The sequence below is a fragment of the Lysobacter sp. M15 genome, from assembly GCF_022662515.1.
Classification (GTDB): domain Bacteria; phylum Pseudomonadota; class Gammaproteobacteria; order Xanthomonadales; family Xanthomonadaceae; genus JAKPBU01.
Window position 1 is genome coordinate 1 of the sequence record NZ_JAKPBV010000010.1, and the last position, 105431, is coordinate 105431.

Below are 105431 nucleotides of genomic sequence, written 5' to 3' on the forward strand. Positions count from 1 at the left end.
GGGGCTGCGTGGGGGGCGGGGGCGCGGCCCGCCGCCGGGGCCCCCGGGGCGGGGGCCCCCCCCGACGGCGCCTCGCGCGCACAGGCGGCCCCCAGCAGCGTGAGCAGTACAGGGGCGGCGACAGCCAGGGCGATACGGCGCATGGAGAGTTCCAGAAACAGTGCGGGTGAGACGCTACACGGCGAGGTCTCCGCCGACAATGTGCGATGCGTGCACCCCGTCGTATGCTGCGTTGGGCGCGCCGCCACAGGGGACCACGATGACCGCGATGCCGATCGCACTGCCGCCGTCGCGGCCCGAGCGCATCGCGCTGCTGATGCTCGTGATCGGGGCCTTGCTCGTCTCGGCGGTCGCACCGAAGGACCGCATGACCTGGCTGCTGGAAACGGTATGGGTGATCGTCGCGATTCCGGTCATCGCGTTGAACTGGCGCCGCTTCCCGCTCACCCGCCTGTTGTGCTGGCTGCTGGTGGCGCACGCGCTGGTGCTGATCCATGGCGGCGCGTACACCTACGCCGAAACGCCCGCCGGCTTCTGGCTGCGCGATATGGCGGTGGGCGCCGGCCTGGAGATCGAGCGCAATCCCTGGGATCGCGTCGGCCACTGGATGCAGGGCTTCGCGCCCGCGATCCTGGCGCGCGAATTGCTGCTGCGCCTCACTCCGCTGCGGCGCGGCGGCTGGCTCGTCTACCTGGTGCTGGCGGCCTGTCTGAGCTTCTCCGCATTCTTCGAATTGATCGAGTGGTGGGCCGCACTGGCGTTCGGCGCCGACGCCGATGCCTTCCTCGCCACCCAGGGCGATGTGTGGGACACGCAGTGGGACATGTTCCTGTGCCTGGCCGGCGCGATCGTGTCGCTGCTGCTGTTTTCGCGCCTGCACGACCGCCAGCTCGGAACGTAGCGCACGCCCACAATCGCGGCCCCGCGCGTTGCGCATTCAATGACGCTTGAAGTACTGCACCTCACGCTCGTGCTGCTCCGCTGCGGCACGGTTGGGGAACGTGCCCAGGTTGCGTCGCTTGCCGGTCTTGGGGTTGGGCTTGCGTGAATACAGACGGTATTCGCCGCTCTTGAGCTTGCGGATCATGGCGTCGTTCCGCGCGGGCCTCCGAGTGTGCACGCGGCCGCTTCATGCCGCTGTGAGCGAGGCGCCACGACGGCGCGGCACGGCAAGGGGCATGATAACGATCAGCGGTACAGAGCCGCAATCTTCAGCGCCAATCCGTAGGGTTCTGGATCGTTGCGGTTGCTGAGCACCACCACCGCAAGCCGTTCCTTCGGCCAGCGCACGATCACATTGCGGAAGCCGATGGTCTCTCCGGAGTGCCAGAGCGCATCGCCATGGATGCGCCAACCGTAGCCATAACCCTCGACATCGGCTTCGTCACGGACCGGGGTTTGCACCGAGAACGCCGCGCTGCGCGAGGCATCCGAAAGCAGGCGGTCGTCGTACAGCGCGGCGTCCCACTTCGCCAGCTCGTCGATCGAGGCGTAGATGCCGCCGTCGCCGAGCACCGCGCTGGTGGAACTCTGGTCGGTCCGCAGCCAGCGGCCGTCTTCGAAGCTGTAGCCATACGCGCGTTCGGCCACCTGCGACACGCCGTCCTCGAACGCCACCGCGCCACGCATCCCCAGCGGCGCGAAGATCCGCTCGCGCAGGAAGCTGGCGAAATCCCGCCCCGACGCCCGGCCGACCACCAGCGCGAGCAGCGCGTAACCGCTGTTGCTGTAGCGGTAGTCGCTGCCCGGTGCGAAGTACAGCCGGTCCGCCCCTTCGAGCAGGCGCAGTACGTCGGCGTCGTGCACCTGCACCGTTGTGTCCGCCGCCATCAGGCCCTCGTAGTCGACCAGACCCGAGGTGTGGGTGAGCAGGTGGCGCAGCGTCACGCCGCGAGCCGCCGGTGGCAGCGACGGCAGCCATTTCGCCACCGGATCCTCGAGCGCCAGCCGGCCGTCCTGCGCCAGCAGCAGGATCGCGGCGGCGGTGAACTGCTTGCTGACCGAAGCCAGGCGGAAGCGGGTGCCGGGTCCGACCGCGGTCCCGGATTCGAGGTCGGCCAGGCCGTAGCCGCGCCGCGCCACCGGCTCGCCGTCGCGCAGGACCAGCACCGCCGCGCCGGGCACGCGGCCGGCGTAGTCCTGCATCAACGCGTCGAGCGGATCCGGGCCGGGCGCAGCGGGCATCGACGGAACTCCGGCGGCGCAGGCGCCCAACAGCAGCGGGAGGAGGAGGGCGGCGCCGCGCATCGGAGCGGATTCTATGCCGTGCACCGGACCTCCCGCGCGCGTCATCGATCTGCAACAATGCGGCATCGCAGCATCCGCTGCGCCGTCCCGGGGAATCCAAGCATGTCCGCACGCCGCCTGCGCGCCACGCCGCGTCCGCTCGCCGTTGCCGTACTCGCCCTGCTGCCACTGATGGCGGTCGCCCAGACCACGCCGGAGTCCACCGACGCCGCCGTGCCGCAGACCGTCGACCAGCCCGCCGACACGCAGGAGCGCGCGGCCACGCTCGATACGGTGCAGGTGACCGCGCAGCGCAGGGTCGAGAACATCCAGGACGTGCCGGTCTCGATCAGCACGGTCAGCGGCGAGAAGCTCGACGTGCTCGCCTCCGGCGGCACCGACGTGCGTTTCCTGTCCGGGCGCGTGCCCAGCCTCAACATCGAGTCCTCGTTCGGCCGTGCCTTCCCGCGCTTCTATATCCGCGGCTACGGCAACACCGACTTCCGCCTCAACACCTCGCAGCCGGTGTCGCTGGTGTACGACGACATCGTGCAGGAAAACCCGATCCTCAAGGGCTTCCCCCTGTTCGACATCGCGCGCGTGGAAGTGCTGCGCGGCCCGCAGGGCTCGCTGTTCGGGCGCAACACGCCGGCCGGCGTGGTCAAGTTCGATTCGGTGCGCCCGTCGCAGGAGTTCGACGGCTACGCCAAGGTCGGCATCGGCAGCGACAACCTGTGGAACGTGGAAGGCGCCGTCGGCGGCGGCCTGACCGATACGGTGTCCGCGCGTGCATCGGTGCTGTTCCAGCGCCGCGACGACTGGGTCGAGAACACCTTTGAGGGTCCGAACGACGGCTTCGAGGGCTACGACGAATCCGCAGGACGCGTGCAGTTCCTGTACGAGGGCGAGAGCTTCGAGGCGCTGTTCGGCGCGCACGCGCGCCACCTCAACGGCACCGCGCGCCTGTTCCGCGCCAACATCTTCGAACCGGGCACGAACGATTTCGTCGACGACTTCGACGAGGACGAAGTGGCGGTGGACGGCTACAACCATTCCGAACTCGACAGCCAGGGCGCGAATGCGCGCCTGAGCTGGGACCTGGGCGGAGTCAAGCTGTATTCGATCACCGGCTACGAGTCGGTGGAAACCTATAGCCGCGGCGATATTGACGGCAGCGCCGGCCCGTACTTCACGGCGCAGGTTCCGTTCGCCTCCGAGACTGCCGACGGTATCCCCGAGCATTCGCAGTGGACCCAGGAGTTCCGTCTGGAATCGCAGTCGAGCGGTCCGCTGAACTGGCAGGCGGGCTTGTTCTATTTCAAGGAAGACTACGACGTCGAGAGCTTCAGTTACGACTCGCTGGCCGGCGGCGCGCAGGACGGCTACCAGCGGATCAACCAGACCAACGACGCCTGGGCGGTGTTCGGTGCGCTCACCTGGCAGGCTACCGATAAGCTGGAGCTGCGCGCGGGCATGCGCTACACGGTCGACGACAAGGGCTTGGACGTCGAGGAATACTGGAATACCGGCTTCGCGCCGTGCATCGGGCCGACCCTGGGCATCATCCCGGGCCCGCCCAAGTGCACGCTGGCGCAGCTCCTCGCAGCCGAAGGCGCGGGCGGGAGCCTGTCGGCCTCCACCGAGGACAAGAAGTTCAACTGGGACCTGTCGGCGGTCTACGCGCTCAACGAGGACGTGAACTTCTACGGACGCGTCGCCACCGGCTTCCGCGGCAGCAGCATCCAGAGCGCCAGCGCATTCAACAGCAAGTCGGTGGCTGGACCCGAGACCGTGCTCTCGTTCGAAGCCGGCATCAAGGCCGATCTGTTCGACAAGCGCGCGCGCCTGAGCGGCGGTGTGTTCCATTACCGGGTCAAGGACCAGCAGCTGACCGCGGTCGGCGGCAGCGGAAACGCCAACATCCTGCTCAATGCCGAGAAGTCGATCGGTCAGGGCTTCGAGTTCGATCTCGAGGCCTATCTGACCGACAGCCTGCTGGTCACCCTGGGCAGCAGCTACAACGACACCGAGATCCAGGATAGCGATCTGGAAGTGGCCCAGTGCGGTGCCCTTTGCACACCGCTCGACCCCCTCGGTCCCAATGGTGGTCGCCTCATCGACGGCAACCCACTGCCGCAGGCGCCCAAGTGGAACCACAACCTGACCGCGCGCTGGGGCATGCCCGCCGGCGCCGACGCCGAGTTCTACGTGTTCACCGACTGGGTCTACCGCAGCGAGGTCAACTTCTTCCTGTACGAATCGGAGGAATTCACCGGCAAGTCGCTGCTCGAGGGCGGCGTGCGGGTGGGATATTCCTGGGGCCTGGGCGATTACGAAGTGGCGCTGTTCGGCCGCAACATCACCAACCAGATCCGCGCGGTGGGCGGCATCGACTTCAACAACCTCACCGGCTTCATCAACGAGCCGCGCATGTGGGGTGCGGAGTTCAAGGCCCGGTTCTGACCAGCTCCGGAGGGCGGGCAGGTCCCGCCCTTCGCCGGTTCATTCGACCGGGTACAGACCGTCCTCGTAGGCGCGGGGGTGATAGCCCTTGATGCCGATCGCCTGCGCCAGCGGGCTGCGCGGATCCTCGCCCGCGCGCAGGCGCTCGAGCGCATGGGCGAAGTCGTAGCGCGGCCTCCAACCCAGTTCCTTGCGCGCCAGCGCATTGACGTACACCCGCTCGATCCCAGGGAACATCCGCCAGCCGCGGCGGGCATATTCGGCCTCGTAGCCGGGCACGCGGCGCGCGACCACGGTGGGCGCGTCGTGGCGCAGCTCGGCGCGGTCCTCGTATTCGAACGGCGTGGTGGCGCTGACGATGTAACGGCCGAAGCCGATCTCGGGGGCGTGCGCCAGCGCCAGCAGATGCGCGTCGGCCACGTCCTGCACGTCCACCCGGCGGTACAGCAGTTCGTTGGCCTTGATGTTGCCGTCGGCGTAGGCCGCACGCAGCGTGGGATCGTCGTCGGGCTCGGGGAAGAAGCGTGAGGTGCGCAGCACCACGCAGGGCAACCGCTGCTTGCGGTGGAACAGCCGGCACAGGTCTTCGGCCGCGGTCTTGGTGGCGCCGTAGATGTTCTTGGCCACCGGCGTTACCGCCTCGGTGATCCAGGCCGCGGGTTCGCCGTCAGGCGGCACCAGCGCATCGCCGAACGCACTGGTGGTGCTGGTGAAGACGAATGCGCCGACACCGTTCGCCGCGGCCTCTTCCAGCAGGTTCAGGGTGCCGCTGATGTTGGTGTCGACGAAATCCTGGCGCGCGTGCGTGGCCACGTGCGGCTTGTGCAGGGTCGCCGCGTGCAGCACACCCTCCACACCGCGCATGTGGCGTGCCACCAGCGCGCGGTCGGCAACCGAGCCGACCACATCGGTATAGGGCGAGGCTGTGATGTCGAGGGCGACCACCTCGTGCGCGGCGGCCCGCAAGGTGCGGACCAGCGCTTCGCCCAGATGACCCGCACTGCCGGTGACGAGAATCCGCATGCTCCGCCTGCCTGTGCGCCAGAAGCCGCGGATTCTAGCGGCGCGCGATCAATCGCTGTGCGGCAGTGGTGCTCAGGGTTCGGCCAGCGTTTCCCGCACGATGTCGAGGAGCATTTCGCCATCGTCCTGGTCGTGCTCCCAGTACATCACGCCGCCCAGGCCACGCGCCTTGGCGAAACGCACCTTGGCGCGCAGCGCCTGTGGGTCTTCGTAACTGACCATGCGCCGCGCCGACGCGTCCCAGAGCCAGGCCGCCTGCGCGGTGTCGTCCCAGTGGCGCTCGAAGCCCGCGTCGGCAAGGAATTCATTGCGGATCCGGTGCCAGGCCACGAATTCCACGTCGCCGCGATAGGGCTGGCCCAGACCGCTGTTGGCGGGCTCGACGTCGGTGAAGATCTTTCCGTAGAACGCCGCGCCCACATGCAGCTTGCGCGCAGGCACTCCGGCCGCCAGGAACTCGTCCACCGCCTGTTCGGTATTGCGGCTGCCGGGCGCCGCGGATGCGGCGCGATGCAGCCCGGCGTGATGGCCGGTGTGCGTGCTCTGGCTGCCGTAGAAGTCGTAGGTCATCAGGTTGATCCAGTCCAGTAGCGGCACGATCCGGTCGATGTCCAGCCCGCGCGCGCCTTCGCCGTCCGCCGCGGCGATGGTGAGCAGGTAATGGCGGCCGCTGCGGCCGGCCTCGCGATCCAGCGCACGACGCACCGCCTGCAGCAGCAGCGGAAACGTGTCCCGGTCTTCGGGCCGGTGGCTGATGCCGGGGCCCGGATGCGCCGGGTATTCCCAGTCGATGTCCAGGCCATCCAGATCGAAGCGCTGCAACAGCGCAACCGTAGTCCTGGCGAAACGCCTGCGCGCGGTGGAGCTGGCAGCCGCTTCGGAGAAGTTGCCAGCGCCCCAGCCGCCGATCGAGAGCAGCACCTTCAGCCGCGGATTGTGCCTGCGCAGTTCAACGATCCTGCGCAGACGCGCGGCGGTCGCCTCGTGCGGCAGGAACACCCGATGGCGTGGATCGACGCGGGCGAAGGCGAAATTGAGCGCATCGAGCTTGCTCGCATCGATGGCCGGCAACGGATCGCGATCAGAGACGTAGCCGACGATGCGCATGGGTTGCGCCGCTGCATCATCGGCGGCGATGGCCGGCGCCAGCGTGGCGGCGGACCACCCCAGCATCATCCAGACAACCAGGCGTCGCAATCCCGGCCACGATCGTCTTCGCATCTGCACGCATCTCCGCTCGCCACGACCCAACCCTACCGCATCGCCGCGGACCACGGCTGCAGACGCTGTCTCACTGCGGATCCTTCTTGATCGGCGGAAATGCCAGCACGGTTCCGCGTCGCGCATCGGCGCCGTCGCCGCGCTGCCACAACACCGGCACGTCCTGGGGACGCGCCGGTTCGTAGGTATCGCGCTCGGTAATGGCCGCCTGACGCGCCAGTTCTTCCTCGATCTCCCAGCTGTACTTGCGGCGCGGCGGCGCCGGATCGACGCGCCGGAACAGCCAGGCCGCGATCAGTCCCGCGACGGCGCCACCCAGGTGCGCCTGCCAGGAGACGCCGGGCTCGCGCGGCAGGATGGTCAGCAGCATGCCGCCATAAAACAGGAAGGCCAGCATCGCCGCGGCGATCGCCGGCCGGTCGCGGCGCAGCAGGCCCAGCGCGAACACCAGGAACATCAGCCCATGGGTCAGCCCGCTGGCGCCCAGATGGCGGCTGCCGGCATCGCCCAGCAGCCACGCGCCCAGGCCCGAACCGATCCACAGCAGCGGCAGCGCGCGCAGCGTCGCCTTCGGATAGGCGGTCAGCGCCAGGGTCCCGAGCATCAGCAGCGCGATCGCATTGGCGATCAGGTGCTCGGGCGAGCCATGCAGCAGCGGCGAAGTCAGTACGCCGAGCAGGCCGGACATCGACTTGGGCGCGATCGCCAGCGCATCCCAGGCGACGAAATGCTGCGCGGTGAACACCGCACACAGCAACAGCACGAAGGCGAGGCTGGCGTTGAACGCACGCAGCAGGCGCCTGCGGTCGGCCTTGCGCTGCTCGGGGGTGTCAGGGGGAGACTCGGGCGTGTCCAGGTGCATGCAGGACGAGGTGGCGGCGGCGGATTGGTTTGCAAGGGCCTTGGCGGCACCGTTCGCCCGGAACGTAGCGGAGCGAAGGCAGTTTGGTCTGCAAAGGCGTTCACGGCACCGTTCGTCCTGAGGCGTAGCGAAGCGAAGTCGAAGGGCGTCGCTCGCCGGGTCGTCTTGGCAACCGACAGCGAACGGAGCTGCGCAGAAGCGCCCTTCGACTTCGGCGCTTTGCGCCTACGCTCAGGACCGAGAGATCCCTATGGTCAGATTCCATCGGCCCGGAACGTAGAATGCCCGCATGAACGAGGTCATTCCCACCATCCGCCTGCGCAATGCCTGGCGCTCCACCCATCCGTGGATCTTCCAGAAGCTCATCGACAAGCCGGTACAGCGGCCCAAGCCGGGCTCGATCGTCGATGTGACCGGCAGCGACGGCGTCTGGATCGGCCGCGGCTTCTACAACGGGCATTCGCGCATCGCGCTGCGCGTGCTCGAACACGATCCGGACGTGGCGATCGACGCCGCCTGGTTCGCGGCGAAGATCGGCGAGGCCGTGCGGCTGCGGCGCGAACTGCTGAAGCTGGATGAAGTCTCCGACGCCTGGCGCGTGGTCCACAGCGAGGGCGATAACCTGAGCGGCCTGGTCGTGGACCGCTACGCCGATCTGCTGGTGGTCGAGTTCTTCAGCGCCGGCATGTACCGCCACCGTGAATGGATCTACGAAGCGCTGCGCGCGCAGTTCCCGGGGTGCCGCTTGCACGCCTTCGCCGACGAGCACGTGCAGAAGCAGGAAAGCTTCGACTTCAAACCCTGGAACAGCGCCGGCTCCGGACCGGCAGCGCCTGCAATCATCACCGAGCATGGCATCCGCTTTCGCGCCGATCCCGCGGGCGCGCACAAGACCGGCTTCTTCGCCGACCAGCGCGAGAACCGGGAGTGGCTCTCGCGCCAGTGCGCGGGCAAGCGCGTTCTCGACCTGTGCTGCAACACGGGCGGCTTCGGCGTGTATGCGGCCGTGCGCGGCGCAAGCGAGGTGATCGGCATCGACATCGACAACGACGTACTGGAGATCGCGCGCGGCAACGCGAAGCTCAACGACGCCAGGATCCGCTTCGTGCAGGCCGACATCTTCCCGTGGTTGCGCGATGCCGCTGCGCAGGGCGAACAGTTCGACGTGGTGATCCTCGATCCGGCCAAGATGACCCGCGACCGCGAGCAGGTGATTCCTGCGCTGAAGAAGTACCTGGACATGAACAAGCTGGCGCTGGCTACGGTGAAGCCGGGCGGCCTGTTCGCCACGTTCTCCTGCACCGGCCTGGTCAGCGAGGAACAGTTTCTCGACATGCTGCGCCGGGCTGGTTACTACGCCGGGCGCACGCTGCAGGTGCTGAAGGTGTCGGGCGCAGGCGCGGACCATCCCTGGCGCGCCGACGTGCCCGAATCGCGCTATCTCAAGGCGGCGTTCTGCCGGGTGCTGGACTGACGGTTGCCGGTTCGACCCGCACGCGCCGGGCGTATCCCGCCCGTTACGCGTCCTGCGCCTTGGCCAGCACGCTGTTGCGCCGTGCGTAGGCGAAGTAGGCGAGCAGGCCGATCACGTTCCACAGCGCGAACCACAGCTGGGTGCGCACCGGCAGGCTGACGAACAGGTACAGGCAGCCGCCGATCGCCACCGGCCCGACCAGCCACGCCATCGGCGTGCGGAAGATGCGCGCGCGATTGGGCTCGCGCCGACGCAGGATCAGCATGCAGGCGGCCACCGCCACGAACGCGGCCAGCGTGCCGGCATTGGCCAGTGCCGCGATCTCGTCCAGTCGCGCCACGCCCGCCAGGGCAGCCACAAACACCGCGGTGAACAGGGTCGTGCGGATCGGCGTGCCGGTGCGCGGGCTCACGGTCGACAGCCCGCGCGGCAATAGCCCGTCGCGCGACATGACGAAGAAGACCCGGCTCTGACCATAGAGGAAGGCCAACAGCACGGTGGGAAGCGCCACCACCGCCGCGCCTGCCACGATCTTCGCCGCGGTGCCCTGGCCCAGCTCGCGCATGATCAGCGCCAGCGGCTCCGGGCTCTGCGCGAACACCGTGTAGTTCATCGCACCGACCGCGGCCAGCGCCACCAGCATGTAGATCACGGTGCAGCCGATCATGGAGCCGACGATGCCGATCGACAGGTCGCGGGCCGGATTCTTGGTTTCCTCCGCCGCGGTCGAAATCGCATCGAAGCCATAGAAGGCGAAGAAGATGATCGCCGCGGCGGCCATCACGCCGCGCTCCACGCCGTCTGCGCCCATGGTCTTGGCGAAGCCGAAGGGCATGAACGGATCCAGCCGCGTCGCATCGAAATGCGGCAAAGCGATCGCCACGAACACGCCCAGCGCGAGGATCTTCACCACCACCAGCGCAGCGTTGAGCGTGGCGCTCTCGCGCGTACCGGCGATCAGCAGGCCGGCCACCGCGAACACGATCAGCACCGCCGGCAGGTTGAGCGCGCCGCCGGCGTGCGGCCCCACGGTCAGCGCCGTGGGCAGGTCGATGCCCACGCCTTGCAGGAAGCCGACCGCATAGCCCGACCAGCCTACGGCGACCGCGCTGACCACCAGCGAATATTCCAGGATCAGGCTCCAGCCGACGATCCATGCCAGCACCTCGCCCAGCACGATGTAGCTGTAGGTGTACGCGCTGCCCGCCGCCGGCATCATCGTGGCCATCTCGGCGTAGGCCAGGGCGGCGCAGGCGCACACGATCCCAGCCACCAGGAAGGACAGCAGCACCGCGGGTCCGGCCAGGTTCGCGCCGACGCCGATCAGGGTATAGATGCCGGTGCCGACGATGGCGCCGATGCCCAGCGCCACCAGGTGCGGCCAGCCCAGGGTCGGCACCAGCCGCCGTCCTTCCTCATGCTCGGTCACGCGGTCGAGGGATTTGCGCCGGAACAGGGACATGGACGGCCTTGCTGGAAGGGTCGGGGCGCGCAGTGTCGCCGAACGCGCTGCAGCATTGCCACTGCCCGCTGCCGACGGTTCGCGGCGACGTGCGCTGCGTCGGCTCGCGTCAGTGCGTGGGCATTGCCACCAGATCGGTGACGCCGACGTCCTGGCCGGCCTGGCTGAGCAGGGTGGTGGCCTGCCCGCGGTGGTGGGTCTGGTGGTTGAACAGGTGCATGAGCAACGCGAATACATCCCGCGCATGTGGATTGCCACGCATGTCGGCGTAGCGCAACGTGCCGCGCAGCGCTGCGTCGGTCAGTCCGTCGGTCCAGGCGACCAGCACCGCATCCAGTTCGCTTCGCCGGCGCGCCAATGCGGCCAGGTCGGCGCAGGGTCGCTCGTCCAGGCGCGCAGGTGCCGGCATCGCACGCACCGGCGCCAGCGCGTCCGCGTGCATCGGATCGGTGGCGAAGCGGCGCAGCCAGACGGTGTCGGCCACCACGAGGTGGCTGAGCGTGCCGAAGATCGAACCGAAGAACGCGCCGCGCTCGCGCATCACCTCGTCCTCCGGCAGCCTGGCGGCGGCCGCGTAGACTTTCCCGTTCATCCACGCGTTGTACGCGGCCATCGTCGTGACATAGCTGGTACAGGACATTCGCTGACCTCCGCAGGCGGAGCGATAGGGTATGCGATGCCCGCGTGCGGACGCGCCGAGCCCGCCGGCGCGTGGGGTCGAGCAGTGCGGCTCGGGCGTCGCTAGGGAACGTCTCGCGTCAACGGCCGCACGTGTTCGAGCAAGGCAGCGAACACGCGTCCGGGTTCCTCGACCATCGGCAGGTGCGCCGAATGTTCGAACCACACCAGCTGCTTCTTCGGCGCCTGCAGGCGTTCCATCCATTCCGCGGCGATCGGCGCGGGTACGGTGTAGTCGTGGCGGCCGAGGAAGAACACCACCGGCACGTCGAGCTTGTCCAGCGTCTGGAACGACACGTCGGCGAGCTTCGGCCATAACGTGGTCACCGAGAACGCGCTGCCCTCGCCCCAGGCCTTGCGGTCGGCCGGCGTGTATTCCGGCGACAGGCGCGTGGATTCGAAATAGAAATCGGCGTCGGGCCGGTACGCGGCCAGTGCGCCCCAGCCGATCGACCATTTGCGCCAGGCGTCGGCCTTGTCGATGGTGAAGGGGCCCAGGTCCGGATACGGGCGCAGTGCCTCGAGCTCGCGCAGCGCCTGCGCATTGCCCTCGCGTCGGGCGCGTTCGATCGTCCAGGCCAGACCCACCCGCTCGTTGTCTCGGAAGGAAATCGCCTGGCCCATGCCGACATAGGCGTGCAGCAGGTCGGGGCGCTTCGCGGCCACCGCCAGGCCCACGGCCGAACCCCAGCTGTGGCCCATCAGCACGATTTGGCGTTTGCCGTATTTGCGACACAGCAGCTCGATCAGCTCGATCGCATCGTCGCGGTAGCGTTCCAGCGTCATCGTCGAAGTCAGAGTCTTCGGGTCGTTGAGCGGATACGACTTGCCGGCGCCACGCTGGTCCCACTGGACCACGGTGAAGTAGTCCTCCCACGGGCGCTGGAAGCTCCAGGCCATCGGCATTTCCACCGAACCGGGGCCACCGTGCACGAACAACAGGATCGGGTTGTCCCGGTCCGCGCCACGCACGCTCACCGCCTGGCGCGCGCCGCCGAGCACCGCTTCGAACTCCTCCTGCACCCCGTTGGGCGTCACGATCCGCTGCAGTTCGGCCACGACTTTGCGGCCGGGGGCGTAGGCATCGATGTCGGGGGCTTGCGCGAACGCGGCTGCGGAGCACAGCAGACACAGCATCAGCAGGATCGATCGGTGCATCGGTGGTGTTTTCTCCTGGTTGTTGCCAACAGGGATACCTGGAAGGGAGCGGCGGTTGCGACGCGGCGCACGCACCGCATCGCGCAGACGACCGCTGCTGGCGAATGCAGCACGACACACGGCGCTCACGAGTCGCGCCACATCATCGCTGCGTCCCGACTCCGCGAGGAACGCGCGATGAAATCCGCCTTAGCCATGCTCGCCTTGCTGGCCTCCCTGGGCCTGCAGGGCTGCGACCGCCGGCAGACCGACGGCCATTCCGCCCTTCCGTCGGGTGAAGGCGCGGCCTCGGAAGCTCCAGCCGAGGCGCCGGCCGATACCAATGCCGCGACCCAGCCTGCAGCGGCCGCCACCGAGACGCCGCCGCCCCCGGCCGAGGCCGCCGAACCGGACCCGAACAACTGACGGATGGGCCGACCGGTCGACGCAGTTGGCCTGCACCGCCTGGCGCATCGCACATCCGCTATACCGGGAAGCAACGCGCTCGCCGTTCAGCGCAAGTGGGCGACGGTTACGCGCGCAGGTTTTCGGTGGCGATGGTGGTCGCGGTGGCGGGCTCCGGATCCAGCGGCCGCACCTCGTAGAACAGACCCAGCCGCACCGTGGGACTGTCGGCAAGCAGGCGCGCGGCCTGCTCCAGCGATGGCGCGACGACGAACCAGTAGCCGCCGATGAGCTCCTTGGTCTCGCCGAAGGGCCCGTCGGTCACCACGGTCTTGCGCGATACCGTTGCGCCCTCGGCCTTCAGCCGCGATCCGCCGTGCATGGTGCCGGCGGCGATGTGGCCGTCGAGCCATCCGTAGAAATCGTCGATCGCCTTCTGCACGGTCTCGGGCGAGGCCTCCGCGTCCCACTGGCCGCGGGAGATGACGAGGTAATCGTGGTTGGTCTGATCGCTCATGGGCGGAGCCGGAGGGTGGGAAAGAGAGCGGATTGTGCCCGGTCCGCATCTCGCCGGCTGCGACACGGCATCGCGTCATCCATCCGCGATTTCACGGTCGCATCGACGCGTGGCGCGAACCGCTGACGGCTACTCGACCCCGGCGGCGACGCCGGCCAGCTGCTTGACCCAGCGCGGGGTCGCGGTTTCACCGAAGAAGAAGGTTTCGGGCCGGTTCTCGGTCTTGGCCCAGCGATGGATCCAGCTCGTCCCCAGCTCGCCGGCAAAGTCGTCGCGGCGCAGGAAGGCAGGGTCCGAGGTGGCTTCATCGAGGCCGACGAATCGATAGTCGCGCGCGCGGATGCGTGCGACCAGTTCGCTGAAGGCCGCAGCGTTGAGCTCGTTGACATGCAGCAACAGGACCTGCGGCACCCGATATCCGAGCAGCTGCATGGAGCGCCGCTCGTAGTAGCCGACTTTGCTCACCATGTAGTCGACGTAGGCCTGGCGGATCTTCGCCAGCGTGGCGGCATCGGCGCCATCGTTGAGCACGTTGCGATATGCCAGCGCGTAGATCCATTCGGAACTGTTGATGGTGACCGGCGCAGTGCGATAACCATGCGCGCCCAGGAACGCGTCCATGGCTGCCTTGTCCTGCGGTGAGCGGCCGGTACGCAGGAACGGATGCCGGAACCAGCGGGGCTCGAGCCCGCGCTCGGCCAGCAGCGGCCGCAGGTGGCGCTCGCCGTCGAGGATGTCGGCCTGGAAAGCAGCCAGTCCGACCGCGTGCAGGTCGCTATGCCACGCGGTGTGGTTGCCCAGTTCGAATCCCGCGTCCAGCCAGTCTTCGAGCATGCGCAGCCGCTCGCTGCGCAGCGTGTCGTGCGCGTACAGTTTGCCGTCGTTGACGAATCCGATCACCGGAACGCAGGCCTGCTTCAGCGCGGACAGCAGCCTGGCGTGGTGCTCGGCCAGATCCGGGGGCGCCTGGTTCCGGTCCATCACCCAGGGCAGGTCGTCGAACGTCACCGCGATCCGGTTCACCGCCCGCGGCGTGCTGGCTTGCGGGTCGTCTGGCACGGCTGCGGCGTCGGGGCGTGCCGGGCAGGGCGAGCCTGCGGCGTCGGCGGGGGTGTCGATGACCGGCACGGCGGGCGCCGGGGCAGGCGGCATCGCGTCCTGCCCGGTCGCGGCGCCCGCCATCGGGATCGCAACCAGCAACAGGATGCCTAGCAGGGTCCGGCGCATCGGCATGTCCATCCCCGGAGTGTGCAACGTATTTTCGCATGCGGTCGACCCGGGCCGAATGGCCGGTTAGCGATGGCGCGGCCATGAAAACCGACACTCGGCACGCCGCCTCACCCCCTGAGACGCGCGTCGATACACTGGGTGCATGGCATTCACCACCCTCCTGCTGTCCTTGCTGCTGATCGCCGTGCTGGCGGCGATCGCGCTGCTGGTCGTGCTGCTGTTGCGCAAGCCCGACACGCTGCTGGAAACCCATGGCGCGCGCCTGCAGCAGGCCCTGCGCGAGGAACAGCGCGACGGCCGCGGCGAGCTGCGTCAGCAGCTCGACAGCCTGTCCGCGGCCCAGGAGCAGCGCATCGAGAACTTCGGGCTGCGGCTCAACGACCTGACCGAGCGCACCGATGCGCGCCTGGACGTGCTGCGCACCGCGCTGACCGAGGATGCGCTCAAGGCGCGGCAGGAAGCCGCTGTACGGCAGCAGCAGTTCGCCGACGTGCTCGGACAACGCGTACGCGAGCTCGCCGATCGCAACGAGCACCGGCTGGGCGAACTGCGCGCCACCCTGGAGACCCAGCTCAAATCGCTGCAGGCCGACAACGCGCAGAAGCTGGAGCAGATGCGCGCCACCGTCGACGAGAAACTGCAGACCACGCTGGAGGCGCGGCTCGGCCAGAGCTTCAAGCTGGTATCCGAGCGGCTGGAAGCGGTGCAACGTGGCCTGGGCGAGATGCAGGCGCTGGCGGTGGGCGTGGGCGACCTCAAGCGCGTGTTGACCAACGTCAAGGACCGCGGCGGCTGGGGAGAGGTGCAGCTGCAGGGCCTGCTTGAGCAGGTCCTCACCGCCGAGCAGTTCGCGCGCGGCGTGCGGGTACGGCCCGGCAGCAACGAGGCGGTCGATTTCGCCGTGCGCCTGCCCGGCCGCGGCGAAGGCGATGCCCAGGTGTGGCTGCCGATCGACGCCAAGTTCCCGCGCGAGGACTACGACCGCCTGCTCGATGCGCACGAGCGCGGCGAGATCGAAGTCGTGCGCAGCGCAGGCGTGCAGCTGGAACGCGCGATCCGCCTCCAGGCCAAGTCGATCAACGAAAAATACGTGGTGCCGCCACATACCACCGACTTCGCCCTGCTGTTCCTGCCGACCGAAGGCCTGTACGCGGAAACCATCCGCCGTCCCGGCCTGATCGATGCCCTGCAGCGCGAACATCGGGTGGTGATCGCCGGCCCGACCACCTTCGCCGCGCTGCTCAACAGCCTGCAGATGGGATTCCGTACCCTGGCCATCGAGAAGCGCTCGAGCGAAGTCTGGCAGCTGCTCGGCGCGGTCAAGAGCGAGTTCGGCAAATTCGCCACCGTGCTGGAAAAGGCCCACGGCCAGCTGGATACCGTGCAGAACAGCCTCAAGCTTGCCGGCGTGCGCACCCGCAAGATCGAGCGCCAGCTCAAGGGCGTGGAATCGCTGCCGGGTGTCGAGACGGAGCGGCTGCTGGGTGCGGTGGAGCCGGACGAGGCTGATACCCGGCACCAAGACTAGCCCTGTTGTTATGCCCTAAAACTTTAGGCGTGCGGAATCGAGCCGCAGGCTTCCTGACAGTCCCCTGCGACCATGGCGACTACGAGCTCAAGCGCCGATGGCCACCATCACTGGCTGGCAGCGTGGGGTGCCGATACGGTGACTCGCTCAGAGAGGAAGGGCATCGCCATGGCGTACATGCACAAGGGTTGGCTCCTGCTGTTGCTGGTCACTGTGCAGTTCGCGCAGTTCGCCGGCGCGCGGGACGCCACATCGCGCGAATCCTTCGACCTGCAAGTTCCAGTGGCGCCGACCCCGGTGACGGTCGAAGGCCGCGCGCGGCTGCAGTACGAACTGCACCTGACCAACTTCACCGATTCCCCGCTACGGCCGACCGCGATCGAGATCGGCGACGGCGCCAGCGGATTCCCGCTTGCGCGCTTCGAGGGCGACGCACTTGCCACGCGCATTACGCTGATCGGGCCGGCCGACGAGGCGCAGCTGCAAGGTGCCATCCCGGGCGGGCGTCGCGCGGTGCTTTATGTGGAAATGAATCTGGCGCCCGACGCGGTGCCGGCCGCGCTGGTGCATCGGCACTCGTATGTGCGGGCCGACGATGGCGAGGACACCATCTCCGGGCCGCGCGTCGAGCTGGACGCAATGCCGCTGCCGTCGCTGGGCCCACCCGTGCGCGGCGGCCCCTGGGTCGTCATCTACGATCCGTCGTGGCCGCGCGGTCATCGACGCATGTTGCTGGCGGTCGACGGTCGCGCGCGGCTGCCGGGACGCTTCGCCACCGACTGGGTCCGCGTGGATGCGCAGGGCCGCAGCGCGCGCGGCGATGTGGACCTCGCGCGCAACGCGTTGGGCTATGGCGAGGCGGCCATCGCGGTGGCCGACGCCACGGTCGTCGCGATCCGCAACGACTTCCCCGAAAGCGAGCGCGTATCCGCCAATCCCAAGCATGCGATCGACGACGCCAGCGGCAACCATGTGGTGCTCGACCTGGGCAGCAGCCGCTATGCGATCTACGAGCATCTGCGGCCGGGCAGCGTTCGCGTTGCGGTCGGGCAGCGGGTCCAACGCGGCCAGGTTCTGGGAGAACTCGGCTTCAGCGGCGACAGCACCGGCCCGCACCTGCATTTCCACGTCGCCGATGGGCCATCGCCGGTGCGTGCCGAGGGCCGGCCGTTCGCGCTGGAGCGATTCCGGGCGTTGGGGCGCTACGAGGACCTCTCGCATCTGGGCAGCGCGCCATGGACACCGCGCGCCCCCGCGGCGACCGCACTGCGCAGCGGCGAATTGCCCGAAGGCAACAGCGTGATCGAGGTCGACGCGCCGGCGGCGCGCGACTAGCCGCCCGGTCCGCCTGGCCCGCCCGGCACTACGGGCATCACGTCGACCGGGACATAGGGGTCGGTGTCGTCCTGCAGATAGTCGGGCAGCTCCTCGTCGGAGCGTTCGCGGTCGCCGAAGATCTGGTAGGCGCGGCGCTGCATCCAGGCGTCGCGGAACAGCGCGTATTCGTCGGCCGCGCCTTCGCGCATGCTGTCCACGGCCATCAGCTGGGTGCGCACATCGACCAGCTGCAGGCCCTGCAGGAAGACCCGGGTCTTGTCCTGTTCCACGTATTGCAGCGGCGCCATCGGCGAATCGCCGACCAGGCCGAACACGTCGCGCACGGTGCGCGGGCCGAACAGCGGCAGCTCCACGTAGCGCGACTTCTTCCAGCCCCAGACCCCCAGGGTCTGGCCGAAGTCCTCGCTGCGGTTGGGGATGTTGAACTTGGTCGCCGGGTCGAAGATGCCGGCCAGGCCGAGGGTGGAATTCACCGTGAACCGTGCCAGCGATAGCCCGGCCTGGCCGGGACGGCCCTGCAGCAGCGCGTTGAGCGCGCTGACCGGCTGGCCAAGGTTGTTGAAGAAATTGCCCACGCCCAGGCGCACCGGACGCGGTACCACCGCGACATAGGCCTGCGCCAGCGGCCTGGCGATGGTCCGGTCGACCACGTTATTGAACGCGTGCACGCGCCGGTTGAGCGGCTCCCACGGGTCGTAGCTGGACGGCAGGTCCGCGGGCGACGGCAGGGAAGGATCGGCGACCGGGTTGTAGGGATCCTGGCCGTTGCCGTAGAGGGCGGCATAGTCCTGCTCGGCCTGGGTAGGCGCCAGCGGATCGCCCGCAGCGGCGGCCTCGTCGGTCGTTGCCGCAGCTGGGGTCTGTGCGGCGGCTTCGGCAGCAGCGGGATCGGGCGCGGACGCCGCGGCGGGCTCGCTGTCCGCAGGCGTCGGGGCGGTGACGGTCGCCGCTTCCGACGGCGTTGCCGCCTCCGCGGCAACGGCCGCAGCGACGGGGGCATCGGCCTTGCGCGCAGCCGTACCACCGGCGCAGGCCGCCAGCAGCAGGAGCACGAGCGGCGCGGCGGCTCGCGTAAGTCGCAGGGGGGTCATGAAGGATAGTGTACCGGCTGGTGCGGAAATGTCCTCAGCCGGCAGCGAACCCCAGCTGGTCGTCCAGTCGATACGCGCTGCGCAGTTCGGCCAGGCCAGGCGGGTCGCCCAGCAGTGCGACGCCGTCCAGCTTCGAGGCCACCTCGGCCAGCAAGGCCAGCCCGGCGCTGTCGATGGAGGCCACCGCGCCCAGGTCCAGCACCCGGACGCCGTCGATCGCAGGCAGCTGCTTCCACAGCGCCGGCACCTGCGCGCGCAACAGAACGCCGGCGAAGCGCAAGGCTTCGCCGGCGCGGGTCACGCTAGCGTTGGCGTCAATTGGTGCTGGCATCGGCCTTGAGCTGGCCGCTGCGCAGATCGGAGGCGACCTGCTTGATCGACTTGCGCTGCAACTCGGCATCGAACTGCTGGCGGAAGGTCTGGACGAAGGACACGCCTTCGACCATCACATCGAACACCTTCCACTGGCTGCCGGACTTGCGCATCAGGTAATCGACCGGGATCGCCTCGCCGCCGCTGCGCAGCAGTTCGCTCGCCACCTTCACCCCCAGGCCGCGCGGCAGCGCGGTCTCGGATTTCACCCGCACCTTGAGCCGGGTGTTGAAGTCCAGCAGCGAGGCGCCGTAGCGCGCCATCAGGTTGTCGGCCAGCGCGTCGGCGAACAGCTTCACGTCGGCATCGGAGGCGCCGCGACCATGGCGGCCCAGCACCTGGCGCGCCGCGTAGTCGCGGTCGAACATGGTATTGAACTCGCCCGACACGAACTGGCGCAGTTTGCCGCGGTCGGCGGTGAACTCCGCGCGGCGGCTCTCCAGCGTGGTCAGGATCCGGGTGCTGTTGTCCAGCACCAGCTTGCTGGGCGAGCCCTGCATGGTGGCGGCAGCAGACTGCTGCTGCGCGAGGCCGACGCCCGGCGTGGCCACAGCGGCGAGCCCGATGGCCAGGGCCAGGGCAAGGAGGTTGCGGGTCATCATGGTGTCGTTTCCGTGGGAGCGGGGGATTCGGCCTCGGGCGCCGGTGCGGCGTCCTCGGGCGAGTCGGGCGCGGAGGATGACCCGGGCCCGCTGAACATGTACTTGCCGACCATCTGCATCAGGTCGACGGCAGGGGTGGTGAAGGCGATTTCATCACCCGGCTTGAGCACCTCGATATCGCCGCCCGGCTGCAGGCCGATGTAACTCTCGCCCAGCAGGCCGGCGGTCTGAATGCCGGCCGAAGTGTCGGCGGGCAGGTCCTTGTAGCGGTCGTCGATGGCCAGGGTCAGCACCGAATCGAGTTTCTGCGGGTCCAGGGTCACCTCGGTGACCCGGCCGATGTTGACCCCGCCGATGCGCACCGGGGCCGATGCGCGCAGCTGGCCGATATTGGTGAAGCGCGCCTTCAGCTCATAGGTACCGGCGTTGCCGAAGGAGAACTTGCCATTGGTCGACGCGAGCGCCAGGACCAGCAGCGAGGCGAGCGCCAGCAGCAGGAAGGCGCCGACGGCAAACTCGAGACGGGGGCCACGGGACATGGGATTACCTCAGGTGGGTCACTTCGTCATTCCCGCGTTCGCGGGGACGACGATCGAAGGGAATGGGGAATGAGCGGCAGTCATGGGTTCCACATCGCCGACAGCACGAAGTTGAACATCAGCACCAGCAGCGAGGCATTCACCACCGCGCGCGTGGTCGCGATCGAGGTGCCTTCGATGGTCGGCTCGGCGTGATAGCCCACGTACGAGGCCACCAGCGCCGAGGTGCCGCCGAACACCGCCGCCTTGACGAAGGCGAACACGAAATCCTTGTCGAAATCGACCGCGTCCTTCATCACCTGCCAGAAGGTGCCGCCGTCGATCCCGATCACGTGCACCGCCTCGAAGTAGCTGGCCGAGATCGCGAAGCTGCAGAAGAACGCCACCAGCAGCGGCACGGTCAGCACCGCCGCCCAGAAGCGCGGCGCCACGGCCTTGGCCACCGGGTCGATCGCCATCAATCCGAGCGCGGTGATCTGGTCGGTGGCGCGCATCAGCCCGAGCTCGGCGGCGATCGAGCTGCCGGCGCGGCCGATGAACAGCAGCGCGGTCAGCACCGGCGCCAGTTCGCGGTACAGCCCCAGTCCCACCAGCGCGCTGATCTGGTTGGACGCGCCGTAGGTTTCCAGCGCGCGATAGCCCAGCAGGGTCACCGACAGGCCGACGAAGGCGCCGCCGACCGCGATGATCGGCAGGGAGCGCGCGCCGACCTTGTAGATCTCGCGAATCAGCTCGGCGAAGAAGTCGGCGGTCGGCTTCGACGCGCGCAGCACCGACAGCGAGAACAGCCCGGCGCGGCCAAGCGAGCGGGTGGCGGCGATGAAGGGCATCAGCGGCCGCCTCCGGCGGCGGGATTCGGGATTCGGGATTCGGGATTGGTGAAAGTGCGCGATCGCACCGGTTCGCGTGCTTTTGCGCGGGCGAATCCCCAATCCCCAATCCCCAATCCCGGCTCCATCACGCCGCCTCCGCGCGCGGTGCGCTGTCGAAACGGATCGGACCATCCGGTTCGCCGCGCAGGAACTGCAGCACCAGCGGATCGGTGGTCGCTTCCAGCTCCGCCGGCGTGCCGGAGAACACGATGCGGCCGTTGGCGATCACGATCGCGCGGTCGGCCACCGGCAGGGTTTCGTGCACGTGGTGGGTCACAATGATGCTGGTCATGCCCAGGCTGTCGTTGAGCCGCGAAATCAGGCTCATGATCACGCCCGAAGCGATCGGGTCCAGCCCGGTCAGCGGCTCGTCGTAGATCATCAGCGGCGGATCCAGGGCCAGCGCGCGCGCCAGCGCCACGCGCCGGGCCATGCCGCCCGAGAGCTCGCGCGGATACAGATCGCCCGCGGTGCGCAGCCCTACCGCATGCAGCTTCATCAGCACCAGGCGTTCGATCACCGGCTTCGGCAACGCGGTGTGCGTGCGCAGCGGCAGCGCGATGTTTTCGGCGACGGTCAGGTCGGTGAGCAGGCCGTTGCCCTGCAGCAGCACGCCGATGCCCTTGCGCAGCTCCAGCAGCTCGCGCTGGCGGCGCGGCACCTGGGTGCCCAGGACTTCGACCGTGCCTGCGGTCTGTTCCAGCTCGCCGGTCAGCGCCGCGAGCAGGGTCGACTTGCCGCTGCCCGAGGGGCCGAGCACTGCCGTGATGCTGCCGCGCGGCACATTGAGGTCGATGCCGGACAGGATCGTCCGCCCGCCGCGGTCGAGGCGCACCCCGGACAGGCGGACGGCGATGTCTTGCGCAGGCACGGGATCGGCGGGCATGGGGTCGTCGTTCGGGTGGGCGGTGCGACCGGATGCGACAGCGCCCGGCCTGGGCCACGAAGGCGCGCAGCTTGGACGGAGCCCGCTGAATCGCGCCGGAGTGACTGAACCGAACGGTACAGGAATCTCCCCGGACGCGCCCGTGACGCAAGTCAGGCCGGGATGCGTGGAACCCCGGAGTCCGGATGCATCCGGCGATGAAAAGCTCCGCTCCGGCCCTGATGGAGCAACGGGTTGGTCATTGCGGCGGGGAAGTCTCAACGCTGACGCCGGCCTGTGGCCTCGAAGACGCGGCGATCGTTCGGCCAGATGCATGACCCGGTCGGAAGCCGACACCGACGCGTGCAGCGATCGGTTGAACCCGCAGCGAAAAAGACTTGTTGCGCGCGAGTCAGGGCGCCAACCGCACCTGCTCCACTCCATCCATATCGTTTCTGGAATAGACGGCGACCAATCCTTCATTGGTCGTGCCGGGGGGATTGGGCGAAGCTCCGTGCACGCGAACATCGCCGCTTCCATTCCGCTGATCGCATCACGCGGCCGATTGCGTCGCCGATCCGATACGACCCGACACTCCGTCCTGCCGATGGCCACCAGAATGAAACGATTCGCACTGGCGCTTGCCGCCTGTATCGCCGTGCTGCCGGCCTGGGCCGGCGACGTCACGTTCACCGAAGTCCACTATGCCGGCGATGACGGCGGCCCGGCCGTCGGTCCGACGCAGTACCGCAATCCGGTCGTCGCCGGCTTTTATCCGGATCCCTCCGCGATCCGCGTCGGCGACGACTTCTATCTGGTCACCTCCACGTTCGGCTATTTCCCGGGCCTGCCGATCTTCCACAGCCGCGACCTGGTGTCGTGGCGGCAGATCGGCAATGCCATCGATCGCGCCGACCAGCTCGACTACGGCGACGACGAGCTGACGCGCGGCCTGTTCGCGCCCACGATCAGCTACCACGACGGCACGTTCTACATCGCCAACACCTGCTTCTACTGCGACGGCGGCAACTTCGTCATCACCGCGAAGGACCCGGCCGGGCCGTGGTCCGATCCGGTGTGGCTGGGGTTCGAGGGCATCGATCCGTCGCTGTTCTTCGACGACGACGGCAGCGCATGGATGGTCAACAACGGCATGCCCCAGGCCAAGCTGCGCTACGAGGGGCATCGCGCGATCTGGCTGCAGCAGTTCGACGTCGCCAGCAAGAAGATGATCGGCCCGCGCACGGTGCTGGTCGACGGCGGCGTCGACCCTGCAGCCAAGCCGGAGCACGTCGAAGGCCCGCACCTGTTCAAGCGCGACGGCTGGTATTACCTGACCGCGGCCGAAGGCGGCACCGGCGAGCAGCATGCGCAGATGATCTGGCGCAGCCGCAAGGTCACCGGTCCCTACGAGCCATGGTCCGGCAATCCGTCGCTGACCCAGCGCGATCTGGATCCGAAGCGGCCCGATCCGGTCACCTCGACCGGACACGCGCAGTTCGTCGATCTGAAGGACGGCTCGTGGTGGGCGGTGTTCCTCGCCACGCGCCCGTATCGCGGCAACCAGTACAACCTGGGGCGCGAAACCTTCCTGCTGCCGGTGACCTGGCGCGACGGCTGGCCGATGGTCCTGCCGCGTGGCGAGCGCGTGCCGGTGGTGCTGGAACGCCCCGCATTGCCGCGGAGCCCGCAGCCGGTGCCGACCAGCGGACCGATCGAATGGAGCGAACGTTTCGGCGCCGAAAAACTGCCGCCGCAATGGATGACGATCCATCCGCCGAAGCAGGCGTGGTTCGACACCGACCGCGACGGCCTGAAGCTCACCCCTTCCCCGACCCCGCTGGGCGGACACGGCAGCGGCGGGCAGCCGGCGTATCTGGCGCATCGCCTGCAGCACCACCATGCGACGCTGTCCGCGACACTGGCGCCCTACAAGCCGGAACCGGGCGAACTGGCCGGGCTGGCGGTATTCCAGAGCGAGGGTTACCACTACATCGTCGGCGTGGAAGGCGATCAAGACGGGGCCGCAGTCGCGCTGTACCGCCGCGCCGGCAAGGACGGCGCCGCGACCGGAGAGCGCATCGCCCGCATCGCACTGCCGTCGTTGCAGCAGCCGGTGTCGCTGCGCTTCCAGCTCGACGGCCCGCGCCTGGACGTGTTCTACGCATTGCAGCCGGGCGCGTGGAAACCGGTCGCGAGCGATCTCGATGCCAGCATCCTGAGCACCGATACCGCCGGCGGCTTCATCGGCGCCACGTTTGGTCCGTACGCATACCGTCCATGACCGGGACGCGGGCGATCGCTTCAGGGCGTCGGCGGTCACCCGACGTATGGCCAACACTCGGCGCCCATACGCGGACGTTCGAACATTGGCTGCGGTGGGGGTAGTGGGCACTTCCTGGCTCGCATGCCAGAAGCCTGCCGGCCCATCCGCCAAACTCGAAGGTAGCGCTCATGCGCGTCGATGCCGCACAAGGTGGGAACGAATGGGATCGAAACTCGCAAAGCTGACCGCCGCATGCGTCGTCGCCGGGGCCTTCTTCTGCCATGGCCCGGTGCGGGCGCAGAGCGCGGAAGGCCATAGCGACTGGCCGGGTCCAGGCCAGCTCTTCGTCGGCACCAACTACCAGTCCGTGGATCGCAGCGACGAGCAGATCAGGCGCGACATCGCGCGGATGAAGCAGGCCGGCTTCAAGGTCGTGCGCGTGGGCGACCTGTCCTGGGATCACTTCGAGCCCGCCGAAGGCAAGTTCGACTTCAAGACCTTCGACTGGATGATGGACGAGCTGCATGCCGCCGGCCTCAAGGTCATCCTCGACATCCCCGGCCAGCCGGCGCCGATCTGGCTGCACCACAAGTACCCGGGCGTCGACATCGTCACCCAGAACGGGGTGCAGCTCGATGCGGCCGAGCGCTACATGGACAACATCAGCGATCCGGATTACAGGCGCCTGCTCGCGCGCATGGCCGACACGCTGACCAGGCGCTATGCGAAGCACCCGGCGCTGTTCGCGATCGGCTACAACAACGAAATCGGCAACGGCTTCGTCTCGTACTCGGAAGCCGACCGCCTGCGTTTCATCGACTGGCTGAAAGAAAAGTACGGCAGCATCGAGGCCCTGAACAAGGCCTGGGCCACGCAGCGCTGGTCGCGCCACATCAACACCTGGGACGAGGTCCGGCTGCCGTACTTCGACGGCCCCGGAGCCTTCGAACGCCAGCTCGACCTGCGCCGCTACTGGTCCGACGTGACCATCGCCACGCTCAGGGACCTGGAAGCGATCCGCAAGCAGAACACGCCCGACAAGCCGGCCATCTCCAATCTCTGGGACACCTCCGGGCGCAAGGGTTTCGATTACCTGGCGACCTACCGCGACTACGTGAGCTACGGCGCGATGGGCTTCTATCCCGGCGAGCCGCTTGGCGCCGCCTTCGACGCGACGATGATCAAGGGCGGCCTGTCGACGCCGACCTGGTTCAACGAATTCACCGCCGGCGGCGGCGGCTACTACGGCACCAGGGGACGCGCGCGCATGTGGGCGCATTTCGGGCTGCTGATCGGCGCGCAGGCGGCGCTGGCATGGACCTGGCACAGCCACCACGGCGGCGAGGAGCAGGCCCTGTTCGGCCTGATCGACCACGACGACCGGCCGTCGTGGAAGCTGGACGAATTCGCCACCATCGCGCGGGAGTTCTCGCAGCTGGAGCAGCTCGGCTTCCCGCGCATGACCCAACCGAAGGTTGCGATCGCCTATTCGTTCGACAATGTCGTTGCCTCCGACCCGAGAGGGCCGTCGAACACCGTCAAGCAGTACATCGGCACGCCGTACCAGAAGCAGGCGCACAACGCCTTCGAGCCGCTGTTCAAGGAAAACATCGACGTTGCCGTCGTCAACATCGGCCACGAGGATCTGAGCCGGTACACGCTAGTCGTCGTGCCGGGCCTTTACCTGCTGGACAAGGCGGCGGCAGAGAACCTGCGCAAGTTCGTCGCCGAAGGCGGCACGGTCATCATGACCGCGTATTCGGCCAAAGTGAACGAGCACAACCAGTGGTACGACACGCCGCTGCCGGGGCGGCTGACCGATGTCTTCGGTCTGCGCACCAACGAGTTCTACAACGCCGGCGCGGTCGCGACCGAGATCGACGGCGAACAGGTCAAGGGCGACATCGGTCATTACGAGGTGCTGGAGCCCTCGACGGCGCAGGTGCTGGCGCGCTTCACCAACATGGAAGGCAATACGCCGTCGATCACGCTGAACCGGTTCGGCAAGGGGCGTGCGATCTACGTCGCCACGCCGGCCCAGCCGCAGATCATGCGGCCCCTGTACCGGCAGCTTTACGCAAGCCTGGGGATCGAGCCGGGGCCCAAGACGCCGGACGGCGTGTACGCGCGCGTGGTCGAAGGCAGGGTGCTGTACGTCAACGCCGCGGGCGAACCCAGGGATGTACCGATCGACGGCACGATGTTGGGCGTGCTCTCGGGCAAGCGCTGGACGGGCACGCTGCAGCTTCCACCCTTCGGTGTCGATTTGCTCGAGAAGTAGGCGGCTGCCCTTGCGGCCGGTCGTGCTTCGGCCAAAGGGCGCCCACCGTGGCGCGTACCAGGCGCCCGGCCTGTGATCGTCGCCGGGCGAGAGAGCTGATTCTCCAGCTCGCGGCCCCCAGTCCCATCGTGTGCGACCCGGCTCCGGCATGATGCCCGCATGCAGGCGCGGCCCGGGTTCCATCTCTATCACTCCAATGCGCTGGACGTGCTCGCGGGCTTGCTGGCGGCGCAGGTGGCGCAGCCGCATGCCGATGGCGACTGGTTGCGCCCGGACGTGGTGCTGGTGCCGCAGTTTTCGATGCGCCGTTGGCTGCAGCAGGCGCTGGCCGAGCATTCGGGGATCTGCGCCAACCTGGAGTTCCTGACCCCCGGCGAATTCGTCGAACGTGCGCTCGACGCGCAGCTGGGCGCAGCCGGTGCCGACCAGCGCCTGGCGCCCGAGGTGCTGCGCTGGCACATCCTGCGCGAGCTGCGGCAGCGTCCGCCTGCGGCGTTGGCCGGTTTCCTGGGCGACGCAGCCAACCCGTTCGAAGGCGGGCGCAAGGCCTGGTCGCTGGCGCGCGCGCTGGCCGACACCTTCGAGAAATACCAGGCCTGGCGCCGCGACTGGCTGCTGGCCTGGGAGTCCCGTTCCAGCCACGGCGCCGCGCGCGACGACTGGCAGGCCACGCTGTGGCGCCGCATCGCGAAGGATCGTGCGCACCGCGCGCGCCGGATCGACGACTACCTGCGCGCACTCGGCGCCGGCGCGGTGCCTGTGGGTCTGCCGCCGCGACTGTTCGTGTTCGCCTGCCAGAACGTCTCGCCCGACGTGCTGCAGGTCATCGCCAGCCAGGCACGCGCGGGCGAGCAGCCGGCTTTCGAACAACATTTCTATTTGCACACGCCCGCGCGCGCCTACTGGGGCGACCTGTCGCGTTACGGCGCCGACTACGCGCCCGCCGACGACGATGCCTTCCTCGGCGCGGCCAATCCCAATCCGCTGCTCGCGGCCTGGGGCCTGGCCGGCCGCGACTTCATCGCCGCGCTCGGCAGCGGCGAGCCGGTGCGCCCGGACTTCGAGCTGGTGCCGTTCGCCGAACCGCCGCGCGACACCCTGCTCGGCAGGCTGCAGGCCGACGTGCTCGACAACGTCGAGTTCGACCCGCGCGCGCACCGCGCTGCCGGCTGGCCGCGCGCGCAGGTGGATCGCACGGATGCCAGCCTGCAGTTCCACGCCTGCCACACCCGCCTGCGCGAGGTGCAAGTACTGCACGACCAGCTGCGCGCGCTGCTGGAGGCGCCGGGCACGCCGGAACGCCCACAGCTGCAGTCGCGCGACATCGCGGTGCTGGCGCCGGACATCGATCTGTACGCACCGCATATCGAAGCGGTGTTCGGCGGCGCGCTCGGCACGCCGCGTGAGATCCCCTACACCATCGCCGACACCAGCCCGCTGGCGAGCGCGCCGCTGGCCGAAGCCTTCCTGCGCCTGCTCGAAGCGCCGCTGCGTCCGCTCTCGGTCGGCGACGTGATCGATCTGCTGGCGGTGCCGGCGGTGGCCGCGCGCTTCGACGTGGACGATGCCGGCCGCGGCGCGCTGCAGGATTGGCTGGAATCGGCCGGCGCGCGCTTCGGCCTGGACGCCGCCGACCGCACCGCCGCGCAGGCCGGGGGCGGCAACGCCTACACGGTGGAATTCGCGCTCGATCGCCTGCTATTGGGTTACGCGACGGGCGCGGAAGAGGACGTCGGCGCGGGCGCCGATGCGGTGGCGCCCTGGCCGGAGCTGGAAGGCCAGGCCGCCGACGCGCTCGACGCCGCGCTGTGCCTGCTCGCGCTGCTGCGCGAGGCGCGCGACCGGCTCGCCGGCGAACAGACGCCGGCGCGCTGGCAGCAGCTGCTCGAAGACCTGCTCGAACGCGCGTTTGCGCCCGAGCGCGACAGCGCCGATGCCGCCGTGCTCAAGCGCCTGCGCAAGGCGATCGCCGGCTTCGCGCAGGGCGCGCGCGAGGCCGGCTTCGACCTGCCGGTCGAGCACGCGGTGGTGCTCGAACACCTGCGTGCGGAACTGTCGTCCAGCGATGCGCGCGCGCCGTTCCTATCCGGCGGCGTGTGCTTCGGGCGCATGGTGCCGATGCGGCTGATCCCGTTCCAGGTGGTGTGCGTGCTGGGGCTGGAGGAAAGCGCCTTCCCCGGGCGCGACGCGCGCGATCCGCTCAACCGCATCGCCGCGGCGCTGGACACGCGCGAGCGCCGGGTCGGCGATCCGTCGCGCCGCGACGCCGACCGTTACCTGTTCCTGCAGCTGTTCGCCTCCGCCGGCCGCGTGCTGTATCTGAGCTGGTGCGGCATGGATCCGCGCGACAACGCGCGCCGCGAACCGTCCGCGGTGCTGAGCGAACTGCTCGATGCCGCCACGGCCTGCCACGCGCCTGAAGACGACACCGCCGCCGCGGCGGTACGCGAGGCGCTGGTGGTCCGGCATGCGCTGCAGCCGTTCGCGCCGGCTGCATTCGGCGCCGCGCACGAGGGCGAAGCGCTGCCCGAAGGCATCGTGCACGAGCCGCGCCGCTTCAGCTTCGACGCGCGCTGGCATCCGGCGGCGATAGGGGCGCTTGGTGATCGACCTGTGGGAGCGGCCGGTGAGCCGGCACCGGTGTTCGCGCCGCCCGCACTGCAGCTGCCGCACCGCGCGCACGCAGACGGTGCGTTCGTCGCCCTCGACCGGTTGCGCCGTACGCTGCTACGCCCGCATGCGGTGTACCTGCAGGACGGCCTGGGCATGCGCCTGCCAGAGGACGAACCGCCGCTGCCGGAACACGAGCCGCTCGGCGCGCCCGACGCCCTGCAGAACTACGGCCTGCGCCATGCCGTGTTCGACGCCTGGCTGCGCGCGCGTGGGCGCCCCGCACTGCAGGCGCTGCATGCGCGGCTGCTGGCGCGCGCGCAGGTGGCGCCGGGCGCGGACGGCCGCGCCACCGTGGCGGCGCTGGTCGACGACCTGGCGCCGTTCGCGGATGCGGCCCTGCACGCGGGCTTCGGCGCGGAGGGTGCGCGCGTGTCGTTCCGCACCGGACTCGGGCCCTTCGGCATCGACGGCGCCCTCGACGGCGTCCACGGCCAACGCGTGCTGCGGGTAGTGCTCAATCCCGGCGGCGTGCACGGCGGCCACGCGGTGCGGCACGGGCTCGACCGCCTGTGCGCGGCGCTGCTCGGGCTGGAACTGCACGAGCTGGCGGTGGCGGAGAAGGGCGCCGAACCACGAGTCGAGCCGTACGTCATGCCGGATCCGGATACGGCCAAGGCGATGCTCGCCTCGCTACTGGCCCTGCGCGCGGACGCGTTGCGCGCGCCATTGGTGTTCCTGCCCAAGGCGGGCTGGCGCTATGTGCGCACGCTGGAGGACAAGCGCAGCGAGGAGGCCGCGCTCAAGGCCGCGCGCGAATGCTGGAGCGGGCAGGGCTGGAACGCTAGCCGCGCCGAAGCCGGCGATGCGACCGCGCTCGCGCTGCGCGGCCGCGCGCCGTTCGACGACGCGCTCGATGACGCCACGCGCGAGGCGGCCGAAGCCCGCTTCGCCGCCACTGCGGTCGCCGTCTTCGATGCGCTCGAAGGCCACGGCGCCGTCGACCCGGAGGCGCTGCGATGAGCGCCACCGTGTTCGACACGCCGCTGCGCGCGCGCAGCCTGATCGAGGCCAGCGCCGGCACCGGCAAGACCTGGGCGCTGGCCGGATTGTTCGCGCGCGCGGTGATCGTCGAGAAGCTGCGCGTGCCGCAGATCCTCGCGGTCACCTACACCGTTGCCGCCACCCAGGAACTGCACGAGCGCGTGCGCCTGCGCCTGCAGCAGGCGGCCGCGCTCGCCCGCGGCTGGCAGGCGGGGGATCCGGACGAAGTTGAAGACGATGCGCCCGACACCGCGCTGCTGCGCCGCCTGATCCACAGTGCCGTGCAGGCCGGCGAGTCGCCTGAAGCCTTGCGCCTGCGCCTATCGCGCGCCGCGCGCGAAATGGACCTGGCCGCGATCACCACCATCCACGGCTTCTGCCAGCGGGTGCTGGCCGAACACGCACTCGCCACCGGCCAGCCATTGCTCGCCGCGGAACTGATCCCCGGCAACGATGCCCAGCGCACCGCGCTCGCGGTGGCGCTGTGGCGGGCATGGTCGCGCGATCCGGCCGAGGCCGATTTCCTGCAGCGCTGGTTCGGCGACATCGCAGGTCTCGCCGACGCGCTGCGCACCCTGCTGGCGCCCGAACCGCTGCTGCCCGAAGCGCCTGCGGATGGCTGTGCCCGCCGCGATGCGGCGTGGGGCGCGTTGCGTGCCGAGTTCGCCGTCAACGGCGAGGCCGTGCGCGAGGAATTGTTGGCCGCGCTGCGCACCCGCGTGCTGAGCGGAGCCAAGGACAAGCGCATTCCCGTCGATGTGTTGTGCGACTGGCTTGCCGCGCAGGCGGAATCCTCGCCGCTGCATCCACATCCGGAACTGTGGCGGCTGACGCCGGAGGCGATCGAAGCCGCCTACCTCAAGAGCTCGCGCGCCGCCGTGCCGCGCCCGGCGTTGGGTGAACGCATCGCCGACTGGCTGCAGGCGATGGAACGCTGCGACCTGCAGCGCCTGCACGCCCTGCGCGCCGATGCGCGCGCGCGCGATGCTGCCGACAAGCAGGCCTTCCACTATCGCGATTACGACGACCTGGTCGCCGCCGTGCACGCGGCCACCCAGGACCCGGACGTCGCCGACGCACTCGCCGCCGCGCTGCGCGGGCAGTTCCCGCTGGTGCTGGTGGACGAATTCCAGGACACCGACGCGCGCCAGTGGACGATCTTCGAGCGCCTGTTCGATGCCGATGCCGATGCCGATGCCGGCGGCGGTGGCGGCCTGCTCCTGGTCGGCGACCCCAAGCAGGCGATCTACCGCTTCCGCGGCGGCGACGTGGAAACCTATCTGCTGGCCGGGCAGGGCGCGCACCGCGCCGACCCACTGCTGCGCAACTTCCGCGCGCGGCCCTGCGTGCTGGCCGCGGTCAATGCGCTGTTCGACGCGGAGCGTTTCGGCCAGGACCTGCTCGGCAAGGGCATCGGCTACACGCCCAGCGAACCCGGCCGCGCCGCCGAATGCGATGCGCACCTGCTGCGCGACGGCGCGCCCATGCCTCCGCTCACCTTCCACGCCGTGCCGCCGCGCGTGGTGGAAAAGAACGGCAAACCCGAACCGAAGGATTGGGACAAACCCGAGTCCACCCGCATCGCCGCGCGCCTGTGCGCGCAGGCCATCGCCGGCCTGCTGCGCGACGCGCAGGGCGGCCGCGCCTCGCGCTTCGACGGCGCCGCGCTGCGCCCGCTGCTGCCGCGCGACATGGCGGTGCTGGTGCGGGTGCACGACGAAGCCGCCGCGGTGCGCCAGGCGCTGGCGGAGGTCGGCGTGCCTGCGGTCAGTGCCGGCCGCGGCAGCCTGTACGCCGGTCCACAGGCGCGCAGCCTGCTCGCGCTGCTGCTTGCGCTGGCCGCACCGGGCGACGAGCGCCGCCTGCGCGCGGCGCTGGCCACGCCGCTGTTCGGTTTCGACGCCGCCGCGCTGTGCGCGCTGGAAGACGACGGCGACGCGCTGCGCCGCTGGCAGGACGACGTCATGCGCTGGCGCCTGCGCTGGGAGCAGCACGGCCCCCAGGCGATGCTGGCCGACGTGCTGGCGCAGCAGGCACCGCGGCTGCTGGCCCAGGCCGAGGGCGAACGCGAACTGACCTACCTGCTGCAGCTGGGCGAACTGATGCAGGAAGCGCGCGCCTCGGCCTTCGACACCCGTGGCCTCGGCCCGCGCGGGCAGATCGACTGGCTGCAGGCGGCGATCGCGCATGCCGATCCGGGCGACGAAACCCAGTGGCCGCGGCTGGAATCCGATGCCGGCCGCGTGCAGATCCTCACCCTGCACGCCAGCAAGGGCCTGGAGTTCCCGCTGGTGTTCCTGCCGTTCGTGGGCATCGGCCGCATGGACGGCGTGCGCGGCAACGTGGTCGATTACCACGCAGGCGATGGCACGCGCGTGCGCCAGTGGAAGACCGAGGACGTGCACGGCAGCGAGCCCGCATGGAAAGACGCCTGCGAGCGGTCGAAGATCGAGGCCGACGCCGAGGACATGCGCCTGCTCTACGTCGGCCTGACCCGCGCGCGCGATGCGCTGTGGCTGTGCGGCGGCGCGTTCGCCAACCATCGCAACACCGCGCTGTTCCGCCTGCTCGGCCGCAGCAACGTGCCCGATGCCGACCTGCAGCGCGCGCTCGACGGCCTGCTCGACCTGCACGCAGGCCTGCCGCCGCCACGCCCCGCACGCCTGCCGCCGCAGCCCGCGCCGCCGGTGCCCGCGCCGCGCACGCCAACGCGCACGCTGCGCCGCGACTGGTGGATCCATAGCTTCAGCCAGCTGCACCGGCAGCGCGCGCACGGCACCCTGGTCCCGGTCGACGAAGCCCCGGCCGACGACGAGCGCCCGCTGGCCGTGCTCGAACTCGCACCGACCCGCTTCGGCGGCACCCGCTTCGGCAACGCGCTGCACCAGGCGCTGGAACACGTCGACTTCGCGCGCTGGCGCGACTGCGACGGTGAGCCGGTACCCGAAGGCGAATCGCGCCACCTCGAACAGGCCCTGCGCGACCAGGACTACCCCGACGGCGACCTCGCCGACGGCGTGCGCGAACTGGCAAACCTCGTCGCGCGCACGCTCAACGCGGCGTTGCCGGTAACTGCCGCTCCCTCGCCGCTCCCAGCGTCTCTCGAATCCGTTCGTCCTGAGCGTAGCGCCGAAGGCGCGAAGTCGAAGGACGCATCTCGCCAGGAGCATCCTTCGACTCCGGCGCTGCGCGCCTACGCTCAGGACGAACGGGATGGAGAGACGGAGTCCGAACACGCCGTACGGCTGTGCGATATCCCGCCGCACGACCGCATCGCCGAACTCGAATTCCATTTCACCCTCGCCGGCACCGACACCCGCGCCCTGCTCGCACTGCTGCACGCGCACGGCATCGCCCGCGACCGCCGCGACTTCGGCGCGTGGCCGCGGCTGTCGGGCCTGATGAACGGCAAGATCGACCTCACCTGTCGCATCGGTGGCCACGCCTACGTGCTCGACTACAAGTCCAACCGCCTGCCGGCCTTCGACGACGCCAGCCTGTCCCAGGCCATGGCCGCCAGCGAATACGAGCTGCAGGCGCTGCTGTACGTCGTCGCCCTGCACCGCTGGCTGCGCCTGCGCCGCGGCGCGGGCTACGACTACGAACGCGACATCGGCGGCGCGCTGTACCTGTTCTGCCGCGGCCTGGCACCCGGCAGTGCGCAGGGCATCGCCACGCTCGTCTTCCCGCGCGCGCTAGTAGAAGGCGCGGACGCGCTGTTCGCAGGAGGCGCCGCATGAGCCGCCCGCCGATCGAATCCGACGCACCGCGCGCTGTCGACGAAGCCTTCGCCGCGCTGCTCCAGCGGCTCGACCCCGCCACCGACCCGCGCGTGCTGCATGCCGCGCGCCGTGCGATGCAGGCCGTGGCACAGGGGCACGCCGCGCTCGACCTGCACGAACTCGCGCGCGAACCACGTGACGGCGCGAGCGACCACGATGCGCCCGAACCCTGGCGCCGCGCGCTGCAGGCTTCGCGCTGGGTCGACACGCCCGATGTCGACGCAGCCGCAGCGCCCGACGCACCGCTGGTGCTCGAACGTGACCTGCTCTACCTGCGCCGCTACCGCGAGTACGAACGCCGCCTCGCGCTCGGCCTGCGCCGCATCGCCGCGCAGCCGCTCACCGCCAGCGATCTCGGCGCACTCGCGCCGCTGTTCGCGCAGCTGTTTCCCACCGCTGCCGCAACCGCGCCGGCGCACGCGGCGGAGACGCCAGAACCGCGCAACCTCGAACTCTTTCCGCTGCCATCCGCAGAAGGCGGCAAACCCACCTCGCCCGCGCGTGGAAGCAAAGCAGCGCGCGAATCCACCTCTCCCGCTCGCGGGAGAGGTCGCGCCGCAGCCGCGGGTGAGGGCGCCCTTCCCGATGACGACCAAGCCCGCGCCGCCGCCCTCGCCCTGGTCCGCAACCTGCTGCTCATCACCGGCGGCCCCGGCACCGGCAAGACCACCACGCTCGCGCGCATGTTGGTGCTGCTCATCGCCCAGCACCGCGCGCTCGACGACGCACCGCCGCGCATCGCGCTGGCCGCGCCCACCGGGCGCGCCGCCGAACGCATGGCGCAAAGCATGGCCCAGGCGCGCGATGCGCTGCACGCGGCCGGCGTCGACGCGGCCCTGCTCGACGCGCTGCCCACCCAGGCTCGCACCCTGCACCGCCTGCTCGGCCCCATCCCCGACCGCCCGCGCTTCCGCCACGACGCCGCACATCCGCTCGCCTACGACGTGGTGGTGATGGACGAAGCCTCGATGGTCGACCTGCCGCTGATGTGCAAGCTGGTCGAAGCCGTGCCCGACGGCGCCCTGCTGGTGCTGGTCGGCGACCCGGACCAGCTGCCCTCGGTTGAAGCCGGCGACGTGCTCGCCTCCATCGTCCATGCCGCCGGCGACGGCACCCACCTCGCCCCCGCAGACGCCGAAGCCCTGCGCCCCCTGCTCGGCGATAGTGCCCTTGTAGGAGCGGCCCTTGGCCGCGACCACGCAACCGAACCACCCGCCACACCCTTCGCCCACCACCGCGTCCACCTCCGCCGCGGCTGGCGCCAGTCCGAAGCCCTCGACCTCGCACCGCTCGCCGACTCCGTGCGCGCGGGCGATGGCGAACGCGCACTCGCCCTGCTGCAAGGCCAGTCGCTGCGCGGCGTCACGTTCCACCCTGGCCTGTCCGATCCGCTGGCCGCCGCCACCCGCGAACCGCTGCTCGCCACCTGGCGCGCGCTCGCCGATGCACACGACCCGCGCGCCGCGCTCGACCAGGCCGCGCGCCTGCGCCTGCTCACCGCCGTGCGCGCCGGCCCGCAGGGCGCGGTGCAGCTCAACGCGCGCATCGAGGAAGCGCTCGCCGGCACCCAGCGCGACCGCTACTTCCACGGCCGCCTACTGCTGGTCACCGAAAACAGCTACCGCCACGGCCTGTTCAACGGCGACATCGGCGTGTGCCTGCGCGACGCCGGCGGCGCGCTGGTGGCCTGGTTCGCCAATGGCAGCGACGTGCGCGGCTTCCACCCCGGCACCCTGCCCGCGCACGAGGGCGCCTTCGCCATGACCGTGCACAAGGCCCAGGGCTCGGAATTCGATGCCGTCTGGCTGCTGCTCCCCACCCGCCCCAACCGCGTGCTCTCGCGCGAGCTCATCTACACCGGCATCACCCGCGCGCGGCGCGAGCTGCATGTGGCGGGCAGTGCGGAAGTGATCGAAGCCGCGCTGGGGCGGCATGTGGGGCGGTGGTCGGGGTTGGGGTGGCGCCTCTCTTCTTGAAAACCTGGCTGTCAGCTGCACCCGCACCGGGCCCCGCTATGCCGGCGCCGATGCCGAAGTCAAACGCTCGTGCAGCGGTTTTCTGTAGCCTCGGCTCACCGGCAGCTCGACCCCGCTGCGCAGCACCACCGCATATTCCCCCGAGCTTTGCAGCTCGAGCCCGCGGATGCGCTCGAAGTTGACGATGGTCGAGCGGTGGATGCGGATGAAGCTCTCGCCCAGGTCGCGTTCGAGTTCCGACAGGGTGCGGCGGATCACGTGCGTCTCGCGTCCGATGTGCAGGCAGGCGTAGTAGCTCGCGGCTTCCACCCAGTCGATGTCCGCCACATCGACGAACAGCAGCCGTCCCGGCGATTTGACGGCGATCCGGCGCGGCGCCTGCCGATGTGCGGCGTAGTGCGCGATCTTTTCCTTCGCGCGGGCCAGCGCCCGCATGAAGCGCGCATCGTCGAACGGCTTGAGCAGATAGTCGAGCGCGCCGGCCTCGAATGCACGCAGCGCATGTTCGTCGTGGGCGGTCACGAAGATGATCGTGCGCGGCAGGTCGGTGCCCAGCGATTCGAGCACATCGAAGCCGCCGCACTCGGGCATCTGCACGTCCAGGAACACCAGATCGGGTTTGCGCTGGCGAATGACCGCGATGGCCTCCGCGCCCGAGGCGCATTCCTCGATCGCTCCGATGTCGGGGTCGTCGCGCAGCAGGAGCGTGAGATTGCGCCGGGCCAGCGCCTCGTCGTCGACGACGAGCGTGCTGATCGTGCCGCCGCCGCGTTCGGACGCCGTCATGTGCGTACCGCCAACGGCAACGTCACCACCACTTCCACGCCGCCCGCCACGTTGCCGACGCGCAGGCTGGCAGCATCGCCGTGCATGATCTGCAGCCGCCTGCGCAGGTTCGCCAGGCCGACGCCGGCGCCCTTCGATTCCCAGTCGTCCGCGACCGCCGCGCCGTCGTTGTAGACGCTCAGACGCAGCGCCGCGTCTTGCCTCGCTGCCGCAACACGCACCGCGCCGCCCGCCACCCGCTCGGCGATCCCATGCTTGATCGCGTTTTCCACCAGCGGCTGCAGCAGCAGGCTCGGCACCCGCGTGTCCATCAGGGCTTCCGGAATCTCCATGCTGTAGGCAAGGCGCTCGCCAAAGCGCACCTTCTGGATGTCGATGTAGCGCTGCAGGTACTCGACCTCCTCGGCGAGCGTCACCTCCGGCCGGTGGAAGTCCTGCGATGCGCGCCGCAGGATCTCGCTCAAGCCCACGATCATGCTCACCGCCGCCGGATTGCGCCCGTCGCGCACCAGCCCGGCGATGGAATTGAGCGTGTTGAACATGAAGTGCGGCTCCATCTGGCGCGACAGCGCCGCCAGCTGCGCTTTCGAAAGCTCCGCGTTGAGCTGCGCGGCCTCGGTCACCTTGCGCGCCACCTTGTCGCGCGAGTCCACCAGGTAGGTGATGGTCAGGATCAACGCGTAGGCGAACACACAGATCAGCCCGTGAAAGATCAGCGTTGCGCCCAGGGTGTCGAAAAACTCCGGCGCCTGGCGATGGGTCCAGGGATTGAACAGCATCTGGATCGCCGCCGACCACGCCTCCGCGATCACGGTGATCGCGAGCAGCGCAGACAGATGGGCTGCGATGCCGCGCGCCGTCGGCGCCGGAACCAGCGGATGGCGCCGGGCCAGGCCGATGACGAACGGGGTGGCCAGCGCCCAGGGCAGCCACGCGGCCACCTCGGTCGCGAACAGCAGCCACTCTCCGCCGCGCTTGCCCAGCGCATGCAGGATGAAGACGGATTGCGTGGCCTCGAACACCGCGCCGGCAAACCAGAACACGGCGATCCATCGCCAGCTGATGGTCTGCGCGGACGGAGCAGCGGCGTGGTCCATGGCGGCGATCTTAGTCCAGGACCAGGCGCGCGCCGCGCCGATGCAGCGAACCGCCAGATGGCTGCAGCGAGCTGCCTTCGCCGACGCGATCGGCGCCCCTAGGCTGGGTGCGGTCACGGCGAGAGGAGCACTGCATGCACGACGCGCGCGCCCGGTTGTCTGCGCGGATACCTTCGCGGTGGTGCGCGCGGTGTGCCATGCGCGTCAATGCCTGTGCACCACCGACACGGATCGCAATCATCGTGCTGGCATGTGCCGCCGCCGCGCCGGCCGCTGCCCAGGACAACGCCGTCAGCAGCGCCGCCGACGCCTTCGGCGAGCGCGCCGGGATCGAGCAATCGGGTCTGTATACCGAAAGCCAGGTGCGCGGCTTCGACCTCAACGACAGCGGCGCCTATCGCATCGACGACGCCTATTTCAGCCGCGCCGGGCCGCCGGACGACACGGTGCTGTCGGGGGTGGGCGTGCGCGTGGGCGTCAACGCCGCCAGGCTCGCGTACCCGTCGCCCTCGGGCGTGGTGAACTACCGGCTGCGCGAAGCCGGGCCGGCCAACGAACTGCGGCTGGGCGCGGGCTTTCGCGACTTCGGCACGCGCGTCGTGCAGGGCGATGTCTCATGGCGCGCCGGCGCGCTCAGCCTTGCAGGCGGCTTCTCGCGGCGCCCGCTGTGGCGTCTGCCGAAGGGGGAGGAAGGACAAGCAACCAACTATGGCCTGGTGGCCGGCTGGGACCTCGCGCCCGGTCACCGGCTACGGGCGTTCGGCTCGGTCAATCAGCGCCACTACGACGGCGACTATGCGGTGATCGCCAGCGCGGGTGCGATCCCGCCCAACCTGCGCAAGCTGCATCAATACTCGCCGGACTGGGCGCACACCGCCGCCAGGACCACCAACCTCGGCCTGCTCTACCGCGGCGCGCTGCACGGCTTCACCATCGATGCGTCGGCCTTCCGCTCGATCTTCGACATCGACAACGCGGACATGACCCTGATCGCGTCGGATGCGCAGGGCAACGCCACCGCCACCACGCTGCGCACGCCGAAGCGCGACTACAAGCTCGCCGATACCGGCGAAACCCGGCTGGAGCGCGCGTTCGCCGCGGGCGATCTCGAACACCGCGTCACCCTGGCGCTGCGCGGCCGGCGCACCACCACCGGGCTCGCCTCCAGCCTCGCCGTTGCACTGGGCGAATTCGACCTCGCCACGGGCGATCCGCCGGAGGTGGCGGAACGTCCGTGGTCCGGCACCCGCGGCGAAGACACCGTCAACCAAACCACCGCCTCGGCCGGTTATGGCCTGGCCTGGCGCGACCGGGTGCAACTGCGCCTCGCCGCGCACCGCACGCGCTATCACAAGACGGTGCACTCCACGAGCGGCGCCACGAGCGAGCGCCTTACCCACACGCCGCACTACAACCTGTCCGCCGTGGTCAACCTGAGCGACCGCGCCGCGCTGTTCGGCAGCTGGGTGACGGGGCTGGAAGAAAGCGGCTCGGCGCCCGCGTCCGCGATCAACCGCGAGGAAGTGCTGCCGCCGGTGGAAGCCGAGCAGTTCGAGGTGGGCGCGCGCTACGCGCTGTCGCCGCGGCTGACGTTGATCGGCGCGCTGTTCGACGTGTCCAAGCCCAGCCAGGGGTTTCGGCTCGACCGCAGCTTCGGCGTCGTCGGGCAGGTGCGCCATCGCGGCTTCGAGGCCTCGATCGCGGGCGAGCTCGGCCCCGACACCAGCCTGCTGGCGGGCGTGGTCGCGTTCGAGTCCGAACTCACCGGCACGCTGGTGGATGCCGGCCTGGCCGGATCGCACGACGTGGGTGTCTCCCAGCGCGTGGCCAACGCCACCCTGGTGCGCCGGTTCGGCAAGAACTGGGCGCTGGACGCAACGCTCAGCTACATGGGCGAGCGCTGGGCCGACACCGCCAACAGCTTCAAGGCGCCGGCCGTGACCACGCTGAGCCTGGGCCTGCGCCATGGCTTCATGCTCGGCGGCCGCCGCGCCGACCTGCGCATCCTGGGTTCCAACCTGCTCGGCGAGGAGGGCTATCTGGTCGCCTCGTCCGGGCTGCTGTCGCCGGTCTCGCCGCGGACCGTGCGGGCGGTGCTTACGGTGGCGTTTGGCGCGAACGATTAGGACACCCCGCCCGCGCACGAGGTCGCCTTCGCCATGATCGTGCACAAGGCCCAGGGTTCGGAATTCGACGCGGTGTGGTTGCTGCTCCCCACCCGCTCCAACCGCGTGCTCTCGCGCGAGCTCACCTACACCGGCATCACCCGCGCGCGGCGCGAGCTGCACGTGGCGGGTGGTGTGGAAGTGATCGAAGCCGCGCTGGCGCGGCACGTGGGGCGGTGGTCGGGGTTGGGGTGGCGGTTGAACTCAATTTGATGTGTGGCCGCTTCCGACCCAAAGCAGACGCCTAGCGCCTCAATGCGTTGCCCGCCGCTTCATACAAAATACGGCCGACATTTTCGAGCGTCTCTGAACGAACAGCCGCGTATTGCCAGTAGAGAGGCACGTCCAGCCAGCGCCCAGTCTCCAATGTGACCACTTGCTTCGACCCAACTGCCGAGCTGATGAGCGTTTCCGGTGCAAGGCACCAGCCGAGGCCAAGAGCAGCGGCTTCAACGAAACCGGTTGACGTCGGCAAGTAGTGCACTGGTGGATTGATGCGTGCCTTGGAGATTCGTCGAATGAATCTCCATTGCAGGTCATCCTTTCGGTCGAAGACGATGAGGGGCGCATCAGCCAATGCCTGGGCAGTCACACCATCGCTGAAATACTTGTCGGTGAGGGCTGGCGAGGCAATGGCGTGATAACGCATCTTTCCCAAGGCCTCCACATTGCAGCCCTGGATTGGCTTGGATTGACCAGTAACGGCGCCGAGCACCGTACCGTTGCGGAGCATTTCGTGAGTGTGGTCTTGGTCGTCCACGCGCACATCGAACAGGTAGCCGTGAGCGTGATGGAGCCGCGCCAATCCTTCTAGAAACCAAGTCTGGAGCGAGTCTGCATTGATGGCGATCGGGATTGCCCGAGCTGCGGTGTCATTGGCCGGTAGGAAGTCAGTCATTGCTTCGGCTTCTAGAACCTGCATGGGACGGACTCGTCGCAACAAGCGTTCCCCTGCTGGCGTCGGCCGGCACGGCAGTTGACGCACCACGAGGGCCTGCCCCAGGCGGTCCTCCAAGGCCTTGAGGCGTTGGGAGATGGCGGACGACGTCACCGAAAGACGCCGGGCTGCTCCTTCAAAGCTGCCTTCTTCCAGGACAGCCGCAAAGGCAGCGAGCTGGGGATGCAGAAGATCCATAGAAAGTTTGCCAAGGTTAGAAAACCTAATGATGATAAAGAATTATTAGCTGGTCTGAAGTAGGCGGGCGCGGCAACCTCGTCCTATGGATTTGGTAGGAGCCCATTTCATGTACTTCACAGCCGCACTCGTTGGCTTCGCTGCAAGCGCAGGTCTGATCATTGCCATTGGTTCTCAAAACGCCTTCGTGCTTCGACAGGGGCTGCTGCAGCGGAATGTTGGGTTGGTCGTGGCAACCTGCACCTTCGGCGACATTACACTGATCCTTTGTGGTGTCCTCGGTGTCGGTGCCGTAGTCCGCGAATGGCCCGCACTGCTGCAGGTCCTGCGATTCGGCGGGGCGGCATTCCTCGCTGTCTATGGCGCGATGGCCGCCCGACGCGCATGGAACGGTTCAGGCGGCCTGGCACCTGATGCAGGCAGCTCAAGCGCGCGCCGCATTCTGTTCGCATGCCTCGCCTTCACGTTCCTCAATCCGCACGTCTATCTGGACACAATGATTCTGCTCGGGGGCATATCGACCCGCTATGTGGGCCCGGCGCAGTGGGCATTCGCCGTCGGTGCCTGCGTGGCGAGTGTCGCGTGGTTCTCGGCCCTCGGTTACGGCTCGCGTCTTCTCTTGCCGATGTTCAAAAGTCCGCGTGCCTGGCAAGTGCTAGACGGTTTCGTTGCCGTATTCATGCTGGCCCTTTCCCTGTTGCTCCTCCTGCGCCCGATTGATTGATAGCTCAGTCTTGAACCGGAGTCTCCATGTATCTCCCGCAACTTTTCACTGAATCTCATCCCGAGGAGCTGCATCGCATCATCTGCGAGCATCCGCTGGGTGTGCTCGTGACCCACACGGGCGACGGACTTGAGGCCAATCACCTGCCGTTCGTCCTCGACGCCAACCGCGGACCCTCGGGAACCTTGCTGGCACACGTGGCCCGGGCAAACCCCATTTGGCAGGAAGTACGGAACGGCGACCGCGTTTTGGTCGTCTTCCGCGGGGTTCAAGGCTATATCTCGCCGAACTGGTATCCCAGCAAGCATGAGACGCATCGGCACGTGCCCACGTGGAATTACGAGATCGTCCATGCCCACGGACGCATAAACGTCTTCGACGACGAGAAGTTCGTCCGGGGCATGGTCGCGAAGCTGACCCGACAGAGCGAGGCTGGGGAACCAAAACCGTGGAAGATGGGTGACGCCCCTGCGGATTACCTGACCGACCAGCTCAGCCAGATCGTCGGCATCGAGGTTGAGCTCGATCGCGTTGAAGGCAAGCGCAAGCTCAGCCAGAACCGGGACGCCCGGGACTTCAACGGCACAGTCAGCACCCTTGACGAGCGCGGCCATGCATCACTGGCTGCCGCGATGAGGCGCAGCCGGATTTCGATGGGTGAAAGCCATGAATGACCGCACCCAATGGCATCACGATTCCTGGCTGGTGCACGCAGGGCGCCATACCGAACCAGGTTCACCGCTCAATGTGCCTCTGGTTCCCGCATCCAACTTCATCATCGGGCAAGGGCGCGAGTATTCCCGGGATGACGGTACTCCCACATGGGAAGCCCTGGAGAGCATTGTTGGAGGTCTAGAAGGCGGCATGGCCATTGCGTTCAGCTCGGGAATGGCCGCCATCGCCGCTGTGTTCGATTCGCTGGCGGTCGGTTCCGAGGTTGTCCTGCCAGATGACTGCTATCAGGGTGTCGCTGGTTTGGCGATGGACGGGGCGGTGCGAGGGCGATGGACCGTCACCCGCTTGGCGATGGACGACACCGTTGCATGGGTCGAGGCATGCAGGTCGGCCGATCTCGTCTGGCTGGAGTCGCCTTCCAATCCGCTGCTCGCCGTCGCGGACCTCGAGGCGATATGCGCGGCACCCAGGAAGCAGGGGGCGATCGTTGCGGTCGATAACACCTTCGCGACTCCACTCAATCAACAGCCCCTGGCCTTCGGCGCGACGATCTCGATCCAGTCCGCTACCAAGTTCATTGGCGGACACTCGGACTTGTTGGCTGGACTTGCCACGGCTCGGGACGAGTCGCTCTGGCACCAGCTCAAAAAGACTCGTGAACTCACTGGCGCAACGCCAGGCACCCTCGAAGCATTTCTTGCCGCGCGGGGTGCACGGACTTTGGCCCTTCGGCTTGAGCGTGCACAGGCTTCAGCCGCCATCCTTGCCGAACGGCTTGCATCCCATCCACGAGTGAGTTGCGTGCGCTACCCGGGGCTTGCGAGCCACCCTACGCATGCGACTGCAAAGCGGGTGCTCAAGGGTTTCGGCACCATCATCTCTTTCGATGTTGCCGGCGATGCCGCATCGGCGGACGCCGTTTGCCGCGAGACAGAACTCATCCACCACGCAACAAGCCTTGGTGCCGTGGAATCCACGATGGAGCGTCGGGCAGCTATCCCAGGGCAGGAACATCTTCCGCCGTCTTTGCTCAGGCTCAGCGTGGGCGTCGAAAACGTCGATGACCTTTGGGTGGATCTGAGTTCGGCTCTCGACGGTTGAGCACATGGATGTCTGCTATTGGTCGATAACGGTCGTTGCTCATCCGCTGAGGCGAGCTTGAAAAGTGATCCTGACCCCGTTCTCCACGCTGCTCACTGCGATGACTCTCCGCGATAGCGCATCGCCACGTCGCAGCGTTCGTAACGCGCGCCGTAGCGGGCCATGATGTCCGCGTCGTGCTGGAAGCCCAGCTTCTCGTACAGGTGAATGGCCGCGGCGCACTTGGCGTTGGTGAGCAGGTACAGCGGGTCGGCGCCCAGCGCCATGGCGCGCTCGATGACGGCGGCGAGCAGGAACTCGCCGGCCTTCAGTCCGCGCGCGGATTCGCGCACGCCCATCTTGGTCAGCTCGTAGGCGGTGGGCCCGGTCTTCTGCAGCGCGCACGTGCCCACGATCCCCAGCCCGGGCGCCTCGACGAACAGGATCACCCCACCGGCATCGATGATCCTCGCGCGCGGGTTGTCCAGCACCTCCCGGTCGGTGTCTTCGAGGCGGAACATGGCAGTGATCCATTCGGCATTGGTGTCGCGGAAATGGATCGCAAGGTCGTCGCTGTACTCGTGGATGGTGAGGCCGTCGCTCATCGCGTACTCAACTCGACAAAAAGGGGATGGAAGTAATAAATCACACTCCAACCCGTTTAATTGCCTCCGTCCCCTTTAGCCTTGGTCGCGTTGGTCTTTGCCCGAGGCCGAAGCCCGTGTGAATACGCGCAAACTGCTTTACACCCGGATTACCCACGTGATCGAGACCGCCGTAAGGCAAGCTAATGGTCCCTGCTTGGCAATGAAGTCGGCTCTGAAGCCGGTTTCCCATGTTCGTGATCGACTGCGGCACGCCGTGATAAGAAATGACCTTGAAACCCCGGTTCTCACAACTTGAGTAAATGGAGCTTACAGTGCACATCGATTTCGTTGAGATAGCAAACTTTCGCAAGCTACTCGCGGTGCGCATCGACATCGCCAAAAAAACTACTGTGTTTGTCGGCGCCAACAACAGCGGCAAGTCATCGGCTATGGTGGCGCTTCGCCATTTCCTCGTCGATCACGGTGAATTCTCCATCAACGACTTTACGCTGAGCCACTGGGCTAAGCTCGATGGACTTGGCAAGGATTGGGAGGAAGAAACGGAGGGCTACGAAGCCCCCGCATTCGACTGGGGCACCGTCGTGCCGTCCCTTGACGTCTGGCTCTCGGTGCCTGACCAACAGATTCACTTTGTACAGAAGATCCTCCCGACACTGGATTGGGACGGGTCCGCGATCGGGGTGCGCTTGCGGTTTGAGCCAAAGAAGGTAGAAGACTTAAAGCGCGACTACTTGGCTGCACGAACTGCTGCCAAGGCCGTGATGGCGGCGGCCAAAGCGGCGCCCGAGGACGAGACGGACCCATTCTCGCTCTGGCCGAAATCTATGATCGAGTTCCTCTCACGCCGCTTGCGCACCACGTTTGAAGTCAAGGCCTATCTCCTTGACCCCGCACAGCTGAAGGACCCCGCCGATGGCGAAGCGTGGCCACAGCCATTGCCAGACGGTAGCGAACCGCTCACTGACGATCCATTCAAGGGCCTCATTCGCATCGATGAGATCAGCGCTCAGCGTGGATTAGGTATGGCATCGCCGCGCGCCGGCCGCGAGGATGCAACGGGAGACGAGGGCCCCCGCCTCGGAAAGAAGCTTTCTACTCAGCTCCGCGGCTACTACGCGCAGCACCTGGATCCCTTCGAGCAGCCAGAAGAAAAGGACTTGAAGGCGCTGCAAGCGATACACAGTGCACGCGTCGCTTTCGGGAAACAGCTCTCCGAATCATTTGAGGTAGCGATAAAAGAGCTTGAAACGATCGGCTACCCGGGCCTCACCGATCCAAAGCTGACGCTCGCGGCTGACCTGCGCCCCCTCGACGCCCTAAAACACGGGTCGGCCGTGCATTACGAAGTGCCAACCCATCTCGCAGACGCTGGTTTTGTCAATCGCCTCCCCGAGGATTCGAACGGTCTCGGGTACCAGAACTTGGTGTCGATGGTGTTCGCTCTGATGAGTTATCGCGACAAACGGATGCTCGTAGGTAAGGCGGGCAGGAAAACCGCTACTGAAGAGGCAAGCATCTCTCCTCTGCACCTGGTGCTTGTGGAGGAACCGGAGGCGCACTTACACGCCCAGGTGCAGCAGGTTTTCATCTCGCACGCCTACGACGTTCTGAGAAGGCATCCTTCGCTAGGGGAGTCAGATGATCTTCGAACGCAGATGGTCGTGAGCACGCATTCCAGTCATATCGCGCACGAGGCCGAGTTCGCATCGCTGCGCTATTTCCGGCGGATGCCTATCAATCTGGTAAAAGGCTCCGTCCCCATCTCTCGCGTAGTCTGTCTCTCTCGAACCTTCGGCGATGACGAGAACACAAAGCGCTTCGTCAGGCGCTATCTAAAAATTACGCACTGCGACCTGTTCTTTGCAGATGGCGCAATCCTAGTCGAGGGACCGGCCGAGCGCATCATCGTTCCGCACATGGTTCGCAATCGTGAGCCCTACAAGTATTTGACTCGATGCTATATCACTTGGCTCGAGATCGGCGGCAGCCACGCGCATCGCTTGAAGTCCCTGCTTGCCGACCTCGGCCTCAATACGCTGGTCATCACGGACCTCGATGCAAAGACAGAAAGCAATGCCAACGCCGTACCCAAGAGGGGTGAGAACTTGTTCACTCGTAATCAAACCATGAAGACTTGGGTGCCGAAGGTGGATGCACTCGATCCGCTACTCGACATGAAACCAGAATCGCTGGCTTCGCTCGATAAAAGCGGCGTTGGTGTGCGGGTCGCTTACCAACAGCCGACCACCACGACATTTGGCACCGACACGGATGGGGAGGCGCTTGCCAACACCTTCGAAGATGCGCTGGTTTATCGCAACGTGGAGTACTTCCGCACCCTAAACGGAACCGGATTAGCCAAGAAGTTCCGCGAAGCGCTGAGCACGTGCAAGAACCTGGGCGAACTCGCGGAGAAGCTTCATGCAGCACTGTCTGGCGGCGATAAAGCCGAACTGGCCATGACGATGTTGGAAAGCCAAAATCTAAAAGATCTGGTCTTGCCCGACTATATCGATACGGGCCTAAAGTGGCTGATCGACCAACTCAGGCGAAAAGAGGACGACGTAGCCGGAAAACTACCCATCGCGCTACCAGGAACCGCCCCGGCTGCGCCCGAACCTGTTCAGGAAGTGCAGGCGTGAACGCAGTCCCCGAGCAACTCGATGACGAGATCGACAAGGCGGCTGACGTGGAGATCGCTGAGTGCCTTGATCCAGCCGCGCCGAAGAGCTTCTTCTTGTTTGCAGGAGCAGGATCCGGCAAGACGCGCTCGCTCGTGTCTGCGCTGGGGCATATTCAGGCCACTTGGAGCGCGCAGCTACGCCAGCGCGGCCAGCGCGTGGGCGTGATCACCTATACGAACGCAGCGTGCGACGAGATCAAGCGCCGAGTCCTGTTCGATCCGCTCTTCGACGTACGCACCATCCACAGCTTCGCATGGTCGTTGATCGAGGGGCTCAACAATGACATTCGCACCTGGCTCACAGCGCATCTCGCAGCCGAGATCGAAGAACTGCATCGTTTGGAAGCTAAGGGGCGCCCAAGCAAGGCATCTGACGAGCGCAAGGCAAAGCTCGTTAGCTACGGTAAAAGGTTCGACGCGATGCCCGGAATACGACGCTTCATTTATAGTCCCACGGGCAGCAATCGCACGCGCGACTCGCTCAACCATGCGGAAGTGATCAAAATCACTTCGCACTTCCTGAGCGAGAAGCCACGGATGCGCAGCATCTTCGTTGGACGGTACCCGATTCTCTTGGTCGACGAGAGCCAGGACACCACTTCATCCCTGATTGACGCTCTCTTTCGAGTCGAGGAGCAGCACATGGGTGAATTTTCCTTGGGCCTCATCGGCGACATGATGCAGCGCATCTACGCTGACGGTAAGGAGGATCTCGGTCGCGACCTGCCTGCCTTTTGGCGAACGCCTCACAAGGTGATGAATCATCGCAGTCCTTCTCGGATCGTGTCGCTCCTTAACACGGTGCGCACGGCCACCGACAAGCAAGAACAGCGGGCACGAACGGACGCGCCCGCGGGCGTGGTTCGGCTCTTCATCCTCCCGGCCGACTATCCTGACGCGCTTGCTGCAGAGCATCAGGTCGCAAGCACAATGGCAGATCTCACCGGCGACATGGATTGGCAGGTGCCTAGCGAGGTCAAGACGCTGACCTTAGAGCACCGGATGGCGGCGAGGCGTCTGGGCTGCCTGAATGCCTTCGGGGCTCTCTATGAACTTGATTCGCAAAGCCTACTCCAACGCACCCAGCCCATTGCCACCTTTTTTACCGACCAAGTCTTGCCGATCGTTGAGGCCAAGCAAGCGGGCGACCGATTTGGGCTCATGCGAATTCTCAAAGCGCACTCACCCCTTCTATCGTCAGAGGCATTGAAGGCAAGCCCAGGACGAGAGCATCTGGCAGCCGTCCAAGCCGCAGTCGACGGCGTCTATTCGCTGTGGACGGGCGATACAGATCCGAGCTTGCTCGAAGTGCTGCGCCGCGTCTCATCGAGCAAGCTCCTCGAAATTCCGGACCGCCTCGCGGCTTGGTCCGAGGAAGGCGACGTGCATGACGATAACGCAGACGAAGAAGAGGACGAGGTAACGCAAAAGCGTATCGAGACGATCGACAAGCTCCTCGCAACCTCGTTCTCCGAGGTCGCGCCACTTCGGCAGTATCTCGCAGGGCGCGCTCGCTTTGACACCCATCAAGGTGTGAAAGGACTGGAGTTCGACCGCGTGATGGTCATTATGGATGACTTCGAAGCCAAGGGCTTTACGTTCAAGTACGACGATCTGTTCGGAGGAAAGACGGAAGGAAAAACGATCGATGCCACGAGACGGCTTTTTTACGTCGTTGCGAGCCGTGCACGGAGGAGCTTAGCGCTAGTCGCCTACACCCGCGATCCATCTCGAGTACGGCAATTCGCATTAGGTAACAGATGGTTCGAAGAAGGCGAGATCATTATGCTCGCCTGATCGCGGCGAGCGGATGCCCGCGACGCCTTAGTGGCGGCAGCGCGAGTAAGTTGAAGCGCAGTGCACGTTGGGACGATTAAGACTGCCGATGGGGCCTCTGGCATTGCCGGGATGCCAAGACGCGCACAATAGATCGACGCCTTAATCCTGGCATGCATCGATCCGAGGAGACGGGATGGAAGGCGACCAAGGAAACCCGCAGGTGTTTGCCGAGCTCGAAACGCGCCTGGCGGAAGTCGAGCCCAAAGACCCGCTCAAGCTGAAGCGGGACCGCTGGGTGGCCGGCGTGATGGTGCTTGGCGTCCTGATGACGGTTCCGTCCATGTTCGGCGCAAGCGGCGACGTGATCGCTTGGGTCACGCTGGCTGGATTGGTGTTTGAGTTGTGTGGGTTTGGCGTACTGGCCTACCGGCAGATTCGCGACACCGCCCCCGAGTTCAAGGATGCAAAGCGCAAGTTCGCCGTAGAACTGGATACACACTTTGTTGAGTACCAGCGTCTTCTTGTCTGGTTGCGTTCCTTATCCCAGTCCGAACGCGACCGTCGGCTCGCCTACGTCGAGTCGCGACTGGAATCCATGTCATTGCGCTATCCCATCGTGTTCGGTGCGGTCGACAAGCTCGGCTTTCTTCCGCTGCTGGTCGGCGTTTTCGTCCAGTGGCAGGCCATCGAGAGAGTTTCGATCACGGTCGGACTGCTCGCCTTCTTCATCTTGGCGCTATACGGCATGGCGCTTTGGATGACCCGCTTCCGATTGCAGATGCAGAGCTACGCGAGGCTGCTCAGGGCGGCAGAGGCAGAAGAGGGGATTGCTCCACACCCCGCACCCGCCGGCTCACCACCCGGCACCTGATTCCCCTCACCCCCAAGAAGAGCGCCGTCCGCGGGGCATTCTTGTTGGCTCGCCACCCCAAAATCCTCGCCCACCGCCCGAATTGGTCCGCGCGCCGCCGTCGAAAGCCGGAACGTCGCCCGAAAAGGTCGGCGCGCCACCCGATTTGCTCGGCGCGCCACCCAAATAAGCCCACGCTCGGCTCAAATAAGCCGGCACGCCGCCCGAAAAGGCCGACGCTCCGCTCGAATAAGCCGGCACGCCACCCAAATTAGCCGGCGTGCCGAGCAAATAAGCCGGCCCGCCGGCCGAAAAAGCTCGCCTTCCGAGCAAATAAGCCCACGCTCCGCCCAAATAAGCCGGCGTGCCGGCCAAATAACCCGGCCGTTGGACAAAATTTGTCCAATCCCGGCGGAAGGCCCTGCGCCAGCGCAGCCGGGCGGGCGCGGCGCATGTGCCTGGATACCTGCTTCAGCCGGCCGAAACCGCACCCGCCCCCGGCGTCGATGCCAAGCCACGCGAGGACATCAGCCACTTGCGGTCCCTCGGTAGCCAGCGTCTTGTGCATGCGCTCTGCGGGCTTCACGCCCGTTGCCCACAATAGTGGTCCCGTTACCTGGACGCAGTCCCGTGGTCACGCTGCTCGCAATTGGCATTACCCAAGCCTTCCTGCTGGCTGCTGCGTTGTGGCTCCAGCCACGAGGACCTCGCCTGGCAAACCGATGGCTTGCGCTATTGCTAGGTGCCATCGGGATTGGACTGCTGTCCCACTGGCTGTATCTCAGCGGGTGCTGGATCGCCGTGCCCAAGCTTCTGGTCATTGCTTCGACCGTCGTCTTCCTCTTCGGCCCGTTGCTTCTGATGTATGTGCGCCAGGCAACGGCGCCGCATCTGGCACTGTCACCTGCCTTCGCGCTCCATTTGTTGCCATGGGCAGCCAACTTGATACTCCTTGGTCCTGTCCTCGTCCGGCCCGACACGGAACTGGTCGCGCTCATCGACGAGTCGATGCGGTCCTATCAACGGGGCGAAGTCGGCGTTGGCGTCATCAATATCGCTCGCTTCCTGTCACTGGCGGCGTATACCGCCTTTGCAGTGCACCGTCTCAGATGCTGGCGTCGGGTGTTGCACGATCAGGTCGCCAACGATGAACGCGTCAGCCTGAGCTGGCTTTCCTTCGTGCTGATGCTCTTCGCCGCAGTCGCAGTTCTGGTACTGGCGATGGTGGCTGCCGGGCCTCGCGCCCCCATTCCGGCGGACTCGGCCATCAGCATCGCCATGGTGGCATTCGCGCTTGCCGTCGGCGTGGCGGGCCTGCGGCAACCGGCTCTTTTCTCCACCAGCCGATCGCCTGAAGACGACAAAAGTGACGGCGCCTCGAGTGGCCGTACGGGCGCGCTCCGGGCTGCTGCTGCTGCCTTGGACGCCGAAATGCCGATCATGGAATCGCCGCGGCCACGGAATGTGAGCGCGGATCAGGCTGCGGCTCTGCGGGAGAAGCTCGAGCAGGAGATGCAAGTAGGACACCTGTATCGGGACCATGACCTGTCCCTGGCACGTCTGGCTCGTGCGGTTGGAGCGACGCCCCATCAGGTTTCGGAAGTCCTCAACACGATACTGGGCTGCACGTTCTATGAGTTCGTGAACCTGCACCGGATCGAGGCAGTCAAACGCGACCTGCTGGGGGGTTCTCGTTCGGTGCTCGATCTCGCGCTCGAAGCGGGCTTCAGCAACAAGTCGACCTTCAACAAGGTCTTCAAAGACCACACAGGCCAGACACCCAGTGCCTTCCGACGTGCTGGCAACACGTCCTGACGGCGGAAGTCCTTTTCGGCCGGGTCTGACCCCGGAACAGGTGCGATTCGGCCGGTCCGGTCGATCGAACCCGTCCATGGCTGCATCGTGGGTTCCCGCTTGGAACCGGATACGTGCGATGCGGCGACTCGAATGGGCGGGACTGCTGGAAGTGCTGGCAGTCATTTTGCTGGGCCTGGCGCTGGCAGGCTTTGGGCCAGCACTGCTCGGTCTTCAGCTTTCCAACCCACTGGCCACGCTCACTCCGGGATCGTTGCCGTCGTCATGGCTGCCGCTCGTGCTTCCCATGCTGCAGTTGCTGCTGGTCCAGTACGGCGCACAATTCCTGGTCATCGCAATCGTGCTGATCGTCGGACGTCGGTGGATCAGGCCTGCAGACGGACTCGGGCGCGACAGCAAGAGCACTCCGCGCCTCGTCCTGCTGGCGTTCTTGGCGGCGATCGTGGCATTTCCGCCGGTTCGCATCCTTATGGAAGCGGGACGGGTCTGGGACCTGGCGCCCGCCGGCCCACCGTGGCGCGAGGCGCTTCTATCCGCCCCGTTGACCGGTGACTTCTATCTTTTTATGGCTGTCCTGAGCTTTGGTGTTGTGCCTGTCCTGGAGGAGGCGCTTTACCGTGGCTATGTGCAGGGCCGGCTCCAGGCGACCTTTCGTTCGTCCTGGATGCCGTTGGTGCTGACGTCGGTTCTATTCACTTTCCTGCACAGCCAGTACCTGGGCGTTGATGCATTCAGCCTCGCGACAACCGCAATGCTGTTCGGCTTGTCGATGGTGCTCGGCGTCCTTTATCGGCAAACCGGTTCGCTTTTGCCCTCCATCCTCGTGCACGCGCTGATTAACCTGCCGATGTCGACAGGGGTGACGCTCGGGGTTGCGACGGCGCTGACAGTCGCAGGCGCCATCTGGCGGAAAGCGTTGCTGGCATGGATTCGCCAGGCGCTTGCGACGATTCGGCCGATCGACATTCGCCCTTCACACCTGCTGGCAATTGCCGTGATGCTGGTGACGACGCTCCTGATCCCCGTCAAGCCGCTGTGGGCGCTCACCTTGGGGCCGGTGTTCCTGGTCGTCTTTGTTGTGCTGGGCCGGGGCACCCTTGCAAGGCGGCGGGCTTGAGCTCGCCCTGCATTCGTTCGAACAACAAAGGGACGGAGGCGATCAATTGGCCGAAGCCCTGTCCGCCCGCTCCGCATCGATGCCGAGCCTAGCCAGCACCCCGGCTACCTGCGCTTCCGGCGCCGGCACCGCTGGCTGGAATCCGGGCCGCATCAGGGAGAAGGGCGGGGCAAGCGTTGCTTCAATCACGCCTGATCCCTACGAAGCGCGTGTTCATTCTTCCTGCACTGCAACAACCATAACGGTAGCGGCATAGCTGGTGGGAAATCTTTCATTGGACAGTTGGTGCCTCCGCCGCATTAATGGGTCCGGACGAGGCAGCCATCACGATCGACATCGCGCTTGCGCACGCGCAGCGGGCGTCGCGGCGACCCCACAACGCACGATCCGCCGCGGCCGGATCCGATGCGCGACAAGTGCCTTGCGGGCCAATACAAACGGCCTTCGCCGCAACCGCATGCAACGAGCAAAGGGTGAGGAGGGAACATCATGGTAAGCAGGCGATCCTTGTTGGGAGCACCGTTGTGGGCTGCGGCCGGCATGAGTGCCGTCGCACATGCGCAAGGGCATGCAGGTCAAGGCAGCCAGGCGCTGGCGCCTGCCGATCCACTTCCCATCACCGGCGGTACCTTCAAGCCGACGGCAGACTCGCTGAAGACCTACCAGACGCCGGCGTGGTTCCGCGATGCCAAGTTCGGCATCTGGGCGCACTGGGGGCCGCAGGCCGTGCCGCGTTCCGGCGATTGGTATGCCCGCTTTATGTACGTGCCCGGCCACCCGCACTACGCCCACCATCTCAAGCACTACGGGCATCCGTCCGAGCGCGGCTACAAGGACATCCTTCCGTTATGGAAGGCGGAGAAGTTCGATCCGGAAGCCCTGATGGATCTGTATGTCGCGGCCGGCGCGAAATACTTCGTCAGCATGGGCGTGCATCACGACAATTTCGATTTGTGGAAGTCGCGCCATCATCGCTGGAACGCGCTTGCGATGGGTCCCAGGCGGGACATCGTCGGCGCATGGCGCGATGCGGCACGCCGGCGTGGCATGCGCTTCGGCGTGTCCGAGCATCTGGGCGCCAGCCACAACTGGTTCTACCCGAGCCACCAGTACGACCAGTTCTGGCCCAAGATGGGCGCCGACTATGACGGCGCCGATCCCCAGTACGCCGATCTCTATCATCCGAAGCACGACGAGCCGTTCAAGGGAAATCCGGATACCTGGTACACGACGGATCCTGCGTTCCACAAGATCTGGTTCAACCGCATTCGCGATTTGGTCGACTCCTACGAGCCGGACCTGCTCTATTCCGATGGCGGCCTTCCATTCGGGGAAGTCGGGCGCTCGCTCGTCGCGCACTACTACAACAGCAGCATCGCCAAGCACGGTGGCGTCGACGTGGTCTACAACTGCAAGGCCCTGGGCTCCGGTGAGTTCTATCCGGAAGCCTGCGTGCAGGATGTCGAACGCGGTGTCATGAGCGGGATCAACCCGCTGCCCTGGCAAACCGATACCTCGAACGGCGACTGGTTCTTCACCGACGGCGATACCTACAAGACCGCACCCGACGTGATCCGCATGCTCGCCGACATCGTCAGCAAGAACGGCAACCTGCTCCTGAACGTCGCGCTCTATCCGGAGGGAAACCTGCCGCCGGAATCGCAGACCCTGCTGTCCGAGCTGGCGCACTGGATGGGCACCAACGCCGAGGCGATCCACGGGACCCGCCCATGGGCCGTGTATGGCGAAGGCCCGACCGAGACCACGGCCGGCGCCTTCAAGGAAAGCGCTGCGTACACCGCCCAGGACATCCGTTTCACCACCAAAGGCGACGCGCTCTATGCCATCACGCTGGGCGAGCCGCGCGGGCGCGTGACCATCGCTGCGCTCGGCCGCAACGCCGGGCACGAGAGGCGCGCGGTGCAGAGCGTGCGGCTGCTGGGCGTGGCGGAGCCGCTGCAGTTCCAGCAGACGGACGCGGCGCTCGTCATCGACCTTCCAGCGCGAATGCCGACCCGCCACGCCAGCGCCTTCAGGATTGCCTTTGGCGCATGACGAAGCGAGAGCCGTGACATCCATGCGGGGCAGCTAGCTTTCGAGATTGCAGCTCTGTGAACGTGTCGCCTTGATCCCCTGATCTCCTTGCGACCAGAATGCGGCGCATCGGATATCGATATCCAACCGGGGATTGATGCGCCCATGACGGATGAATCGAAGATCGGGAAAGAGCAGCAGGGCCACGGCGCTGCAGCCACCTCCACGGACACGGGCGCGAGCGGCAGGATCCCACGCCGCGACTTTCTCGCGGGCACCGCGCTGGCCGCGGCAGGTTTGATGATCGTTCCCCGCCACGTGCTGGGCGGGCCGGGGTATACGGCGCCCAGCGATCGGCTGGACATCGCCGGCATCGGCGTGGGCGGCATGGGCAAGAACAACATTCGCGCGATGGCGAGCGAGAACATCGTGGCCCTGTGCGACGTGGACTGGGGCTACACCGACAAGGGCTTTCGCGCGATGTTCGACCCGGGCAGGGCGCAGGAGCGCCTCGACAAGGCCGAGAACGCGGAAGAGCGCAAGGAAGTGGAGGACCAGATCGCGCAGACGCAGCTGCTCGCGCCGAAGTACCCCTCGATCAAGCGCTATACCGATTACCGCCGGATGCTCGAGGAGCAGAAGGACATCGACGCGGTGGTCATCGCCACGCCCGACCACCTGCATGCGGTGATCGCCAGCGCGGCGATGAGCCTGGGCAAGCACGTGTACCTGCAGAAGCCACTCACCTGGTCGATCCACGAAGCGCGCGCACTGGCGAAGAAGGCGCAGGACAACCCCAGGCTCGTCACCCAGATGGGCAACCAGGGCCACTCCACCGACGATGCCCGGCTGATCAACGAGTACATCGCGGCCGGCGCGATCGGCGACGTGCGCGAGGTCCACGTCTGGACCAACCGCCCGCTGGCCTACTGGCCGCAGGGCATTCCGCGTCCGCAGGCCGTGCCGGAACCGGACGCCGCGCGCTGGAACCTGAAGGCGGTGATGGACCGGCTCGCCAATGCCATGACCGGCAACTACCCCAAGCCCGAAGGGCTGGCCTGGGACCTGTTCCTGGGCCCTGGTCCCGTCGTCGGTTACCACCCGGTGTATCACCCGTTCAACTGGCGCGGCTGGGTGGACTGGGGCGTGGGCGCCATCGGCGACATGGGCGCGCACCTGATCGATCATCCGTTCTGGGCGCTGGACCTGGGCTTCCCGACCTCGGTGGAAACCGTCTCGACGCCGTTCAACCAGGCGTCCTACCCCATGGCGACGATGACCCACTACGACTTCCCCGCACGCGGCAGCCTGCCGCCGGTGAAGCTCACCTGGTACGACGGCGGATTGCTGCCTCCCGGGCTGCAGACGCTGGGCGCCGGCGAGTTGAACGACGATGGCGGCGTGCTCTACGTGGGCGACAAGGGCAAGCTGATCCACGACACCTACGGCGCCAACCCGCGCCTGCTGCCGCAGTCGCTGCACGATGCGGTGGGCACGCCTGCGCAGAAGTTCCCGCGCGTCACGACCTCGCACGAGATGAACTGGGTGCAGGCCTGCAAGGGGCAGGGCGAAGCGTCGTCGCCCTTCGCCTACGCCGCGCGCCTGACCGAGGTCATGCTGCTGGGCGTCGTGTCCCTGCGCGCCGGCGGCCGGATCGAGTACGACGCGCAGAACATGCGCATCACCAACGCGCCGGAAGCCAACCAGTTCCTGCGCCGCGAGTATCGCGAGGGTTGGGCGTTGTAGCAGGAACGCCGCCTGCGCAGGCGCGCCGCCCTGCAGGGCTGCCAGGAGTCCGATGCTGCACTTCGATTCCTTTGCAAAGCGTATCGTCGGCAGCGCGCGGATCCACGTCCGCGTCGCGGGGCATGGGCCAGCGGTGTTGCTGCTGCATGGCTTCCCGCAGACGCACCTGATGTGGCGCGACATCGCGCCGGCACTTTCGCAGCGATTCACGGTGGTCTGCGCGGACCTGCCCGGCTATGGCCAGAGCGGATGTCCCGAACCGGCGCCCGACCACGCGCCCCACTCCAAGCGCGCGATGGCCTCGTCATTGGTCGAGGCGATGCAGGCATTGGGGTTCGAGCGCTACTCGGTCGTGGGACACGACCGCGGTGCGCGCGTGGCGTATCGCATGGCGCTGGATACGCCGGAGCGCATCCTGCGCCTGGCCGTGCTCGACGCGATCCCGACGCTCGTGGCCTGGGAGCGCGCTGACGCCCGGTTCGCGCAATCGTTCTGGCCGTGGAGCCTGCTGGCGCAGCCCGCGCCGCTGCCCGAGCGTCTGCTCGCGGCTGCACCGGAGGCCTGCGTCGACGATGCCCTGTCGCAATGGGGCTCCCGTGGGGATGCGTTCCCTGGCGAGGTCCGCCAGGCGTATGTGGACGCCCTGCGCGATCCCGCGCACGTGCATGCGATCTGCGAGGAGTACCGCGCCGGCGCGACCATCGATTGCCGCCACGATGCGGCCGACCGTGAACGCCGCCACACCATCCGCTGCCCAGTGCTGGCCCTGTGGAGCCGGGACACGGCACTGGACGACTGGTACGCAGATGCAGGCGGGCCGCTCGGGATCTGGCGGCGATGGGCTGGCGACGTGCGTGGCGAAGCGGTTCCCGGAGGCCACTTCTTTCCGGAAGTGCAACCGGCCGATACCGCCGATCGACTGCAGGCGTTCCTGGAGTCCGATCCGTCGGCAGGCGACACAGGGAACTGAGCGCCACGATTTTCACGCCACGCATTGACCAGTACGTCGCTATCCCACTTCTGCAGGGCGATTCATCCTGTTGCAGCCGACGCCGGGCCTCCTGCTGCAGCGCTGCAAACATCGACGTCGATCAAGGCGGACATCGCGCCTCCGTGCATCGTGCATCAACCGCCCGAAGCCGCTTCGTCGCCACCGTCGATACCGAGCCATGTGAGCACTGCAGCCGCCTGCGCGTCGGGTGCCAGTGCGATGTCGACGGTGATGGCGTCCTCGTCCGCGCCCGGCGCTTCGAGCGTGGCCAGCTGCGAGTCGAGCAGCGAGGCCGGCATGAAGTGGCCGCTGCGCTCCTGCATGCGTTGCTCGAGTAAATGGCGCTCGCCGGTGAGGTGCACGAAGCGCACGCCCTCGCGCCGCAGCACGTCGCGGTAGGCGCGTTTGAGCGCGGAGCAGGTGACGATGCCCGGCGCGCCCGCTGCGATGCGCGCATCGATCCATGCAGCCACCAAGCGCAGCCACGGCTCGCGGTCGGCATCGTTGAGCGGCTGTCCGGCCGCCATCTTGTCGACGTTGGCCTGCGGGTGCAGCACGTCGCCTTCCTGCAGCGGCCAGCCCAGGCGTTGCGCCAGCAGCGCCGCCAGCGTGGACTTGCCGGAGCCGGCCACGCCCATGACCACGAGCACAGGCCCAGGCTTGCGCGGCGCCATCAGAGCACCAGGCCCAGCAGCAGTACGCCCACCAGGCCGACCACGGAGATCAGGCATTCGAGCACCGTCCACGACTTGAGCGTCTGCCCGATGTCCAGGCCGAAGTATTCCTTGATCAGCCAGAAGCCGGCGTCGTTGAGGTGCGAGAGGAATACCGAGCCCGAGCCGATGGCCAGCACCAGCAGCGCGGCGGTGGCCTGGTCCAGGCCCGCAACCAGCGGCTGCAGGATGCCGGCGGCGGTGATGGTGGCCACGGTGGCCGAGCCGGTGGCGATGCGGATGACCACCGCGATCAGCCAGGCGAGCAGCAGCACCGAGACCGACGAGCCATCGACCTGCGCGGCGATGAAACCGCCGATGCCGGTATCGACCAGCACCTGCTTGAAGCCGCCGCCCGCGCCGACGATCAGCAGGATGCCCGCTACCGGGCCAAGCGATGACCCGACCACTTCCTGCAGCTTGTCGCGCCCGAAGCCCGCGCCGCGGCCGAGCACGAAGAACCCGGCCACCACCGCGAGGCCGAGCGCGATCATCGGCAGGCCGAGGAAGTCGATCACCGCCTTCCATGCAGCGCCGGAGTCGGGCGCGACGATGTCGGCGATGGCCTTGGCCAGCATCAGCACCACCGGCAGCAGGATGCTGGCCAGCGTGGCCGCGAACGACGGGCGGCGTGCGAGCGCCGCTTCGCCCGGTGCGATGAACAGCAGCGGCACCGGCGCGGGCACCCAGCGCTCGGCGAAGCGCGCGAACAGCGGGCCGGCGATCACCACCGCCGGAATCGCGACCAGCACGCCGAGTGCGAGCGTCAGGCCCAGGTCGGCGCCGAGCATGCCGATCGCGGCCAGCGGACCGGGATGCGGCGGCACCAGGCCGTGCATGGCCGACAGCCCGGCCAGTGTCGGCAGCGCGATGCGCATCAGCGGCGCGCCCGAGCGACGCGCGACCAGGATGATCACGGGCACCAGCAGCACCAGCCCGACTTCGAAGAACATCGGCAGGCCGATGATCGCGCCGATCAGGCCCATCACCCACGGCAGGCTGCGCGGCGTGGCGCGCGCGACCAGGGTCTCGACGATGCGGTCGGCGCCGCCAGAGTCGGCGAGCAGCTTGCCGTAGATCGCGCCCAGCGCGATGAGGATGCCGACCCCGCCCATGGTCGTACCGAAACCGCTGGCGAAACTGGCGCTGGCGGTGGCCACGTCCAGCCCCGCGATCGCGCCAGTGGCCAGCGCGCCGATGGCCAGCGACAGGAACGGATGCAGCTTCGCCCAGCTGATCAGCACCACGATCAACACGATGCCGATGAGTGCGGCGGCGACGAGCTGGTCGCCGGGCACGACGGCGCGCGCGGCATCCGCCGCCGGACCGGCGGCGGCCATGAGCACGAGCGGGGAAGACTGCAGCAAAGGCGTCAGCACGACGGGAAAGATGTCAGCGACGATGTCATCGGATCTTCCTGATGCGGCGATCGCTCCGGATGCTACCTAACATTCGTTCGTCATTCCCGATCAATGGAACGGAGGCAGTTGATCCGCCACGACAAGGCGCCTTCGGCGTAGCCACAAAGCTGCTGGCAGCAAAGTGGTCGGAACCTACGCTTTTGCTCGTCATTCCCGCGAAGGCGGGAACCCATGGACGTTGATTTCAATCGATTAGAGTCCATGGGTTCCCGCCTGCGCGGGGATGACGGCGTGGAAAGCCCGCGCATCCCGGTTCCGCGCCAGTTCTACGCGTGCTGCGCAGCCACCGCTGCAGCGGCGGGCGACGGCTTCGCGCCCCACAGTGCATAGAACAGCACGTACAGCTCGCAGGCCGCGGTGAGCAGGAACGAGAGCTGCAGGCCGTAGCGATCCGCCAGCCAGCCCTGCACCACCACCAGCGCGCCGCCGGCGATCGCCATCACCAGCAGGCCCGAGCCTTCCTCGGTCAGCGGGCCCAGGCCGCGGATGCCCAGGGTGAAGATGGTCGGGAACATGATCGAGTGGAACAGGCCCACCGAGATCAGCGACCACATCGCCAAGGGACCCGACGCGAACACCGTCACCAGCATCGCCACGAACGCGCCGATCGAGAACAGCGCCAACACCTTCTCCGGCGCGATGCTGCGCATCAGGAAGCTGCCGGCGAAGCGCCCCACCATCATCCCGCCCCATAGCAGGAACAGGTAGCGCGATGCCTGCTCGTGGGTGAGGTTGCCGATGTCCGGCTGCGCCACGAAATTGATGAACAGGTTGGAGACGCCGATCTCGGCGATGAGGTAGATGAAGATCGCGGGGATGCCGAGCACCAGGTTGCGGTGCGACCACAGCGAATGGCGCGCGCGCTCTTCGCGCGCATGGCGCTGCGTGGCGCCGCCGAGCGCCGGCAGCCGGTAGCGCGCGATCACGATCGCCAGCACCACCAGCACCGCCGCGACGATCAGGTACGGCAACTGCACCGATTGCGCATCGGCCAGGCGCTCGGCCGGGGTCAGCACGGTGTCGGCGCTGGCGGTGCCGGCGGTGGTGCGGCCGAGGATCAGATAGCCCCCGAACAGCGGCGCCAGCGTGGTGCCGAAGGAATTGAATGCCTGCACGAAGTTGAGCCGCGACGAGGCGGTCTCCGGCGGGCCGATCACCGCCACGTAGGGATTGGCCGCCACCTGCAGCAGGGTGATGCCGCTGGCGATGACGAACAGCGAGGCCACGGTGATCGCATAGGAAGGCATCTGCGCCGCAGGCACCATGCCCAGCGCCCCCACCGCCATGATCGCCAGCCCGGTGACCAGCGCGCGCTGGTAACCGATCCGTTCGATCAGCCACGCCGATGGCAGCGATGCGACGAAGTAGGCGATGAACCAGACCGATTCGATCAGCGTGGTCCGCGTGTAGTCCAGCTCGAACACGCTGCGCAGGTGCGGCAGCAGGGTGTTGTTGATGACGGTGATGAAGCCCCACATGAAGAACAGCGAGGCCAGCAGCGTCAGCGCCGAACGATAGGCGGGCACGCCGGAGCGCAACGCCTGGGCCGACGCCTGCAAGGTGGGTGCTGCCATGGACGCTCCTTCCGATGCGGCGGACGCGCGCCGGTCGCAGGCGTGCGTCGCGCAGCATAGAAGGCCGGTGCAATGCCCGACCAATGACTTGTGCGGCGCGATCCATCCAGGTTTTGCAATGCTGCGCTGCGACAACGCGCGGGTGCGCTGGCTTGCTATGGGCTGGATCCTTGCGCGAGCTGTCGCCCGGTATGCAGCAGCGCGATCCACCGGTTGCCAACTTCGGCGCGCCGGTCGAGCAGTGGCCGCTGAAGTTCAAGCGTCGCAGCGTTGCTGTGCACGGTTATTCCATGTGCCGGACGTTCAACTGCGCCTCGTGTACGCACCGGCACCGGCGTTCGCTGCCGCTCGATCCGACGAGGCGCCGGCGGACGCGGCCGCGCGACTGCGCAAGGACATGCGCACGGGTCTGTGCTCGCGTCAAAGCTCGCGCGCACGCCGTTCACGTGCGGGCGGAGGCGTAGCGTTCGTCGTCGCCTCGACGTCGGACAACACGGTGGCGCCAGCGGCCGGTGGCGTCCGCGCCCCGATCTCGTGGCCGAAGCTGCGGCGAGGATCGACAACGGCCGCATTGTCGCGATCGGCCTCGCGCAATCGGGCCGGAGCCGGCGTGCGATCCCGTTCGTCGCCCCGTGCGCGGACCGAATCCATCGACCTGACCACACCCTGCGCCGTCAGCCGTCCCAGCATGTCGGCCTGGTCCTGCCAGTCCCAGGCGGTCTGTGCCAGCGCCGGCGTGGTGGCCGTGAACACCAGGGCAACCAGGCCCAGGGCGGTTGCAGGCAGTCGTGAGCGTGCGTATGTGGTGAACATGAGGTGACCTCCTTGACGGGTTCTCGTGCGTGGCCAGCGCCACGCACCCGATTTGAGGCCGGGGCCTGCGGTTCCTCCATGTAGGGAAGCTAGGGTTTTCCTGCAGATTCGGAACAGTTGCGGTTGCGCCCGTACCGATGCGCGAAACTAGGGGCCTACGCTACGGTCGCAGGTGACGTGATGACCGCCCGAGACGAGGCAGGCCCGGCAGGATGAACGAGCACGTCGTCATCAGAAACAAGTTCGGCGCGCCGCCGGCGCCCGGGAATCCACAGGATTTCCTGGTCGGCAGCGCGCTGGTGCAACCCGCGCTCAACCGGATCTCCGTGCACGGGCAGGTGACCCAGGTCGAGCCGAAGGTGATGCAGGTGCTGACCCTGATGGCGGCGCGGCCGGGCGCCGTGGTCCCGAGGGAGGCGTTCCTCGAGCAGGTGTGGCCCAGAGCCGGCGACGACTACCTGCTCAATCGCAGCGTGTCGGAACTGCGCAAGATCTTCGGCGACGACGCGCAATCGCCGCGCTATATCGAAACCATCCGCAAGACCGGCTACCGCCTGATCGCGCCGATCGCGCCGGCGCGGGTCGCCGAGGTGGTCCCCGCGACGGCGCCCGGTCCCGACGCAGGGACGCCACACCCGGCCGCGGATGCCGAGTCCGCGACGCCACCCGACCAGGCCACTGTCGCAAAAGCGAACCAGGACGGCGTGCCGGTGCGCGCCGTGCCGTTGCGTTACGTACTGGCCCTGGCCGGGATCGCGGGCGCGACGCTGGTGGCGGTTGCGGTAGCGCTGGTGTGGACGGCCGGATCCAGGCAGGCGCCGCCCGGCATCGCCACCACCTTCGAAACGCTTCCCCTGACGAGCTTCGTCGGCAGCGAACTCGAACCGGCCCTGTCCCCGGACGGCAGCCGCGTCGCCTTCGTCTGGGACGATGACGCCGATGGCGTACCCGATATCCATGTGAAAACCGTCGGCAGCGAATCCACGCTCAATCTGACCCACAGCGACAGCGCGGAAAACCACCCCGTGTGGTCGGCCGACGGAGGCGCAGTCCTGTTCGTCCGCCCGCAGCGCAGCGGGGTGGCGATCATGCGGGTGTCCGCGCTGGGCGGCGGCGCCACGCTGGTGGTGCGCGACGAGGCCGCCGCCGACATCCGCGGCATGAGCCTGGCACCCGATGGCGCGTCGATCGCCTACGCACGCCGGGACGATGCCGCCTCGCCCTACCGAATCGTCCTGGCCTCGATCGACACCGGGCGCACGCAGGCCGTCACCCGCCCGGAAGCAGGCACGCTGGGCGACATCGATCCGCTGTTCGCGCGCGATGGGCGCACGGTGTACTTCGTCCGCGCCGTGAACGAGGTCACCAAGGACCTCTACGCAGCACCGTCCGGCGGTGGCGAACCGACGCGGCTGACCTTCGACAATCGCAAGATCAACGGCCTCACCTGGTCGCCGGATGGCACGCGGCTGCTGTTCACCTCGACCCGTTCGGGCGTGTACGGGGTGTGGTCCGTGGATCCGGCCGGCGGTGATCCCCAGCAGCTGGCCCTGGGCGACGAAGATGTGCACCAACCTTCGGCGGCGCCCGCGGTCGGCCGGGTAGCCTATGAGCGATGGACGCATCGTGCGCAGTTGCAGAGGATCGATCTTGCGCGTCAGGCGCCCATCGCGGCCGGGGCCTCGGTCCGCTCGACACGTTGGGATTCCAGCCCGGCCTACGCACCCGATGGCAAGCGCATCGCCTTCAACTCCAACCGGGCCGGCCCCCAAGGCATCTGGGTGAGCGATCGCGACGGGCGCGATGCGGTGCAGATCGCATCGTTCGGCGGCGTGTTCGTCGACCATCCCGCCTGGTCGCCCGATGGCGCGACGATCGCGTTCGATGCCAGCCCCGACGGGCGCACCGCCGTCTATACCGTCGCATCGCAAGGCGGATCGCCGCAGCGGATCACTCAAGGCCCGGGCGATAGCCGCAATCCGGCCTGGTCGCGCGATGGCCGGTGGATCTATTTCGAATCCAACCGCAGCGGCGACTGGCAACTCTACGCACGACCGGCGGGCGGCGGGGAAGCGGTGAGGATCACGGCGAAGGGCGGCGCCAATCCGGTCGAGTCGACCGATGGCGCATGGCTGCTGTACAGCAAACCAGAGGCACCGGGCCTGTGGCGCCAGGCCAGGCGCGCGTGGAGCGAAACGGGCGCGGCCGCCTCGGAAACGCGGCTGACCGCAGACCTCGCGCCCGAGGACGGCGACAACTGGGCTCCAGCGGACCGCGGAATCTATTTCGTCCGCAGGCCCACGGCGGCTCCGCCGCGCCTGTCGATGCTCGACGCCAGCGGATCGGTGAGGGATGTCGTGGCGCTGACGCCATCGCTCCAGATCGTGGGGCTCGATGTTGCACCCGATGCCACCGAACTCATCCTTGCGAACAGGGTGCTCAGTGAGAGCGACCTGCGACTGGCGAGCCCAAGACAGGCGATCGCTGCTTCCCCTTGAGTTGGCGGGACAGGAGATAGGTAGTAGCGGGAACGAAGGAACCAGGTCATTCCGTGGCTCCGCTCATTTCGCGATCCTGAGCAACGGGCGAACAGTCACAGCGGAGTCGGCGCTGCGCTGACAGCGCAAAACGGATTGGGCGACCAGCACCCCGGCAGTTCATCTCTGGTCGCCCCAATGGCCGCGCAAGCCCGCCGCCGCCGTTGCCTTTACGAAACACGCGCGCCGAAGGGGGCCGACCGTGGCGAAGATGATCGATAGGTTGAAGACGGGCGCCTGCGCGCTGGTGCTGGCCTGCGCGGGATGGTCAGCACCGCCGGCGCTCGCGCAATCGACTACGGCGGGCGAGCCGTTCGTGGTGGAGTACACCTACAAGGTCGAGTGGGGCCACCTGGACGAGTTCATCTCGCTGTTCAAGAAGAACCATTACCCCGTGCTGCAGCGGCTGAAACAGCTCGGATATGTCCGCGACATCGGGGTGGCCTATCCGGTCAACCACGCGGGCGAAGCCGACCGCTGGGACATGCGGGTGACCGTGACGTTTCGCGACGCCAACGCGTCTTTGCCGGACCCGGCGGTCGACAAGGCGATCATCGCCGAGCTGTATCCCGACAAGAAAACCTTCGAGCGCGAGGAGCAGCGTCGTTTCGAACTGCTGATCGAGCACACCGACGTGCCGGTGTTCCTCGAGGACATGAAGGATTGGGACGCGCCCGCGCCGGAGGCGTGAGCGGCTCCATCCTTCCTGCGGCTCACGCCTGGATCGCGTAGGCGCGCACCGGAAACGTGCCCATGCCGACGATCTTCGGCGGCACGGCGTGGAAGCGACAACCGCGATCAGGCACGGCGTCGAGGCGGGTGAGGTGCTCGCCGATGGGAATGTCGGCGCCGAGCAGCAGCGTGTGGACCGGACGCGCACGCACGCGGGTGTCGTCGATGTTGTACGAGTCGATGCCCACGAACGCCGCGCCCGCCGCGACCAGACGTTCGGCAGCGGCGGCGGTCAGGAACGGGTGCTCGCTGAAGTAGCGCTCGGTCCGCCAATGGCGGTCCCAGCCGGTGTGGACCAGCACCGCCATGCCTTGCAGCGGGACGCCGTCGAAGGCGCCGGCGTCCACGGCCAGCCCATCCTGCCAGGGTTGCCTGACCACGACGGCGGGCAGGTCGGCGAGCGAGGCGAGCGGCAGGCCGGCCAGATCGCAGCCGTGTTCGAAGCGGTGGAACGGGCTGTCGACATAGGTGCCGGTGTTGGCGACCAGGTCGATGCGGCCGATCTGGAACGTGCTGCCATCATCGTAGTTCGCGCGCGAGGCCTCGCGCGTCCAGTAATCGCACAGGACCGGGCCCGGCAGGTCTTTGTAGGTCGTCATGCCGGCTTCGATGGTATGGCTGAGGTCGATCAGTCGCGGGTGTTCGACGTTCACGGCGAGGGTGCTCCGGAGCGGCCGCGGTGCGGGGCCGGCGCCGCGCAGTGTGCGGCACGCGCGGGCGCAAGGGTGTGCCATGCATGGCGAAACACACCCGCGCAAGCCCGACGCACGGTCCCGCCGCTTCGGAACGCCTAGAGTGGGCCCATGCAAGCCCTGTCACCCGCCCTGGCCAGCTGGCTCGCCGACGCGATCCTGATATCGCACGTGGCCGTGGTCTTATTCGTGCTGCTGGGCGCGCTCGCCGTGCCGATCGGCGCGTGGCGACGCTGGCGCTGGGTGCGTGGCTTCCGCTGGCGTCTGACGCATCTGGTGCTGATGGGCGTGATCGCGCTGCAGGCCTGGCTCGGCGCGCTGTGCCCGCTGACGGTATGGGAACAGGCGCTGCGCCGGCGCGCGGGCGAAGCGGTGTACCGCGAATCCTTCATCGAATACTGGCTCTCAAGGTTGATCTTCTTCGAGGCGCCGTGGTGGATTTTCGTCGCCGCGTATTCCGGCTTCGCTGCATTCGTGCTGCTGCTGTGGTGGGCGGTGCCGCCGCAGCGGCGTGCCGGGAAGGTTTCATGACCCCATGCCTGGGAAACTGCGTGCGAAAGCGCAACCGCCCCGGATACTTGACAGGGGTCAGGTGGCGGCGGACGCTGGATCCGCGTTGGCGGCCGTCGGGGAGGCGCTATGCGGCGTCTGGAGATGCGGTACATCGTGCGCGCCACTTCGATACTGGGCGTCTTGTGCGCGATCGGCATGCTGGCGCCGGTCGCGGCCGGCTACGCGATCGGTGCGAATGACGCAGCCGAATCGCAGCAATCGGCCGAAGAATCCATCGAAGCCACGGTCGAAGCGCGCCGCGATGCCATCGATCATGAGATCGGACACACGCCCGCGCATCCATGGGCCGCGGACTACTACGAAGGCAACGGGCTGGGAGTCAACATCTTCCTCAGCATCGCGCCGAAGTCGGGAGTGGCCGCAACCTGGCATGGATGCCTGGGGCTGTACGGCGCCAACCTCGGCGCCGTTATTCCGGAACGGGATGGAAGCCTGCAGCTCCAGTTCGAGCAGCCGAACGAAGCGCGCTTCGGAGGATTCCCCGATCGCGTTGTGCCGGTGCGGTGGGGCGCGCGACGCTACCTGATCAGGCCCAGCGATACCGCGGGTTTCGTAGCCGCGATCCACGCGGGCTTCGAGCCGCGCACCCAGGTCCATGGACAGTTCCTGCTGGCAGAGGGCGACGAACTCAAGCCTGTATCGGGCCTGCCCGGCCTACCCGAGCCTGATCGGGTCCGTATCCGCCTGCAGGCGGTGGAAGCGCGGATCGTCGAGGTCGGCGAGCCGGAACGCGGTGACAAGACCGTCGACATGTGCGATGCACGTTATCCCGTGCGCCTGGTGGTGGATGGCGACGAGGTCCTGCATCCGGGCGAGAAGCTGCAGGTTCTGGGCCGCAGCTCGCCTTTCACCGACATCATCGTCCGCGAAGCGGGTGCTGGCTCCGCCAGAGGCCTCGCAAAAGTGCTCGAACTCGATTGCGGCAAACCCGATGCCGATCACGTGCCCGCAGAAGGCTGGCGTTTGACCACCGGCGCGTACGACGAGATCTCGGCCAACCGTGCCATCGCCGAGGCCAGCCGTGCTAGCGCAACGCAGGCGTCGCGATGAGGCCGTAGGCCGGCAAGCGAAGTCCGGGCATTCGACCTGCGCGCCATCGCATTGATCTGCTGCCTGTGTTGCTGGTAGGTGTCGTATTTGGCCAGGAGCCCCACGGCCGGATCGGGTGCGGTCTACGGCCTTACCCGAGTAGTGATGCTTCCGGAGACTCATGCATGGCCAAGGGCGGAGATGTTTTTGCGCCTCATCCAAGCGCACGCAGGGTGGGATTGAGGCTTCGATATGCACCAGTACAGCGGTGCGGTAGCGCCCCGAGCGTGAGCCTGTCGTGAAAAAACGCTCGACGCGCGGTGTCGATGCAGAAAATCCGGTGCGGATTAAACCAGGGCTTAAAGCCGCAAAGTCGGCCGCTGGTTGGGGCTGGAAAGCCGTGATTTTCAGGTTTTAGAATCCGCGGCCTTCCCGTTCTCCGGAGGGTGCGCGCATGGCCGACCAGGGCCGCTATTCCATGAGTGTCGGAGACATGGGGCAGCAGGAGCTGGATCTGCTCGAGTGCCTGGTTCGCATCGATCGCGGCCAAGCCCTGGATCCGCGCGCGGATGACATGCTCATGCGGCTGATCGACGCCGGCCTGGTCGATTCCGCCGACGGCGTGCTGGCGCTGACCCTGGCCGGCATCGAGCGCTGCCAGTCCCTGATGCATCGCATGGCCGGAGACATGGAGGCGGCCAAGGTCCTGGCCGCGCGCGGCATCGCGATCGCATCCGAAGCGTGATCGCATGAGTGGTTGCAGCGTCGCTGTTCGGCCATGCGCGCAGCGCTAAAGGCGGCGGGGTGGCGGAACACCAGCCGCGCTGTCTAAAACCGCTACCCGAGGACGTTCGCCCCCACGTTTTCGTTCGATAGTTGGGCGATGGCGACCAGTGCTACCTTTTCCGACATGGCCAAATCGACCGGCACGATCAAGTTCAAGGCGAAGCTGTCGCGACCCGCGGCGCCGAAGGGCGTGGCGTGGACCTTCCTGGTGCTACCCGCGGCGGTCAGCGCGAAGCTGCCGACGCGGAGCATGGTCACCGTCGACGGTAGCCTGGAAGGCCAGTCCTTCCAGGCCACTCTGGAACCCGATGGCCAGGGCAGCCACTGGCTCAAGATCGAACAGGCCCTGAGCGAGAAGGCCGGTGTCGCCGCGGGCGACACTGTCGCGCTAGAGGTCGCGCCCGTGGCAGTGGAACCCGAGCCCAAGGTGCCGGACGACCTGCGCAACGCGCTGGCGGCCAATGCCGAAGCGAAGGCGACCTGGGACGACATCACGCCGGTGGCGCGGCGCGACTGGATCCACTGGATCACCTCGGGCAAGAAGGCCGAGACCCGCGTGAAGCGCATCGACGTGGCCTGCGACAAGCTCGCCTGCGGGAACCGACGCGCCTGCTGCTTCGACCGCTCGGGCATGTACAGCAAGGGCAACATGGGCCCGCCCGAGGCGGCGGAGTAGCGCCGGTTCCGAAGCTGTCGATGCCGGGCCGTTCGGCAAGTGCACGACGCGCTGCGTGAAGCGCAGCGCACGGAATCGAGATCCCACATCGCGGCTTCCTGGCCCTTCGGCTTCGCGCCGTCGGCGCTACGCTCAGGGCAATCGGAATCCGGAACGGGGTGTGATCCATCGCCCTGATGCAATTCAAGAACAGCGTGCGCGACTGGCTTGCGTCGTCACCTGGACAGTGCACGACGCGCTGCCGCACTAGGCGAGATTGCCGCCCGAGTTCGGCGGCGACGAGGAGCGCGTGGCGTAGTAGGAAAACGCTGCCCCGTCGCCGCACCCGACGGCATCACCTGAGGCAGGACGAGGCGGCCGGGCGCGTGGCACCGACCCCGCCAGACGTGGATTCATCGCGGCATCCGGCGTTTCGTCGCATGCCGCTTGAGGATGGAGCGGTCACATCGCATGCTGCCGGCTGCTGCGTGTGCAGTGATGTCGTTCAACGTGAGGCTCGATCGCCATGAAGACCCTGATCGCCCTGCTGGTGTGGTGCCTGCTGCTGGTGCTGTGCTGGCCGCTGGCGTTGCTGGCCCTGGTGCTGTGGCCGCTGGTCTGGCTGCTGTCGCTGCCGTTCCGCCTGGTCGGCATCACCTTCTCGGCGCTGTTCGCCTTCCTGCAAGCCTTGCTGATGCTGCCCGCGCGCCTGCTCGGCGGGCGGCCGCGGCCCGCGGGTGCGATGGCCTGAGCCGGCGTCGCCCGGGCAAGCAAAGTGCACCCGGGGCTTTCCGACACGACGCATCAGGGCTTCCGGGTGCGGCTCGCGGCCTGACCGGCTACGGCGTTGTGCGCCGCTTCGGGCGGCCAGGCCGGAGCGTGCGGTCAGCCGGCGTGCGCGTGCACCCGCCCCAGGAAGTCGCGGACCAGTGCCACTACCTCGTCGAGATTGGTTTCCAGTAGCCAGTGGCCGCCGTCGAGCAGGTGCAGCTCGGCGTCGGGCAGGTCGCGAAGATAGGCGCGTGCCGACTTCTCCGGCATGTAGTGGTCGTGCGGCCCCCATACGATCAGCGTCGGTGGCCGGTGTTCGCGCAGGTATTCGCGATGCTGTGGAAACCAGGCGCGGTTTTGCTTCAGACCCGCGATCAGATCGATCGCGACCTCCTTGCGTCTGGGCGTCATCAGCGACCAGTGCAGCTTCCACAGATCGGGCGGAATGCATGCGGCAAGTTCCGGGCGCACGTCGTTCAGGAATTCTTCCTTGAACGTCTCCTCGTTGATCGCTTCGGCGAGCTGTTTTCGCATCTCGGGGACGGGCAAGGTCCAAGTCTTCTCGATGTCGGCGTATTTCGGCCCCAGCGCGTCCTCGTAGGGGATATCGCCGTTCTGGATGATCAGCGCCGCGATGCGCGCGGGCGCCCTGATCGCCAGCCGGGCGCCGATCGGCGATCCGAAATCGTGCAGATACAGCGCGAAACGGGCGATGTCGAGCGCTTCGACGAAGCTGTCGAGGAATCCGGCATAACCATCGAAGCTGTAGTCGAAGTCGTCCGGCGTTTCGCTATACCCGGCGCCGGGAAAGTCCGGCGCAATCAGTCGCCAACGGTCGGCCAGCCGTGGCATCAGGTTGCGAAATTCGTACGACGAGCCTGGATAACCATGCGGAAGCAGGACCACCGGCGCGCCGTCCGCGCCTGCCTCTCGGTAGAAGACCTCGACTTTGCCGACGCTGATGCGGCGGTGACGAACGCGGGTATCCAAAACAGCTCCCTGGCCGGTTTCTCCGAAAGATGCTGCGTCGATCGTCAATGAAGCGTCACGGCTCCGTTATGGCGAGCAGCTTTTCGAAACCCACGGCGCGGCGGAACTTGCGATCTGCGGCCTAACCCGGGCCAGGCGCTCAGCCCGCCGCCATCGTCTTGCCACCGTCGCGCGCATAACGCCCCGGCGAGCGGCCCACGTGCCGGCGGAACGCGGTGCTGAAGGTGCTGGCCGAGGCGTAGCCCACGCGCTCGGCGGCTTGGGCAATGCCGATCTGCTCGTTGCGCAGCAGATCCTTGGCGATGGCCATGCGCCAGGCCTGCAGATATTCCATCGGCGGCACGCCCACGGTGCGCGCGAAACGGTCGAAGAACGCCGAGCGAGACAGCGCGGCGGTGTCGGCCAGCTGCGCGATGGTCCACGCATGCGCGGGGCGCGCGTGCAGCTGCCGCAGCGACGCCGCCAGGCGCGCATCGGCCAGGCCACGCAGTAGCCCGGGCGGCGCGTCGCGGCCCGCAGTCGCACGCAGGGTCTCGACCAGCAGCAGCTCCACCAGCCGCGCGAGCACGACATCGCGACCCGGACGGTCTTCGACCGCTTCCTCGCCCAGCAGCCCCACCAGCAGCGACAGCCGCGCCACCCCGCGCACATGCACCACCGCGGGCAGCAGCGACACCAGCAGTGCGGGGTCGGGCGCGTCGAACAGGAACCATCCGCCGAGCAGGCGCACGTCGGGCGATCCGTGCTGGCGGCCATGGCGCACCTCGCCTTCCGGCGCGGGCGCCTGCTTCGGGTCGATCCGCGTGGGCGTCGCGGTCTCGAAACCGGACATGGTGAAGCCCGGCGTCGCCGGCAGCAGCACGAAATCGCCGGCCTGCAGGACGAGCGGGGCATGGCCGTCGACCTCGAGCCGACAGCCGCCCTCCAGCACCACGCAGAAGCTGGGTTCGCCGAACTCCGAGTAGCGCACCGCCCACGCGCCGGCGCCGCTGATGCCCTTGGAGAACACCGCGCGCGGGCGCAGCAGGCGGACCACCTCGGACAGGGGATCGCTCATCAGGACGGCTCGCGCGGCGTGGAAGGCAATCAGGACTATAGCCAACAAATTACGGACTTTGCGGCATAGATCGTCCGGATATCCCTGCCTATCGTGGGTCCCGTTTCAACCACCCGAGACCCACCAGAATGAAGACCGTCCTGATCACCGGCTGCTCCTCCGGCTATGGCCTGGAGACCGCCCGCCACTTCCACGCCCGCGGCTGGCGCGTCGTCGCCACCATGCGCAAGCCGCGCGCGGGGCTGCTACCCGCCGACGAGCGCATCCAGCTGCTGGCGCTCGACGTCACCCGTACCGACAGCGTCGCCGCCGCGATCGAAGTCGCCGGCCCGATCGACGTGCTGGTCAACAACGCCGGCGTCGGGCTGTTCGGCGCGTTCGAGGCCACGCCCATGGCGACCGTGCGCGAGGTGTTCGAGACCAACACCTTCGGCACGATGGCCATGACCCAGGCGGCGATTCCGCAGCTGCGCGCGCGCGGCACGGGCACCATCGTCAACGTCACCTCCAGCGCCACGCTGGCACCAATGCCGCTGGTGGCCGCCTACACCGCCAGCAAAACCGCGATCGAGGGATTCACCGCGTCGCTCGCGCACGAGCTGGGTGCGTTCGGCGTGGCGGTGAAGCTGGTCGAACCCGGTTACGCGCCGAGCACGCGCTTCGCCGCCAACGGCGAGGAGCGGATGCGCGGCTTGGTTCCCGAGGCGTACGCGCCCTATGCGCAGCGCGTGTTCGCAGCGCTGACCCAGGTGGCCGAAGTGACGCACGAGTCCGACGTGGCCGAAGCCGTGTGGCGCGCAGCCAACGACAGCACGGGGCGGCTGCATTTCCCCGCGGGCGCGGACGCCGTTGCGCTGGCGGCTACGAACTAGCGCGCTCGCTTCGCGCAGCGCACGGGCGAAGCGTGCCGCGCCGCGACGGCGGCGATTCGCTCAACGCTCGGGCTGCCACACGAAGCTGTCGCCCTGGGGATTGATGTGTCCCAGGCCAGGGAAGGGGAAGTGCACGGCGTAGATGCGCAGGTTGTCGTCGGCGGCACGCTGCAGCAGCGCACGCCGACTGGGCTGCGCGAGCGGCGCGTTCTCGTCGTACTGCACGGTCCATTCGGGGCGCTGTACCGAGACCACGAAGTGGTGCGCGCTATCGCCGATGTACAGCAGGCGTTCGTCGCCCGACGCGATCTCGTAGGCGCTATGCCCCGGGGTGTGCCCATCCACGGGCACCGCGGTGACCACGCCGGGCAGGAGTGCCGCGCCCGGCTGGAAGGCCGCGACCTTCGGCGTGATCGCGGCGACGAGCGCGGCTGCATCGCGATCCTGCTTGAGGGCTTCCCATTCGGGTGCGGTGAGATGGATGGTGGCGTTGGGGAAGGCGAGCGCGCCTTCGCGCGTCAGCAGGCCGCCGACGTGGTCCGGATGCCGGTGCGAAATGAACACGTCGCTGACCTGCGAAGGTTCGACGCCGGCGGCGCGCAGCGTGGCCGGCAGACGGCCGGCGCGCGCGAAGGACGCATCCGCCGCACCGGTATCGAACAGCAGGATCCGCGTCCCGCTGCGGACCAGCAGCGGCTGGATGCTCAGGTGCAGCACGTCGCTAGGCTGTCCTGCAGCCGCCAGCAATGCGGCCACCTGCTCGGTTGGCTGGCCGACGCCGAAGGTCTTGCCGTCATTGGCCGCATCGATGTCGCCGTCCTTCAGCGCCGCCGCATCGAGCGTGCCGATGCGGAAGCGGAAGACATCAGGATGGCTGGCTGTCGGCGTTGCCCCGGATGCAGGCGGCGCGGGCGTGGTTGTTGCAGTGGCAGTGGGTTGCGGTTCCGAGCATCCGGAGAGCAGCGCGCAAGCCAGCAGCGTGGTCATCAGGACGGCAAGCGAAGTGCGGGTCATGCAAACCTCGGGGGAAGGGAGAATGCAACGGCGCGTCGGGCGCGCCTCGGGTGCCACCGAGCTTATGCACGGCGCTGTCGGTCAACAAGACGATGCGGCGACACGCTTCGTCTCGCGTGATGCGCGAATCAGGCGATGGCCCTGCCGGGCGCATAGCGATCGACCTGCATAAGCTTTGTTGCTTCATCGCGCAAGCCGACCCGCGCGGATGCCGGAGCCGGTTCCAGAAGTCCCGAAGCCGTGTGCTTCGAGAAGAACGCATCCCGCCTACGGCGTCATTCCGGCTTGGATGCGTACTTGGACTTCATGAAGTTGAGGTAGATCCAGCCGTAGCGCTGGTACCAATCGTCTTCCGAATAGTACTTGGCCTCGCATTTGCCCAGGTCGTGCAAGGCCTCGTCGAGGTTGGACAGGTACTGCCCGGCCTTGTTGACATAGGTCTTCTGCAGGCTTTCGACGGCTTCCTTGATCTGCGGCTTGCCCTGCAGCTGCCATGACAGGCCGGCCACGCCGTGGATGCCCGACGTGCTGTCGCCGAAGGCCATCGCCGAATTGGCCATCTTGACGTTGGTGACCGTGATGCAGCGCGCGCGTTCGATGTAGAAGCGGTTGAAGTCGATCTTGCGGGTCGCCTCGGCGTAGCAAGCTTCGCAGTCCGGTTTTTCGGCGCAGGTGGAGGGAATGGTGGGCGCGGAGCTGTCGGTGTAGGGGGCGCCGCACTCGGCGGCTTCGTCGTCGAGCGCCTGCCAGTTGCGCAGGAACTCGCCCCCGGTCTGGACCACTCCGACGCCCCAGTTGGTCAGCTGCACGCCCTGGTCGGCGCCGCTGCGGCCGCCCGCATCGCGTGCGTCGCGTTCTTCGTTACGCTGCTCGCGCCGCTCGTTTTCGCGGTCGTACCAGTCGTTGAGCATGCCCATGGTCTGAGCGGCCGCGGGCACCGCCGCCAGTGACAGGATTGCGCCGAGCAGGACTCGCATCATGACGATTTCCTCCGCAGGACCACGGCGGCAAGCACGCCGATCACCACCACCAGCGCGCCGACGATGAACCATGGCAGCAGCGAGCCGCCTTCCTTCTTCGTGCCGCCGTATTCGCTGGCTTTGACCACGACCGGGACGAGTTCGGGCTTGACCTCGTCGCCGACCCAGACCAGCAGCCGATAAGGCGTCCTGTCCTGTTGCGCGTCGACCGAGATCTGGAATTCGCCTTCGGTACGGATCTTGAAACTCACCGGCTCGTTGCGGGTCTCGCCGCTGCGCAGCGGCTGGTTCCAGCCGTACTTGGTGAGCTTGATGCCGACCTGGTCGCCGTCGCGCACCGGGCGCAGCAGCACGGTGACCGGCATCAGGCTGGTGAGGTTGTCGATCAGGAAGCGATGCGGCTGCTGGCCGGCCTCGCCCTTGACCACCACCGCCTTGCCGTGGTCGATGCCGGCCATCTTCTTCGGCTCGAGGCGGAACACCTTGGGTTCCGGCGGGTCGGCGGCGCTGGCGGCGAAACATGCGGCCAGGAGGAGCAGGAAGGACAACCGCAACGCCAGGGCCATGCGCACCGCTCCTTGAGACATCTTTCCAAAAACACGCGGAATCGGGGACGAACCGGTCGCCGGATTGTGGCGGATGTGACGCTGCTCACCAAAATCGATCCTGCTCCACGCCGTCAGGTGCGCAAACGGCTCGTACTCTCTTTGTGGACATGCCGGCATGCACTCGCTGCAACGGGTTCGTGGCGTACGGCAGCGGCACCTGTGGTCCCTCTACACTGCAACCTCGCATCCGAACGATCGGACACACTTCATGCGCCTGTTGCCGCTGTTCATGCTGCTCGCCGTCGTCCCCGCGTTCGCCCAGGCGCCGGCGCTGGACGATGGTAGAACCCGAGCCATTGCCGCTGGCTACAAGGCGCTGACGCTGTGCAGCGCGCACTTCAACGCCGGGCGCAGTCCTGCGCAGGTGGAGGCGCTGGAGTTGCGCGGGATCTATCCGGATTACGAAGCGCAGGTGCACGCGTTGCAGGCCAGCGTGGACGCGCAGGCGCGCACGGTGTCGGTGGCGTTCGATCCCGCGCTGCCGCCGCGCATTGCGGCGTGGCGACCGAACCTGGGTTGCGCGCAGCTGCCGGTCGGCGCGGACACGAAGGCCATCGCCGCGTTGCCGCGTTTCGACACGCGCACGCCGGATCTCGATGGCGAGCCTTGGCCACGGGGCGAACGCGATGCGCTCGGGACGGCACGCGGCGATGCGGCTGCCTTGCAGCAAGCGGTCGCGGCGGCCTTCGATTCGCCGAAGTTTGGCGATGGCACTGCGACCACCGGCGTGGTGGTGCTGCAGGACGGCAGGATCGTCGCCGAGCGCTATCGCGACGGCTTCGGCCCGCACGTGGCGCAGCGCACCTGGTCGGTGGCGAAGAGCCTGGCCGGCGCAGTGATCGGTGTGGCCGTGCGCGAAGGCGTGATCGATCCGGCGCAGCCGGCGCCCGTGCCGGAATGGCAGCGTCCGGGCGATCCACGCGCGGCGATCACGCTCGAGCAACTGCTGCGCATGTCCAGCGGCCTGTACAGCGACACCGCCGGCAACCGCACCGACGCGCTGTACTTCGGCGGCGGAACGGTGGCCGAAGCCGCGACGGGATGGCCGCTGCAGGCGACGCCAGGCACCCGCTTCCGTTATGCGAACAACGACATCGTGCTGGCGATCCACGCGCTGCGCGCGCGCAGCGGCGACGATGCGCGCGCACTTGCGCGTCCGTACACCGATCTGTTCTGGCCGCTGGGCATGACCCGCACCCATGCCGAGACCGACTGGCAGGGCGGCTTCGTGCTGTCGAGCCAGGTGTGGTCGACCGCACGCGATCTCGCGCGCTTCGGCCTGCTGTTGCAGGACGACGGCGTGTTTGCAGGACGCCGCCTGCTGCCCGAAGGCTGGGTCCGCGCCGCGACCACGCCGTCGGGGCCGCAGCCGGCCGACCGGGACTTCGGTTACGGCGCGACGCTATGGCTGCTGCAGCGCTCGCCCGGCGTGCCGGCCGATGCTTTCGCCGCGCTCGGCAACCGCGGACAGATCGTGGCGGTGGTGCCGTCGCGCAAGATCGTGATCGTGCGCCGTGGCGAGGATCCGGCGGGCAAGAAATTCGACGAGGCGGCCTTCGTCGCCGCGGTGCTGGCGGCGCTGGACTGAAGCGGCATCGGTTGGAGTTCGCTGCGCTTACCCCGACCTGTGCGCCGACGCAGCGACCGAGCCGGCGACATCCTCGGCGCCGGGAGAAGCGGTATCGGCCGGGTTGCTCGGTGCCGGCGCAGTGGGCTGGTCCGTCGCCGCGCCACCGCCCTCACGCGCGAGATCGGCGCGCAGGCGTGGCAGGGCCTGCGGATGGCGGGTATTGAGGAACTCCAGCATGCGCTCGCGCAGCGCGCAGCGCAGGTCGAACAGATCACCGGAGTTGCGCGCGCTCACCAGCAGCCGCACCTCGATGCTGCGCTCGGTGGTCTCGGTGACCTGGGCCACGCACACGCGGCCGTCCCAGCGCGGATCGTCGTTGCAGATGCGCTGCAGTTCGGCGCGCACCTCGGCCATCGGCGTGCGGTAGTCCAGCCACAGGAAGGCAGTGCCCAGCAGCTGCGCGCTGGTGCGCGTCCAGTTCTGGAACGGATGTTCGATGAACCACTGCAGCGGCACGATCAGCCGCCGTTCGTCCCAGACGCGCACCACCACGTAGGTACTGGTGATCTCCTCGATGCGGCCCCACTCGCCTTCGACGATGACCACGTCGTCCAGGCGGATCGGCTGCGCCAGTGCGATCTGCAGACCGGCGATGAGGTTGCCGAACACCGGCCGCGCGGCGATGCCGGCGACCAGGCCGATGATGCCGGCCGAGGCCAGCAGGGTGGCGCCGATCTGGCGGATCGCGGGAAAGGTCATCAGCGCCAGCGACACGCCGACCAGGATGAGGGCGCCCTGGATCACGCCGGCGATCACCCGCGTCTGGGTCTGCACGCGACGCGCGGCCAGGTTGTCTTCGACGTCGACCGGATGCTCGCGCAGGATGCGCAGCTCCACCGCGCCCACGGCGCGCACCGCCAGCCAGGTCGCGCTGAGCAGCACACCGATGCCGAGCCAGTGCTGGATGCGGCCGATCGTGTCCGGCGCCAGGGGCGTCGCGGCCACGGCAACGGCCAGGAACAGCAGCGGCAGCGCCACCGCCGCCGGGATCGCGATTACCTGCACGACGCGGGCGCGGGTGCGCGTGGACGCATGCGCCTGCGCGCGTCGCGCGATTGCCAGCAGCGCGCGACGCACCAGCAGGCCCAGCACCAGCGCCACCAGCAGCGGCCAGGCGATTGCACCCAGTTGCTGCCAATCCAGCGTCGACATCGCATTACCCTGGTTGCGGCGAAACCGACAGCTTGCCGTGCCGTTCGTTCATGCGATGTCGATTGCGCGATCACGTAGGCGAAAAACGTGACCAACGCGAAGACAGGAACCCTTGCACGGAAAGCAGCGTCGACCTTTCGGTGGTTGCATCTGCAAGTTGCAGGCGGTATTCCCGCTACAACCGGTTGACCCGGAACTTCCGTCCCTTGATCCTGCCTTCGCGCAGACGCGAGAGCGCCAGCCCCGCCTGCGGCCGCGCGATGGCGACATAGCTGCGCGTAGCGAACACGTCGATCTTGCCGATCGCGTCCTTGTGCAACCCGGCCTCGCCGGTGAGCGCGCCGACGATGTCGCCGGGCCGCAGCTTGTCGCTGCGTCCGGCGTCGATGCGTAGCGTCGACATCGCCGCGGGCGGCACATTGTCCGCCTTGCCCGAGAGCGGCAGCATCCTGTCCCACCGCAGCGGCTCGCCCTGGCGCTCGGCGATGGCGTCCGCGCGCGGGCGCTCACGCGGGGTGCACAGGCTCAGCGCCAGGCCCGCGCGACCGGCGCGGCCGGTGCGGCCGATGCGGTGCAGATAGGTGTCCGGATCGGTGGGCAGTTCGTAGTTCACCACCGCGCCGATGTTCTCCACATCGAGCCCGCGCGCGGCGACGTCACTGGCCACCAGCACGCTGCAGCTGCGGTTGGCGAACTGCACCAGCACCTCGTCGCGGTCGCGCTGCTCCATGTCGCCGTGCAGGGCTAGCGCGGAGAAGCCGTAATGCGCGAGCGAACCCACGACCTCCATGGTGTCGGCGCGGGTATTGCAGAACACCACCGCCGATTCGGGCCGATGGCGCAGCAGCAGTGCGGCCAGCAGGGGTCCGCGGCGCACCGGATCGGCTTCGTAGAAGAACTCCTCGATCGTCGCCGGGCTTTCGCCGCCGTCGATGCTCACTTCCAGCGCGTTGCGCAGCATCGCGTTGCCCAGCTTGCGGATCGCATCGGGAAACGTGGCCGAGAACAGCAGGCCCTGCCGGTCTTTCGGCGTGCGCTTGACCAGGTCGCGGATCGCCTCCTCGAAGCCCATGTCGAGCATCCGGTCGGCCTCGTCCAGCACCAGGGTGCGCACGCCCTTCAGCGACAGCGCGTCCTGGGCCACCAGTTCCTGGATCCGGCCGGGCGTGCCCACCACCACATGCGGTGCATGGGTGAGCGAGGCCAGCTGCGGCCCCAGCGGGATGCCGCCGCACAGGATCGAAAGTTTGAGGTTGGGCATGCCGACGGCGAGCTTGCGGATGTGTTTGCCGACCTGGTCGGCCAGCTCGCGCGTGGGGCACAGCACCAGCGCCTGCGGTCCGCTGCGCGCCGGATCCAGCCGGTGCAGCAGGCCGAGCCCGAACGCCGCGGTCTTGCCGCTGCCGGTGGGGGCCTGCGCGATCACGTCACGCCCCTCCAGGATCGCCGGTAGCGCCTGCGCCTGGATCGGCGTCATCCGCGCGTAGCCGAGCGCGTCGACGCCCTGCAGCAGGGCGGGCGAAAGCGGCAGGGTGGAGAAGTCGAGGGCTTCGTTCATGCGCCCATGGTCGCAGGTTGACGGCCCGGGCAAGTGGATACAGGCGCCACGGGTGCCGTCAGGGCGGAAATCGTCGGAGGTGAGGCAGCGGATCGGCGTCCTGAAGCCGCGTGTGGGGAGGTTGCTTTGTACGGAACGGTGGCAGCCTTCGGCAGACGCGGGCGAGTGAGTGGACGTTCGCGCGACGCGCATCAAGGCAGCCGCAACGCGCGCCGCAATTCAGGATGCGCGCGGCATGCGCTGAACGTGTTCAGTTCGCGCGTCAATTTCCGCTGTCGTCTTCACTGCAGCGCGATGTTGCGCAATCGCCGTTGAACCGGCGCGTCTGCGCACGCGGAGTTTCACTCCGCTGACATCGCACACTGCGTAGCGTGGCTGCGTCTGGGCTGGCCTGCGGTGTTCTGAGCTGCAGCCGGCCCAGCGTTCCCTCACCCCAGGAGCAAAGCAATGAGCGACATCAAGAAAGATCACAGCATCGGTGCAGGCACGGGCGCCGTCGGTGGCGCAGTGGCAGGCGCGGCAGTGGGTTCGGTCGCAGGCCCGGTGGGTAGCGTGGTCGGTGCGGTTGCCGGCGGCGTGATGGGCGCGAAAGCTGGCGATGCCATCGCCGAAGCCGTCAACCCGACTGAATACGTGAGCCATTTCGAGAAGAACTACCGCACCGCGCCGTACTACTCGGCCGGACGCGAGTGGAGCGACTACCAGCCGGCCTACCGCTACGGCTACGACACCTACGGCCAGTATCGCGGCCAGCGCTTCGAGGACGTCGAGGGCACGCTGGAACGCAACTGGAACGAAGCGAAGGCCAATTCGCGCCTGGGATGGGCGGAAGCCAAGGATGCGGTGCGCGACGGCTGGCACCACATCGAGCGCGCGATGCCCGGCGACGCGGACCGCGATGGGCGATGAGGGACTGCTTGCGAAGCGCAGCTTCGCGTCCCGAAGAGCGCCGGCCCTGCTTGGGCCGGCCGGACCGATGAGGGACTGCTTGCGAAGCGCAGCTTCGCGTCCCGAAGAGCGCCGGCCCTGCTTGGGCCGGCCGGACCGATGAGGGACTGCTTGCGAAGCGCAGCTTCGCGCTCGTCAAGTACCCTGCAAGACAAACGGGCCGCGCAAGCGGCCCGTTTTTCCTGTCCCCATTCACTACCCTTGAACGGCGCCGGGCCTAGCGTGCCAGTCGGGCCCTGCGCATCTGGAGGTAGCCGATGAGCACCCTGAAGAAAGACCACATCCTCGGCGCGGGCAGCGCCGCGGTAGCGGGCGGCGCGACCGGTGCGGCGATCGGTGCCGTGATAGCGGGACCGGCTGGCCTGGCGGTCGGCGCGGTGGCGGGCGGCGCGCTCGGTGCGGTGTTGGGCAATCGCGCGGCCGAAGCAGCCGACACGCGCCTGGATCTGGGCCATTTCCAACAGATCCATCGCGAGATGCCGTATTTCATCGACGGCATGAAATGGGACGACTACGCCCCGGCGTATCGCTACGGCCTGGAAACGTACCGCACCCGTGGCGCGCAGCCGTTCGCCGAGGCCGAGCCGGAACTCGAGCAGGGCTGGGGCCGCGCGCGCGACGTGTCCCGGCTCACCTGGCTGCAGGCACGCAGCGCGGTGGAACACGCCTGGCGTTCGCTCGACGAAACCTTGCACGCGAAAGGCATCTGAGCGTGCGGCGCCGATGGGACGGGCGGGCTGGCCGCAACCGTCCCACCAGCCCGGATCAAACCAGTTCGGGTTCGACTTCTTCCTTACCCGGTTCGTCCGCCGGCCACTGCGCGGCTTTCGCCAGTTCGGCCGTGGTCGCGGCCGCGGCGCGTTCCTTGGCCTGCAGGCAGGCGTTGCGCTTGTCCGGGCACTGGATCTGCATGTAGTCGGCGTCGTAGTCGAAGCGATCGACCAGGAAGTCGATGAAGGCGCGGACCTTGGGCGACTGCACGCGGCCGCGCGGGAACACTGCATTGAGCTCGTATTCCGGACCGGTCCACGCCGGCAGCACGCGGCGCAGGTAGCCGCGCTCGACGAACGGCTTGACCATCACGTCGTTGGCCAGCATCAGCCCTTCGCCACATAGCAGCGCCCCGCGCAGGCCGGCCGGATCGTTGGCGACGAACACCGGGTCGATCCGGTAGTCGACCAGGCCGTTGCCGTCGTTGAGCGACCAAACGAAGCTGCCGTTGCGCCGCTGCTTGCTCATCGCCAGCGAGCGGTGATGCTGCAGGTCGTCCGGATGCAGCGGTTCGCCGTGCTTGTCCAGATAGTCCACGCTGGCGAAGACCTGGGTGCGCAGCGTGGCGAGCTTGCGCGCGATGAAGGTGGAATCGGACAGCGGGCCGACGCGCAGGGCGATGTCGAGTTCCTTGTCGATGATGTCCAGGTTCTCGTTGGTGAGCAGCATCTCCACCCGCACTTCCGGGTGGCGCGCGTGGAACTCGCCCAGCAGCGGCGCGATCCGCTCGATGCCCAGCGAGTAAGGGGTGGTCAGACGCAGCCAGCCGCGCGGGCCGCCCTGCAGCTGGCCGACCGCGCTCTCTGCTTCGTCGAGTTCGCGTGCGATGCGCTGGCAATGCTCGAAGTAGATGTTGCCCGCTTCGGTCAGGCCGAGCTTGCGGGTAGTGCGATGCAGGAGCTGGGCACCCAGACGGGTTTCCAGATCCTGCACCTTGCGGCTGACGGTCGTCTTGGGCAGGCGCAGCGAGCGCGCGGCGGCGATGAAGCTGCCCAGTTCGGCGACTTTGACGAAAACCAGGGTGTCGTTGAGATCGCGGGACATGGCGGGGGCGTCCGGCTGGGCCCGGGCAATGCCGTGCGTGGAGCGCTGGCAGGTCGTCGGTCTGGAACCCCGGCGTGGTCGCGCGGCGCGTGCCGGCGGCAACCCATCAACGGACTCGTGCACGCGGCAGTGCGCGGGCGGAAGGTGAGGAGATGAAGCGCCGATGGGGATTAGCCCATCTCGTGGACAATTATTCCCCGATTCAGCGGCTAATCAAGTGCCCTGGAAGCGCTTACCGTGTGTGCCACCCCACACGTGAGCTGCACCATGCGTCCCTCCCTCCGCCATCACCTGCTCCGCGGCGCCCTGGTCGCCTTCCTGGCGCTGGACCTGCTGGGGCTGGTCGCTCTCCTTTACGATCAACTGTTTAGCGTCGAAACCCCCTACCTCTGGGTGATGTCCGGGGTGCTGGTGCTGGCCGCGTTGCCGATGCTGACCAAGCTGGCCGACTATCTGCTGGCCCCCCCTGGCGAGGGTGGAATCGGTACGTTTTCGGGAGGAAAAATCCCGTGATCGGGACAATCGGTAGTGCGGTCGTCGTATTGGACGCGGCCGGCGTGATCGGTCGCGGCCTGGTCGCGGCCGCGCTCGACGCCGGCGCCCACGTGCTGGCGGTCGATCGCAGCCCGACAGCACTGGCCACGCTGGCAGGGCTGCACCCGCAGGCGTCATTGACCCTGCTGACCGGATCGGCGCAGGACGAACCCCAGGCACAGGCCCTGGCCACGGTATTGCGCGAGACGGGCCGGCCGCTGGCCGCGGTCCTCGCCACGTTCGACGCCGGCAAGCTGCGTGGACGCCTGCTCGACCAGACGGCCGCCACCACCTGTGCTGCGCTGAATGCTTCGCTGGAGCCCGGGCTCGCGGTGGTGCGCCATCTGCTGCCGCTGCTGGCCGAAGGCGGACGCGGCGGCAGCTTCGTGCTGATCGGTGGTCCGGGTGGCCGTCATCCCTGGGCCGGCTACGGTCAGCGCTCGGTGGCCGAGGCCGCGCTGCGCATGGTCGCGCGCGTGCTCCACTGCGAGGCGCGCGCGATCGGCGTGCGACTGCAATTGCTTTCGGTCGATACGCCCACCTGGGGTCTGCACGCCGGTCCGCCGCGCGCGCACTGGCCCAGTGCGCTGGAGATCGGCCAGCACGCGATCCGCCTGCTCGTGCCGGGCGGGCCCACCGACGCAGTCGTCGAATTCGCCGATCTTCCACGCATGCCCGAGGCGTCATCGCCCGACGGCGCGTCGCACAACCTGCAGTCCGCGCGCCGCCTGCTCGACGCGGCGACGCTTGCACGACGCCAGGAAGTGCCGTCGTGAGCGGCGTCGCCACCCTTTTTACCAGCGCCGTCGTGCCTCGCACAGGAAACGGATAGCGAGACAGGACCACTGACACCACGCTGTCGGCATCGCAGGCGCACGCTGCAACCGGCGCATCCCCTACATCGAATGCAACAAGGACCCGCCCCCATGAACGTTCCGAATCCATCCATTGCCCGTCCGGGCCGCGGCACAGCGCTCCCGGCGCTCGCGCTGTCCATACTGGCCGCGGTGCTGATCGCCGCATGCAGCAGCGAGGCCGCACCCGCGGCGCCGCCGCCGCCGGAAGTCAGCGTGGCCGCCATCGCCGCCGAGCCGGTCCGGCAGTGGGATGCCTTCACCGGCCGCGTCAGCGCGGTGGAAACGGTGGAGTTGCGTCCGCGCGTGAGCGGCTATGTGCAGCGCGTGGCTTACGAGGAAGGTCAGGAGGTCAAGAAGGGCGATCTGCTGTTCGTGATCGATCCGCGTCCCTACCGCGCCGCGCTGGACCAGGCGCAGGCCCAGCTCGAACGCGCCCGCGCCGAAGCGCGGCTGGCGCAGACCCAGGACAAGCGCGCGCAGTCGCTGGTCGAGGCGAAAGCGATCTCGCGCGAAGAGTTCGAGACCCGCCGCTCCGCCACCGCGCAGGGCAATGCCGCGGTGCGCGCCGCCGAGGCCGCGGTCGCCGCCGCGCGCCTGGACCTGCAGTTCACCGAGGTGCGCGCGCCGATCGACGGACGCGCCGGACGCGCCGCCGTGACCGAGGGCAATCTTGCCCAGGCCGATGCGACCCTGCTGACCACGCTGGTGTCGCAGGATCCGGTGTTCGTGTACTTCGAAACCGACGAGCAGACCTACCTGCGCTATCAGGATCTCGCGCGCAAGGGCGAGCGCAACGGCTCGCGCAACCCGGTGCGGGTGGGCCTGGCCAACGAAACAGGCTATCCGCACGCGGGCACGCTCGACTTCGTCGACAACCAGGTCGACCCTGCCACCGGCACCATCCGCGCGCGCGCCGTGTTGCGCAATCCGGACCGCGCGTTCACGCCCGGCCTGTTCGCGCGGGTGGAGCTCGAGGGCAGCGGCGAGTTCCGCGCGCTGATGGTCGACGAAAAGGCGGTGCTCACCGACCAGGACCGCAAATACGTCTACATCGTGGGCGCCGGCAACAAGGCCGAGCGGCGCGACGTGGTGCTCGGCGCCAGCATCGACGGCCTGCGCGTGGTGCAGTCGGGGCTCAAGCCGGGCGACAAGGTGGTCGTCGGCGGCGTGCAGAAGGTGTTCTTCCCCGGCATGCCGGTGACGCCGAAACAGGTCGCGATGCGCCCGGCCAAGCCCGGCACGCCCGTGGCCGTGGCTGGAGCGAAGTAACCGCTCTCCGTTTTCCGCCGTCGCCGGTCCCTCGACTCCCCCTCTCCCATAGGGGCCGGCGCGGCTTTTTCTTCTTCCGGTTCCGGCGCGGTCAAGGCGCGCCCACCACCCAAGGATGCACGCGATGGACTTCTCCAAATTCTTCATCGACCGGCCGATCTTCGCCGCGGTGCTGTCGATCGTGATCTTCGCCGCCGGCCTGATCTCGATCCCGCTGCTGCCGGTCGGCGAATACCCCGACGTCGTGCCGCCTTCGGTGGTGGTGCGCACGGTCTACCCCGGCGCCAACCCCAAGGTGATCGCCGAGACCGTGGCCACGCCGCTGGAGGAATCGATCCGCGGCGTGGAAGGCCTGATGTACATGAAGTCGGTGGCGAGTTCCGACGGCGTGCTCACCACCACGGTCACCTTCGCCGCGGATGTCGACGCCGACGAGGCCACGGTGCGGGTGCAGAACCGGGTCAGCCAGGCGCTGGCGCGCCTGCCCGAGGACGTGCGCCGCCAGGGCGTGACTACGCAGAAGCAGTCGCCGGTGTTCCTGATGGTGGTGCATCTGGTCTCGCCCTCGGGCAAGTACGACACGCTGTACCTGCGCAACTACCTGCGCCTGCACATCAAGGACCAGCTGGCCGGGATTCCCGGCGTGGGCGACGCGCAGCCCTTCGGCGGCGGCGATTACGCGATGCGGCTGTGGCTCGACCCGGACAAGGTCGCCGCGCGCGGCATGACCGCCGGCGACGTGGTGCGCGCGGTGCGCGAGCAGAACATCCAGGTGTCGGCCGGCCAGCTCGGCGCCGAGCCGATGCCGGGCGGCAGCGATTTCCTGACCCCGATCAACGCCCGCGGCCGGCTGGCGACCACCGAGGAATTCGGCAACATCGTGCTCAAGAGCGGCGAAGGCGGAGAAGTGGTGCGCCTGTCCGACGTGGCGCGCATCGAGCTGGCCGCCGGCGACTACACCATGCGCGCGCGACTGGACGGCGAGAACGCCGCGGCGATCGGCATCTTCCAGGCGCCCGGCGCCAATGCGCTGGAGATCCGCGACGAGGTGATCCGGCGCATGGACGAGGCTGCCAAGCGTTTCCCGCCAGGCATCGAGTACAAGTCGATCTACGACACCACGGTCTTCGTGCGCGATTCGATCAAATCGGTGATCACCACGCTGCTGGAGGCCACCTTGCTGGTGGTGCTGGTCGTGATCCTGTTCCTGCAGACCTGGCGGGCGTCGATCATTCCCCTGATCGCGGTACCGGTGTCGGTGATCGGCACGTTCGCCGCGCTGTACCTGCTCGGTTTCTCGATCAACACCCTGACCCTGTTCGGATTGGTGTTGGCCATCGGCATCGTGGTCGACGATGCGATCGTGGTGGTCGAGAACGTCGAGCGCCACATCGAGCAGGGCGCCACGCCGCTGCAGGCCTCGCACCTGGCGATGAAGGAAGTCTCCGGGCCGATCATCGCCATCGCTCTGGTGCTGTGCGCGGTGTTCGTGCCGATGGCGTTCCTGTCCGGTGTGACCGGCCAGTTCTACAAGCAGTTCGCGGTGACCATCGCCATCTCCACCGTGATCTCGGCGATCAATTCGCTGACGCTCTCCCCGGCGCTGGCGGCGCGGCTGCTCAAGCCGCACGACGCGCCCAAGGACCGTCTGACCAGAATGATCGACCGCGGCTTCGGTTGGCTGTTCCGCCCGTTCAACCGGTTCTTCAATCGCAACGCGCAGCGCTACGAGCGCGGTGTGTCGAAATCGCTGGGCCGTCGTGGCTTCGTGTTCGCGATCTATGCCGGCCTGCTGCTGGCCACCGGGCTGATGTTCCAGGTGGTGCCGCGCGGCTTCATCCCGGTGCAGGACAAGGGATACATCATCGCCGGCGTCAAGATGCCCGAAGGCGCGTCGATCGAGCGCACCGACGCTGCGTTGAAGAAGATCGGCGCGATGGCGATGGAGATCGAGGGGACCCAGAACGATGTCGCGTTCCCCGGTTTCAACCCGCTGCAGTTCATCAACACGCCCAACTACGGCGTCACCTTCATCAACCTCAAGCCATTCGGCGAGCGCGACCGCAGCGCGACTGAGATCAACGCCGAGCTGGCGGGCAAGATCCACGGCATCCAGGAAGGCTTCGCGTTCTCGCTGCTGCCGCCACCGATCCAGGGGCTGGGCAACGGTTCGGGCTACTCGGCCTTCATCGAGGACCGCGGCAACCTGGGTTACGGCGCGCTGCAGAGCGCGGTGCAGGCCTTCCAGGGCGCGGGCGCGCAGACGCCGGGGTTGGGCTTCATCAACTCCAGCTACCAGGCCAACATGCCGCAGCTCGATGCCGAGGTCGACCGCACCAAGGCCAAGGCCCAGGGCGTGCCACTGACCGAGCTGTTCGACACGCTGCAGACCTATCTGGGATCGTCCTACGTCAACGACTTCAACCTGTTCGGCCGCACCTGGCAGGTGATCGCCCAGGCCGACGGGCCGTTCCGCGACAACGTCGAGGACATCGCCAACCTGCGCACCCGCAACCTCAACGGCGAGATGGTGCCGATCGGCAGCATGGTGAAGGTGACCGAGGCGTTCGGGCCCGATCCGGTGATCCGCTACAACGGTTACACGGCCGCGGATCTGCTCGGCGAGGCCGACCCGAACGTGCTGTCTTCGGCGCAGGCGATGGAGAAGATCGAGGAGATCGCGCAGCAGGTGCTGCCCAACGGCATGGAGATCGAGTGGACCGACCTGAGCTACCAGCAGGCGACCCAGGGCAATGCGGCGCTGGTGGTCTTCCCGCTGGCGGTGCTGCTGGCCTTCCTGGTGCTGGCGGCGCTGTACGAAAGCTGGACCCTGCCGCTGGCGGTGATCCTGATCGTGCCGATGTGCATGCTGGCCGCCTTGATCGGCGTGAACCTGACCGGCGACAACAACGTGTTCGTGCAGGTCGGTCTGGTGGTGCTGATGGGCCTGGCGTGCAAGAACGCGATCCTGATCGTGGAATTCGCGCGCGAACTGGAACTGCAGGGCAAGAGCACCGTGGAAGCGGCGCTTGAAGCCTGCCGCCTGCGTCTGCGCCCGATCGTGATGACCTCGATCGCGTTCATCGCCGGCACCGTGCCGCTGGTGCTCTCGCACGGCGCCGGCGCCGAGATCCGCCAGGCGACCGGCATCACCGTGTTCTCGGGGATGCTCGGCGTCACCCTGTTCGGCCTGTTCCTGACGCCGGTGTTCTACGTCGCCCTGCGCAAGCTGGCCAAGCGCCCGCTGGTGCGGCACGACGACCACGCAGCGGAGACGGTGCATGCCTGAGTCCGCACCCCGCATTCCCACACACGAGGATATCCGCAGGGCGATCGGCGGCGGCGCGACCGGACACGGCCGCGCCACGCCGGAACCTTCCGCCTCGTCCCCCCTACAGGAATCCCCCATGAACCAAGCTCAAGAGAAGATCGCGCTGGTCACCGGCGCCACCCGCGGCATCGGCCTGGAAACCGTGCGCCAGCTGGCGCAGGAAGGCGTGCGCACCCTGCTAGCCGGGCGCGATGACGAACGCACCGCAAAGGCCGCGCAGGAACTGCAGGACGAGGGCTTGCCGGTCGAGGCGCTGACGCTGGACGTGACCGACGGCGCCAGCATCGCCGCGGCCGCGGACGAGGTCGCCCGCCGCCACGGTCGGCTCGACATCCTGATCAACAACGCGGGGATCGCGCGCGACGAGATCGGCAAGAAGCCCTCGGAGCAGCTGCTCGACACCTGGCGCGAGACCTTCGACACCAATCTGTTCGGTGTGGTCGCCACCACCCAGGCGTTCCTGCCGCTGCTGGGCAAGGCGCCGGCCGCGCGCATCGTCAACGTGTCCAGCATCCTCGGCTCGCTGGCGCTGCACAGCGATCCGGCTTCGCCGATCTACGATTTCAAGATTCCGGCCTACAACGCGTCCAAGAGCGCGCTCAATGCCTGGACCGTGAACCTGGCCCACGAGCTGCGCGGCACTCCGATCACGGTCAATGCCGTACACCCGGGCTATGTGCGCACCGACATGAACAAGGGCGAAGGCGAACTGGAAGTGGCCGACGGCGCACGCAGCAGCGTGCAGATGGCGCTGCACGATGGCGATCATGCCAACGGCAGTTTCACCCACCTCGGAGAAGCGCTGCCATGGTGATTCGGACACTGGCGATCAGCACGCTGGCCGCCGCGCTGGCCGCGTGCGCGGTCGGGCCGGACTACGTGCGGCCCATGCCGTACGCGCCGGAGAATTTCGTGCGTGCCGAGGCGACGGCATCGACCCCGGCGGCCGCGACTCCGGCCACGACCCCGGCAGGTACCGCCGATGTGACCGCAGGCGACGCCGAATTCTGGCGCGGCTTCGGCGACGCGCAGCTGACCGGCCTGGTCGAGGACGCGCTGTCCTACAACCACGATCTGAAGATCGCGTTGGCCCGTTACGACCGCGCCAATGCGCTGCTGCGCGGCGCGAAGTACGACTACTTCCCCACCATCACCGCTAGCGGCGAAGCCAGCGATTCGCGCCTGTCCACCGACCAGGCGGCCGGCGGACCGCGGGATGGCGAAAGCTACAGCGCCGGCATCGATGCGGTGTGGGAACTGGATCTGTTCGGCCGCATCCGCCGTGGCGTGGAAGCCAATCGCGCCGAAGCCGCGGCCAGTGCCGCCGACCTGCAGGCGCTGCAGGTCGCGGTGGTAGGCGAAGTCGCGCGCACCTACGTGGAACTGCGCGGCCTGCAGGAACGCCTGCGCGTGGCGCGCGAGAACGCCGAGAACCAGCGCGAAACCCTACGCCTGGTGCAGGCGCGTCTGGACGCCGGCCGCGGCACCGAATTCGACAGCGCGCGCGCACGCGCCCAGCTGGAAAGCACCCAATCGCGGGTACCCGCGCTGGAAGCGGCGGTCGCGGTGGCCATGCACCGGCTCGCGGTACTGACCGGCCGCACGCCCGATGCGCTGGTCGCGCAGCTGGAGCCGCTGCAGCCCCTGCCTGCATTGCCGACGAAGCTCGATCCCGGCACCCCGGGCGATCTGCTGCGCCGCCGGCCCGACATCGCTGTGGCCGAACAGCGTCTGCACGCGGCCACCGCGCGCATCGGCGTGGCCACCGCAGACCTGTTCCCGCGCTTCACCCTGGGCGGGTTGCTCGGCAGCCAGGCGATCGACAGCGGCGACCTGTTCGAAGGCGGCAGCGAGACGCGATTCGTGGCGCTGGGCATCGACTGGTCATTCCTCGACATCGGCCGTGTGCGAGCGCGCATCGCCGCAGCCGACGCCGATGCCGAAGGCGAGCTCGCCAGCTACCGGCAGTCGGTATTGCTGGCGCTGGAGGACACCGAGAACGCGCTGGTGCGTTACGCCCGCGCGCGCCGCGAGGACGGACATCTCGAGCGCGCCGCGATCGACAGCGCGCAGGCCGCGCGTCTGGCCCGTCTGCGCTTCGACGCCGGCGCCGCCGACCTGCTGGAAGTGCTGGACGCCGAACGCACCCAGCTGCAGGCACAGGATGCGTTCGCCGATGCACGCACCCGCAGCGTAGCTGGCGCGATCGGCGTATACAAGGCGCTCGCGGGCGGCTGGCCGCAGCGCATGCCGGTACGCGAAAAGCTGGCCGATGCGCGATGAAAACCAGAACGCCCCCAAGACGCCACCAAGACGCCGACCCCCCCCTTCATCCCCGTATGACCTAAGACCCGATCAGTCGATGCAGGACTCGCCCGCCCTGAACTTCGCCGCCGTGCTGTGCAGTGATGGACCGCATCTGGCGCTGCCTGAAGCGCAGCGGATCTTCGCCCCATTCATCGGCAGCTGGGACCTGATCGTGCGCTGGTTCGATGCGCAAGGCGAGCGCGCGCGCGAGGAGCGCGGCGAATGGCATTTCGCCTGGGTGCTGGAAGGCCGCGCGATCCAGGACGTGTGGATCGTGCCGCAGCGCGATGAGCGCGCGGTACGCCCGGAGGCTGGCGAGTACGGCACCAGCCTGCGCTTCTACGACCGTGACATCGACGCCTGGCGTTCCACCTGGATCGGACCTTTCCATCGTTACCTGCGTCGCTTCACTGCACGGCGCGCGGGCGACGAAGTGGTGCTCGAAACGCTCGAAGACGAAGCGCCCCCGCCGATGCGCTGGATCTTCTTCGACATCCAGGCCGATGCTTTCCGTTGGCGCAACGAGGTTCTCGACAACGGCCGCTGGCGGGTGCAGCAGACCTTCGATGCAACGCGGCGACCCGGTCACGGTTGAGGCGCCGCCAGCATCCGGATTCCTGCAGAGCCGACCTGCCAGGCCCGACACACAAATCGCAAAAGCAAACATCAAGGAGTACTCGACATGCACGCGCTCATCGTTGTCGCGCATCCCGATCCCGATTCGCTCAGCCACAGCGTTGCTGCGAATGTTGCCGAGGGCGTGTCCCTGTCCGGTCATGACAATACCTTCGAAATCGCAGACCTCATGTCGGAAGGTTTCGACCCGAGGTTCACCGCGTCCGACATTGCCGTTCATCGCACGCTGGCTCCGCCCTCCGCCGATGTCGCGGCCGAGCAGGCGAGGATCGACCGCGCCGACGCCCTCGTGCTGGTCTATCCCGTCTACTGGTGGTCGATGCCGGGTCTCTTGAAGGGATGGATCGATCGTGTGTTTGCCAATGGTTGGGCTTACGACGAAGGCCCGGATACGAAACTGGTGAAGAAACTCCACCACCTGCGGGTTCATCTCGTCGCCGTCGCAGGCGCCGATGTGCGGACGTATGCGCGACATGGCTATTTTGGCGCGATGAAGACGCAGATCGACCACGGGATCTTCGATTACTGCGGTGCGCGCGTCGTGACCTCCGAACTCATGTTCGATTCGCAGACACAGGATCCTGTTGGTCATCTGGACGCCGCTCGCGCCATTGGACGCAATCTTTTCAATGCTTCCGGGCGATCCGACATGGCAGCAGCAGCATGAGTACATCCCACGTCGCGAACGATGGCGTCAACTGCCGCATCGTCCTCGCCAGGCGGCCGCGCGGACTGCCCACGCCCGCGGACTTCCGCCTGGAACAGGCCGACGTACCCGAACCCGGCGAGGGGCAGGTGCTGATGCGCACGCTGTTCCTTTCGCTCGATCCCTACATGCGCAACCTGATGGATGAGGTCGCGCCGGTCTACGCGCGCCGGGTGGAGGTGGGCTCACCGATGGTCGGCGGCACCGTCGGGCGTGTCGTCGCCTCGCGGCATCCGCGCTTTCGCGAAGGCGACCTGGTGCTCGGCAACGCCGGCTGGCAGGACTACGCGCTGTCGGACGGCAGCGACCTGGTCGCCATCGGCGATATCGACCCGCCGTCGCTTGCGCTGGGCGGGCTCGGGATGCCGGGGTTCACCGCGCACGTGGGTCTGCTCGACATCGGTCAGCCGAAGGCCGGCGAGACCGTGGTGGTGGCTGCCGCGACGGGCGCGGTCGGCGCGGTGGTCGGCCAGATCGCCAGGCTCAAGGGTGCGCGCGCGGTCGGCATCGCCGGCGGCGCCGACAAATGCCGCTACGCGGTCGAGTCGCTCGGGTTCGATGTCTGCCTCGACCGCAACGCCGCCGACCTGGCGGAACGTCTCGCCGAGGCCTGCCCGCAGGGGATCGATGTCTATTTCGAGAACGTGGGCGGCGCGGTGTTCGATGCGGTGCTGCCGCTGCTCAACATCGGCGCGCGCGTGCCGGTGTGCGGGATCATCGCGCATTACAACGACCAGCGCCTGCCGCCCGGCCCGGACCGCCTGCCGCTGCTGCAGGCCACGCTCCTGCAGAAACGGATCCGTATGCAGGGCTTCATCATCCTCGACCACTACGGCGAGCGCTTCGACGCATTCCGCCGCGAGATGGGCGAGTGGCTGCGCACCGGGTGCGTGCAGCTGCGCGAGGACCGCGTCGACGGGCTTGAGAACGCACCGGGCGCGTTCATCGGCCTGCTCGAAGGCCGCAACTTCGGCAAGCTCGTGGTGCGGGTGTCCGATGATTGAACGCGCGAACTCGCACGGCGACGTGACGCCGGCCTCCGCAACACACGCGGAACGCCGGCCATGAACGCGTGGTGGCTGCTCGGCGCCGCCGGCGCGCTGGAAATCGTGATGGCGCTGGCGCTGAAGGCCTCGCAAGGGTGGACCCGGCCATGGCCCAGCGCGATCGGTCTGATCGCGGCGATCGCCAGTCTGTTGCTGCTGACCCAGGCCATGCGCCACCTGCCCGCCGGCACCGCATATGCGGTGTGGACCGGCATCGGCGGCGTGGGCGTGGCGGTGCTCGGCATCTTCGTCTTCGGCGACAGCGCCTCGCCGCTGCGGCTGCTGTGCATCGCCCTGATCGTGGCGGGCATCGCGGGGCTGCGGCTGCTGGATGCGTAATCGACGAGCGCGCCGCGCTTGCGTAGCCGCTTGCTTCCGCCCCCTCATTCATCAATCCAGGAGACATCATGGAATACCGTTTTCTCGGAAACTCGGGATTCAAGGTGCCGGTGCTTGGTTTTGGCGCCGGTACCTTTGGTGGCAAAGGGCCGCTGTTCAGCGCATGGGGCGATACCGGTATCGCGCAGGCGCGGCGCCTGGTCGATCTGTGCCTGGACGCCGGCGCCAACCTGTTCGACACGGCCGATGTGTACTCCGACGGCGCGTCCGAGGAGATCCTTGGTGCGGCGATCGAGGGCCGGCGCGATGCGGTGATCGTGTCGACCAAGCTCACGCTGCGTGCCGGCGACGGCCCCAACGACATCGGCGCTTCGCGCCATCACCTGATCGCCGGCGTGGAGCGCGCGCTGCACCGGCTGCGCACCGACTACATCGACCTGCTGCAGCTGCACCACTTCGATGCGCGCACCCCGGTCGAGGATGTGATGTCGACGCTCGACGATCTGGTGCGCGCCGGCAAGGTGCGTTACCTGGGCGCGTCCAACTTCTCCGGCTGGCAGCTGATGAAATCGCAGGCCGTCGCCGCGCACCGCGGCACCGCGCGCTTCGTCGCGCACCAGGCCTACTATTCGCTGATCGGCCGCGATTACGAATGGGAGCTGATGCCGCTCGCCCTCGATCAGGGCATCGGCGCCGTCGTCTGGAGTCCGCTTGGTTGGGGCCGGTTGACGGGAAAGCTGCGTCGCGGCCAGCCGCTGCCCGCAGGCAGCCGCCTGCACGAAACCGCCGGCTTCGCGCCGCCGGTGGACGAGGAGCGCCTGTACCGCGTGGTCGACGCACTGGACGCGGTCGCCGCCCAGACCGGCAAGAGCGTGCCCCAGATCGCATTGAACTGGCTGCTGCAGCGGCCGACGGTGTCGACCGTACTCATCGGTGCGCGCGACGAGGCGCAGCTGCGGCAGAACCTGGAAGCGGCCGGTTGGGCGCTGGACCCGGCGCAGGTTGCGATGCTCGACGAAGCCAGCCGGGTCACGCCGCCGTATCCATACTACCCGTACTGGAACGGCCAGTTCTCCGAACGCACGCCGCCGCCGGTGTAGGCGCGGGAGATCGCGTCCGCGACCCGTGACCATCGAGGAGCAGATCATGTCGACCGAATACAAGGGCAGCTGCCTGTGCGGCCAGGTTCGCTATTCTGTCGCCGGTCCGATCGAGGACGTCTCCCACTGTCATTGCTCGATGTGTCGCAAGGCGCATGGCGCGGCCTTCGCCACCTACGCCAACGTGCCGGCGGCCGCGCATCGTTTCGTGCAGGGCGGGGAACGGTTGCGGGTGTTCAATTCATCCGGCCATACGGAGCGGGTCTTCTGCTCCGTGTGCGGTTCGCCCATGCTTTGGCGCAACCCGGTCGAGTTCCCCGGGATCGCGTCTTTCCCCCTCGGCAGCCTGGACACTCCATTCCGCCCACCGGTCGAGCGCCATATCTTCGTCGGATCCAAGGCGGTGTGGCACCAGATCGGCGACGCCTGGCCCCAATCGCAATAGCGCCTGCAGCGGATCGCGCACAATTCCGGCCGGCCGCTCCATCTCACTGACCAGCATGAATACGACCGTCGCCTTCAGGCCGTACACGCACGCCGACCGGGAGGCCTGTCTCGAGCTGTTCGATGAAAACTGTCCTGAGTTCTTTGCGCCGAACGAACGCGATGACTACGCGAACTTCCTCGATGCCGAGCCGGAAGGGTATGAAGCATGCATCGTCGGCGACCGGATTGCAGGGGCTTTCGGCCTCATTGTCGGCAATGCGCGGCGCATGCATCTGAACTGGATCCTGCTCGATCCGAAGTTCCAGGGGCTAGGCATCGGCTCGGCCATCATGGGGCGGATCACGACCCTGGCGATGGCTGCGGGAATCCACGTCGTCGATATCGCCGCCAGCCACAAGTCCGCGCCATTCTTCGCGAAGTTCGGGGCGGTTGCGACAGCGACGACCCACGATGGATGGGGGCCCGGCATGCATCGTGTGGACATGGAACTCAGGACGGGGAAGCCCGACGCTTCATTCGAACCCGCGCCGATCCGCGACGGCCACGACTGACGCATGATGCACTGAGGATGCGGCAATGGGCCGGGCGATTGCGTCGATTCGATTATTCCAACATAATCGAAATATGGATACGACTCACGCTGTGACCGCACTCGGGGCCTTGGCCAATGGTTCCCGGCTGTCGGTGTTCCGACACCTGATCGCACTGGGCCCGGAAGGGGCCTTCCCCAGTGACGTCGCCGGGACATTCGATCTTCCCGGGGCGACCCTGTCCTTTCATCTGAAGGCGCTGCTGCATGCCGGCCTGATCGAGGCCGAGCCGCAGGGCCGCAACATCCGCTACCGGGCGAACTTCGCGCAGATGCAGGATCTGGTCGATTTTCTGACCAAGAACTGCTGCGGCGGCGACCTGTCCAGATGCGTGCCCGCGTCCGGCAAGCGGCTGACGGCCGCGGGCATGCGCGCCAGATCCGCGCGAGCCCGTTAATCCATGTCCATCGGCATCCGTCTCGCTCGCGCCGGCGGGTCAACGAAAGTTTCGCCATCCGATCCTCTCGAGCTTTTCCGCAGGCACATCCAATGACTATCCGCGTTGGCATCAACGGCTTCGGCCGCATGGGCCGTCTCACCCTGCGTGCGGCCTGGGGCAATCCCGACATCGCGTTCGTGCAGATCAACGATCCGGCCGGCGATGCCGCCATGCTCGCGCATCTGCTGAACTTCGATTCGGTGCACGGCCGCTGGGAACATGAGGCAACCGCCGACGGCGATGCCCTGGTGATCGACGGGCAGCGCATTCCGGTGACGCGCAACAAGGACATCGCGGCGACCGACTGGTTGGGCTGCGATGTCGTGGTGGAAGCCTCGGGCAAGTTCCGCAAGCCCGATGTGCTGCAGCCGTACCTGGATCAAGGGGTCGGGCGGGTCGTGGTGACGGCGCCGGTCAAGTCGCAAGGCGCGCTCGACATCGTGATGGGCGTGAACCACCGGCGCTTCGATCCCGCGCAACACCGGATCGTCTCGGCGGCATCGTGCACCACCAACTGCTTCGCCCCGCTGGTCAAGGTCATCCACGAGAAGCTCGGCATCCGCCACGGCAGCCTGACCACGATCCATAGCCTGACCAACACCCAGGTGATCGTGGATGCGCCGCACAAGGATCTGCGCCGCGCGCGGTCCTGCGGCAGCAGCCTGATTCCGACCTCGACCGGATCGGCGACCGCGATCGCCGAAATCTTCCCGGAACTCAGGGGGCGGCTGAACGGCCACGCCGTCCGGGTGCCCCTCACCAACGCCTCCTTGACCGATTGCGTGCTCGAAGTCGAGCGCGCCACCACGGTCGACGAGGTCAACGGCCTGCTGCAGGCCGCCGCTGAAGGCGAGCTCAAGGGCATCCTGGGCTACGAGACGCGCCCGCTGGTGTCGATCGACTTCCTGCACGACCCGCGCTCCAGCATCATCGATGCGCTGTCCACGCTGGTGATCAACGGTACCCAGGTCAAGCTCTACGCCTGGTACGACAACGAGTGGGGCTACGTGAACCGTACGGCCGAACTCGTGCAGCTGGTCGGCAACGCACCCCGGTAACACCGTCATGCTCGCGCGCCTGTCGCCGGACGTCCGCCAGTACCTGGTCATCACCGGCAACTACTGGGCCTTCACCCTGACCGACGGCGCGCTGCGCATGCTTGTGGTGCTGCACTTCCACGCGCTGGGCTACAGCCCGCTGCAGGTCGCCTTGCTGTTCCTGTTCTACGAGATCTTCGGCGTCATCACCAATCTCGTCGGCGGCTGGCTGGGGGCGCGCATCGGGCTCAACCGAACCATGAACATCGGCCTGGGAATGCAAGTTGCGGCCCTGTCGATGCTACTGGTGCCGGCCGCGTGGCTGACGGTGCCGTGGGTGATGTCGGCGCAGGCGTTGTCCGGCGTCGCCAAGGACCTCAACAAGATGAGCGCCAAGAGCAGCATCAAGCTGCTGGTGCCGGGCGATCGGCAGGGCGCGCTGTATGGCTGGGTGGCGGCGCTGACCGGCTCCAAGAACGCGTTGAAGGGCGTGGGCTTCTTTCTCGGCGGTGCGTTGCTGACGGCGATCGGGTTCAGGTGGTCGGTGGCTGCGATGGCGATCGGCCTGGCGCTCGTCTGGCTCCTCAGCCTGGTGTTGCTGAAGCGCGATCTCGGCAAGGCCAGGAGCAAGCCGAAGTTTCGCGACCTACTGTCCAAGAGCCGCGCCATCAATCTGCTTTCGGCGGCGCGGCTGTTCCTGTTCGGCGCCCGCGATGTCTGGTTCGTCGTGGCGCTGCCCGTGTTCCTGGCGCAGTCGCTGGGCTGGGACTTCTGGCAGGTGGGCGGCTTTCTCGCCGCATGGGTCATCGGCTACGGCCTCGTGCAGTCGATTGCGCCGTACTTCACCGGTCGGCGCAGCGGCAGGGTGCCGGACGGCCGCACCGCCTTCCTGTGGGCGGTGGCGTTGGCGGTGATTCCGGCCGCAATGGCCAGTGCGCTGGTGCAGGGACAGTCACCGCAGTACGTGCTCATCGCAGGGTTGGCCGTCTTCGGCGTGCTGTTCGCCGTCAACTCGTCGCTGCACAGCTATCTGATCGTGAGCTATGCGGCGGAGGACGGCGTCTCGTTGGATGTCGGCTTCTACTACATGGCCAATGCGCTGGGCCGCCTGCTGGGCACGATCCTGTCGGGCTGGATCTTCCAGGTGGCAGGGCTCGGCGCCTGCCTCACGATTTCGGCGGCCATGGTGGCTGCTGCGGCGATCGTTTCGATTGCACTCCCACGTCACAAGGTCACGCAGCTCGAATCCACCGGATTGCAGCCGCCCGGTGGAAGCGGCCGCTAGCTGGTCAGGAACTGCAGACGGCTCGATAATCGCACCCGTTGCACGCCAACGTCTGAGCCGAGCGGGGATCGATGACGCACCGACTGTTCGTTTACGGCACGCTGGCGCCGGGCCGGCCCAATGCACACGTGTTGGCGAATGTCCCGGGCGAATGGGAAGCAGCGACCGTGGCCGGAAGATTGTTCCAGCAAGGCTGGGGCGCGGCCGCGGGCTATCCGGGGATCGTCCTCGATCAACAGGGCGAAGCAGTCGAGGGCTTCCTCTTCAGCTCGCAGCACCTGTCCGGACACTGGGCCAGGCTCGACGCGTTCGAGGGTGAAGGCTATGAGCGCGTGCTGACCACGGCGAAGCGCAAGGACGGCACGGTGGTGGATGCGTACATCTACGCGCTCAGCCGGAGCGGCTTGCCGCCTGGTGCGGCAGGCGGCTGATCGTTCGCTGAGCGCCTGGTGACCTTGCTGGCTTGAACGAATCGTTGGAGCACTCGCAGGCTTAAATCGAGTGCGCCGCTGTGACAAGCAGCCCGCCAATGATGGCGAGATTGGATTGCCAGGTGCCGATCGCGTTGGCACGCGCCGGTTCCTCCATGTCCCAGAAGTTGAGCAGTAGCACCGAAGCCGCGATGGTGAAGGCGGCTAACCCCAGGGCGGCCCAAGCCGGACGAAAGCCGAAGATCAGTGCCAGGCCTGCCACGATCTCGAACGCCGTACCGGAAAGCAGCACGAGTCTGGCCGCAGGGACACCGCGCGCGGCGATTGCCTGGGTGACCGGCGCAAGGATGAAGAAGTGGCGAACACCGGCAACCACGAACAGGCCGCCCAATAGCAGGCGGCCCGCGAACCACAGGATTGCTTGAGCCACAGGTTGCATGATTCATCAGCCCTCCGACCCCGGATCAAGTCGGGCCGCAAGGCGGCATCGGCTTGAATGATTTGTCAGCCTGTACCCCGCAACGCATTCTCTAAGCGTTGCTTGCGGAAGCCAAGAACGCCGAGCAGCAATACGATGGCAGACAACGACAGCGATGCCAAGGTAACGGCTGCCTCGCTTCCCTCGACGGCCAGCCCGAGTGCCCGGGTCAGCACGGAAGCATCGTAAAGGGTCGCAGCGGCCAACGCGGCGCCAGCAGCGACGAGGCATGCAGAGCCAAGCTTCTTCATGGTCTTTCCTCCAGAACTCAGTGGTGGCTTATGCGGCTAACCTCAGAACCAAGCCGGAGTGACGCCAGTGAAAAGGAAAAACAGCGCGCGCTTCATTTAGGCCTGGCTTGGCGTAAGGTCGGGAAAACCTAAATCCAACCAAGCCTGCCTGGCTATCCCACCGCGACGAAATGGCCCGAACGGCAGACGAAATGGGGAATTTGGGGACGAGCAATTGGCATGCGGTCAATCGCCCGAACCAATCCGGGCCACGAAGCGATTTCGGCCCGGGCAAATGACCAGCAGCCGCTTACCCGCGCGGCGACAGGGGACGTTTTGGAAGGCCCGGATCCATATGATCCCAGGGTTGGGCGCTGGATACGTAGAAGTCGAGGCTGGGTTGGTACAAGGACGGGTCGTCCAGCGAACCAGGACGTATCCCGAACAAGCCGGGGATTGCCTCGAGTTTCAAGAAGAGTTGCGTCCCGCAGTTCTGGCAGAAGCCACGCTCGATAGCGTTGCCGCTGTCCCCTTTCGAGACGAAGAACTTGGGGATGCCGGTGATGCTCACGGTGCCCATTGGGAACATCATGACCGGAGCGTAGGGACCGCCAGAAGCGCGCTGACAATCCGTGCAATGGCAGTTCCCGCCGAATGCAGCGTCGGCATCCGTTGCATAGCGCACGTTGCCGCAAAGACATCCACCCGAATACGCCATGCGCGATGCTCCCTCCGAAGATGCCTGATGCCTGATTGCGCCGCGCCCTGAAGTGGCTCCGGCTTGGGTGGAGGCGTCAGGGTGCGATCCGTCGCACCCACGGCACGACCGTCTCGCCGTCGCTGTCGACCAACGCCTGGCCGCTCGAGAAACCCAGACGCGATACCACCCTGGAAGACGCCACGTTGTCAGGGAGTATATGGGCAACCACCTGTTGTGCGAGCCCGGTCGAGGCTGCCAGCTGCAGCAAGCGCTCGACAGCCGAGGTCGCAACCCCTCGGCCTCTCTCGCTCCGGGCAACGCCGTAACTGATCTCCACCGTGCCATTGACCGGCGCAGTCTTGAACCCGCACCCGCCTAGAACCGACTGACGGATCTCGGACACCACCAGGAACGGGACGCACCAGAAGGGCGGTCTGCCGAGTTCCAGCTGGGTCAGCGCGCGAGTCGCTACCTTGGCAGGCGGCAGCGCGCCGTCTGGAATCGCCATCGCGCCAAGGTCGACAGCCTCGGACGCGGCAAGGCGGCGCAAGTTGGGAAGGTCGACGGGTATGAGCGCGATGCTCTCCGGATCTGCGACCTGTGACATAGGTTTCTCGCACCCACTGCGAAGCGGTTCCGGCTCGGGAAACTGTTCGGCGTACGCGACCAGTCTGCAAGCCTGACCTTACCGCTTGCGGCTGTCGTAATAATGATTATCTCCCCCATCCAGGTACTCGTCGACCAAGACGAGCCCTGCATTCGAAATGAGATCTTTGTAGGTATCCGCTCCTAACGACAACGACTGCTGGCCGGTCAGTACGTCCTTCCAGATACAGGCTTCTGCCGGTGATGTGAACAGAAAACGTCCACCGGAGCTCAATGTCTGAGCGATCCGACGAATGAGCCTGTCCTGCACGTCGGCCGGCAGCAGAAACATCAACCCAACCGCAACGATGGCGTCGAATTTTCGACCGAAGAAACTTGAATCCTCGACCGCTTCACAAACCACGTGCGCGCGAGGAAAACGGTCACGAAACATGGCGGCCAGAGTCGGCGAGGAATCCACGCCATAGACGTCGAATCCATCGTCCATCAATGCCGCAGAGATCGGCACGCCATGACCGCAGCCGAGATCCAGAATCGATAACCCGGGTTTGAGCGATCTGGCCCACGACCGCACCGTCGCGGCGCCGATGCCAGACTGCTCGCGGCGCGCCATGAACTCCGTGGCGACAGACTCATAGCCGTTCGACGGATCGTGATCGGGCATGGCCATCATCGACATCCTGCGTCCTCCGTTGCGTGGCCTGGCGCGTCAACCAAGTCGCGCTGCGAAGCGACTTCGGCTTGAATGAGCTGTTAGGTGCCAGGCGGCAGGGCCCGTTGCGCACGGAACACTGCCAGTACCGACATGAGCACCCAGTTGAGATACGCGAAACTCCCTACCAATATGCCCGTGATGCCGGAAGTGCGCCAATAGCCGAAGAAATATTCGAAGCCTTCAGATTTCGTGGCAACAACCACGACCAGGGACACGGCAAGCCCCAAGATCAAAGTTGCGATGGCGCTATGGAGCGATGGCTTGCGGCTGAGTGCATTTGCCCAGGCGGCAAAAGATATGGGAGCAAGGGCAAAGCATCCGAACCCTCCCGACACCCAGCCATGGCCTGCGCCGGCGAGCGCGATGCCGGCGAATAACACAAATGCCGTTATCAGTGTGGCGGCACCGTATCTCATGGCGTCCAGCGTCAGAATTAGGCCGACCCGCGAAGGGGGTTCGGCTTGAATGAATTGTTAGGGCCCATCCAGGTACCCCGGAACCTCCTGCCACGGAGCGCCGGGAGCGTCTCGCTCCCACGCAGTACCAGCAGGACGGTTGATGAGGTCTGACAAAGTTGGGTCCATTTGTAGGAACGCCGAGAGCGGAGTGACAACGGTATTGGCGTTGTCATTCACAAACTCTTGATCCTCATTGCCGCTCCAGAATACCCAGCCAGAATCATGCTCGTTATTGGGCGTGAGCCGAAATGCAAAGAGAACGGGCTGCCGATCTGGCCCGATCACTTGGCGGGATGCCAAAGCGAGCGGCGCATTCTGAGCGAGTCTGCTAGGCGAGTCCTTCACTGGGGCGGTACCGGCGATGGTAGGAGTAACGAGGATCATCAAGGCAACGAGCGCGAGATACTTCATATGGGCCTTAACGCCTGAATTAAGCCGAGCCGCGAAGCGGGTTCGGCTTGAACGAATTGCTAGTCAATGCACTTGCCTGAGCTTCCACCGCCTAGAGGAATGGGCAGCCCTTGCTTTTCCACATGGTAGTACAGCGACAGGACCTGCCATTGCGACCCCACCTTGTACAGCTGGACGCTGTTGACGCCGACGAAATCGGGGGCGGTTGAGGTCTTGTCGGTCCTCGACTCCACGACGCTATACGCCACCGCGAAGCGGTCGTAGGTCTGTATGACTCGTGAGACCTCGCACTCATAGAAGCCTTTCTCCCCGGCGCGCTCGTAGTGCTTGAGGAAATCTTCGGCTGTGGAGCGGCGCATGACGGGGACACCCGCCTGGTACCGCCCGCCGAAGATCACGGCATCCTCATGGAAAATCCGCTTGAGAGCGGCGAGATCCGCACTGGTGCCAGGATCGTTGGACAAAGCGCTCCACAGCGTGGAAACCGCCGCCTCAGGCGTGATTTCAACGGCAGACGCGCAAAGCGGTACCAATAAGAGCGATAGCAGCAGACTTCGCATGGGGGGGGGTCCTTGGTGTTGCCTAACGCCTGAATTAAGCCGAACCGCGAAGCGGTTTCGGCTTGAATGAATTGTTAGGTGGCCAACCCGGGACGTGCAATTGGCAGAACCACCTTTGCGCCACAGGACGGACATACAGCATCTGGCTGGAAAGCCGCCTGCGCAAAGTCTTGCGGCAGATTTGCCCGGCACTGTACGCACAAGAATTGATTGACGGGGTTCCGGTCACTGGCAGGGACGTACCTAACGCCCTTCTCATCAAACTCGACCACCCACCAACCATTGGCTTGGTCGTATTGGGCCGTTCCGTGACCCTCAAGATCCTCATCGTCATCTGACCAGTCGAATGCGACAAGGGGCAGCCCCTCGCGCAGTATTAGGCCGGCATTGGCTAGATCGCGGAGAGAGCCGAACGTGTCAAGAACGACAGCGGTTCGGTCGGAGTTCTTGACGCCGCGGACGAGTCCGTTGAAGTCAGCGTAGATTCTGGGCAGCGACATTGTTTGCTTGGCCACCCAACGCCAGAATTAAGCCGACCCGCCAAGCGGGTTCGGCTTGAATGAATTGTTACGCCTCATGGCCACCGCAGCAAGCCCTCATGCGCTTTGCCTGCGGTCCAGTACACGTCGCAGAAAAATCGCTGAAACCAAGTGCCTACTTTGTAACGTGAGAGGACCCCTGAATAGTCCAGGTTTAGGATGCTAGGCTGGACAAACCGGAACTTGTAGTCGCTCTCAAGTATTTGGATGAACGATAGAATCTGATCAGAAGAGTGAGTGTATGGCGGGCTACCAAACCTGCCGGTAGTAATTAGGTCGCCGAACTTTGAGAACAAGATCGAGGTTGGCGAGCTAGGACTACCGGTTGAGGTGTGTGTGAAGAGAGCCCCGTCTTGAAACGACGAGGGGCTAGGGATGTCCCAACGTGTCCCGGTTAGCTTTTCCAAGCGACGCCCTGCCCGTTGCACGCGGTTGAGTAGCTCTACCGTATCGAGAGCAGGGAATGGTTCTGCGGAATCGAAGGTGCCGAGATCCGAGATTTCGAGCATGCCTTTCATGAGGCCTAACGCCTGAATTAAGCCGACCCGCGAAGCGGGTTCGGCTTGAATGAATTGTTAGGCACCACTAGCTGAAGAACAGGCTGAGTATGGCGCCGACTGCAATGAGAGCAATAACTGCGCCTATGGCGCCGATGACGAATGGGAAGGCTACCGCAGCTACACCTAAAAAAGCCGCAGCAATACAAGGCCGCCGAGGCTCTTTGCGGACGAATCCGAACACGGATAAGACAATAGCAATTCCGCCTAGCAGCGACGTGGCCGCAATTACGATCTGATCTCGGTCCCACGAACCGTCCCTTTGAGGTTCTTTAACCCGACCCGTCAGACGGTCGACTGTGGCGTCTCGGATAGCGACGACCTTATCCGCGATCACATCTTCGATCGGTGGCGAAGGAGCGGCTGCTACAACCCAGAAATGCACAATTGCAATGAGAAGCGCGAGAGCGCCAACGCCAAGGCCGAGCGTACTTAGCTTGATTGAACGGTGCTGTGTCATGTGGTGCCTAACGCCTGAATTAAGCCGAGCCGCGAAGCGGCGTCGGCTTGAATGAATTGTTAGACCTGTGCTTCTGGGAAGTTGATGCCACGAGCTTTACCTGCATGCTCCAGTCCCGTTGCGACAGCCTGCGCGAACGCGAAGATTGTCCAAGCGATTTCCGAGAAGTCACGCTGATCAAAGTCTATCCGATCTCCAATTTTGAACTCTTTGGTTCTCCGCGTCAGGCGTGTTATGACAGTTCCACCCTTCTCAAGATACATCGGTGGCTCGAAAGGTATCTCTACACCTTCGACCTCAACGGCAGTACCAAGGCCGAGCCACTTAACTACCAATCTGTCACCGTCCGTCTTGTCCCTCTCTCCGACGATGCCAGATCGGTGGCCAAGGCAGTTACGTGCAGCGTTTATAGATCTTACTTCTTCCAGCTTTTCATCGGGGATGGAGAAATCCGGTTGCGCAAGAAGCCAGTCAAGCTTGTCAGACAACGACTGCCGATGGAATTTAGATATCTCCTTGTCTCTTAGGGAAAGCTCTGATGCATCCAAGGTTTCACCTGCCGCTTGCCGCCCGATAAGCGCGTATAGCGTTAGAACTTGATGCGCCTCTTCGAGGACAACTGAGATCAACTCGGCAATGTCCCGGAATCCGTTCTTGAGTATCCAGCTCCTCCATGCCGAGTCTTCCTCTTCGCGGCTCCAACTGAGCCCTGATTTAAACTCGATCGAGAACGGCGCAACCTCGGTCGCTTCACCTTGCGCTCCTCCACTTAGTCCGCGTGATACGAATCGTGAAGCCTCTTCCAGCGCCCTGTTGATGCGACCAAGTAGCGCTGCAAGATTGAGATTTACGGATAGTCGGTGCACAGGTCTAACGCCTGAGTTAAGCCGGGCCGCGAAGCGGCCTCGGCTTGAACGAACTGTTAGGCCGCACTGTAGCGCGGCCCGGGAACAGTGAGGAGGCGATGGACCGCCGCCCCATGTGGCCGGGAGCCGACCACGGCAGGGCGCAGCCCAAGAATGCCGCTGGAAACGCAACATGGGTCGACCAAGCACCGATGCCCCGATGCCGCGAGAGCACTCGGGCGCCAAGGCGAGCCAGGTCGGACAGAAACCGGAGAACGATTGGCGGCATGGCGCGAATTGACCACTCCATGTTGGTTCTACATGCGGCCTAACGCCTGAATTAAGCCGACCCGCGAAGCGGGTTCGGCTTGAATGAATTGTTAGGGCTCAATGCGACCGGTCTTTGGCTACGACCTGGTACACCGGCCCACCTAGCAGCCTATGCTCTT

Annotated in this window: 92 protein-coding genes and 2 pseudogenes; 52 read left to right on the plus strand and 42 right to left on the minus strand. The window is 67.0% G+C overall.

Going from position 1 to position 105431, the window contains the following annotated elements; all coding sequences use genetic code 11:
- Positions 1 to 259: 259 nt before the first annotated feature.
- The gene (locus MC380_RS08095) at positions 260 to 901 is read left to right on the plus strand and encodes a DUF2238 domain-containing protein (RefSeq protein ID WP_242102109.1); all 642 of its coding nucleotides are present in this window, start codon (positions 260 to 262) and stop codon (positions 899 to 901) included.
- Positions 902 to 937: 36 nt separating this feature from the next.
- On the opposite strand, the gene MC380_RS08100 is transcribed toward MC380_RS08095, so the two are convergent.
- Positions 938 to 1087 carry a hypothetical protein gene (locus tag MC380_RS08100; RefSeq protein ID WP_242164070.1) on the minus strand — a complete coding sequence of 50 codons (150 nt, stop codon included), beginning with the start codon at positions 1085 to 1087 and terminating at the stop codon, positions 938 to 940.
- A 101-nt stretch (positions 1088 to 1188) separates the two neighbouring features.
- Entirely contained in the window at positions 1189 to 2184 is a 996-nt protein-coding gene (locus tag MC380_RS08105) for a serine hydrolase domain-containing protein (RefSeq protein WP_242102107.1), read from the minus strand.
- 165 nt (positions 2185 to 2349) lie between these two features.
- Between MC380_RS08105 and MC380_RS08110 the strand changes: the two genes are divergently transcribed.
- Positions 2350 to 4689 (plus strand): TonB-dependent receptor, encoded by a 2340-nt coding sequence (locus MC380_RS08110; RefSeq protein ID WP_242164072.1) that lies wholly within the window; start codon positions 2350 to 2352, stop codon positions 4687 to 4689.
- 39 nt (positions 4690 to 4728) lie between these two features.
- Here the strand turns inward: MC380_RS08110 and MC380_RS08115 are convergent, their stop codons facing one another.
- The 3 genes from MC380_RS08115 to MC380_RS08125 all read right to left on the minus strand — a co-directional run bounded on the left by MC380_RS08115 (position 4729) and on the right by MC380_RS08125 (position 7795).
- Positions 4729 to 5712: an NAD(P)-dependent oxidoreductase gene (locus MC380_RS08115; protein WP_242102105.1), complete on the minus strand. Its 984-nt coding sequence runs from the start codon at positions 5710 to 5712 to the stop codon at positions 4729 to 4731.
- 72 nt (positions 5713 to 5784) lie between these two features.
- Positions 5785 to 6933, minus strand: coding sequence for a glycoside hydrolase family 18 protein (locus tag MC380_RS08120; protein WP_242164074.1), 1149 nt, complete (start codon positions 6931 to 6933; stop codon positions 5785 to 5787).
- Positions 6934 to 7003: 70 nt separating this feature from the next.
- Positions 7004 to 7795 carry a rhomboid family intramembrane serine protease gene (locus tag MC380_RS08125; RefSeq protein WP_242164076.1) on the minus strand — a complete coding sequence of 264 codons (792 nt, stop codon included), beginning with the start codon at positions 7793 to 7795 and terminating at the stop codon, positions 7004 to 7006.
- 289 nt (positions 7796 to 8084) lie between these two features.
- Here MC380_RS08125 and MC380_RS08130 point away from each other — a divergent pair, with 289 nt between their 5' ends.
- Positions 8085 to 9269: a class I SAM-dependent rRNA methyltransferase gene (locus tag MC380_RS08130; RefSeq protein ID WP_242164078.1), complete on the plus strand. Its 1185-nt coding sequence runs from the start codon at positions 8085 to 8087 to the stop codon at positions 9267 to 9269.
- A 43-nt stretch (positions 9270 to 9312) separates the two neighbouring features.
- Here the strand turns inward: MC380_RS08130 and MC380_RS08135 are convergent, their stop codons facing one another.
- The 3 genes from MC380_RS08135 to MC380_RS08145 form a co-directional block, all read right to left on the minus strand.
- Positions 9313 to 10731: an amino acid permease gene (locus tag MC380_RS08135; protein WP_242102101.1), complete on the minus strand. Its 1419-nt coding sequence runs from the start codon at positions 10729 to 10731 to the stop codon at positions 9313 to 9315.
- Between the two features lie 109 nt (positions 10732 to 10840).
- Complete coding sequence (locus MC380_RS08140) at positions 10841 to 11371, minus strand: DinB family protein (RefSeq protein ID WP_242164079.1); 531 nt, start codon at positions 11369 to 11371, stop codon at positions 10841 to 10843.
- A gap of 101 nt (positions 11372 to 11472) precedes the next feature.
- Positions 11473 to 12567: an alpha/beta hydrolase gene (locus MC380_RS08145; protein ID WP_242102099.1), complete on the minus strand. Its 1095-nt coding sequence runs from the start codon at positions 12565 to 12567 to the stop codon at positions 11473 to 11475.
- 177 nt (positions 12568 to 12744) lie between these two features.
- Between MC380_RS08145 and MC380_RS08150 the strand changes: the two genes are divergently transcribed.
- Positions 12745 to 12972 carry a hypothetical protein gene (locus MC380_RS08150; RefSeq protein WP_242102098.1) on the plus strand — a complete coding sequence of 76 codons (228 nt, stop codon included), beginning with the start codon at positions 12745 to 12747 and terminating at the stop codon, positions 12970 to 12972.
- Positions 12973 to 13078: 106 nt separating this feature from the next.
- On the opposite strand, the gene MC380_RS08155 is transcribed toward MC380_RS08150, so the two are convergent.
- Both MC380_RS08155 and MC380_RS08160 read right to left on the minus strand, forming a co-directional pair.
- Positions 13079 to 13468 carry a YciI family protein gene (locus MC380_RS08155; RefSeq protein ID WP_242102097.1) on the minus strand — a complete coding sequence of 130 codons (390 nt, stop codon included), beginning with the start codon at positions 13466 to 13468 and terminating at the stop codon, positions 13079 to 13081.
- 129 nt (positions 13469 to 13597) lie between these two features.
- Entirely contained in the window at positions 13598 to 14695 is a 1098-nt protein-coding gene (locus MC380_RS08160) for a polysaccharide deacetylase family protein (protein WP_242164081.1), read from the minus strand.
- 145 nt (positions 14696 to 14840) lie between these two features.
- On the opposite strand from MC380_RS08160, the gene rmuC reads away from it, so the two are divergent.
- Both rmuC and MC380_RS08170 read left to right on the plus strand, forming a co-directional pair.
- On the plus strand, positions 14841 to 16226 hold the full coding sequence (rmuC, locus tag MC380_RS08165; RefSeq protein ID WP_242102095.1) for a DNA recombination protein RmuC: 1386 nt from the start codon (positions 14841 to 14843) through the stop codon (positions 16224 to 16226).
- 168 nt (positions 16227 to 16394) lie between these two features.
- Complete coding sequence (locus tag MC380_RS08170; protein ID WP_242164083.1) at positions 16395 to 17561, plus strand: M23 family metallopeptidase; 1167 nt, start codon at positions 16395 to 16397, stop codon at positions 17559 to 17561.
- Here MC380_RS08170 and MC380_RS08175 read toward each other — a convergent pair.
- The 6 genes from MC380_RS08175 to MC380_RS08200 form a co-directional block, all read right to left on the minus strand.
- A complete protein-coding gene (locus MC380_RS08175; RefSeq protein ID WP_242164085.1) occupies positions 17558 to 18655 on the minus strand; it encodes a VacJ family lipoprotein in 1098 nt (365 codons plus the stop codon). The two genes, MC380_RS08170 and MC380_RS08175, sit on opposite strands and share 4 nt — an antisense overlap.
- A gap of 34 nt (positions 18656 to 18689) precedes the next feature.
- A complete protein-coding gene (locus MC380_RS08180) occupies positions 18690 to 18986 on the minus strand; it encodes an STAS domain-containing protein (protein ID WP_242164086.1) in 297 nt (98 codons plus the stop codon).
- Positions 18970 to 19626 (minus strand): ABC transporter substrate-binding protein, encoded by a 657-nt coding sequence (locus MC380_RS08185; RefSeq protein ID WP_242102091.1) that lies wholly within the window; start codon positions 19624 to 19626, stop codon positions 18970 to 18972. The genes MC380_RS08180 and MC380_RS08185 overlap by 17 nt, the downstream gene beginning before the upstream one ends.
- The gene (gene mlaD / locus MC380_RS08190) at positions 19626 to 20168 is read right to left on the minus strand and encodes an outer membrane lipid asymmetry maintenance protein MlaD (RefSeq protein WP_242102090.1); all 543 of its coding nucleotides are present in this window, start codon (positions 20166 to 20168) and stop codon (positions 19626 to 19628) included. Before mlaD ends, MC380_RS08185 begins: the two co-directional genes overlap by 1 nt.
- Positions 20169 to 20248: 80 nt before the next feature.
- Complete coding sequence (locus MC380_RS08195) at positions 20249 to 20998, minus strand: MlaE family lipid ABC transporter permease subunit (protein ID WP_242102089.1); 750 nt, start codon at positions 20996 to 20998, stop codon at positions 20249 to 20251.
- Between the two features lie 127 nt (positions 20999 to 21125).
- Positions 21126 to 21926, minus strand: a complete 801-nt coding sequence (locus tag MC380_RS08200) for an ATP-binding cassette domain-containing protein (protein ID WP_242164089.1) — start codon at positions 21924 to 21926, stop codon at positions 21126 to 21128.
- 598 nt (positions 21927 to 22524) lie between these two features.
- Here MC380_RS08200 and MC380_RS08205 point away from each other — a divergent pair.
- The 5 genes and pseudogenes from MC380_RS08205 to recD form a co-directional block, all read left to right on the plus strand.
- A complete protein-coding gene (locus MC380_RS08205) occupies positions 22525 to 24189 on the plus strand; it encodes a glycoside hydrolase family 43 protein (RefSeq protein WP_242164091.1) in 1665 nt (554 codons plus the stop codon).
- Positions 24190 to 24391: 202 nt separating this feature from the next.
- On the plus strand, positions 24392 to 26452 hold the full coding sequence (locus MC380_RS08210) for a beta-galactosidase (RefSeq protein ID WP_242164093.1): 2061 nt from the start codon (positions 24392 to 24394) through the stop codon (positions 26450 to 26452).
- A gap of 159 nt (positions 26453 to 26611) precedes the next feature.
- Complete coding sequence (recC, locus tag MC380_RS08215) at positions 26612 to 30085, plus strand: exodeoxyribonuclease V subunit gamma (protein ID WP_242164095.1); 3474 nt, start codon at positions 26612 to 26614, stop codon at positions 30083 to 30085.
- Positions 30082 to 33846, plus strand: a complete 3765-nt coding sequence (locus tag MC380_RS08220) for an exodeoxyribonuclease V subunit beta (RefSeq protein WP_242164097.1) — start codon at positions 30082 to 30084, stop codon at positions 33844 to 33846. The genes recC and MC380_RS08220 overlap by 4 nt, the downstream gene beginning before the upstream one ends.
- Positions 33843 to 35947: pseudogene (gene recD / locus MC380_RS08225) on the plus strand (exodeoxyribonuclease V subunit alpha); the annotation flags it as partial. The gene MC380_RS08220 and the pseudogene recD, both read left to right, overlap by 4 nt.
- Here recD and MC380_RS08230 read toward each other — a convergent pair.
- Both MC380_RS08230 and MC380_RS08235 read right to left on the minus strand, forming a co-directional pair.
- A complete protein-coding gene (locus MC380_RS08230) occupies positions 35901 to 36650 on the minus strand; it encodes a response regulator (protein WP_242164099.1) in 750 nt (249 codons plus the stop codon). The pseudogene recD and the gene MC380_RS08230 overlap by 47 nt on opposite strands.
- Positions 36647 to 37747, minus strand: coding sequence for a histidine kinase (locus MC380_RS08235; RefSeq protein ID WP_242164101.1), 1101 nt, complete (start codon positions 37745 to 37747; stop codon positions 36647 to 36649). The genes MC380_RS08230 and MC380_RS08235 overlap by 4 nt, the downstream gene beginning before the upstream one ends.
- Before the next feature lie 242 nt (positions 37748 to 37989).
- On the opposite strand from MC380_RS08235, the gene MC380_RS08240 reads away from it, so the two are divergent.
- Together MC380_RS08240 and MC380_RS08245 are read left to right on the plus strand one after the other, a co-directional pair.
- The gene (locus MC380_RS08240; protein ID WP_242164103.1) at positions 37990 to 39873 is read left to right on the plus strand and encodes a hypothetical protein; all 1884 of its coding nucleotides are present in this window, start codon (positions 37990 to 37992) and stop codon (positions 39871 to 39873) included.
- Between the two features lie 9 nt (positions 39874 to 39882).
- Positions 39883 to 40119 (plus strand): annotated as a pseudogene (locus MC380_RS08245) (ATP-binding domain-containing protein); the annotation flags it as partial.
- A gap of 37 nt (positions 40120 to 40156) precedes the next feature.
- Here the strand turns inward: MC380_RS08245 and MC380_RS08250 are convergent.
- Positions 40157 to 41047, minus strand: a complete 891-nt coding sequence (locus MC380_RS08250; RefSeq protein ID WP_242102080.1) for a LysR family transcriptional regulator ArgP — start codon at positions 41045 to 41047, stop codon at positions 40157 to 40159.
- A gap of 109 nt (positions 41048 to 41156) precedes the next feature.
- On the opposite strand from MC380_RS08250, the gene MC380_RS08255 reads away from it, so the two are divergent.
- From MC380_RS08255 to MC380_RS08265, 3 genes are read left to right on the plus strand one after another with little or no spacing between them, the layout of a single operon-like run.
- On the plus strand, positions 41157 to 41771 hold the full coding sequence (locus MC380_RS08255) for a LysE/ArgO family amino acid transporter (protein ID WP_242102079.1): 615 nt from the start codon (positions 41157 to 41159) through the stop codon (positions 41769 to 41771).
- Positions 41772 to 41797: 26 nt separating this feature from the next.
- Positions 41798 to 42445 (plus strand): FMN-binding negative transcriptional regulator, encoded by a 648-nt coding sequence (locus MC380_RS08260; protein ID WP_242102078.1) that lies wholly within the window; start codon positions 41798 to 41800, stop codon positions 42443 to 42445.
- Complete coding sequence (locus MC380_RS08265; protein WP_242164105.1) at positions 42438 to 43547, plus strand: PLP-dependent transferase; 1110 nt, start codon at positions 42438 to 42440, stop codon at positions 43545 to 43547. The genes MC380_RS08260 and MC380_RS08265 overlap by 8 nt, the downstream gene beginning before the upstream one ends.
- Before the next feature lie 92 nt (positions 43548 to 43639).
- On the opposite strand, the gene MC380_RS08270 is transcribed toward MC380_RS08265, so the two are convergent.
- Positions 43640 to 44131, minus strand: coding sequence for a GNAT family N-acetyltransferase (locus MC380_RS08270; RefSeq protein WP_242164107.1), 492 nt, complete (start codon positions 44129 to 44131; stop codon positions 43640 to 43642).
- Positions 44132 to 44445: 314 nt separating this feature from the next.
- Here MC380_RS08270 and MC380_RS08275 point away from each other — a divergent pair, with 314 nt between their 5' ends.
- The 8 genes from MC380_RS08275 (at position 44446) to MC380_RS08310 (ending at position 57128) form a co-directional block, all read left to right on the plus strand.
- Positions 44446 to 46776 carry an AAA family ATPase gene (locus MC380_RS08275; RefSeq protein ID WP_242164109.1) on the plus strand — a complete coding sequence of 777 codons (2331 nt, stop codon included), beginning with the start codon at positions 44446 to 44448 and terminating at the stop codon, positions 46774 to 46776.
- The gene (locus tag MC380_RS08280) at positions 46773 to 48614 is read left to right on the plus strand and encodes a UvrD-helicase domain-containing protein (RefSeq protein WP_242164111.1); all 1842 of its coding nucleotides are present in this window, start codon (positions 46773 to 46775) and stop codon (positions 48612 to 48614) included. Before MC380_RS08275 ends, MC380_RS08280 begins: the two co-directional genes overlap by 4 nt.
- A gap of 175 nt (positions 48615 to 48789) precedes the next feature.
- On the plus strand, positions 48790 to 49467 hold the full coding sequence (locus MC380_RS08285) for a hypothetical protein (protein ID WP_242164113.1): 678 nt from the start codon (positions 48790 to 48792) through the stop codon (positions 49465 to 49467).
- A gap of 609 nt (positions 49468 to 50076) precedes the next feature.
- The gene (locus MC380_RS08290; RefSeq protein WP_242164115.1) at positions 50077 to 51261 is read left to right on the plus strand and encodes a helix-turn-helix domain-containing protein; all 1185 of its coding nucleotides are present in this window, start codon (positions 50077 to 50079) and stop codon (positions 51259 to 51261) included.
- 118 nt (positions 51262 to 51379) lie between these two features.
- The gene (locus MC380_RS08295) at positions 51380 to 52378 is read left to right on the plus strand and encodes a CPBP family intramembrane glutamic endopeptidase (RefSeq protein WP_242164117.1); all 999 of its coding nucleotides are present in this window, start codon (positions 51380 to 51382) and stop codon (positions 52376 to 52378) included.
- A 540-nt stretch (positions 52379 to 52918) separates the two neighbouring features.
- Complete coding sequence (locus MC380_RS08300) at positions 52919 to 54433, plus strand: alpha-L-fucosidase (protein ID WP_242164119.1); 1515 nt, start codon at positions 52919 to 52921, stop codon at positions 54431 to 54433.
- Positions 54434 to 54577: 144 nt separating this feature from the next.
- Positions 54578 to 56158 carry a Gfo/Idh/MocA family oxidoreductase gene (locus tag MC380_RS08305; RefSeq protein WP_242164121.1) on the plus strand — a complete coding sequence of 527 codons (1581 nt, stop codon included), beginning with the start codon at positions 54578 to 54580 and terminating at the stop codon, positions 56156 to 56158.
- 52 nt (positions 56159 to 56210) lie between these two features.
- Positions 56211 to 57128: an alpha/beta hydrolase gene (locus MC380_RS08310; RefSeq protein WP_242164123.1), complete on the plus strand. Its 918-nt coding sequence runs from the start codon at positions 56211 to 56213 to the stop codon at positions 57126 to 57128.
- Between the two features lie 155 nt (positions 57129 to 57283).
- Here the strand turns inward: MC380_RS08310 and MC380_RS08315 are convergent, their stop codons facing one another.
- From MC380_RS08315 to MC380_RS08330, 4 genes are all read right to left on the minus strand, one after another.
- The gene (locus MC380_RS08315) at positions 57284 to 57823 is read right to left on the minus strand and encodes a gluconokinase (RefSeq protein WP_242164125.1); all 540 of its coding nucleotides are present in this window, start codon (positions 57821 to 57823) and stop codon (positions 57284 to 57286) included.
- The gene (locus tag MC380_RS08320; protein ID WP_242164127.1) at positions 57823 to 59202 is read right to left on the minus strand and encodes a gluconate:H+ symporter; all 1380 of its coding nucleotides are present in this window, start codon (positions 59200 to 59202) and stop codon (positions 57823 to 57825) included. The genes MC380_RS08315 and MC380_RS08320 overlap by 1 nt, the downstream gene beginning before the upstream one ends.
- A 347-nt stretch (positions 59203 to 59549) precedes the next feature.
- Positions 59550 to 60857 (minus strand): sugar MFS transporter, encoded by a 1308-nt coding sequence (locus MC380_RS08325; protein ID WP_242102065.1) that lies wholly within the window; start codon positions 60855 to 60857, stop codon positions 59550 to 59552.
- Positions 60858 to 61277: 420 nt separating this feature from the next.
- Positions 61278 to 61670 (minus strand): hypothetical protein, encoded by a 393-nt coding sequence (locus MC380_RS08330; protein WP_242102064.1) that lies wholly within the window; start codon positions 61668 to 61670, stop codon positions 61278 to 61280.
- A gap of 212 nt (positions 61671 to 61882) precedes the next feature.
- Here MC380_RS08330 and MC380_RS08335 point away from each other — a divergent pair, with 212 nt between their 5' ends.
- A complete protein-coding gene (locus tag MC380_RS08335) occupies positions 61883 to 64168 on the plus strand; it encodes a winged helix-turn-helix domain-containing protein (protein ID WP_242164129.1) in 2286 nt (761 codons plus the stop codon).
- Positions 64169 to 64418: 250 nt separating this feature from the next.
- Positions 64419 to 64898: a hypothetical protein gene (locus MC380_RS08340; RefSeq protein ID WP_242164131.1), complete on the plus strand. Its 480-nt coding sequence runs from the start codon at positions 64419 to 64421 to the stop codon at positions 64896 to 64898.
- A gap of 22 nt (positions 64899 to 64920) precedes the next feature.
- Here the strand turns inward: MC380_RS08340 and MC380_RS08345 are convergent, their stop codons facing one another.
- The gene (locus tag MC380_RS08345) at positions 64921 to 65592 is read right to left on the minus strand and encodes a cyclase family protein (RefSeq protein ID WP_242164133.1); all 672 of its coding nucleotides are present in this window, start codon (positions 65590 to 65592) and stop codon (positions 64921 to 64923) included.
- 150 nt (positions 65593 to 65742) lie between these two features.
- On the opposite strand from MC380_RS08345, the gene MC380_RS08350 reads away from it, so the two are divergent.
- The 5 genes from MC380_RS08350 (at position 65743) to MC380_RS08370 (ending at position 69425) form a co-directional block, all read left to right on the plus strand.
- A complete protein-coding gene (locus tag MC380_RS08350; protein ID WP_242164135.1) occupies positions 65743 to 66162 on the plus strand; it encodes a DUF2784 domain-containing protein in 420 nt (139 codons plus the stop codon).
- A 123-nt stretch (positions 66163 to 66285) separates the two neighbouring features.
- Positions 66286 to 67254: a hypothetical protein gene (locus MC380_RS08355; protein WP_242164137.1), complete on the plus strand. Its 969-nt coding sequence runs from the start codon at positions 66286 to 66288 to the stop codon at positions 67252 to 67254.
- 433 nt (positions 67255 to 67687) lie between these two features.
- The gene (locus MC380_RS08360) at positions 67688 to 67978 is read left to right on the plus strand and encodes a hypothetical protein (RefSeq protein WP_242164139.1); all 291 of its coding nucleotides are present in this window, start codon (positions 67688 to 67690) and stop codon (positions 67976 to 67978) included.
- Between the two features lie 165 nt (positions 67979 to 68143).
- A complete protein-coding gene (locus tag MC380_RS08365; RefSeq protein ID WP_242102945.1) occupies positions 68144 to 68695 on the plus strand; it encodes a YdeI/OmpD-associated family protein in 552 nt (183 codons plus the stop codon).
- A gap of 505 nt (positions 68696 to 69200) precedes the next feature.
- Positions 69201 to 69425 carry a hypothetical protein gene (locus tag MC380_RS08370; protein ID WP_242102057.1) on the plus strand — a complete coding sequence of 75 codons (225 nt, stop codon included), beginning with the start codon at positions 69201 to 69203 and terminating at the stop codon, positions 69423 to 69425.
- A gap of 134 nt (positions 69426 to 69559) precedes the next feature.
- Here the strand turns inward: MC380_RS08370 and MC380_RS08375 are convergent, their stop codons facing one another.
- Both MC380_RS08375 and MC380_RS08380 read right to left on the minus strand, forming a co-directional pair.
- Entirely contained in the window at positions 69560 to 70435 is an 876-nt protein-coding gene (locus MC380_RS08375; RefSeq protein WP_242164141.1) for an alpha/beta hydrolase, read from the minus strand.
- Positions 70436 to 70574: 139 nt separating this feature from the next.
- Complete coding sequence (locus MC380_RS08380) at positions 70575 to 71492, minus strand: AraC family transcriptional regulator (protein WP_242164143.1); 918 nt, start codon at positions 71490 to 71492, stop codon at positions 70575 to 70577.
- A gap of 128 nt (positions 71493 to 71620) precedes the next feature.
- Between MC380_RS08380 and MC380_RS08385 the strand changes: the two genes are divergently transcribed.
- Positions 71621 to 72364, plus strand: a complete 744-nt coding sequence (locus tag MC380_RS08385; protein WP_242102054.1) for an SDR family oxidoreductase — start codon at positions 71621 to 71623, stop codon at positions 72362 to 72364.
- A 60-nt stretch (positions 72365 to 72424) separates the two neighbouring features.
- On the opposite strand, the gene MC380_RS08390 is transcribed toward MC380_RS08385, so the two are convergent.
- The 3 genes from MC380_RS08390 to MC380_RS08400 form a co-directional block, all read right to left on the minus strand.
- Entirely contained in the window at positions 72425 to 73378 is a 954-nt protein-coding gene (locus MC380_RS08390; protein WP_242164145.1) for an MBL fold metallo-hydrolase, read from the minus strand.
- Between the two features lie 275 nt (positions 73379 to 73653).
- On the minus strand, positions 73654 to 74358 hold the full coding sequence (locus tag MC380_RS08395; protein WP_242164147.1) for a hypothetical protein: 705 nt from the start codon (positions 74356 to 74358) through the stop codon (positions 73654 to 73656).
- Positions 74355 to 74924, minus strand: coding sequence for a hypothetical protein (locus tag MC380_RS08400; RefSeq protein WP_242164149.1), 570 nt, complete (start codon positions 74922 to 74924; stop codon positions 74355 to 74357). The genes MC380_RS08395 and MC380_RS08400 overlap by 4 nt, the downstream gene beginning before the upstream one ends.
- A gap of 250 nt (positions 74925 to 75174) precedes the next feature.
- On the opposite strand from MC380_RS08400, the gene MC380_RS08405 reads away from it, so the two are divergent.
- Complete coding sequence (locus MC380_RS08405; RefSeq protein ID WP_242164151.1) at positions 75175 to 76554, plus strand: serine hydrolase; 1380 nt, start codon at positions 75175 to 75177, stop codon at positions 76552 to 76554.
- 27 nt (positions 76555 to 76581) lie between these two features.
- On the opposite strand, the gene MC380_RS08410 is transcribed toward MC380_RS08405, so the two are convergent.
- Both MC380_RS08410 and dbpA read right to left on the minus strand, forming a co-directional pair.
- Positions 76582 to 77748, minus strand: a complete 1167-nt coding sequence (locus tag MC380_RS08410) for a mechanosensitive ion channel domain-containing protein (protein WP_242164153.1) — start codon at positions 77746 to 77748, stop codon at positions 76582 to 76584.
- A 175-nt stretch (positions 77749 to 77923) separates the two neighbouring features.
- Positions 77924 to 79306 carry an ATP-dependent RNA helicase DbpA gene (dbpA, locus tag MC380_RS08415; protein WP_242164154.1) on the minus strand — a complete coding sequence of 461 codons (1383 nt, stop codon included), beginning with the start codon at positions 79304 to 79306 and terminating at the stop codon, positions 77924 to 77926.
- 447 nt (positions 79307 to 79753) lie between these two features.
- Here dbpA and MC380_RS08420 point away from each other — a divergent pair, with 447 nt between their 5' ends.
- On the plus strand, positions 79754 to 80215 hold the full coding sequence (locus tag MC380_RS08420) for a hypothetical protein (protein ID WP_242102047.1): 462 nt from the start codon (positions 79754 to 79756) through the stop codon (positions 80213 to 80215).
- 296 nt (positions 80216 to 80511) lie between these two features.
- On the plus strand, positions 80512 to 80964 hold the full coding sequence (locus MC380_RS08425) for a hypothetical protein (RefSeq protein WP_242102046.1): 453 nt from the start codon (positions 80512 to 80514) through the stop codon (positions 80962 to 80964).
- 55 nt (positions 80965 to 81019) lie between these two features.
- Here MC380_RS08425 and MC380_RS08430 read toward each other — a convergent pair whose 3' ends face one another.
- Entirely contained in the window at positions 81020 to 82069 is a 1050-nt protein-coding gene (locus MC380_RS08430; RefSeq protein ID WP_242102045.1) for a LysR family transcriptional regulator, read from the minus strand.
- Positions 82070 to 82336: 267 nt separating this feature from the next.
- Here MC380_RS08430 and MC380_RS08435 point away from each other — a divergent pair, with 267 nt between their 5' ends.
- The 17 genes from MC380_RS08435 (at position 82337) to MC380_RS08515 (ending at position 98423) form a co-directional block, all read left to right on the plus strand.
- Positions 82337 to 82582 carry a hypothetical protein gene (locus MC380_RS08435; RefSeq protein ID WP_242102044.1) on the plus strand — a complete coding sequence of 82 codons (246 nt, stop codon included), beginning with the start codon at positions 82337 to 82339 and terminating at the stop codon, positions 82580 to 82582.
- The gene (locus MC380_RS08440) at positions 82579 to 83379 is read left to right on the plus strand and encodes an SDR family oxidoreductase (protein WP_242164157.1); all 801 of its coding nucleotides are present in this window, start codon (positions 82579 to 82581) and stop codon (positions 83377 to 83379) included. The genes MC380_RS08435 and MC380_RS08440 overlap by 4 nt, the downstream gene beginning before the upstream one ends.
- A 150-nt stretch (positions 83380 to 83529) precedes the next feature.
- On the plus strand, positions 83530 to 84729 hold the full coding sequence (locus MC380_RS08445; protein ID WP_242164159.1) for an efflux RND transporter periplasmic adaptor subunit: 1200 nt from the start codon (positions 83530 to 83532) through the stop codon (positions 84727 to 84729).
- Between the two features lie 124 nt (positions 84730 to 84853).
- Positions 84854 to 88018, plus strand: a complete 3165-nt coding sequence (locus MC380_RS08450; RefSeq protein WP_242102041.1) for a multidrug efflux RND transporter permease subunit — start codon at positions 84854 to 84856, stop codon at positions 88016 to 88018.
- Positions 88019 to 88136: 118 nt separating this feature from the next.
- The gene (locus tag MC380_RS08455; protein WP_242164161.1) at positions 88137 to 88874 is read left to right on the plus strand and encodes an SDR family oxidoreductase; all 738 of its coding nucleotides are present in this window, start codon (positions 88137 to 88139) and stop codon (positions 88872 to 88874) included.
- A complete protein-coding gene (locus tag MC380_RS08460) occupies positions 88868 to 90343 on the plus strand; it encodes an efflux transporter outer membrane subunit (RefSeq protein WP_242102039.1) in 1476 nt (491 codons plus the stop codon). Before MC380_RS08455 ends, MC380_RS08460 begins: the two co-directional genes overlap by 7 nt.
- 79 nt (positions 90344 to 90422) lie before the next feature.
- Positions 90423 to 90962 carry a hypothetical protein gene (locus tag MC380_RS08465; protein WP_242164163.1) on the plus strand — a complete coding sequence of 180 codons (540 nt, stop codon included), beginning with the start codon at positions 90423 to 90425 and terminating at the stop codon, positions 90960 to 90962.
- Between the two features lie 87 nt (positions 90963 to 91049).
- Positions 91050 to 91670, plus strand: a complete 621-nt coding sequence (locus MC380_RS08470) for an NAD(P)H-dependent oxidoreductase (protein ID WP_242164164.1) — start codon at positions 91050 to 91052, stop codon at positions 91668 to 91670.
- On the plus strand, positions 91667 to 92713 hold the full coding sequence (locus MC380_RS08475) for an NADP-dependent oxidoreductase (RefSeq protein ID WP_242164166.1): 1047 nt from the start codon (positions 91667 to 91669) through the stop codon (positions 92711 to 92713). The genes MC380_RS08470 and MC380_RS08475 overlap by 4 nt, the downstream gene beginning before the upstream one ends.
- Positions 92714 to 92773: 60 nt before the next feature.
- Positions 92774 to 93094: a multidrug efflux SMR transporter gene (locus MC380_RS08480; RefSeq protein WP_242102035.1), complete on the plus strand. Its 321-nt coding sequence runs from the start codon at positions 92774 to 92776 to the stop codon at positions 93092 to 93094.
- A gap of 68 nt (positions 93095 to 93162) precedes the next feature.
- Complete coding sequence (locus tag MC380_RS08485) at positions 93163 to 94194, plus strand: aldo/keto reductase (RefSeq protein WP_242164168.1); 1032 nt, start codon at positions 93163 to 93165, stop codon at positions 94192 to 94194.
- Between the two features lie 25 nt (positions 94195 to 94219).
- Positions 94220 to 94639 carry a GFA family protein gene (locus MC380_RS08490; RefSeq protein WP_242164170.1) on the plus strand — a complete coding sequence of 140 codons (420 nt, stop codon included), beginning with the start codon at positions 94220 to 94222 and terminating at the stop codon, positions 94637 to 94639.
- A gap of 55 nt (positions 94640 to 94694) precedes the next feature.
- Positions 94695 to 95192: a GNAT family N-acetyltransferase gene (locus tag MC380_RS08495; RefSeq protein ID WP_242164172.1), complete on the plus strand. Its 498-nt coding sequence runs from the start codon at positions 94695 to 94697 to the stop codon at positions 95190 to 95192.
- A 25-nt stretch (positions 95193 to 95217) separates the two neighbouring features.
- Complete coding sequence (locus MC380_RS08500) at positions 95218 to 95628, plus strand: helix-turn-helix domain-containing protein (RefSeq protein WP_343223561.1); 411 nt, start codon at positions 95218 to 95220, stop codon at positions 95626 to 95628.
- Positions 95629 to 95720: 92 nt separating this feature from the next.
- On the plus strand, positions 95721 to 96728 hold the full coding sequence (locus MC380_RS08505) for an ArsJ-associated glyceraldehyde-3-phosphate dehydrogenase (protein ID WP_242164174.1): 1008 nt from the start codon (positions 95721 to 95723) through the stop codon (positions 96726 to 96728).
- Positions 96729 to 96735: 7 nt separating this feature from the next.
- Entirely contained in the window at positions 96736 to 97992 is a 1257-nt protein-coding gene (arsJ, locus tag MC380_RS08510; protein ID WP_242164175.1) for an organoarsenical effux MFS transporter ArsJ, read from the plus strand.
- A gap of 71 nt (positions 97993 to 98063) precedes the next feature.
- Positions 98064 to 98423, plus strand: a complete 360-nt coding sequence (locus MC380_RS08515; RefSeq protein WP_242164177.1) for a gamma-glutamylcyclotransferase family protein — start codon at positions 98064 to 98066, stop codon at positions 98421 to 98423.
- A 61-nt stretch (positions 98424 to 98484) separates the two neighbouring features.
- Here MC380_RS08515 and MC380_RS08520 read toward each other — a convergent pair whose 3' ends face one another.
- From MC380_RS08520 to MC380_RS08560, 9 genes are all read right to left on the minus strand, one after another.
- Positions 98485 to 98862, minus strand: a complete 378-nt coding sequence (locus MC380_RS08520; protein ID WP_242164179.1) for a DoxX family protein — start codon at positions 98860 to 98862, stop codon at positions 98485 to 98487.
- Between the two features lie 65 nt (positions 98863 to 98927).
- The gene (locus tag MC380_RS08525; protein WP_242164181.1) at positions 98928 to 99152 is read right to left on the minus strand and encodes a hypothetical protein; all 225 of its coding nucleotides are present in this window, start codon (positions 99150 to 99152) and stop codon (positions 98928 to 98930) included.
- Positions 99153 to 99441: 289 nt separating this feature from the next.
- Positions 99442 to 99849 (minus strand): GFA family protein, encoded by a 408-nt coding sequence (locus MC380_RS08530; protein WP_242164182.1) that lies wholly within the window; start codon positions 99847 to 99849, stop codon positions 99442 to 99444.
- 76 nt (positions 99850 to 99925) lie between these two features.
- The gene (locus tag MC380_RS08535; protein WP_242164184.1) at positions 99926 to 100438 is read right to left on the minus strand and encodes a GNAT family N-acetyltransferase; all 513 of its coding nucleotides are present in this window, start codon (positions 100436 to 100438) and stop codon (positions 99926 to 99928) included.
- Between the two features lie 78 nt (positions 100439 to 100516).
- The gene (locus MC380_RS08540; RefSeq protein WP_242164186.1) at positions 100517 to 101116 is read right to left on the minus strand and encodes a class I SAM-dependent methyltransferase; all 600 of its coding nucleotides are present in this window, start codon (positions 101114 to 101116) and stop codon (positions 100517 to 100519) included.
- Between the two features lie 74 nt (positions 101117 to 101190).
- The gene (locus tag MC380_RS08545; RefSeq protein ID WP_242164188.1) at positions 101191 to 101568 is read right to left on the minus strand and encodes a hypothetical protein; all 378 of its coding nucleotides are present in this window, start codon (positions 101566 to 101568) and stop codon (positions 101191 to 101193) included.
- Positions 101569 to 102080: 512 nt separating this feature from the next.
- Positions 102081 to 102581, minus strand: coding sequence for a nuclear transport factor 2 family protein (locus MC380_RS08550; RefSeq protein ID WP_242164190.1), 501 nt, complete (start codon positions 102579 to 102581; stop codon positions 102081 to 102083).
- A gap of 1124 nt (positions 102582 to 103705) precedes the next feature.
- Entirely contained in the window at positions 103706 to 104137 is a 432-nt protein-coding gene (locus tag MC380_RS08555; protein ID WP_242164192.1) for a hypothetical protein, read from the minus strand.
- Between the two features lie 59 nt (positions 104138 to 104196).
- Positions 104197 to 105003 carry a hypothetical protein gene (locus MC380_RS08560; RefSeq protein ID WP_242164193.1) on the minus strand — a complete coding sequence of 269 codons (807 nt, stop codon included), beginning with the start codon at positions 105001 to 105003 and terminating at the stop codon, positions 104197 to 104199.
- Positions 105004 to 105431: the final 428 nt, after the last annotated feature.

Coding starts and splice junctions, on each gene's coding strand:
- MC380_RS08140 (WP_242164079.1), bottom strand. CDS start 11,371: ATGTCCTGTACCAGCTATGTCACGACGATGGCCGCGTACAACGCGTGG.
- MC380_RS08210 (WP_242164093.1), top strand. CDS start 24,392: ATGGGATCGAAACTCGCAAAGCTGACCGCCGCATGCGTCGTCGCCGGG.
- MC380_RS08420 (WP_242102047.1), top strand. CDS start 79,754: ATGAGCGACATCAAGAAAGATCACAGCATCGGTGCAGGCACGGGCGCC.
- MC380_RS08470 (WP_242164164.1), top strand. CDS start 91,050: ATGCACGCGCTCATCGTTGTCGCGCATCCCGATCCCGATTCGCTCAGC.
- MC380_RS08455 (WP_242164161.1), top strand. CDS start 88,137: ATGAACCAAGCTCAAGAGAAGATCGCGCTGGTCACCGGCGCCACCCGC.
- MC380_RS08120 (WP_242164074.1), bottom strand. CDS start 6,933: ATGCGAAGACGATCGTGGCCGGGATTGCGACGCCTGGTTGTCTGGATG.
- MC380_RS08170 (WP_242164083.1), top strand. CDS start 16,395: ATGGCGTACATGCACAAGGGTTGGCTCCTGCTGTTGCTGGTCACTGTG.
- MC380_RS08550 (WP_242164190.1), bottom strand. CDS start 102,581: ATGCGAAGTCTGCTGCTATCGCTCTTATTGGTACCGCTTTGCGCGTCT.
- MC380_RS08110 (WP_242164072.1), top strand. CDS start 2,350: ATGTCCGCACGCCGCCTGCGCGCCACGCCGCGTCCGCTCGCCGTTGCC.
- MC380_RS08195 (WP_242102089.1), bottom strand. CDS start 20,998: ATGCCCTTCATCGCCGCCACCCGCTCGCTTGGCCGCGCCGGGCTGTTC.
- MC380_RS08350 (WP_242164135.1), top strand. CDS start 65,743: ATGCAAGCCCTGTCACCCGCCCTGGCCAGCTGGCTCGCCGACGCGATC.
- MC380_RS08145 (WP_242102099.1), bottom strand. CDS start 12,567: ATGCACCGATCGATCCTGCTGATGCTGTGTCTGCTGTGCTCCGCAGCC.
- MC380_RS08185 (WP_242102091.1), bottom strand. CDS start 19,626: ATGACCCGCAACCTCCTTGCCCTGGCCCTGGCCATCGGGCTCGCCGCT.
- MC380_RS08495 (WP_242164172.1), top strand. CDS start 94,695: ATGAATACGACCGTCGCCTTCAGGCCGTACACGCACGCCGACCGGGAG.
- MC380_RS08175 (WP_242164085.1), bottom strand. CDS start 18,655: ATGACCCCCCTGCGACTTACGCGAGCCGCCGCGCCGCTCGTGCTCCTG.
- MC380_RS08390 (WP_242164145.1), bottom strand. CDS start 73,378: ATGACCCGCACTTCGCTTGCCGTCCTGATGACCACGCTGCTGGCTTGC.
- MC380_RS08150 (WP_242102098.1), top strand. CDS start 12,745: ATGAAATCCGCCTTAGCCATGCTCGCCTTGCTGGCCTCCCTGGGCCTG.
- MC380_RS08135 (WP_242102101.1), bottom strand. CDS start 10,731: ATGTCCCTGTTCCGGCGCAAATCCCTCGACCGCGTGACCGAGCATGAG.
- MC380_RS08405 (WP_242164151.1), top strand. CDS start 75,175: ATGCGCCTGTTGCCGCTGTTCATGCTGCTCGCCGTCGTCCCCGCGTTC.
- MC380_RS08265 (WP_242164105.1), top strand. CDS start 42,438: ATGAATGACCGCACCCAATGGCATCACGATTCCTGGCTGGTGCACGCA.
- MC380_RS08525 (WP_242164181.1), bottom strand. CDS start 99,152: ATGAAGAAGCTTGGCTCTGCATGCCTCGTCGCTGCTGGCGCCGCGTTG.
- dbpA (WP_242164154.1), bottom strand. CDS start 79,306: ATGAACGAAGCCCTCGACTTCTCCACCCTGCCGCTTTCGCCCGCCCTG.
- MC380_RS08535 (WP_242164184.1), bottom strand. CDS start 100,438: ATGTCACAGGTCGCAGATCCGGAGAGCATCGCGCTCATACCCGTCGAC.
- MC380_RS08305 (WP_242164121.1), top strand. CDS start 54,578: ATGACGGATGAATCGAAGATCGGGAAAGAGCAGCAGGGCCACGGCGCT.
- MC380_RS08285 (WP_242164113.1), top strand. CDS start 48,790: ATGGAAGGCGACCAAGGAAACCCGCAGGTGTTTGCCGAGCTCGAAACG.
- MC380_RS08395 (WP_242164147.1), bottom strand. CDS start 74,358: ATGATGCGAGTCCTGCTCGGCGCAATCCTGTCACTGGCGGCGGTGCCC.
- MC380_RS08460 (WP_242102039.1), top strand. CDS start 88,868: ATGGTGATTCGGACACTGGCGATCAGCACGCTGGCCGCCGCGCTGGCC.
- MC380_RS08270 (WP_242164107.1), bottom strand. CDS start 44,131: ATGAGCGACGGCCTCACCATCCACGAGTACAGCGACGACCTTGCGATC.
- rmuC (WP_242102095.1), top strand. CDS start 14,841: ATGGCATTCACCACCCTCCTGCTGTCCTTGCTGCTGATCGCCGTGCTG.
- MC380_RS08385 (WP_242102054.1), top strand. CDS start 71,621: ATGAAGACCGTCCTGATCACCGGCTGCTCCTCCGGCTATGGCCTGGAG.
- MC380_RS08465 (WP_242164163.1), top strand. CDS start 90,423: ATGCAGGACTCGCCCGCCCTGAACTTCGCCGCCGTGCTGTGCAGTGAT.
- MC380_RS08515 (WP_242164177.1), top strand. CDS start 98,064: ATGACGCACCGACTGTTCGTTTACGGCACGCTGGCGCCGGGCCGGCCC.
- MC380_RS08180 (WP_242164086.1), bottom strand. CDS start 18,986: ATGCCAGCACCAATTGACGCCAACGCTAGCGTGACCCGCGCCGGCGAA.
- MC380_RS08260 (WP_242102078.1), top strand. CDS start 41,798: ATGTATCTCCCGCAACTTTTCACTGAATCTCATCCCGAGGAGCTGCAT.
- MC380_RS08540 (WP_242164186.1), bottom strand. CDS start 101,116: ATGTCGATGATGGCCATGCCCGATCACGATCCGTCGAACGGCTATGAG.
- MC380_RS08105 (WP_242102107.1), bottom strand. CDS start 2,184: ATGCCCGCTGCGCCCGGCCCGGATCCGCTCGACGCGTTGATGCAGGAC.
- MC380_RS08360 (WP_242164139.1), top strand. CDS start 67,688: ATGGCCGACCAGGGCCGCTATTCCATGAGTGTCGGAGACATGGGGCAG.
- MC380_RS08340 (WP_242164131.1), top strand. CDS start 64,419: ATGATCGATAGGTTGAAGACGGGCGCCTGCGCGCTGGTGCTGGCCTGC.
- MC380_RS08205 (WP_242164091.1), top strand. CDS start 22,525: ATGAAACGATTCGCACTGGCGCTTGCCGCCTGTATCGCCGTGCTGCCG.
- MC380_RS08530 (WP_242164182.1), bottom strand. CDS start 99,849: ATGGCGTATTCGGGTGGATGTCTTTGCGGCAACGTGCGCTATGCAACG.
- MC380_RS08410 (WP_242164153.1), bottom strand. CDS start 77,748: ATGTCGACGCTGGATTGGCAGCAACTGGGTGCAATCGCCTGGCCGCTG.
- MC380_RS08500 (WP_343223561.1), top strand. CDS start 95,218: ATGGGCCGGGCGATTGCGTCGATTCGATTATTCCAACATAATCGAAAT.
- MC380_RS08325 (WP_242102065.1), bottom strand. CDS start 60,857: ATGGCAGCACCCACCTTGCAGGCGTCGGCCCAGGCGTTGCGCTCCGGC.
- MC380_RS08555 (WP_242164192.1), bottom strand. CDS start 104,137: ATGACACAGCACCGTTCAATCAAGCTAAGTACGCTCGGCCTTGGCGTT.
- MC380_RS08220 (WP_242164097.1), top strand. CDS start 30,082: ATGAGCGCCACCGTGTTCGACACGCCGCTGCGCGCGCGCAGCCTGATC.
- MC380_RS08365 (WP_242102945.1), top strand. CDS start 68,144: ATGGCCAAATCGACCGGCACGATCAAGTTCAAGGCGAAGCTGTCGCGA.
- MC380_RS08115 (WP_242102105.1), bottom strand. CDS start 5,712: ATGCGGATTCTCGTCACCGGCAGTGCGGGTCATCTGGGCGAAGCGCTG.
- recC (WP_242164095.1), top strand. CDS start 26,612: ATGCAGGCGCGGCCCGGGTTCCATCTCTATCACTCCAATGCGCTGGAC.
- arsJ (WP_242164175.1), top strand. CDS start 96,736: ATGCTCGCGCGCCTGTCGCCGGACGTCCGCCAGTACCTGGTCATCACC.
- MC380_RS08200 (WP_242164089.1), bottom strand. CDS start 21,926: ATGCCCGCCGATCCCGTGCCTGCGCAAGACATCGCCGTCCGCCTGTCC.
- MC380_RS08320 (WP_242164127.1), bottom strand. CDS start 59,202: ATGGCCGCCGCCGGTCCGGCGGCGGATGCCGCGCGCGCCGTCGTGCCC.
- MC380_RS08160 (WP_242164081.1), bottom strand. CDS start 14,695: ATGCGCCGGACCCTGCTAGGCATCCTGTTGCTGGTTGCGATCCCGATG.
- MC380_RS08250 (WP_242102080.1), bottom strand. CDS start 41,047: ATGGATCTTCTGCATCCCCAGCTCGCTGCCTTTGCGGCTGTCCTGGAA.
- MC380_RS08370 (WP_242102057.1), top strand. CDS start 69,201: ATGAAGACCCTGATCGCCCTGCTGGTGTGGTGCCTGCTGCTGGTGCTG.
- MC380_RS08485 (WP_242164168.1), top strand. CDS start 93,163: ATGGAATACCGTTTTCTCGGAAACTCGGGATTCAAGGTGCCGGTGCTT.
- MC380_RS08505 (WP_242164174.1), top strand. CDS start 95,721: ATGACTATCCGCGTTGGCATCAACGGCTTCGGCCGCATGGGCCGTCTC.
- MC380_RS08475 (WP_242164166.1), top strand. CDS start 91,667: ATGAGTACATCCCACGTCGCGAACGATGGCGTCAACTGCCGCATCGTC.
- MC380_RS08155 (WP_242102097.1), bottom strand. CDS start 13,468: ATGAGCGATCAGACCAACCACGATTACCTCGTCATCTCCCGCGGCCAG.
- MC380_RS08235 (WP_242164101.1), bottom strand. CDS start 37,747: ATGGACCACGCCGCTGCTCCGTCCGCGCAGACCATCAGCTGGCGATGG.
- MC380_RS08125 (WP_242164076.1), bottom strand. CDS start 7,795: ATGCACCTGGACACGCCCGAGTCTCCCCCTGACACCCCCGAGCAGCGC.
- MC380_RS08425 (WP_242102046.1), top strand. CDS start 80,512: ATGAGCACCCTGAAGAAAGACCACATCCTCGGCGCGGGCAGCGCCGCG.
- MC380_RS08380 (WP_242164143.1), bottom strand. CDS start 71,492: ATGAGCGATCCCCTGTCCGAGGTGGTCCGCCTGCTGCGCCCGCGCGCG.
- MC380_RS08480 (WP_242102035.1), top strand. CDS start 92,774: ATGAACGCGTGGTGGCTGCTCGGCGCCGCCGGCGCGCTGGAAATCGTG.
- MC380_RS08520 (WP_242164179.1), bottom strand. CDS start 98,862: ATGCAACCTGTGGCTCAAGCAATCCTGTGGTTCGCGGGCCGCCTGCTA.
- MC380_RS08100 (WP_242164070.1), bottom strand. CDS start 1,087: ATGATCCGCAAGCTCAAGAGCGGCGAATACCGTCTGTATTCACGCAAG.
- MC380_RS08130 (WP_242164078.1), top strand. CDS start 8,085: ATGAACGAGGTCATTCCCACCATCCGCCTGCGCAATGCCTGGCGCTCC.
- MC380_RS08295 (WP_242164117.1), top strand. CDS start 51,380: ATGCGGCGACTCGAATGGGCGGGACTGCTGGAAGTGCTGGCAGTCATT.
- MC380_RS08435 (WP_242102044.1), top strand. CDS start 82,337: ATGCGTCCCTCCCTCCGCCATCACCTGCTCCGCGGCGCCCTGGTCGCC.
- MC380_RS08315 (WP_242164125.1), bottom strand. CDS start 57,823: ATGGCGCCGCGCAAGCCTGGGCCTGTGCTCGTGGTCATGGGCGTGGCC.
- MC380_RS08335 (WP_242164129.1), top strand. CDS start 61,883: ATGAACGAGCACGTCGTCATCAGAAACAAGTTCGGCGCGCCGCCGGCG.
- MC380_RS08400 (WP_242164149.1), bottom strand. CDS start 74,924: ATGGCCCTGGCGTTGCGGTTGTCCTTCCTGCTCCTCCTGGCCGCATGT.
- MC380_RS08330 (WP_242102064.1), bottom strand. CDS start 61,670: ATGTTCACCACATACGCACGCTCACGACTGCCTGCAACCGCCCTGGGC.
- mlaD (WP_242102090.1), bottom strand. CDS start 20,168: ATGTCCCGTGGCCCCCGTCTCGAGTTTGCCGTCGGCGCCTTCCTGCTG.
- MC380_RS08230 (WP_242164099.1), bottom strand. CDS start 36,650: ATGACGGCGTCCGAACGCGGCGGCGGCACGATCAGCACGCTCGTCGTC.
- MC380_RS08355 (WP_242164137.1), top strand. CDS start 66,286: ATGCGGTACATCGTGCGCGCCACTTCGATACTGGGCGTCTTGTGCGCG.
- MC380_RS08095 (WP_242102109.1), top strand. CDS start 260: ATGACCGCGATGCCGATCGCACTGCCGCCGTCGCGGCCCGAGCGCATC.
- MC380_RS08430 (WP_242102045.1), bottom strand. CDS start 82,069: ATGTCCCGCGATCTCAACGACACCCTGGTTTTCGTCAAAGTCGCCGAA.
- MC380_RS08300 (WP_242164119.1), top strand. CDS start 52,919: ATGAGTGCCGTCGCACATGCGCAAGGGCATGCAGGTCAAGGCAGCCAG.
- MC380_RS08450 (WP_242102041.1), top strand. CDS start 84,854: ATGGACTTCTCCAAATTCTTCATCGACCGGCCGATCTTCGCCGCGGTG.
- MC380_RS08310 (WP_242164123.1), top strand. CDS start 56,211: ATGCTGCACTTCGATTCCTTTGCAAAGCGTATCGTCGGCAGCGCGCGG.
- MC380_RS08445 (WP_242164159.1), top strand. CDS start 83,530: ATGAACGTTCCGAATCCATCCATTGCCCGTCCGGGCCGCGGCACAGCG.
- MC380_RS08255 (WP_242102079.1), top strand. CDS start 41,157: ATGTACTTCACAGCCGCACTCGTTGGCTTCGCTGCAAGCGCAGGTCTG.
- MC380_RS08545 (WP_242164188.1), bottom strand. CDS start 101,568: ATGAGATACGGTGCCGCCACACTGATAACGGCATTTGTGTTATTCGCC.